Source organism: Pseudomonas sp. LPB0260, assembly GCF_013388395.1.
Map to the genome: position 1 here is coordinate 625,001 of NZ_CP058247.1, position 113,229 is coordinate 738,229.

Annotated in this window: 99 protein-coding genes, 1 tRNA gene, 1 rRNA gene and 5 pseudogenes (1 of these 106 running past the window's edge); 71 read left to right on the forward strand and 35 right to left on the reverse strand. The window is 63.5% G+C overall.

Annotation, left to right across the window (positions count from 1 at the left end):
* Both LPB260_RS02660 and tyrS read right to left on the reverse strand, forming a co-directional pair.
* Window positions 1-693 (reverse strand): 16S ribosomal RNA (locus LPB260_RS02660); it reaches 844 nt to the left of the window's first position.
* A gap of 561 nt (window positions 694-1,254) precedes the next feature.
* Window positions 1,255-2,454: a tyrosine--tRNA ligase gene (gene tyrS, locus LPB260_RS02665; protein WP_208707097.1), complete on the reverse strand. Its 1,200-nt coding sequence runs from the start codon at window positions 2,452-2,454 to the stop codon at window positions 1,255-1,257.
* A 213-nt stretch (window positions 2,455-2,667) separates the two neighbouring features.
* On the opposite strand from tyrS, the gene LPB260_RS02670 reads away from it, so the two are divergent.
* Both LPB260_RS02670 and LPB260_RS02675 read left to right on the forward strand, forming a co-directional pair.
* Window positions 2,668-4,089: a peptidoglycan DD-metalloendopeptidase family protein gene (locus LPB260_RS02670; RefSeq protein ID WP_208707098.1), complete on the forward strand. Its 1,422-nt coding sequence runs from the start codon at window positions 2,668-2,670 to the stop codon at window positions 4,087-4,089.
* A gap of 5 nt (window positions 4,090-4,094) precedes the next feature.
* Window positions 4,095-5,186, forward strand: coding sequence for an anhydro-N-acetylmuramic acid kinase (locus LPB260_RS02675; protein WP_208707099.1), 1,092 nt, complete (start codon window positions 4,095-4,097; stop codon window positions 5,184-5,186).
* 75 nt (window positions 5,187-5,261) lie between these two features.
* Here LPB260_RS02675 and erpA read toward each other — a convergent pair whose 3' ends face one another.
* The 4 genes from erpA to argC form a co-directional block, all read right to left on the reverse strand.
* Window positions 5,262-5,612 carry an iron-sulfur cluster insertion protein ErpA gene (gene erpA, locus LPB260_RS02680; RefSeq protein ID WP_208707100.1) on the reverse strand — a complete coding sequence of 117 codons (351 nt, stop codon included), beginning with the start codon at window positions 5,610-5,612 and terminating at the stop codon, window positions 5,262-5,264.
* Window positions 5,613-5,690: 78 nt separating this feature from the next.
* A complete protein-coding gene (locus LPB260_RS02685) occupies window positions 5,691-6,101 on the reverse strand; it encodes a polymer-forming cytoskeletal protein (protein WP_208707101.1) in 411 nt (136 codons plus the stop codon).
* Between the two features lie 9 nt (window positions 6,102-6,110).
* Window positions 6,111-6,842: a DUF6776 family protein gene (locus tag LPB260_RS02690; RefSeq protein ID WP_208707102.1), complete on the reverse strand. Its 732-nt coding sequence runs from the start codon at window positions 6,840-6,842 to the stop codon at window positions 6,111-6,113.
* Entirely contained in the window at window positions 6,842-7,876 is a 1,035-nt protein-coding gene (argC, locus tag LPB260_RS02695) for an N-acetyl-gamma-glutamyl-phosphate reductase (protein WP_208707103.1), read from the reverse strand. The genes LPB260_RS02690 and argC overlap by 1 nt, the downstream gene beginning before the upstream one ends.
* Window positions 7,877-8,011: 135 nt before the next feature.
* Between argC and hemJ the strand changes: the two genes are divergently transcribed.
* From hemJ to LPB260_RS02715, 4 genes are all read left to right on the forward strand, one after another.
* Window positions 8,012-8,440 carry a protoporphyrinogen oxidase HemJ gene (hemJ, locus tag LPB260_RS02700; protein WP_208707104.1) on the forward strand — a complete coding sequence of 143 codons (429 nt, stop codon included), beginning with the start codon at window positions 8,012-8,014 and terminating at the stop codon, window positions 8,438-8,440.
* A 27-nt stretch (window positions 8,441-8,467) separates the two neighbouring features.
* On the forward strand, window positions 8,468-9,430 hold the full coding sequence (locus LPB260_RS02705) for a nitronate monooxygenase family protein (protein ID WP_208707105.1): 963 nt from the start codon (window positions 8,468-8,470) through the stop codon (window positions 9,428-9,430).
* Between the two features lie 122 nt (window positions 9,431-9,552).
* Complete coding sequence (locus LPB260_RS02710) at window positions 9,553-10,533, forward strand: DUF805 domain-containing protein (protein WP_208707106.1); 981 nt, start codon at window positions 9,553-9,555, stop codon at window positions 10,531-10,533.
* Between the two features lie 119 nt (window positions 10,534-10,652).
* Complete coding sequence (locus tag LPB260_RS02715; protein WP_208707107.1) at window positions 10,653-11,444, forward strand: SDR family oxidoreductase; 792 nt, start codon at window positions 10,653-10,655, stop codon at window positions 11,442-11,444.
* A 12-nt stretch (window positions 11,445-11,456) separates the two neighbouring features.
* On the opposite strand, the gene LPB260_RS02720 is transcribed toward LPB260_RS02715, so the two are convergent.
* Window positions 11,457-12,941, reverse strand: a complete 1,485-nt coding sequence (locus LPB260_RS02720) for an AAA family ATPase (RefSeq protein ID WP_208707108.1) — start codon at window positions 12,939-12,941, stop codon at window positions 11,457-11,459.
* 78 nt (window positions 12,942-13,019) lie between these two features.
* Here LPB260_RS02720 and LPB260_RS02725 point away from each other — a divergent pair, with 78 nt between their 5' ends.
* Both LPB260_RS02725 and coq7 read left to right on the forward strand, forming a co-directional pair.
* On the forward strand, window positions 13,020-13,358 hold the full coding sequence (locus LPB260_RS02725) for a histidine triad nucleotide-binding protein (RefSeq protein ID WP_208707109.1): 339 nt from the start codon (window positions 13,020-13,022) through the stop codon (window positions 13,356-13,358).
* A gap of 114 nt (window positions 13,359-13,472) precedes the next feature.
* Window positions 13,473-14,120 (forward strand): 2-polyprenyl-3-methyl-6-methoxy-1,4-benzoquinone monooxygenase, encoded by a 648-nt coding sequence (gene coq7 / locus LPB260_RS02730; protein ID WP_208707110.1) that lies wholly within the window; start codon window positions 13,473-13,475, stop codon window positions 14,118-14,120.
* Window positions 14,121-14,176: 56 nt separating this feature from the next.
* On the opposite strand, the gene speD is transcribed toward coq7, so the two are convergent.
* Both speD and LPB260_RS02740 read right to left on the reverse strand, forming a co-directional pair.
* On the reverse strand, window positions 14,177-14,971 hold the full coding sequence (speD, locus tag LPB260_RS02735) for an adenosylmethionine decarboxylase (protein WP_208707111.1): 795 nt from the start codon (window positions 14,969-14,971) through the stop codon (window positions 14,177-14,179).
* Window positions 14,972-15,190: 219 nt separating this feature from the next.
* On the reverse strand, window positions 15,191-15,613 hold the full coding sequence (locus LPB260_RS02740; RefSeq protein WP_208707112.1) for an OsmC family protein: 423 nt from the start codon (window positions 15,611-15,613) through the stop codon (window positions 15,191-15,193).
* A 239-nt stretch (window positions 15,614-15,852) separates the two neighbouring features.
* Here LPB260_RS02740 and crp point away from each other — a divergent pair, with 239 nt between their 5' ends.
* The gene (crp, locus tag LPB260_RS02745) at window positions 15,853-16,497 is read left to right on the forward strand and encodes a cAMP-activated global transcriptional regulator CRP (RefSeq protein WP_208707113.1); all 645 of its coding nucleotides are present in this window, start codon (window positions 15,853-15,855) and stop codon (window positions 16,495-16,497) included.
* 54 nt (window positions 16,498-16,551) lie between these two features.
* Here the strand turns inward: crp and trpC are convergent, their stop codons facing one another.
* From trpC to rpe, 6 genes are all read right to left on the reverse strand, one after another.
* Window positions 16,552-17,388, reverse strand: a complete 837-nt coding sequence (gene trpC, locus LPB260_RS02750; protein ID WP_208707114.1) for an indole-3-glycerol phosphate synthase TrpC — start codon at window positions 17,386-17,388, stop codon at window positions 16,552-16,554.
* Window positions 17,385-18,434: an anthranilate phosphoribosyltransferase gene (trpD, locus tag LPB260_RS02755; RefSeq protein WP_208707115.1), complete on the reverse strand. Its 1,050-nt coding sequence runs from the start codon at window positions 18,432-18,434 to the stop codon at window positions 17,385-17,387. Before trpD ends, trpC begins: the two co-directional genes overlap by 4 nt.
* Window positions 18,431-19,027, reverse strand: a complete 597-nt coding sequence (locus tag LPB260_RS02760) for an aminodeoxychorismate/anthranilate synthase component II (protein WP_208707116.1) — start codon at window positions 19,025-19,027, stop codon at window positions 18,431-18,433. The genes trpD and LPB260_RS02760 overlap by 4 nt, the downstream gene beginning before the upstream one ends.
* A gap of 11 nt (window positions 19,028-19,038) precedes the next feature.
* Entirely contained in the window at window positions 19,039-20,517 is a 1,479-nt protein-coding gene (gene trpE, locus LPB260_RS02765) for an anthranilate synthase component I (protein WP_208707117.1), read from the reverse strand.
* A 261-nt stretch (window positions 20,518-20,778) separates the two neighbouring features.
* Window positions 20,779-21,420, reverse strand: coding sequence for a phosphoglycolate phosphatase (locus LPB260_RS02770; RefSeq protein WP_371926158.1), 642 nt, complete (start codon window positions 21,418-21,420; stop codon window positions 20,779-20,781).
* A gap of 44 nt (window positions 21,421-21,464) precedes the next feature.
* Window positions 21,465-22,139, reverse strand: coding sequence for a ribulose-phosphate 3-epimerase (gene rpe, locus LPB260_RS02775; protein ID WP_208707119.1), 675 nt, complete (start codon window positions 22,137-22,139; stop codon window positions 21,465-21,467).
* Between the two features lie 134 nt (window positions 22,140-22,273).
* Here rpe and LPB260_RS02780 point away from each other — a divergent pair, with 134 nt between their 5' ends.
* Window positions 22,274-23,272 carry an alpha/beta hydrolase family protein gene (locus LPB260_RS02780; RefSeq protein WP_208707120.1) on the forward strand — a complete coding sequence of 333 codons (999 nt, stop codon included), beginning with the start codon at window positions 22,274-22,276 and terminating at the stop codon, window positions 23,270-23,272.
* Between the two features lie 16 nt (window positions 23,273-23,288).
* Here LPB260_RS02780 and LPB260_RS02785 read toward each other — a convergent pair whose 3' ends face one another.
* The 3 genes from LPB260_RS02785 to LPB260_RS02795 are packed head-to-tail and all read right to left on the reverse strand — an operon-like array spanning window position 23,289 to window position 25,745.
* Complete coding sequence (locus LPB260_RS02785) at window positions 23,289-24,050, reverse strand: DnaJ domain-containing protein (protein ID WP_208707121.1); 762 nt, start codon at window positions 24,048-24,050, stop codon at window positions 23,289-23,291.
* A 1-nt stretch (window position 24,051) separates the two neighbouring features.
* Entirely contained in the window at window positions 24,052-24,723 is a 672-nt protein-coding gene (gene murU, locus LPB260_RS02790) for an N-acetylmuramate alpha-1-phosphate uridylyltransferase MurU (RefSeq protein WP_208707122.1), read from the reverse strand.
* Complete coding sequence (locus LPB260_RS02795) at window positions 24,720-25,745, reverse strand: aminoglycoside phosphotransferase family protein (protein WP_208707123.1); 1,026 nt, start codon at window positions 25,743-25,745, stop codon at window positions 24,720-24,722. The genes murU and LPB260_RS02795 overlap by 4 nt, the downstream gene beginning before the upstream one ends.
* Window positions 25,746-25,870: 125 nt before the next feature.
* Here LPB260_RS02795 and LPB260_RS02800 point away from each other — a divergent pair, with 125 nt between their 5' ends.
* The 11 genes from LPB260_RS02800 (at window position 25,871) to LPB260_RS02850 (ending at window position 40,031) form a co-directional block, all read left to right on the forward strand.
* Window positions 25,871-28,642, forward strand: a complete 2,772-nt coding sequence (locus LPB260_RS02800) for an LPS-assembly protein LptD (protein ID WP_208707124.1) — start codon at window positions 25,871-25,873, stop codon at window positions 28,640-28,642.
* A gap of 4 nt (window positions 28,643-28,646) precedes the next feature.
* Window positions 28,647-29,915 (forward strand): peptidylprolyl isomerase, encoded by a 1,269-nt coding sequence (locus tag LPB260_RS02805; RefSeq protein WP_371926159.1) that lies wholly within the window; start codon window positions 28,647-28,649, stop codon window positions 29,913-29,915.
* A gap of 119 nt (window positions 29,916-30,034) precedes the next feature.
* Complete coding sequence (gene pdxA / locus LPB260_RS02810) at window positions 30,035-31,027, forward strand: 4-hydroxythreonine-4-phosphate dehydrogenase PdxA (protein ID WP_208707126.1); 993 nt, start codon at window positions 30,035-30,037, stop codon at window positions 31,025-31,027.
* 119 nt (window positions 31,028-31,146) lie between these two features.
* Window positions 31,147-31,962: a 16S rRNA (adenine(1518)-N(6)/adenine(1519)-N(6))-dimethyltransferase RsmA gene (gene rsmA, locus LPB260_RS02815; protein ID WP_208707127.1), complete on the forward strand. Its 816-nt coding sequence runs from the start codon at window positions 31,147-31,149 to the stop codon at window positions 31,960-31,962.
* A gap of 31 nt (window positions 31,963-31,993) precedes the next feature.
* On the forward strand, window positions 31,994-32,374 hold the full coding sequence (gene apaG / locus LPB260_RS02820) for a Co2+/Mg2+ efflux protein ApaG (RefSeq protein WP_208707128.1): 381 nt from the start codon (window positions 31,994-31,996) through the stop codon (window positions 32,372-32,374).
* Window positions 32,374-33,198, forward strand: coding sequence for a symmetrical bis(5'-nucleosyl)-tetraphosphatase (locus LPB260_RS02825; RefSeq protein WP_208707129.1), 825 nt, complete (start codon window positions 32,374-32,376; stop codon window positions 33,196-33,198). The genes apaG and LPB260_RS02825 overlap by 1 nt, the downstream gene beginning before the upstream one ends.
* Window positions 33,195-33,524, forward strand: a complete 330-nt coding sequence (gene glpE / locus LPB260_RS02830) for a thiosulfate sulfurtransferase GlpE (RefSeq protein WP_208707130.1) — start codon at window positions 33,195-33,197, stop codon at window positions 33,522-33,524. The genes LPB260_RS02825 and glpE overlap by 4 nt, the downstream gene beginning before the upstream one ends.
* A 291-nt stretch (window positions 33,525-33,815) precedes the next feature.
* Complete coding sequence (locus LPB260_RS02835; protein WP_208707131.1) at window positions 33,816-35,738, forward strand: PrkA family serine protein kinase; 1,923 nt, start codon at window positions 33,816-33,818, stop codon at window positions 35,736-35,738.
* Window positions 35,739-35,821: 83 nt separating this feature from the next.
* Window positions 35,822-37,093: a YeaH/YhbH family protein gene (locus LPB260_RS02840; RefSeq protein ID WP_208707132.1), complete on the forward strand. Its 1,272-nt coding sequence runs from the start codon at window positions 35,822-35,824 to the stop codon at window positions 37,091-37,093.
* The gene (locus LPB260_RS02845) at window positions 37,090-38,676 is read left to right on the forward strand and encodes a SpoVR family protein (RefSeq protein WP_208707133.1); all 1,587 of its coding nucleotides are present in this window, start codon (window positions 37,090-37,092) and stop codon (window positions 38,674-38,676) included. Before LPB260_RS02840 ends, LPB260_RS02845 begins: the two co-directional genes overlap by 4 nt.
* A 125-nt stretch (window positions 38,677-38,801) precedes the next feature.
* Window positions 38,802-40,031 (forward strand): multifunctional CCA addition/repair protein, encoded by a 1,230-nt coding sequence (locus LPB260_RS02850; RefSeq protein ID WP_208707134.1) that lies wholly within the window; start codon window positions 38,802-38,804, stop codon window positions 40,029-40,031.
* Window positions 40,032-40,045: 14 nt separating this feature from the next.
* On the opposite strand, the gene folK is transcribed toward LPB260_RS02850, so the two are convergent.
* Together folK and folB are read right to left on the reverse strand one after the other, a co-directional pair.
* On the reverse strand, window positions 40,046-40,591 hold the full coding sequence (folK, locus tag LPB260_RS02855; protein ID WP_208707135.1) for a 2-amino-4-hydroxy-6-hydroxymethyldihydropteridine diphosphokinase: 546 nt from the start codon (window positions 40,589-40,591) through the stop codon (window positions 40,046-40,048).
* Window positions 40,582-40,938: a dihydroneopterin aldolase gene (gene folB, locus LPB260_RS02860; RefSeq protein ID WP_208707136.1), complete on the reverse strand. Its 357-nt coding sequence runs from the start codon at window positions 40,936-40,938 to the stop codon at window positions 40,582-40,584. The genes folK and folB overlap by 10 nt, the downstream gene beginning before the upstream one ends.
* 233 nt (window positions 40,939-41,171) lie before the next feature.
* Here folB and plsY point away from each other — a divergent pair, with 233 nt between their 5' ends.
* Window positions 41,172-41,741 carry a glycerol-3-phosphate 1-O-acyltransferase PlsY gene (gene plsY, locus LPB260_RS02865; RefSeq protein ID WP_208707137.1) on the forward strand — a complete coding sequence of 190 codons (570 nt, stop codon included), beginning with the start codon at window positions 41,172-41,174 and terminating at the stop codon, window positions 41,739-41,741.
* Between the two features lie 40 nt (window positions 41,742-41,781).
* Here plsY and tsaD read toward each other — a convergent pair whose 3' ends face one another.
* Window positions 41,782-42,807: a tRNA (adenosine(37)-N6)-threonylcarbamoyltransferase complex transferase subunit TsaD gene (gene tsaD, locus LPB260_RS02870; protein WP_208707138.1), complete on the reverse strand. Its 1,026-nt coding sequence runs from the start codon at window positions 42,805-42,807 to the stop codon at window positions 41,782-41,784.
* 207 nt (window positions 42,808-43,014) lie between these two features.
* On the opposite strand from tsaD, the gene rpsU reads away from it, so the two are divergent.
* From rpsU to LPB260_RS02895, 5 genes are all read left to right on the forward strand, one after another.
* Entirely contained in the window at window positions 43,015-43,230 is a 216-nt protein-coding gene (rpsU, locus tag LPB260_RS02875) for a 30S ribosomal protein S21 (protein ID WP_058068915.1), read from the forward strand.
* Window positions 43,231-43,391: 161 nt separating this feature from the next.
* Entirely contained in the window at window positions 43,392-45,353 is a 1,962-nt protein-coding gene (gene dnaG / locus LPB260_RS02880) for a DNA primase (protein WP_208707139.1), read from the forward strand.
* Window positions 45,354-45,420: 67 nt separating this feature from the next.
* The gene (gene rpoD, locus LPB260_RS02885) at window positions 45,421-47,271 is read left to right on the forward strand and encodes an RNA polymerase sigma factor RpoD (RefSeq protein ID WP_208707140.1); all 1,851 of its coding nucleotides are present in this window, start codon (window positions 45,421-45,423) and stop codon (window positions 47,269-47,271) included.
* A 185-nt stretch (window positions 47,272-47,456) separates the two neighbouring features.
* Window positions 47,457-47,533: transfer RNA gene (locus LPB260_RS02890), tRNA-Ile, on the forward strand.
* A 127-nt stretch (window positions 47,534-47,660) separates the two neighbouring features.
* On the forward strand, window positions 47,661-48,755 hold the full coding sequence (locus LPB260_RS02895; RefSeq protein WP_208707141.1) for a site-specific integrase: 1,095 nt from the start codon (window positions 47,661-47,663) through the stop codon (window positions 48,753-48,755).
* A gap of 77 nt (window positions 48,756-48,832) precedes the next feature.
* Here LPB260_RS02895 and LPB260_RS02900 read toward each other — a convergent pair whose 3' ends face one another.
* Window positions 48,833-49,591, reverse strand: coding sequence for a hypothetical protein (locus LPB260_RS02900; RefSeq protein ID WP_208707142.1), 759 nt, complete (start codon window positions 49,589-49,591; stop codon window positions 48,833-48,835).
* A gap of 126 nt (window positions 49,592-49,717) precedes the next feature.
* Between LPB260_RS02900 and LPB260_RS02905 the strand changes: the two genes are divergently transcribed.
* From LPB260_RS02905 to LPB260_RS02925, 6 genes are all read left to right on the forward strand, one after another.
* Window positions 49,718-49,936 carry a DNA-binding protein gene (locus tag LPB260_RS02905; RefSeq protein ID WP_208707143.1) on the forward strand — a complete coding sequence of 73 codons (219 nt, stop codon included), beginning with the start codon at window positions 49,718-49,720 and terminating at the stop codon, window positions 49,934-49,936.
* A gap of 5 nt (window positions 49,937-49,941) precedes the next feature.
* Complete coding sequence (locus LPB260_RS02910; RefSeq protein WP_208707144.1) at window positions 49,942-50,709, forward strand: helix-turn-helix domain-containing protein; 768 nt, start codon at window positions 49,942-49,944, stop codon at window positions 50,707-50,709.
* Window positions 50,710-50,960: 251 nt separating this feature from the next.
* Window positions 50,961-52,301 (forward strand): hypothetical protein, encoded by a 1,341-nt coding sequence (locus tag LPB260_RS02915; RefSeq protein ID WP_208707145.1) that lies wholly within the window; start codon window positions 50,961-50,963, stop codon window positions 52,299-52,301.
* Between the two features lie 78 nt (window positions 52,302-52,379).
* Complete coding sequence (locus tag LPB260_RS29270; RefSeq protein WP_371926160.1) at window positions 52,380-52,898, forward strand: hypothetical protein; 519 nt, start codon at window positions 52,380-52,382, stop codon at window positions 52,896-52,898.
* A gap of 574 nt (window positions 52,899-53,472) precedes the next feature.
* The gene (locus LPB260_RS02920) at window positions 53,473-53,742 is read left to right on the forward strand and encodes a hypothetical protein (protein ID WP_055985363.1); all 270 of its coding nucleotides are present in this window, start codon (window positions 53,473-53,475) and stop codon (window positions 53,740-53,742) included.
* The gene (locus LPB260_RS02925; protein ID WP_208707146.1) at window positions 53,739-54,035 is read left to right on the forward strand and encodes a LasR-specific antiactivator QslA; all 297 of its coding nucleotides are present in this window, start codon (window positions 53,739-53,741) and stop codon (window positions 54,033-54,035) included. The genes LPB260_RS02920 and LPB260_RS02925 overlap by 4 nt, the downstream gene beginning before the upstream one ends.
* A 363-nt stretch (window positions 54,036-54,398) precedes the next feature.
* On the opposite strand, the gene LPB260_RS02930 is transcribed toward LPB260_RS02925, so the two are convergent.
* A complete protein-coding gene (locus LPB260_RS02930; RefSeq protein ID WP_208707147.1) occupies window positions 54,399-58,391 on the reverse strand; it encodes an NACHT domain-containing NTPase in 3,993 nt (1,330 codons plus the stop codon).
* 916 nt (window positions 58,392-59,307) lie between these two features.
* On the opposite strand from LPB260_RS02930, the gene LPB260_RS02935 reads away from it, so the two are divergent.
* The 7 genes and pseudogenes from LPB260_RS02935 (at window position 59,308) to LPB260_RS02965 (ending at window position 65,517) form a co-directional block, all read left to right on the forward strand.
* Entirely contained in the window at window positions 59,308-60,429 is a 1,122-nt protein-coding gene (locus LPB260_RS02935; protein ID WP_208707148.1) for a Fic family protein, read from the forward strand.
* A 183-nt stretch (window positions 60,430-60,612) separates the two neighbouring features.
* Window positions 60,613-60,804: pseudogene (locus LPB260_RS02940) on the forward strand (nuclease); the annotation flags it as partial.
* Window positions 60,805-60,951: 147 nt separating this feature from the next.
* The gene (locus LPB260_RS02945) at window positions 60,952-62,463 is read left to right on the forward strand and encodes an autotransporter outer membrane beta-barrel domain-containing protein (RefSeq protein WP_208707149.1); all 1,512 of its coding nucleotides are present in this window, start codon (window positions 60,952-60,954) and stop codon (window positions 62,461-62,463) included.
* A 185-nt stretch (window positions 62,464-62,648) separates the two neighbouring features.
* Window positions 62,649-63,176, forward strand: coding sequence for a PAAR domain-containing protein (locus LPB260_RS02950; protein ID WP_208707150.1), 528 nt, complete (start codon window positions 62,649-62,651; stop codon window positions 63,174-63,176).
* A gap of 11 nt (window positions 63,177-63,187) precedes the next feature.
* Entirely contained in the window at window positions 63,188-64,219 is a 1,032-nt protein-coding gene (locus LPB260_RS02955) for a hypothetical protein (RefSeq protein WP_208707151.1), read from the forward strand.
* Between the two features lie 5 nt (window positions 64,220-64,224).
* Complete coding sequence (locus LPB260_RS02960) at window positions 64,225-64,809, forward strand: hypothetical protein (protein WP_208707152.1); 585 nt, start codon at window positions 64,225-64,227, stop codon at window positions 64,807-64,809.
* 60 nt (window positions 64,810-64,869) lie between these two features.
* A complete protein-coding gene (locus LPB260_RS02965) occupies window positions 64,870-65,517 on the forward strand; it encodes a CHAP domain-containing protein (protein WP_208707153.1) in 648 nt (215 codons plus the stop codon).
* Between the two features lie 325 nt (window positions 65,518-65,842).
* Here LPB260_RS02965 and LPB260_RS02970 read toward each other — a convergent pair whose 3' ends face one another.
* Both LPB260_RS02970 and LPB260_RS02975 read right to left on the reverse strand, forming a co-directional pair.
* Window positions 65,843-67,039, reverse strand: a complete 1,197-nt coding sequence (locus LPB260_RS02970) for a type II toxin-antitoxin system HipA family toxin (RefSeq protein ID WP_208707154.1) — start codon at window positions 67,037-67,039, stop codon at window positions 65,843-65,845.
* Window positions 67,039-67,290, reverse strand: coding sequence for a helix-turn-helix transcriptional regulator (locus LPB260_RS02975; protein WP_208707155.1), 252 nt, complete (start codon window positions 67,288-67,290; stop codon window positions 67,039-67,041). The genes LPB260_RS02970 and LPB260_RS02975 overlap by 1 nt, the downstream gene beginning before the upstream one ends.
* Before the next feature lie 584 nt (window positions 67,291-67,874).
* Here LPB260_RS02975 and LPB260_RS02980 point away from each other — a divergent pair.
* A complete protein-coding gene (locus tag LPB260_RS02980; protein WP_208707156.1) occupies window positions 67,875-68,051 on the forward strand; it encodes a hypothetical protein in 177 nt (58 codons plus the stop codon).
* Between the two features lie 174 nt (window positions 68,052-68,225).
* On the opposite strand, the gene LPB260_RS02985 is transcribed toward LPB260_RS02980, so the two are convergent.
* Together LPB260_RS02985 and LPB260_RS02990 are read right to left on the reverse strand one after the other, a co-directional pair.
* The gene (locus LPB260_RS02985; protein ID WP_371926161.1) at window positions 68,226-69,158 is read right to left on the reverse strand and encodes a putative bifunctional diguanylate cyclase/phosphodiesterase; all 933 of its coding nucleotides are present in this window, start codon (window positions 69,156-69,158) and stop codon (window positions 68,226-68,228) included.
* Window positions 69,141-70,216 (reverse strand): annotated as a pseudogene (locus LPB260_RS02990) (diguanylate cyclase domain-containing protein); the annotation flags it as partial. The pseudogene LPB260_RS02990 and the gene LPB260_RS02985, both read right to left, overlap by 18 nt.
* Window positions 70,217-70,933: 717 nt before the next feature.
* Between LPB260_RS02990 and LPB260_RS02995 the strand changes: the two are divergent.
* From LPB260_RS02995 to LPB260_RS03025, 7 genes are all read left to right on the forward strand, one after another.
* Window positions 70,934-72,265 (forward strand): aspartate aminotransferase family protein, encoded by a 1,332-nt coding sequence (locus LPB260_RS02995; RefSeq protein WP_208707159.1) that lies wholly within the window; start codon window positions 70,934-70,936, stop codon window positions 72,263-72,265.
* A gap of 40 nt (window positions 72,266-72,305) precedes the next feature.
* Complete coding sequence (locus LPB260_RS03000; RefSeq protein ID WP_208707160.1) at window positions 72,306-73,268, forward strand: diiron oxygenase; 963 nt, start codon at window positions 72,306-72,308, stop codon at window positions 73,266-73,268.
* Window positions 73,269-73,313: 45 nt separating this feature from the next.
* A complete protein-coding gene (locus tag LPB260_RS03005; RefSeq protein ID WP_208707161.1) occupies window positions 73,314-77,636 on the forward strand; it encodes a non-ribosomal peptide synthetase in 4,323 nt (1,440 codons plus the stop codon).
* Window positions 77,637-77,740: 104 nt separating this feature from the next.
* Window positions 77,741-78,658, forward strand: a complete 918-nt coding sequence (locus tag LPB260_RS03010) for a hypothetical protein (RefSeq protein ID WP_208707162.1) — start codon at window positions 77,741-77,743, stop codon at window positions 78,656-78,658.
* Between the two features lie 66 nt (window positions 78,659-78,724).
* The gene (locus LPB260_RS03015) at window positions 78,725-79,123 is read left to right on the forward strand and encodes a rhodanese-like domain-containing protein (protein WP_208707163.1); all 399 of its coding nucleotides are present in this window, start codon (window positions 78,725-78,727) and stop codon (window positions 79,121-79,123) included.
* Window positions 79,124-79,173: 50 nt separating this feature from the next.
* A complete protein-coding gene (locus LPB260_RS29275) occupies window positions 79,174-79,380 on the forward strand; it encodes a 4-oxalocrotonate tautomerase family protein (RefSeq protein ID WP_371926106.1) in 207 nt (68 codons plus the stop codon).
* 34 nt (window positions 79,381-79,414) lie between these two features.
* Complete coding sequence (locus LPB260_RS03025; RefSeq protein WP_208707165.1) at window positions 79,415-80,191, forward strand: TSUP family transporter; 777 nt, start codon at window positions 79,415-79,417, stop codon at window positions 80,189-80,191.
* 25 nt (window positions 80,192-80,216) lie between these two features.
* Here LPB260_RS03025 and LPB260_RS03030 read toward each other — a convergent pair whose 3' ends face one another.
* Window positions 80,217-80,543: a helix-turn-helix domain-containing protein gene (locus tag LPB260_RS03030; RefSeq protein ID WP_208710021.1), complete on the reverse strand. Its 327-nt coding sequence runs from the start codon at window positions 80,541-80,543 to the stop codon at window positions 80,217-80,219.
* A 256-nt stretch (window positions 80,544-80,799) separates the two neighbouring features.
* On the opposite strand from LPB260_RS03030, the gene LPB260_RS03035 reads away from it, so the two are divergent.
* From LPB260_RS03035 to murI, 3 genes are all read left to right on the forward strand, one after another.
* The gene (locus tag LPB260_RS03035; RefSeq protein WP_208707166.1) at window positions 80,800-81,405 is read left to right on the forward strand and encodes a glutathione S-transferase family protein; all 606 of its coding nucleotides are present in this window, start codon (window positions 80,800-80,802) and stop codon (window positions 81,403-81,405) included.
* A gap of 86 nt (window positions 81,406-81,491) precedes the next feature.
* The gene (locus tag LPB260_RS03040) at window positions 81,492-82,721 is read left to right on the forward strand and encodes a benzoate/H(+) symporter BenE family transporter (protein WP_208707167.1); all 1,230 of its coding nucleotides are present in this window, start codon (window positions 81,492-81,494) and stop codon (window positions 82,719-82,721) included.
* A gap of 6 nt (window positions 82,722-82,727) precedes the next feature.
* A complete protein-coding gene (gene murI / locus LPB260_RS03045; RefSeq protein ID WP_208707168.1) occupies window positions 82,728-83,534 on the forward strand; it encodes a glutamate racemase in 807 nt (268 codons plus the stop codon).
* Between the two features lie 40 nt (window positions 83,535-83,574).
* Here the strand turns inward: murI and LPB260_RS03050 are convergent, their stop codons facing one another.
* Window positions 83,575-84,036 (reverse strand): Rrf2 family transcriptional regulator, encoded by a 462-nt coding sequence (locus tag LPB260_RS03050; RefSeq protein WP_208707169.1) that lies wholly within the window; start codon window positions 84,034-84,036, stop codon window positions 83,575-83,577.
* A 563-nt stretch (window positions 84,037-84,599) separates the two neighbouring features.
* Here LPB260_RS03050 and LPB260_RS03055 point away from each other — a divergent pair.
* The 5 genes and pseudogenes from LPB260_RS03055 to LPB260_RS03075 all read left to right on the forward strand — a co-directional run bounded on the left by LPB260_RS03055 (window position 84,600) and on the right by LPB260_RS03075 (window position 91,241).
* Window positions 84,600-85,685: a TRAP transporter substrate-binding protein gene (locus LPB260_RS03055; protein WP_208707170.1), complete on the forward strand. Its 1,086-nt coding sequence runs from the start codon at window positions 84,600-84,602 to the stop codon at window positions 85,683-85,685.
* Between the two features lie 78 nt (window positions 85,686-85,763).
* Window positions 85,764-86,378 carry a TRAP transporter small permease subunit gene (locus LPB260_RS03060; RefSeq protein WP_256625451.1) on the forward strand — a complete coding sequence of 205 codons (615 nt, stop codon included), beginning with the start codon at window positions 85,764-85,766 and terminating at the stop codon, window positions 86,376-86,378.
* Between the two features lie 16 nt (window positions 86,379-86,394).
* Window positions 86,395-87,764, forward strand: a pseudogene (locus tag LPB260_RS03065) (TRAP transporter large permease subunit).
* Between the two features lie 91 nt (window positions 87,765-87,855).
* Window positions 87,856-89,358: a sigma-54-dependent Fis family transcriptional regulator gene (locus tag LPB260_RS03070; RefSeq protein ID WP_208707171.1), complete on the forward strand. Its 1,503-nt coding sequence runs from the start codon at window positions 87,856-87,858 to the stop codon at window positions 89,356-89,358.
* A 326-nt stretch (window positions 89,359-89,684) separates the two neighbouring features.
* Window positions 89,685-91,241, forward strand: coding sequence for an acyl CoA:acetate/3-ketoacid CoA transferase (locus tag LPB260_RS03075; protein WP_208707172.1), 1,557 nt, complete (start codon window positions 89,685-89,687; stop codon window positions 91,239-91,241).
* Window positions 91,242-91,319: 78 nt separating this feature from the next.
* Here LPB260_RS03075 and LPB260_RS03080 read toward each other — a convergent pair.
* A pseudogene (locus tag LPB260_RS03080) lies at window positions 91,320-91,598 on the reverse strand (arginase family protein); the annotation flags it as partial.
* Here LPB260_RS03080 and LPB260_RS29280 point away from each other — a divergent pair.
* The 6 genes from LPB260_RS29280 (at window position 91,558) to LPB260_RS03110 (ending at window position 95,374) form a co-directional block, all read left to right on the forward strand.
* Window positions 91,558-91,716, forward strand: a complete 159-nt coding sequence (locus LPB260_RS29280) for a hypothetical protein (RefSeq protein WP_208707173.1) — start codon at window positions 91,558-91,560, stop codon at window positions 91,714-91,716. The pseudogene LPB260_RS03080 and the gene LPB260_RS29280 sit on opposite strands and share 41 nt — an antisense overlap.
* A 110-nt stretch (window positions 91,717-91,826) precedes the next feature.
* Entirely contained in the window at window positions 91,827-92,426 is a 600-nt protein-coding gene (locus LPB260_RS03090; RefSeq protein ID WP_218281499.1) for a TetR/AcrR family transcriptional regulator, read from the forward strand.
* Window positions 92,416-93,303 carry an alpha/beta fold hydrolase gene (locus tag LPB260_RS03095; RefSeq protein ID WP_208707174.1) on the forward strand — a complete coding sequence of 296 codons (888 nt, stop codon included), beginning with the start codon at window positions 92,416-92,418 and terminating at the stop codon, window positions 93,301-93,303. The genes LPB260_RS03090 and LPB260_RS03095 overlap by 11 nt, the downstream gene beginning before the upstream one ends.
* A 19-nt stretch (window positions 93,304-93,322) precedes the next feature.
* Window positions 93,323-93,754, forward strand: a complete 432-nt coding sequence (locus LPB260_RS03100) for a PaaI family thioesterase (protein WP_208707175.1) — start codon at window positions 93,323-93,325, stop codon at window positions 93,752-93,754.
* Window positions 93,755-93,857: 103 nt separating this feature from the next.
* Window positions 93,858-94,418, forward strand: a complete 561-nt coding sequence (locus LPB260_RS03105) for an NADPH-dependent FMN reductase (protein ID WP_208707176.1) — start codon at window positions 93,858-93,860, stop codon at window positions 94,416-94,418.
* Between the two features lie 26 nt (window positions 94,419-94,444).
* Window positions 94,445-95,374 (forward strand): ion channel, encoded by a 930-nt coding sequence (locus LPB260_RS03110; protein ID WP_208707177.1) that lies wholly within the window; start codon window positions 94,445-94,447, stop codon window positions 95,372-95,374.
* Window positions 95,375-95,714: 340 nt separating this feature from the next.
* Here the strand turns inward: LPB260_RS03110 and LPB260_RS03115 are convergent, their stop codons facing one another.
* On the reverse strand, window positions 95,715-96,632 hold the full coding sequence (locus tag LPB260_RS03115) for a LysR family transcriptional regulator (RefSeq protein WP_208707178.1): 918 nt from the start codon (window positions 96,630-96,632) through the stop codon (window positions 95,715-95,717).
* A gap of 222 nt (window positions 96,633-96,854) precedes the next feature.
* Here LPB260_RS03115 and LPB260_RS03120 point away from each other — a divergent pair, with 222 nt between their 5' ends.
* The 8 genes and pseudogenes from LPB260_RS03120 to LPB260_RS29290 all read left to right on the forward strand — a co-directional run bounded on the left by LPB260_RS03120 (window position 96,855) and on the right by LPB260_RS29290 (window position 105,302).
* On the forward strand, window positions 96,855-97,922 hold the full coding sequence (locus tag LPB260_RS03120; RefSeq protein ID WP_208707179.1) for a 4-oxalomesaconate tautomerase: 1,068 nt from the start codon (window positions 96,855-96,857) through the stop codon (window positions 97,920-97,922).
* Window positions 97,923-98,018: 96 nt separating this feature from the next.
* Window positions 98,019-99,344 (forward strand): OprD family outer membrane porin, encoded by a 1,326-nt coding sequence (locus LPB260_RS03125; RefSeq protein WP_208707180.1) that lies wholly within the window; start codon window positions 98,019-98,021, stop codon window positions 99,342-99,344.
* 122 nt (window positions 99,345-99,466) lie between these two features.
* Entirely contained in the window at window positions 99,467-100,450 is a 984-nt protein-coding gene (locus LPB260_RS03130) for a tripartite tricarboxylate transporter substrate binding protein (RefSeq protein ID WP_208707181.1), read from the forward strand.
* 51 nt (window positions 100,451-100,501) lie between these two features.
* Entirely contained in the window at window positions 100,502-100,957 is a 456-nt protein-coding gene (locus LPB260_RS03135) for a tripartite tricarboxylate transporter TctB family protein (RefSeq protein ID WP_208707182.1), read from the forward strand.
* Between the two features lie 3 nt (window positions 100,958-100,960).
* Window positions 100,961-102,472, forward strand: a complete 1,512-nt coding sequence (locus LPB260_RS03140; RefSeq protein WP_208707183.1) for a tripartite tricarboxylate transporter permease — start codon at window positions 100,961-100,963, stop codon at window positions 102,470-102,472.
* 58 nt (window positions 102,473-102,530) lie between these two features.
* Window positions 102,531-103,553 (forward strand): D-2-hydroxyacid dehydrogenase family protein, encoded by a 1,023-nt coding sequence (locus LPB260_RS03145; protein WP_208707184.1) that lies wholly within the window; start codon window positions 102,531-102,533, stop codon window positions 103,551-103,553.
* Between the two features lie 186 nt (window positions 103,554-103,739).
* A pseudogene (locus tag LPB260_RS29285) lies at window positions 103,740-104,444 on the forward strand (cache domain-containing protein); the annotation flags it as partial.
* 102 nt (window positions 104,445-104,546) lie between these two features.
* Window positions 104,547-105,302: a methyl-accepting chemotaxis protein gene (locus LPB260_RS29290; protein WP_371926162.1), complete on the forward strand. Its 756-nt coding sequence runs from the start codon at window positions 104,547-104,549 to the stop codon at window positions 105,300-105,302.
* Between the two features lie 102 nt (window positions 105,303-105,404).
* On the opposite strand, the gene LPB260_RS03155 is transcribed toward LPB260_RS29290, so the two are convergent.
* Complete coding sequence (locus tag LPB260_RS03155) at window positions 105,405-107,183, reverse strand: acyl-CoA dehydrogenase C-terminal domain-containing protein (protein WP_208707186.1); 1,779 nt, start codon at window positions 107,181-107,183, stop codon at window positions 105,405-105,407.
* A gap of 185 nt (window positions 107,184-107,368) precedes the next feature.
* Window positions 107,369-108,334, reverse strand: a complete 966-nt coding sequence (locus tag LPB260_RS03160; protein ID WP_208707187.1) for a LysR substrate-binding domain-containing protein — start codon at window positions 108,332-108,334, stop codon at window positions 107,369-107,371.
* A gap of 213 nt (window positions 108,335-108,547) precedes the next feature.
* Here LPB260_RS03160 and LPB260_RS03165 point away from each other — a divergent pair, with 213 nt between their 5' ends.
* On the forward strand, window positions 108,548-109,783 hold the full coding sequence (locus LPB260_RS03165; protein WP_218281500.1) for a TauD/TfdA family dioxygenase: 1,236 nt from the start codon (window positions 108,548-108,550) through the stop codon (window positions 109,781-109,783).
* A 141-nt stretch (window positions 109,784-109,924) separates the two neighbouring features.
* Here LPB260_RS03165 and LPB260_RS03170 read toward each other — a convergent pair whose 3' ends face one another.
* The gene (locus LPB260_RS03170) at window positions 109,925-111,214 is read right to left on the reverse strand and encodes a diguanylate cyclase (RefSeq protein ID WP_208707188.1); all 1,290 of its coding nucleotides are present in this window, start codon (window positions 111,212-111,214) and stop codon (window positions 109,925-109,927) included.
* Between the two features lie 195 nt (window positions 111,215-111,409).
* Complete coding sequence (locus tag LPB260_RS03175) at window positions 111,410-113,215, reverse strand: acyl-CoA dehydrogenase C-terminal domain-containing protein (RefSeq protein ID WP_208707189.1); 1,806 nt, start codon at window positions 113,213-113,215, stop codon at window positions 111,410-111,412.
* Window positions 113,216-113,229 lie beyond the last annotated feature (14 nt).

The window sequence follows — 113,229 nt, forward strand, 5'->3', positions numbered from 1 at the left end:
GCATTTCACCGCTACACAGGAAATTCCACCACCCTCTACCGTACTCTAGCTTGCCAGTTTTGGATGCAGTTCCCAGGTTGAGCCCGGGGCTTTCACATCCAACTTAACAAACCACCTACGCGCGCTTTACGCCCAGTAATTCCGATTAACGCTTGCACCCTCTGTATTACCGCGGCTGCTGGCACAGAGTTAGCCGGTGCTTATTCTGTCGGTAACGTCAAAATTGCAACGTATTAGGTTACAACCCTTCCTCCCAACTTAAAGTGCTTTACAATCCGAAGACCTTCTTCACACACGCGGCATGGCTGGATCAGGCTTTCGCCCATTGTCCAATATTCCCCACTGCTGCCTCCCGTAGGAGTCTGGACCGTGTCTCAGTTCCAGTGTGACTGATCATCCTCTCAGACCAGTTACGGATCGTCGCCTTGGTGAGCCATTACCTCACCAACTAGCTAATCCGACCTAGGCTCATCTGATAGCGTGAGGTCCGAAGATCCCCCACTTTCTCCCGTAGGACGTATGCGGTATTAGCGTTCCTTTCGAAACGTTGTCCCCCACTACCAGGCAGATTCCTAGGCATTACTCACCCGTCCGCCGCTGAATCAGGTAGCAAGCTACCTTCATCCGCTCGACTTGCATGTGTTAGGCCTGCCGCCAGCGTTCAATCTGAGCCATGATCAAACTCTTCAGTTCAATACTGCTTGGGTTTTGAGAAAACCCTAAACTTGGCTCAGCAATCGCAAATCTCTTACTTAAAAGAGTTAACTCTCGAATTAACGAGTGTTGCTTTGTGATGCTGATAATCAGTTGACTATCAGTCTTACCTCACAAGCACCCACACGAATTGCTTGATTCAGTTGTTAAAGAACAGTTGGCCAAGTCTTTCGTCTCAACCGAGGCGCGCATTCTACAGCAGCCTCATCTTCCGTCAAGCAGTTTCGAAAATTTCTTTTCTACTTCAACCACTTGCGCCTCCGATCAACCTCAAGCTTCTCGTCAGCGGGAGGCGAATTCTACAGCGTTTCAAACCGCTGTCAACCGCCTCTTTTACCGCTTTCGATCACCTCGACCGAAGCGCCGACAGGATCAACTTGCCACCCTGTCAGCCCGGCGCATTCTACGCAGCCTGCGCTGCTTTGCAACCCCTTATCTAAACTTAACCCTTTGTTTTGCAGAGCGTTTTATAAGGGGCTTACGCCGAAGAAGGCGCGCATTATAGACAGCGGACGCAGCAGGTCGACGCTTTATTTTCGCCTATTCAGCCTTGAGGGCGACGCGTGCGAAGGCCTTCTTGCCCGCCTGGCACACATACACCCCACCAAGCTTGCAGATAAAGGTGCGATCCACCACCTCGCCGTCGACTCGTACACCACCGGAGCCGAGCAGATCCCGCGCCATCGCGGCGTTCTTAACCAACCCTGCCTTATTAAGCAGCGCGGCGATCGGCATATCCTCAGCGGCGACCAGCTCAACCCCTGGGAGATCCTCGGGCAATTCACCATCCTTCATGCGGTTGCCCGCCGATCGATGCGCGCTGGCAGCCGCTTCCTCACCATGGAAACGCGCCACGATCTCTTCGGCCAGTTTGATCTTGATGTCGCGCGGATTGGCTCCCTGCTCGACATCCTGCCTGAACTGAGCGATCTCTTCCATCGAGCGGAAGCTGAGCAACTCGAAGTAACGCCACATGAGCACATCGGGGATGGACACCAGCTTGCTGTACATCACGCCCGGCGCCTCCTGAATACCCACGTAATTACCCAGGGACTTGGACATCTTCTTCACGCCATCCAGGCCTTCGAGCAACGGCATCGTGACGATGCACTGCGAGGCCTGACCGTAGGAGCGCTGAAGCTCACGCCCCATCAGCAGGTTGAACTTCTGATCGGTCCCCCCCAGCTCGACATCGGCACGCAACGCTACAGAGTCATAGCCCTGCACCAGCGGGTAGAGAAATTCATGAATGGCGATAGGCTGATTGCTCGAGTAGCGTTTATTGAAGTCATCACGCTCGAGCATCCGCGCCACGGTGTACTGCGAGGCCAGCCGGATGAAGTCAGCCGGCGTCAACTGATCCATCCAGGTGGAGTTGAAGGCCACCTCGGTTTTCGCCGGATCGAGAATCTTGAACACCTGCGACTTGTAGGTCTCGGCGTTGTCCAGCACCTGCTCGCGCGTGAGCGGCGGCCGGGTCGCGCTCTTGCCGCTCGGGTCGCCGATCATCCCGGTGAAGTCGCCAATCAGGAACACCACCTGATGCCCCAGCTCCTGAAACTGGCGCAGCTTGTTGATAAGCACCGTATGACCGAGATGCAGGTCCGGGGCAGTTGGATCGAAACCAGCCTTGATACGCAACGGCTGACCGCGCTTGAGCTTTTCCACCAGCTCGGACTCAACCAAAACCTCTTCTGCGCCACGCTTGATCAGCGCCAGCTGCTCTTCGACCGACTTCATGACAGGACTCACGACCACTCAAAAACCAAAGGGAACCAACCATACAAGATCGCGGACAAATAACAAGTTTTGCCCCGCGACAGCCGCCCCCGCCTCGCCCAAGCGCCTTCAGGGTTGCCTCACAGACGATTTGGTTATATTTTATACAGTTAGTGCATATTCAGCTCTTTCTTCATCTTTTTTCTTTTCATCTCTTCAAAGTCAAAGCCGCCCATGACCTCTACAAGAAAAGCGCCCCCCCTGTACCCGAAAAGCCACATCCTGGCCGCCAGCGGCGTAGCCGCGATGCTCAGCCTGGCACTCCTGGTGTTCCCATCCCGGGAAGTCGAAGCCAAGCGAACCTACCTTAATCTCGACCTCGACAGCGGCTCGGAACTGGTGGTGCAGGAGAAGGACGACCTGCGACCGGCTGGCCGCCTTGCAGCCGACAACGCCTCGCCGTTCGCCGAAATCGAGGGCGCCGCAGAACAAGTTGTCACCACAGAAGAACAGAGCCCTGAGCTCGCCGAACAAACCACCCCAGCAACAGACCCCCTTCAGAAAACCATCAGCGTTGCCAATGGCGATACGCTTTCCACCCTCTTTGCCAAGGTCGGTCTGTCGGCAACCACCCTGCACGCGGTGCTCAACAGCAGCAAAGAGGCCAAGCAGTTCAGCCGCCTCAAGGTTGGCCAGAAGCTCGAGTTCCAGCTGACGCCGGACGGGGAGCTGGAAAGCCTGCACAGCAAGTTGAGCGACCTGGAAAGCATCAGCCTGGCCAAGACCGACAAGGGCTTTGCCTTCAAGCGCGACCTGATCAAACCGGAAGTTCGCTCGGCCTACGCCCGCGGCGTGATCAAGAGCTCGCTGTTTCTGTCGGCCAAGCGCGCAGGCCTGTCCCATGGCCTGACCATGGACCTGGCCAATATCTTCGGCTACGACATCGACTTCGCCATGGACATTCGCGAAGGGGACGCATTCGAACTGATCTACGAAGAGAAGGTAGCCAACGGCAAACCGGTAGGCAGCGGCGAGATCCTCTCGGCACGCTTCACCAACCGCGGCAAGACCTTCACCGCGGTGCGCTACACCGACAAGCAGGGCAACACCAGCTACTACAGTGCCGACGGCACCAGCATGCGCAAGGCCTTCATCCGCACCCCGGTGGACTTCGCGCGCATCAGCTCGCGCTTCTCCAATGGCCGTCGCCACCCGATCCTCAACAAGATCCGCGCCCACAAGGGCGTCGACTACGCAGCCCCTCGCGGCACGCCGATCAAGGCCGCCGGCGACGGCAAGATCGCCTTGGCCGGGCGCAAGGGTGGTTACGGCAACACCGTGGTGATCCAGCACGGCAGCCGCTATCGCACCCTCTATGCACACATGCAGGGTTTCGCCAAAGGCATCCGCACCGGCGGCAGCGTCAAGCAGGGGCAGATCATCGGTTACATTGGCACCACCGGCCTGTCCACCGGACCGCACCTGCACTACGAGTTCCAGGTCAACGGCACCCATGTCGATCCGCTGAGCCAGAAGCTGCCGATGGCCGACCCCATCGCGCGCAATGAAAAACAGCGCTTCCTGCAACTGAGCAAGCCGTTGATGGCCCGGATGGACAAGGAACGCTCCACCCTCCTCGCCCTCAACAAGCGCTAACGCCAATGCCGCTCTACCTCGGCGTGATGTCCGGCACCAGCCTGGACGGCATGGACATCGCCCTGATCGAACAGAGCGACACTACGCGCCTGCTGGCCACGCACTTCCTGCCCATGCCCGACGCCCTGCGCGCCGAGCTGCTCGAGCTGTGTGCGCCAGGTCCCGACGAGCTGGCGCGCGCGGCAGTGGCCGAACAGCGCTGGGTCGCGCTTGCCGCCCAGGGCATCGGCGCCTTACTGGACCAGCAGAAACTGACAGCGGAGGCGATCCGCGCGATCGGCAGTCACGGTCAGACGGTGCGCCACGAACCGGCGCGCGGCTTCAGCATCCAGATCGGTAACCCCGCGCTGTTGGCGGAGCTGACCGGTATCTGCGTGGTTGGCGACTTCCGCCGTCGCGACGTCGCGGCGGGCGGCCAGGGCGCACCGCTGGTACCGGCCTTCCATGAGGCGCTGTTCGGCGCGCCCGACAGCCATCGCGCCGTCCTGAACATCGGCGGATTCAGCAACCTCAGCCTGCTGCAGCCCGGACAAGCGGTGCGAGGCTTCGATTGCGGCCCCGGCAATGTGCTGATGGATGCCTGGATTCAGCGCCACCGGGGCGTCAGCTACGACCACGACGGCAGTTGGGCTGCCAGCGGGCATGTGCAACCCGTGCTACTGCAGGCACTATTGAGCGACCCATTCTTTGCCACCCAAGGCCCGAAGAGCACGGGCCGCGAGCTGTTCAACCTGGCCTGGCTCGATGACCGGCTGAGCCAACTGCCGCGCTTCGCCGCCCAGGACGTGCAGGCCACGCTACTGGAGTTGACCGCAACCAGCACCGTGTCCGCCTTGACGGGCGCCATGGGCCAGCCCGAACAGCTGCTGGTCTGCGGCGGCGGCGCGCACAACCACCGCCTGATGACCCGCCTGGCCGAACTGCTGCCCGACAGCGTAGTGAGCAGCACCGAGGCCCACGGCGTGCCCGCCGACTGGGTCGAGGCCATGGCTTTCGCCTGGCTGGCGCACTGCTGCCTGCAAGGCGTTCCCGCCAACCGGCCAAGCGTCACCGGCGCCCGCGGGCTGCGGGTGCTCGGCGCCATTTACCCCGCCTGAGCAGCTTTCTCCGCCCGCAGAAACGACAACGCCGTGCACAAGGCACGGCGTTTCGATCAAAGCGGCAGACGTCGATCAGATCGAGAAGGACGAACCGCAGCCGCAGGTGGTGGTCGCGTTGGGATTCTTGATCACGAAACGCGAGCCTTCCAGGCCTTCCTGATAATCCACTTCGGCACCGGCGAGATACTGGAAGCTCATCGGGTCGACGACCAGGCTCACCCCTTCGCGCTCGACGATGGTGTCGTCCTCGGCCACCTCTTCATCGAAGGTAAAGCCGTACTGGAAGCCGGAACAACCGCCTCCGGTGACAAACACGCGCAGTTTGAGGCGCGGGTTGCCCTCTTCATCGACCAGGCTCTTCACCTTGCTCGCTGCGCCTTCGGTGAACAGCAAGGCTGTGGGGGTGAAGGTTTCGACGCTCATGCTGACTTTTCTCCCGGCGCCAAGCGCCATACTGCGTTGAGGCCCTGCATTATCCGCTTACCCTAGAAAAGCGGTCAACTATTGTGCGAGATCCAGGCTCTCCGGCAGCTCCAACGGTCGCTGGCCGTCCTTGAGGTGGCACAGGCGCCCCTCGATCTGCGCGCCCATGGCCATCTCCATCAGGCCGTAATAGAGATTGCCGCGAACCCGCGCCCGGGCACCGAGTTCCAGGTGTTCACTGGCGTGCACGTCGCCGATTACCTCGCCGTCGATGACGATATGGGGGGCGCGAATCTCGCCTTCAACCTGGCCCTCGACACTGACCCGCACCATGCCGTCGCTGGTCAGAATATTGCCGTTCATGCGTCCATCGACTTGTACCGCCCCCTGAAAGCGCAGGTCGCCGTTCAGTTCGGCGCCCGTGGCAATCAGGCTGGTCTTGCCGCTGAAGCGCTGCAGGTCGTTCTTGCTCTTGTCTTTATTCCACATCGGGGACTGTTACTCTTCGTCGATCCATTTGAATGTGCGCTCCAAGGGCTTTTCGCCTTTGACTTCGGCGCGCACCCTGACCTGACGCGGCTCGAAGCCCTCAGGTAACTTCAACTCCGCGAAACGTCCCGCCTCGGGAATCGCCTGGAAGTGCTTGAAGGTGAAGACAATCGCCTTCTCGCTGAACTGCTCGGGCAATCCCTGGGTCAGGTCCGCCAGCGCCAGACTGACGTCCTTGCCGCCCTGCCGCCCCTCCACGGTCACCCGCAACTGGCCCTGCAACGGCTTGTCGTCCTTGCCCACCCGGCTGAGCAGCAGTTTGTAGCGAAATTGCCGGGGCGTGTCCGTGGCCTGCAACTCAAAGGCACGAATACGCAGGCCTTCGCGACGACTGGCGGGCGCCAGCACGCCCTTGTAGAAGGCCAGGTCCTGCTGCTGCTTGAAGATCTGCTCCTCGAGCAGCTTGATGGTCAGGCGATTCTGCTCGTTGGCCTGCTGGGCGACCTTTTCGCCGCTGCTAAGCACCGCCAGGCTCTGGCGCAGCTGATCCAGTTCCCGCGCCTGCTCGCTCAACTGTGCCTGCAGCGCGTCGTATTCGGCCATGAAGGCCTGGGTGCTGCGGGCCTGCCACCAGGCACCCGCGGCGAAGGCCAGGGGCACCGCGACGATCAGCAGCAGCAGCGCCAGGCGCACCCGACCGGCGCGCCGCGGATCACTAGGGCGGACTTCCCAGCCAGCCATCAGGGCAACAGGGCCGCGTGCGCCAGGCCGAGCTGCTCATCCAGTCCGAAAAGGATGTTCATGTTCTGCAGGGCCTGCCCCGACGCGCCCTTGACCAGGTTGTCGATCACCGACAGCACCACCACCAGGTCGCCGTCCTGGGGCCGGTGCACGGCGATGCGGCAGACGTTGGCGCCGCGCACGCTGCGGGTTTCCGGGTGACTGCCGGCGGGCATCACGTCGACAAAGGGCTCGTTGGCGTAGCGCTGTTCGTACAGCGCCTGCAGGTCCACGCTGCGATCCGCCACGGTGGCGTAGAGGGTGGCGTGGATGCCACGAATCATCGGCGTCAGGTGCGGCACGAAGGTCAGCCCCACCTCGCTGCCGGCCGCGCGACGCAGGCCCTGGCGAATCTCCGGCAGGTGGCGATGGCCCTTGACCCCGTAGGCCTTCATGCTCTCGCCGGCCTCGCTGAACAGCGAACCGACACTGGCCCCACGGCCGGCACCGCTGACCCCTGACTTGCAGTCGGCGATCAGCCGGCCGGAGTCGGCCAGGCCGGCCTCCAGCAGCGGAATCAGGCCGAGCTGGGCGGCGGTGGGGTAGCAACCGGGCACGGCGATCAGGCGCGCCTGCTTGATCGCCTCGCGGTTGACCTCCGGCAGGCCGTAGACCGCCTCCGGCAGCAGGTCCGGCGCGCCATGGGGCTGGCCGTACCATTTGGCCCACTCCTCGGCGTCCTGCAGGCGGAAGTCGGCGGACAGGTCGATGACCTTGGTGCCGGCGGCCAGCAACTCGCCGGCCAGGGCGTGGGCAACGCCGTGGGGGGTGGCGAAGAACACCACGTCGCAGGCGCCCAAGGTTTTCACATCCGGCACACTGAAGGCCAGGTTCGGGTAGTGCCCACGCAGATTCGGGTACATCTCGTCGACGCGCATGCCCGCTTCGGAGCGCGACGTAATGACCTCGACTCGCGCCTGCGGGTGCTGCGCCAGCAGACGTAACAGCTCGACACCGGTGTACCCAGTGCCGCCGACGATACCGACCTTGACCATTAGTTGCCCCTTGCGAAAAAGCCATTGGAAAGTAGCCGATGATAAAGCCGCATCGGCCAGGGGCCAACCGCTGCTGATGACGCGGGTGACAGTGGCCACTACTATCGGGGCTGTTTATATCTCGAGGCTCTAAGCATGCTCTATCTGTGGCTCAAGGCCCTGCACATCATCGCCCTGGTCTGCTGGTTCGCCGGGTTGTTCTACCTGCCGCGGCTGTTCGTCTACCACGCCATGAGCGAGGACGACGCCAGCCGCGAACGCTTCTGCGTCATGGAACGCAAGCTGTACCGCGGCATCATGCTGCCCTCGATGATCGCCACCCTGGTATTCGGCATCGGTCTGCTGAGCCTCAACGCCGGCGCCTATTTCAGCCAGGGCTGGATGCACGCCAAGCTCGCCCTGGTGCTACTGCTGATCGGCTACCACCATATCTGCGGCGCCCAGCTCAAAGCCTTCGCCCGCGGCGAGAACCGGCGCAGCCACGTGTTCTATCGCTGGTTCAACGAGGCGCCGGTGCTGCTGCTGATCGCCATCGTCGTGCTGGTGGTAGTCCGTCCGTTCTGATTCGCCCCACTGATCGAAGGAGTCGCCATGCCCCTGCCCGCCCTGCTCGAACAACGCCTGCGCCTGCCGGTGGTCGCCGCGCCGATGTTTCTGGTGTCGAATCCGCAACTGGTGCTGGCCTGCTGCCGCAGCGGCATAGTCGGCAGCTTCCCGGCGCTGAACCAACGCGAAAGCAGCGGCTTTCGCGCCTGGCTGGAGGAGATCGGCGCGGGGCTGGTTGAGTCGGCGGCGCCCTACGCGGTCAACCTGATCGTGCATGCCAGTAATCCGCGACTGCAGGCCGACCTGGCAATCTGCGTCGAGCAACGGGTGCCGATCGTGATCACCAGCCTCGGGGCGGTAAAGGAGCTGGTCGACGCGGTGCACAGCTACGGTGGTCTGGTATTCCACGACGTGACCACCCGGCGCCATGCCGAGAAGGCCGCCGCGGCCGGGGTCGACGGACTGATCGCGGTGGCGGCCGGGGCCGGCGGGCACGCCGGCACCTGGAGCCCGTTTGCCCTGATCGCGGAGATCCGCCAGTTCTTCGACAAGACCCTGCTGCTCGCCGGCTGCCTCAATCACGGCCACGAGCTGCTCGCCGCACAACTGCTCGGCGCCGACCTGGCCTACCTCGGCACCCGCTTCATAGCCACCCAGGACAACCAGGCCCCCAGCCGCTACAAGCAGATGATCGTCGACGCCCAGGCCGCCGACATCATTCACACGCCAGCGGTGTCCGGGGTGCCGGCCAGCTTCATGCGCCAGAGCCTCGAACAGGCGGGCTACGACCTGCAGCGGCTGCAGCGCCCGGCCGAGATCGACTACGGCGAGAAGCTCAAGCCGCTCGACGATGAGGCGAAGGCCTGGAAGACCGTGTGGTCGGCGGGCCAAGGCGTGGGCACCATCGCCGACCTGCCGACGGTCGAGCAGCTGGTGGCGCGCCTGGACCGCGAGTACCGCGGCGCCCAGCGCCAGGCGCAGAACCTGCAGCAACGCTGGCCAGGCTGAACGGGGCGCCCCACCGGGCGACTGGGCAGACAGCGAACTTCTGCTCTAGGCTGCTGTGTCAGGGGCCAGCACCCTGCTATTCGGCGCGGCTCCTTCCCCCCTGGGACGACAAGGAAGGCTGTATGACACAGACCCGTTTCAAGATTGTCTTCGATGGCGAGCTGATGCCCGAGGTGGCGCTGGAGACGGCCAAGGACAACCTAGCCCGCCTGTTCAAGAGCGATCGCACGCGGATCAACAGCCTGTTCTGCGGCAGCACCGTGGCGATCAAGCGCGATCTGCCGGAAAGCGATGCCGATCAGTATCTTGCCGCCCTGCATCGCGCCGGCGCCAAGGCGCGCAAGGAGCCCGACCCGGGCGCCAGCCTGAGCCTGCTGGCCGGCAAGGAAGCGGAGGAACTCGGTGAAACGCCTCAGTTCGCCGCCACCATGGTCTGTCCGAAATGCGGCCAGCAGCAGCGCAAGTCGGCATCCTGTGCCGGCTGCGGCATCATCATCACCAAGTTCGTCGCCCACCAGGCAGTGTTCTCCCAGGCCGACACCGGCAGCTCCGGCCACGCCGCAGCCCCGGCCAACAGCCCCTACGCCACGCCGAAGGCTGCGGTGGCCGCGACCTTGCCGCGCTACGGCGAGCTGAATGTGTTCAGCCTCGAAGGGCGCATCGGTCGCCTGCGTTACCTGGCCTGGTCCCTGGTACTCAGCCTCTGCGTGGCCGGGATCATGGGCGTGGTGGCCATCGCCGCCAACATCTCGGAGACACTCGGCCTGGTGCTGGCCGTCAGTGTTGTGCTCGGCACGCTGGTGGTCAGCGTGCAGATCGGCGCACAACGCCTGCACGACATCGGCTGGAGCGCCTGGCTGCTGCTGTTGAACCTTCTTCCCCTGGTCAACAGCCTGTTCTGGCTGGTGCTGTTGATAGTCCCGGGTAGCGCCGGCGCCAACCGCTACGGGCCGCCACCGCCGGCCAACAGCCTGGCGGTCAAACTGCTCGCCGGACTGTTCCTGGCACTGCTGCTCGGCGGCCTGCTGATCCTGTTCCTCGGCGGTTTCGCGATGCTCGGCCTGGCCCTGAGCGGTCTCGAGTTGAATCCGGCGCAGCCCTGACCGCCGAAGCGCGGTTTCTTTTGCTGACCGGGCCGCGGGCGGCGGTAATATATGCGCCGCCCAGCCACTCCTGCGGCGCCGCCATGGTCCAACTCGCCCCCACTCCCGGAGACACCCCGATGCCCCGTTACGCCCTGATCACTGGTGCCTCCAGCGGCATCGGCCTGGCCCTGGCCGAGGCCCTGGCACGCCGCGGGCGCAACCTGATCCTGGTGGCCCGGCAACGCCAGGCGCTGGAGAGCATCGCTCTGGAGCTGAGCCAGCGCTTTGCCGTGGAGGTGCTGTTTCGCATCTGCGACCTGAGCCAGCCGCTGCAGGTGTCCGGCCTGCTGCACGAACTGGAACAGAGCGAACTGAACATCGACCTGCTGGTGAACAACGCTGGCCTGGGCAGCTCCGGCGCCTTCATCGCCCAGGACTGGAGTCGCGAGCAGAAGCTGATCGAGGTGAACGTGCTCGCCCTCGCCCGCCTGTGCCACGCCATCGGCGCCAGCATGGCCCGGCAGGGCGGCGGGCAGATCCTCAATGTCGCCTCCCTCGCCGCCTTCCAGCCGGGCGCCTGGATGAGCAACTACTACGCCAGCAAGGCCTACGTGCTGCACTTCTCCGAGGCCCTGCGCGAGGAGCTCAAGCAGCAAGGGGTCAGCGTGTCGGTGCTGTGCCCGGGCCCCACGCACAGCGCCTTCTTCCGCAACGCCGGGATCGACGAGCGCCCGCTGCAAGGCCGCAAGCTGCTGATGGGTGCCGAAGAGCTGGCACTGCTGACCGTCCGTGCCCTGGAGAAGAAGCGCGCGGTGATCATCCCCGGCTGGCGCAACCGCCTGCTGGCCGCGGCCCCGCGCCTGGCGCCACGCTGGCTGGTGCGCCGCCTCGCCGCCCTCATCAACCGGCGCTTTGCCCGTCCGCTTTGAACCGCCCGGCCATCAGCCGTTGGCATTGACCGTGCGACCGCTGGCCCAGGCTCGCAAGGCGGCGAGATCCTCGGCCATCACCACCGACAGCGGCGCGGTGCTCTGGATGCCACGCAGCAGCAAGCCCTGATCGACCCCCTGCTGCTGCGCCTGGGCGGCGTACAGCCCGCTGACCACCACCTGCTCGATCTCTGCGCCGGAAAATCCGGCACTGGCCGCAGCCAGCACGTCGAGGTCGAAGCTGGCGGCGTCCAGCTCACGACGCCCCAGGTGGATGCGGAAGATCTCCGCGCGCACCGCCGCGTCCGGCAGGTCGACGAAGAACAGCTCATCGAAACGCCCCTTGCGCACCAGTTCCGGCGGCAGCCGGTCGATGGCATTGGCGGTGGCCACCATGAACACCGGCACCTTGCGCTCGGCCATCCAGGTCAGCAGGGTGCCGAGTACCCGCTGGCTCACGCCGCCGTCGTGGTCACCGCTGGCCAGACCTTTCTCGATCTCGTCCATCCACAGCACGCAGGGCGCCATCTGCTCCGCGAGCCTGAGCGCCTCGCGCAGGTTGCGCTCGGTTTCGCCGAAGAACTTGTTGTACAGGCAGCCAAAATCCAGACGCAGCAACGGCAGGCCCCACATGCCCGCCACCGCCTTGGCCGCCAGGCTCTTGCCGCCGCCCTGCACGCCGACCAGCAGCACGCCCTTGGGCAGGTCGATGCCCTTGCCCTCGAGGAAAATGCCCTGGCGCTCGCCCAACCAGCGCTTGAGATTGCCCAGGCCGCCGACTTCGGCGAAGCGCGCGGTGTCGTACTCGAAGCTCAACACCCCCTCCAGATCGAGCAACTGGAACTTGGCCTTGTTCAACTCCGGCAGGTCTTCCTGGGTGATCGCGCCGTCGTCGCAGATCAGGTTTCGCGCCAGGCTGCGGGCCTCGCCGTGGCTCAGGCCGCGCAGGTTCTTCACCACCTGCTGCAGGGTGCGGTTGTCGGTGCGCACCCGGGCGTTGCGGTTCTGCTCGCTCCAGCGCGCCGCCTCCTCGCGCACGATGCTCAGCAGCTCATCCTCGGATGGCAGCGCCAGGCGGAAGCGCGCGGCGTGGCGCTGCACCTCCGGCGGCAACTTGCAGGCATGGGACACCAGCACCAGGGTCGGCTTGCCCGGACTGCCGCTCAGGGCGACCTCCTTGAGCAGGCGCACCAGCCTGGGGTTGTCGTCGAGAAAGGGGTGCAGGTCGCACATCACATAGAGGTTCGGCTGCGGGTCGGCCTTGATCAGCCGCAGGGCGGCCTCCGGCTCCTGGGTAGCGCCCTCGCCCAACGGGTCGGCACCGAAACCCAGGCGCCGCAGCCCGTCGGTCACCGTCCAGGTGTGCAGGCCGAGGCCGCGCTTGACGGCCAGGCCGGTGAGGGTCTCCAACACGCGCGGCTCGTCCCAGGATTCGATGAGGATCAGCTTGACCTTGGAGTCGAGCACCAGCCCCAGGTCATGGATGTCGTTCTTCACACAGGCTCCTTGTGCACTGGTCGCGGAAAATCTGTCTGGTTACACTCAGGCCTCTTCCAACAGGCCGGGAGACCGTCCATGGACTGTCTGTTCTGCAAGATCGTCGCCGGGGAGATCCCCGCGCGCAAGCTCTATGAAGACGACCAGGTGTTTGCCTTCCACGATATCGGCCCACAGGCGCCGGTGCATTTCCTGGTGATCCCGAAGCAGCACATCCGCACCCTCAAGGACCTCGAGGAAGGCGACAAGGCGCTGCTCGGGCACATGGTCTTCATCGCGCAACGCCTGGCCCGCGAGCAGGGTTGCGAGGAAGGCTTCCGCCTGGTGATGAACTGCGAGGCCCTAGCCGGCCAGAGCGTCTTCCACATCCACCTGCACGTGCTCGGCCAGCGCCCGCTGCACTGGCCACCGGGCTGAGTCGCCGAAACGTCCGTCAAGGCAACGGCCACGGCGCAACTGGCAAGTTCGCGCTGCGGCCCACAGCCGGCAATTGCGATAAACTGCGCGGCGTTGCCCACGCCGGAGGCCCCCATGACCAACGATCGCCACTACTCGCCCGTCGACCGCCTGCTGCTGCAGGCCGACATGGCCCTGCGCACCCTGCTGCCCTTCAGTGGCCAGCCCAGCCGCCCGTCGCCGGCGATCGTGCAGAATGAAGTCGAGCTGGATGCCGAGCAGGCCCGGCATGTTGCCGGCCTCATGCGCATCAACCACACCGGCGAAGTCTGTGCCCAGGCGCTGTATCAGGGCCAGGCGCTGACCGCCAAACTGCCGGAAGTACGCGCCGCCATGGAGCATGCCGCCGACGAGGAGACCGACCACCTGGCCTGGTGCGAGCAGCGCATCCGTCAGCTCGGCAGCCAGCCCAGCGTGCTCAACCCGCTGTTCTACGGCCTGTCGCTCGGCGTCGGCGCGGTCGCCGGACTGATCAGCGACCGGGTCAGCCTGGGCTTCGTCGCCGCCACCGAGGACCAGGTGGTCAAGCACCTCGACGAACACCTGCAGCAGCTGCCGCCCGAGGATGGAAAGTCCCGGGCGATCCTCGAGCAGATGCGCGAGGACGAAGCCCAGCATGCCACCAGCGCCGTGGAAGCCGGCGGCCTGCGCTTCCCCGCGCCGGTCAAGCTGGGCATGACCCTGCTGTCCAAGGTGATGACCAAGAGCACCTACCGCCTCTAGATTGCAGACGCAAAAAGGGCGCCGAGGGCGCCCTTTTTGCGTCTGCTGCCGCGCGATCAGTGCGGCATGTTGCGCGCGTAGAAGATCTCCAGCATCTCGTGACGCAGACGCTCTTCGACCTGCTGGCGCTGCTCAGGCGTCAGGTTGCTGGTCGCGTCGCCGAACAGGTAGTTGTCCAGTTCGAAGTCCTTGAGCAGCATCTTGGTGTGGAACAGGTTCTCCTGGTACACGTTGACGTCGGTCATCTGGTACGCCGCCTGGGTGTCGTCGGAGAGGTAGTTCTGGATCGAGTTGATCTCGTGGTCGATGAAGTGCTTCTTGCCGTCCACGTCACGGGTGAAACCACGCACCCGGTAGTCGACCGTGACGATGTCCGAATCGAACTGGTGGATCAGGTAGTTCAGCGCCTTGAGCGGCGAGATCAGGCCACAGGTGGACACATCGATATCCACACGGAAGGTGGCGATACCCTCCACCGGATGGATCTCCGGGTAGGTGTGCACGGTGATGTGACTCTTGTCCAGGTGCGCGAGAATGGTCTCGGGCAGCGGGCCGGGCGACTCCTCGATCTGGCTCTCCGTCGGCTCCACCGGTTGCTCGGAGATCAGGATGGTCACGCTGGCGCCCTGGGGCTCGTAGTCCTGGCGAGCGATATTGAGGATATTGGCGCCGATAATGTCGACAACATCGGTGAGAATCTGGGTCAGGCGCTCGGCGTCGTACTCTTCGTCGATGTACTGGACATAGGCCTGCTGATCTTCCGCGGTTTCCGCGTAGCAGATGTCATAGATGTTGAAGCTCAAGGTCTTCGTCAGGTTGTTGAACCCGTGGAGCCTGAGTTTGCTTTTCATCACCGTTGGAACTCTCTATGGTGGATGCGGCCAGGCCGCGTGATCGAGCATGCCCGTCAGCTGCTAACGACGCAGCTGCGTAGGACGATTAACACCTCTTCGCACTGGCGAGTTTGGTTGTCCGTTCAAAGCGTATGACGCCCCGAAAAATGGGGCGACATTATGCAGATGACGCAGGCCGTCCGCCAGCGTCCGCACCAAGCAAATGATGAAAGGTGATCAGCCCAGCTCGACGATTTCGTAGGCATGGCTGATTTCGACCCCGGCGCGCCCCAGCATGATCGAGGCCGAGCAGTATTTCTCCGCCGACAATTCGACGGCACGCTTGACCTGGGCTTCCTTCAAACCGCGCCCCTTGACCACGAAACGCAGGTGGATCTTGGTGAACACCTTGGGCTCCTCGCCGGCGCGCTCGGCTTCGACGAAGGCTTCGCAGCTCTCTACCGCCTGTCGGGACTTCTTCAGAATGCTCACCACATCGAAGTTGCTGCAGCCGCCCAAACCGATCAGCAGCATCTCCATCGGGCGTATGCCGAGGTTGCGGCCACCGCTCTCCGGCGGGCCATCCATCACCACCGCATGGCCGCTACCCGACTCACCGAGAAACAGGGCGTCTCCGGCCCACTGAATGCGCGCTTTCATTACCGAGTCTCCGCTGCTAAAAAGGGACGCAGCTTACCACAGCGCCAAATAACGACCTGCCTTGTCAGCAATGCGTCAACGACCCAGGGCACACGGCCAACCACAAGGCAAAATGCCCACCGACGCAAAAGTGTCTGGTAAGCTGGCGCCGGATTACTGGCGCACTGCGCCGGGCAACTGAATAAGAAATCGCCTGCTGGAACTAGGCTTACCCTTTTGGCTTCACTCGGGACTCGCGAATGGTCGCTATTACCCTCACACCTAAAATAAAGAATCTCGACAAACTCCTCGCACACTGCCATCGCCGTCGCTACACGGCGAAGAGCACCATCATCTATGCGGGGGATCGTTGCGAGACCCTGTTCTTCATCGTCAAGGGCTCAGTCACCATCCTGATCGAGGACGATGATGGCCGCGAAATGATCATCGCCTACCTCAACGCCGGCGACTTCTTCGGCGAGATGGGCCTATTCGAAAAGGACGGCACCGAGAAGGAGCGCAGCGCCTGGGTTCGGGCCAAGACCGAATGCGAGGTGGCCGAGCTCAGCTACGCCAAGTTCCGCGAACTGACCCAACAGGACCCGGACATCCTCTACGCCCTCGGCAGCCAGATGGCCGAACGCCTGCGCAACACCACGCGCAAGGTCGGCGACCTGGCCTTCCTCGATGTCACCGGTCGCGTCGCGCGCACCCTGCTCGACCTGTGCAAGCAGCCGGACGCGATGACCCATCCGGACGGCATGCAGATCAAGATCACCCGCCAGGAGATCGGCCGCATCGTCGGCTGCTCGCGGGAGATGGTCGGCCGGGTGCTCAAGTCCCTGGAAGAACAGGGCCTGGTGCACGTCAAGGGCAAGACCATGGTGGTGTTCGGCACCCGCTGAATATCGCCTGCATAAAAAAGCCGGCGCATGCGCCGGCTTTTTTATGCACCAGGGTCAGTCGACATCGGGACGACTGATGACCCGCTTGCGCTCGGGAAAGAACAGGCGCTCCAGCTCCGCCCCAGGATTCTCCGCGCGCATGAAGGCCTCGCCGACCAGGAAGGCGTAGACCTGGCTGATCTCCATCAGCTCGACGTCGGCGCGGTTGAGAATGCCGCTCTCGGTCACCACCAGGCGATCACGGGGAATCCGTGGCAGCAGGTCGAGGGTGGTCTCCAGGCTGACCTCGAAGCTGTGCAGGTTGCGGTTGTTTATGCCCAGCAGCGGCGTGTCGAGGGTCTTCAGCGCGCGGTCCAGCTCGGCGCCGTCATGCACCTCGACCAGCACATCGAGGTCGAACTCCTTGGCCACCGCGGCCAGTTCGGCCATCTGCCCATCGGCCAGGGCCGAAACGATCAGCAGCACACAATCGGCCCCCAGGGCGCGAGCCTCGACGATCTGGTACGGGTCGATCATGAAGTCCTTGCGGATCACCGGCAGTGCGCAGGCGTTGCGCGCCTCCTGCAGATAGCGGTCGGCGCCCTGGAAGAAGTCGACATCGGTCAGCACCGACAGGCAGGTGGCACCGCCACGCTCGTAGCTCTGGGCGATGTCGGCCGGCACGAAGTCCTCGCGCAGCACGCCCTTGCTCGGCGAAGCCTTCTTGATCTCGGCGATCACCGCCGGCTGCTTGCGCTTGGCCTGCTCCAGCAGGGCCCGGGCGAAGCCACGGGTGGCATCGGCGCCGCGGGCCTCACGCTCGAGCTCGGCGAGACCGACCAGGGCCTGGCGCGCGGCGACTTCCTCGACCTTGCGCGCCAGAATCTTTTCCAGAACGGTGGGGATGCTCACCCTTGATTCTCCTGTTTGAACACCGCGGTAAAGGACACCAGCTCCTGCAGCTTTTCCCAGGCCAGCCCGGTGTGCAGGGCATCGTGAGCCAGGCGCACGCCTTCTTTCAGGCTGCCGGCCAGGTCCGCGGCGTACAAGGCCGCACCCGCGTTAAGCGCGATCATGTCGGCGGCCTTCTGCCCCGCTTCCGTGCTGCGCTTGCTCAGGGCGTCGCGGATCAGCGCCAGCGAGGCCTCCGGCCCCTCCACCGCCAGGCCGATCAGGCTCTGGCTCTTGAGCCCGAAGTCTTCCGGCTGCACCTCGTATTCGCTGATCACGCCATCCTTCAGCTCGGCGACGTGGGTGGCGGCGGCCAGGCTGAACTCGTCCAGGCCGTCGCGCGAATGCACCACCAGGATGTGCTGGCTGCCCAGGCGCTTGAGCACCTCGGCCAGGGGACGGCAGAGGGCCTGGGTGAACACCCCGACCACCTGATGCCTGACCCCTGCCGGGTTGGTCAGCGGGCCGAGCATGTTGAAGATGGTGCGCAGGCCCAGCTCGCGGCGCGGCGCGGCGGCATGCTTCATCGCCGCGTGATGCACCTGGGCGAACATGAAGCCGACGCCGACGCTGTCGATGCAGCGGGCCACCTGCTCGGGCGTCAGGTTGAGGTAGATGCCGGCGGTCTCCAGCAGATCGGCGCTGCCGCTCTTGCCGGACACCGCGCGATTGCCGTGCTTGGCCACCTTGCCGCCGGCGGCGGCGACGACGAAGCTGGCGGCCGTCGACACGTTGAAGATATTCGCGCCGTCGCCGCCGGTGCCGACCACGTCGACCACATGCTCCAGGCTGGCCAGGTGCACATGGCTGGCCAGCTCACGCATCACCGCGACCGCGCCGACTATCTCGTCGATGGTCTCGCTCTTCATGCGCAGGCCCATGAGGAAGGCGCCGATCTGCGCGTCGCTGCACTGGCCGGTCATGATCTCGCGCATCACGTCCTGCATTTCCTCGGTGCTCAGGTCGAGCTGGGCCACGACCCGGTTGAGGGCTTCCTTGATGTTCATCGGCGCACGCCTCCGTGTTGCTTGAGGAAATTGGCCAGCAGCTCGTGGCCTTGTTCGGTGAGGATGGACTCGGGGTGGAACTGCACGCCCTCGATGTTCAGGGTCTTGTGCCGCAGGCCCATGATCTCGTCGACCGAGCCGTCCTCCAGCTGGGTCCAGGCGGTGACTTCCAGGCAATCGGGCAGGGTCTCGCGCTTGACCACAAGGGAATGGTAGCGGGTCACCGTCAGCGGCAGGTTGAGGCCGGCGAACACCCCAAGGTCCTGGTGGAACACCGGGCTGGTCTTGCCGTGCATCACCTGGCGCGCGCGCACCACGTCGCCGCCGAAGGCCTGGCCGATGCTCTGGTGGCCGAGGCAGACGCCGAGAATCGGCAGCTTGCCGGCGAAATGCTCGATCACCGCCAGCGACACGCCGGCTTCGGTGGGCGTGCAAGGGCCGGGCGACACCACGATGCGCTCGGGTTGCAGCGCCTCGATCTCGGCGACGCTCAGCTCGTCGTTACGAATGACGTGGACGTCGGCCCCCAGTTCACCGAGGTACTGCACCACGTTGTAGGTAAAGGAGTCGTAGTTGTCGATCATCAGCAGCATGGCGGGACTCCTTATTCGGTTGTCTGTTCGGCGAGGGCAACGGCACGGAACATGGCGCGACGCTTGTTCAGCGTTTCCTCCCACTCCAGCGCCGGCACCGAGTCGGCGACGATGCCGGCGCCAGCCTGCACGTGCAGCTCGCCGTCCTTGATCACCGCGGTGCGGATGGCGATCGCCGTGTCCATGTTGCCATTCCACGCCAGGTAGCCGACCGCGCCGCCGTAGACGCCACGCTTGACCGGCTCCAGCTCGTCGATGATCTCCATGGCGCGGATCTTCGGCGCGCCGGACAGGGTGCCGGCCGGCAGGATGGCGCGCAGGGCGTCCATGGCGCTCATGCCGTCCTTGAGCTGGCCGGTGACGTTGGAGACGATGTGCATGACGTTGGAATAGCGCTCGATCACCATCTTCTCGGTGAGCTTGACGCTGCCAGTGCTGGAGACCCGGCCGACGTCGTTGCGCCCCAGGTCGATCAGCATCAGATGCTCGGCCAGCTCCTTGGCGTCCGACAGCAGGTCCTGCTCGAGCGCCAGGTCCGCCTCTTCACTGGCGCCGCGCGGACGGGTGCCGGCGATCGGGCGCACCGTCACCAGGTTGTCCTCGACCCGCACCAGCACCTCGGGCGAGGAGCCGACCACATGGAAGTCGCCGAAGTTGAAGAAGTACATGTAGGGCGTCGGATTGATACAGCGCAGGGCGCGATACAGGTCGATCGGCGCGGCCTTGAAGGGAATCGACATGCGCTGGGAGATCACCACCTGCATGCAGTCGCCGGCGAGGATGTAGTCCTTGATCGCACCGACCGCGCGCTCGTAGTCCTCGCGACTGTAACTGGAGCGGAACGCCGGCTCGGCAGCGGCAGGGGCATTGAGGTCGACGCCCAGACGCGGGGTGATCGGCTGGCGCAGCTTGTGCAGGATTTCCTGCAGCTGCGCCTGGGCCTGCTCGTAGGCGCCGTCCTGCTGGGGATCGGCGAGGACGATGGCGTGCATCTTGCCCGCCAGGTTATCGAACACCACCACGGCGTCGGACACCATCAGCAGGATATCCGGCGTGCCCAGGGGATCGGGGTTGCCGCCAGCGGCCAGCTTGGCCTCGACATAGCGCACGCTGTCATAGCCGAAATAGCCCACCAGGCCGCCGTTGAAGCGCGGCAGGCCCGCCAGGGTCGGCACCCGATAGCGTCCCTGGAACGCCTCGACGAAGGCCAGCGGATCGGCGCACTCGTGGCGCTCGGTTTCCACCCCGTCGACGCTGATCCGCACGCTGTGATCGTAGGCGCGCAGCACGGTGCGCGCCGGCAGGCCGATGATCGAGTAGCGCCCCCATTTCTCGCCGCCCTGGACGGACTCGAGCAGGTAGGTGTTGGCCTGGTCGGCCAGCTTCAGGTAGATCGACAGCGGCGTGTCGAAATCCACCAGGGTTTCGCAGGCCAGGGGAATGCGGTTATAGCCGGCAGCGGCCAAACGCAGGAATTCTTCGCGGGTCATGATCAGCCTCGTGGCTTGAGGTAAAACGGTCGTGTGCAAACGTGCCGACTGGGCGGCCAGAATCGAGTCAGAGGCGCCAGCGCCAACGGGCCAGGGCCTTGATGATTTTCATCCCGGCTCGTGCGAGCCAGAGTCTGCAGGTAACCACCACGGGGGATCTCTTGGGCGGGGTTTGAAGTCCGGCCACACTAGCGCAGGCGCCAGACCGAATCAACCCGAGGCCCCGTGGTTCGCCCAACCCCCAGGCAGTTGCCGGGCGCCTCAGGCGCCCGCCAGCAGCTGGCGCAGATCGTCGAGCACCAGCGCCGGCCCTTCCTCGGCGATCGGCCGGCCATGGTTGTAGCCATAACTCAGGGCCACGCAGGGCACTCCGGCGGCCTTGGCGGCCTGCACGTCGTTGCGCGAGTCGCCGATGAACAGCGCCTGCCCGGCCTCGACCCGGGCCATGCGCAGCACATGCAGCAGCGCCGCCGGATCGGGCTTCTGCTGGACCAGGGTGTCGCCGCCGACAATCCAGCGGAAATAGCGCCCCAGGCCCTTCTCGTCCAACAGCGGCGCGACGAAGCGCTCCGGTTTGTTGGTGACGATGGCCATGGGCACGTCCTGCTTGCGCAGCCAGTCGAGGGTGGCCGCCACGCCGGGATATACCTGAGTCAGCGCATGACTCTCGGCATAGGCCTCCATGAACACCCGCAGCGCCTGGTCGGCCTCGGCGTCCTCGACGTGGGCGTGCTCCAGGCCACCGGCCAGGGCGCGGCGCACCAGCACCCGGGCGCCATTGCCGACCCAGTCGCGCACCCGCTCGATGCCGGCAGGCGCCCGCCCCAGGGCGAGCAGCACCTTGTCCACCGCCGCGGCCAGGTCCGGCACCGAGTCCACCAGGGTGCCGTCCAGGTCGAACATCACCAGGCCCGGCAGGCGCCCACCGAACAGCTCATGCAGTGGCGTCACGCGCGCACCTGGGCCAGCTCGGCGCGCATGGCGTCGATCACCTCGCGGTAGTTCGGCTGATTGAAGATCGCCGAGCCGGCGACGAAGGTGTCGGCGCCGGCCGCGGCGATCTCGCGGATATTCTTGACGTTGACCCCGCCGTCGATCTCCAGGCGGATGTCGCGACCGCTGGCATCGATCAGCGCGCGCGCCTCGCGCAGCTTGTCGAGCGTGCCGGGGATGAACTTCTGCCCGCCGAAGCCGGGGTTGACGCTCATCAGCAGGATCATGTCGACCTTGTCCATCACGTGCTTGAGCACCGCCAGCGGGGTGGCCGGATTGAACACCAGGCCCGCCTTGCAACCGCCGTCGCGGATCAGTTGCAGCGAGCGGTCGATATGCTCGGACGCCTCCGGATGGAAGGTGATGTAAGTGGCGCCGGCCTCGATGAAGTCGCCGATGATGCGATCCACCGGCTTGACCATCAGGTGGGCGTCGATCGGCGCGGTGATGCCGTACTTGCGCAGCGCCGCGCAGACCATCGGGCCGATGGTCAGGTTGGGCACGTAGTGGTTGTCCATCACATCGAAGTGGACGATGTCGGCACCGGCGGCGAGCACGTTATCCACTTCCTCGCCCAGGCGGGCGAAGTCGGCGGAGAGGATCGACGGGGCGATGGCGAAGGGTTGCATGGCGCACCTCAGGCAGGACACGAAAGGCGCGCATTGTAACAGCCCGGACTGGCGCCGGGAGCGGCGCCTGGCGCCTGACAAGCCACCCAACAAACCGCTAGGCTGGGCGTCGCACCTTCCGCCGGAGAAGCTCCATGACCTCACGCCCCGCCTGCCTCGCGCTCTGCCTGCTGTTGCTCGGCGTTCATGCGCACACCGAAGAGCAGGTCGAGAGCGGGGCGCCCGACGCCAAACCGGCCGCCGAGCGCAGCCCCCTGCCGGAGCGCAGCGAACTGGCCGCCCGTGCCCTCGAGCGCCAGCTGGGCGACGCTGAACAACAGCGCCTGCAGGCGGACAGCGAGACATTCCTCGCCCTCTGGCTGCCCGCCAATTCAGGCAAGCCGCACGGCGCGGTCATCCTCCTGCCGGGCGACAACCAGAGCGCCGACTGGCCGCGCAGCGTCGGCCCGCTGCGGCGCAAGCTGCCGGACAGCGGCTGGCACAGCCTGAGCCTGACCCTGCCCGACCCGGCCGGCGAGCTGGGGGGCGAGTTGGCCGGCGAACCGCCAGCCGCTTCGGTCGACGGCACCGAACCCGCACCGGAGGCTCCGGTGGTTGCCATCTCGACGGAGGCGCTCGGCAGCGCCGAAACCGCCACTGAAGCGATAGCCCCCGGCAGCGAGTCCGACGCTACCCTGGCGGCGCTGCACCAGGCGCACAGCGCCCGGGTGCTGGAGCGAATCGCCGCGGGCGTGGCCTTCGCCCAGCAGCAGCAAGCCAAGACCATCGTCCTGCTCGGCCACGGCAGCGGCGCCTATTGGGCCGCTCGCTATCTGACCGAGCGCAAGCCCGATGCCGTGCACAACTTGCTACTGGTCAGCGCCCGCCCCGCCACCGGCTTCGGCGCCGAACTGGAGCAACTGATCCCGGAGCTGGGACTGGCAACCGGGGACTTCTACTATCAGGATCAGCCGGCCGAGCGCGACGCCGCCTTGAAACGCTTGCTGGCCAGCGAACGCCTGGATCACCCCGGCTATACCCAGATCGCCCTCACAGCCCTGCCGGGCAACCCACAGACCGAGCAGGAACAGCTGTTCCGGCGCATCCGCGGCTGGCTCGGCAAACACCTGAATCGCGCCGCGTCGGCGCGCTAAGGGGGCCGCTTGGGGCTCAGCGAAAACCGTGTCGCTGGCGGATCAGCCCGTAGGCCTGACGCAACTCCCGGGTCCGCTCCGTCGCCTCGCGCACCTGCTCGGCAGTGGCGCCACTGCCGGCCAGCTTGTCGGGATGATGCCGGCTCAGCAGGCGGCGATAGGCCTGCTTGATCTGCGCCGGCTCGCTGTCAGCCGCGACCCCGAGCAGCCGCAGGGCCGCCTGGTAACTACCGCCGGCCGTCGCGGCGACCGGCCCCTGCCGGGGCGCATAGGCGGCGCTCAGCGCCTCTTGGGTGGCAGCCGGGACATCCAGCCACTTGCCCCACAGCAGAATCAGCTCGCGCTCGCTGCGACTGACCCGGCCGTCCACCCAGGCCATCCGCCAACAGGCCCGCAGCAGCGCCTCGCCGCGCCCACGGTGACGGCGCAGCGGTGCCCGCAGGCTGTCGCGCCCGGTCTTGCCGCGGGCGAAAGCCTCGATCGCCCGGCGCTGGGCATCCTGATCCAGCGCCAGGCGCTGCATTTCCGCACGTGCCTGACGGATATGCGCCTGCAGCACTTGACCGTCGCACTTGGCCAGACGCCCGAGCAGGATGAACAGCAGCACGTCGTCCCCCGGGGGCGGCGCGGCGCCCAGCCGCTCGCGCAACTCGGCCCAGCCGCGCACACGCAGGCGCCTGTCCGCCACCTGGCCGAGCAGGCCGCCCAACAGGGCGCCGGGAATGCTGGCCACGCTCCAGCCGGCAACGGCCCCCAGCAGGGTCAAGGGCCAGAGCATTTCAGCGACCCGGCTCGAGCAGCTGTTCGGCTTCGGCCAGCCGCTCATGGCTGCCGACATCGACCCAGCGACCGGCGAAGCGCTCGCCCGTCACCTGCGCCTCGGCCATAGCGGCGCGCAGCAGCGGCGCCAGCTTGAAGGCGCCGGGCTGGCAGCCGGCGAACAGTGACGGCGACAGCACGGCGATGCCGCTGTAGGTCAGGCTCGGCTGCCCGGCCTGCGCATCGGCGACCTGGCCGCGGTCCAGGCGAAAATCGCCCACCGGGTGGTGCGCCGGGTTGTCCACCAGCACCAGATGGGCCAGCCCGGCCAGCGGGCGACTGAGTTCGGCGAAGGAATAGTCGGTGAAGATATCGCCATTGACCACCAGGAAGGGCTCCTCGCCGAGCAAGGGCAAGGCACGAAAGATGCCGCCGCCGGTCTCCAGCGGTTCGCCTTCGGCGGAGTAGCGCAGGCTCAGGCCGAAGCGCGCGCCCTCGCCGAGGTGCTCTTCGATCTGCTGGCCCAGCCAGGCATGGTTGATCACCACCTCGCTGAAGCCGGCTGCCGCCAGGGCCCGAAGGTGATACTCGATCAAGGGCACGCCCGCCACCCGCACCAGCGGCTTGGGCGTGTGCAGGGTCAAGGGACGCAGGCGCTCGCCCTTGCCGGCGGCGAGGATCATCGCCTTCATGCCGACACCACTGCCGGCTGCGGCAGGCTGGCGAGCAGCTCAGCCAACTCGGCCAGCTCGGGGCGACGCGCCAACACCGCCTGGATATAAGTGAAGAAGCGCGGCACATCCTCCAGGTAGCGGGGTTTGCCGTCCCGGTGACAGATCCGCGCGAAGATACCGATCACCTTGAGATGACGCTGCACGCCCATCAGGTCGCTGGCGCGCAGGAAGTCCTCGAAGTCTTCCTGCACCGGCACGCCCGCGGCGCGGGCCTGGTGCCAGTAGTCCTGCAGCCACTCGCGCACCCGTGCCTCGGGCCAGCTGAGGAAGGCATCCTTGAACAGGCAGGTGACGTCGTAGGTCACCGGACCATAGACCGCATCCTGGAAATCCAGCACGCCGGGGTTCGGCTCGCTGAGCATCAGATTGCGCGGCATGTAGTCGCGGTGTACCAGCACCCTGGGCTGAGCCAGCGCGCTGTCGATCAGTAGGGTGCAGACGCGCTGCCAGGCAGCCTGCTGCGTCGCGCTCAGCTCGACGCCGAGGTGACGGCGCAGGTACCAGTCCGGAAACAGCTGCAGCTCGCGCAGCAACAGGGCCTCGTCGTAGCAAGGCAAGTCGGCATCCATCGGCAAGCGCTGAAACGCCAGCAAGGCCTGCACAGCATCGCCCATCAGGCCATCGGCGCTCTGCTCATCGATCACCTCCAGGTAGGTCTGCCGGCCCAGATCGCTGAGCAGCAGGAAGCCGCGCTCGAGATCCGCCGCCAGGATCTGCGGCACATTGACCCCGGCCCCGGCGAGCAGCCCGGCGACCTTGACGAAGGGCCGGCAGTCTTCCTGGGGCGGCGGCGCATCCATGACGATCAGGCTGCGCGCACCGGCCTGCCAGCGGAAATAGCGGCGAAAGCTGGCGTCGCTGCTGGCGGCCGTCAGCGCGGCGTCCGGCACCGCGCCCCAGCCCCGTTCGGCGAATAGCGCAGGCAACTGCTGATCGAGCCACTGTTTGAGGAGTTGCAGGCGTACATCTTGTTCAGGCATTACAAGGGTCTCCGACGGCGCTAGCCGTTGCGCGGGTCATGCTTTATTATCCAGCATCTTTTTAAGCCCATCGAGAGGCGTGCGGCCCCTGGGCCGATGGCGCGCAGGAAGCCCGGAAAAATAAGATGGCAGTAAAAATCCCCGCGGTTCGTAAAAAATTCCCACTTCTGGTCACTGGCGGTCTTCTAGCCCTTCAACCCGTCGCTGGTCAATTCGCAATTGCAGCCGAACAGTTCGACTGTCGGGCATCCGCCACCGGCGGCTGGGCCTGTGCGCCGAAAACCAGCGAGGCCGCTTTGCCGGCCCGCCCGATGCACAGCGGCTCGGCCATCAGCGCCGGCACGGCCGCCACAACAGGCGACGACAAGGCGGCGCGCACCACCCTGGTGACGGAAAGCCGCGGCAAGGCCCTGGCCTCGCGCAGCGCCGATTACAGCCACCTGGACTGGGTGCCGCGCGAGCAGCTCAACCCGGCACAACTGGCCGAGGTGGCGCCCTACTGCGCTGGCGCCTATGTCGAGCCGCGCCGGCCGGGCATGAACGACCAGACGCCGATGGACGAGGCGCCGCTGTTCGTCTCCGCCAAGGCCTCGCGCTACGAGCAGCAGGAGCAGGTCGCCACCCTCGCCGGCGACGTGGTGATCCGCCAGGCCGGCATGCAGATCGAGGCCGACGAAGCCAACCTGCGCCAGGCCGAGAGCCGCGGCGAACTGATCGGCAACGTGCGCCTGCGCGACCAGGGCATGCTGGTGGTCGGCGACCGCGCCGAGTTGCAACTGGATAACGGCGAAGCCAAGGTCGACAACGCCGAGTACGTGCTGCACAAGAGCCACGTGCGCGGCAGCGCCCTCTACGCCAAGCGCGAAGAGTCGGCGATCATCCGCCTGAAGGACGGTACCTACACCAGCTGCGAACCGGGCAGCAACGCCTGGCACCTGAGGGGCAACAACATCACCCTCAACCCGGCCACCGGTTTCGGCACCGCGACCAACGTGACCCTGCGGGTGAAGGACATTCCGGTGTTCTACACGCCCTACATCTATTTCCCGATCGACGACCGCCGCCAGTCGGGCTTCCTGCCGCCGAGCATCGGCAGCTCCAGCGACAGCGGCGTCACGCTGCAGACGCCTTACTACTTCAACCTGGCGCCGAACTACGACGCCACCCTGTACCCGACCTATATGAGCGATCGCGGCCTGCTCATGGAAGGCGAGTTCCGCTACCTGACCAAGAGCAGCGAAGGCCAGCTGGGCGCCGCCTACCTCGACGACAGCAACGACGATCGCAAGCTGCAGTCCGAGTACGAGGACCAGCGCTGGCTGTACAGCTGGCAGCACCGTGGCGGCCTCGACTCGCGCCTGCTGGCGGAAGTCGACTACACCGACATCAGCGACCCGTACTACTTCCAGGACCTGGACACCGACCTGGGTATCGAGACCACCGCCTATGTCAACCAGCGCGGCACCCTGACCTATCGCGGCGACAGTTATACCGCGCGGCTGAACGCCCACGCCTACGAACTGGCCAACATCACCGACATCACCCCCTATAACCGTCTGCCGCAGATCACCCTGGACGGCACCCTGCCCTTCCACCCGGGCGGCCTGGACTTCAGCTACGGCAGCGAACTGGTGCGTTTCGACCGCAACCTGCGCTCGGGCTTCTTCACCGACGAGAACGGCAATACCGGCACCGATGAATTCCGCTGGTACGACGACCGCCTGCGCGGCCTCGCCCGCGCCAACGGCGAGCGCCTGCACCTCGAGCCGGGCATAAGCCTGCCGCTGAACTGGAACTGGGGCTTCATCAAGCCCCAGGTCAAGTACCTGCAGACCCACTACAACCTCAGCCTCGACCAGCAGGGCAAGAGCACGCTGCTCGCCGAGCAGGAGTTCAGCGGCAGCCAGGACCGCGGCCTCGGTCTGTTCAGCGTGGACAGCGGCCTGTATTTCGACCGCGACACCCAGTGGTTCGGCAAGGCCTTCCGCCAGACCCTGGAACCGCGCGCGTTCTACCTCTACGTGCCGGAAGAGGACCAGACCGATATCCCGGTGTTCGACACTGGCGAAAACACCTTCAGCTACTCCTCGCTGTGGCGCGAGAACCGCTTCTCCGGCAAGGACCGCATCGGCGACGAGAACAAGCTGTCGCTGGGCGTCACCAGCCGCTGGATCGAACCCAACGGCTTCGAGCGCCAGCGCTTCAGCATCGGCCAGTCCTTCTACCTGGCCGACCGCAAGGTGCAGTTGCCGGGCATCGACTACCGCACCCGCGCCGACGCCCAGGCCTCGCAGTCGCCCTACGCACTGGAATACCTGTACCGCTTCAACCGCGACTGGCGCCTCTCCTCGGACTTCAACTGGGACCCGGATACCCACCGCACCCGCTCGGGCAGCGCGATGTTCCACTACCAGCCTGAAGACAACCCGAACAAGGTGGTCAATGCCGGTTATCGCTACCGCAACGACGCCGTGCGTTACGACCAGGCGAGCGGCAACTGGGTAGTCGGCAACGGCGACTATGGCACCCCAGGCAGCGCCAACTACATCAAGGACTACTACAAGATCAGCCAGCACGACTTCTCGGTGATCTGGCCGATCGTCCCGCAGTGGAGCGTGATCTCCCGCTGGCAGTACGACTACAGCCGCAACCGTACCCTAGAGGCCTTCGGCGGTTTCGAGTACGACAGTTGCTGCTGGAAGCTGCGCCTGATCAACCGTTACTGGATCGACTACGACGAAGTCAGCCTCAACCCCTCGCTTAACGACGAAGCCGATACCGGGATCTTCCTGCAGATCGTGCTCAAGGGCCTGGGCGGTGTGACTGGCAACAAGGTGGAGACTTTCCTCGACCAAGGCATTCAAGGTTATCGTGAACGTGAAGACCAAGCTTTCTGATTGCATGCGCCCGCTGCTGCTGGGCGCGCTGTTCCTCGGCGCTGCGGCGCAGGCCGAAGTGAAATCCCTCGACCGCGTGGTGGCGATCGTCGACAACGACGTGATCATGCAGAGCCAGCTCGACGCCCGGGTGCGCGAAGTCCAGCAGACCATCGCCAAGCGCGGCGCCGAAGTGCCGCCGCAGAGCGTGCTGGATGGTCAGGTGCTGGAGCGCCTGATCATCGAGAACATCCAGCTGCAGATCGGCGACCGCTCCGGCATCCGCATCACCGACGAGGAACTCAACCAGGCCCTCGGCACCATTGCCCAGCGCAATGGCATGAGCCTGGAGCAGTTCCGCGCCGCCCTGGCGAAGGACGGCCTGTCCTACGCCGATGCCCGCGACCAGGTGCGCCGCGAGATGATCATCAGCCGCGTGCGCCAGCGCAGGGTGGCCGAGCGCATCCAGGTGACCGACCAGGAAGTGCAGAACTTCCTCGCCTCCGACCTCGGCAAGCTGCAGCTATCGGAAGAGTTCCGCCTGGCCAACATCCTCATCCCGGTCCCCGAGGCCGCCTCGCCGGAAACCATCCAGGCAGCCGAACGCCAGGCCCGCGAGCTGTATCAGCAGCTGCAGCGCGGCGCCGACTTCGCCCAGCTGGCCATCGCCCGCTCGGCCAGTGAAACCGCCCTGGAAGGCGGCGAAATGGGCTGGCGCAAGGCGGCCCAGCTGCCGCCACCGTTCGACGCCATGATCGGCGCCCTGTCGGTCGGCGAGGTCACCGAACCGATGCGCACCCCGGGTGGCTTCATCCTGCTCAAGCTGCTGGAAAAGCGCGGCGGCGCCAGTCAGGTGCGCGACGAAGTCAACGTCCGGCATATCCTGATCAAGCCCAGCGAAATTCGCAGCGACGCGGAAACCAAGCGCCTGGTCGAGCGCCTGCACCAGCGCATCCAGTCCGGCGAGGACTTCGCCGAGCTGGCCAAGAGCTTCTCCGAAGATCCGGGCTCGGCGCTCAACGGCGGCAGCCTGAGCTGGATCGATCCGAGCGCGCTGGTGCCGGAGTTCCGCGAGGTGATGGCCAACACCGCCAGCGGCGAGCTGTCCAAGCCGTTCAAGACCGGCTATGGCTGGCACATCCTGCAGGTAATGGGCCGGCGCGCCACCGACAGCAGCGCTGAGTTCCGCGAGCAGCAGGCGCTGAACCTGCTGCGCAACCGCAAGTACGACGAAGAACTGCAAGCCTGGCTGCGGCAGATCCGCGACGAGGCCTACGTCGAGACCAAGCTGTAACACCACCGCACCAAGAAGAGCCCGGCCCTTAGCGCCGGGCTTTTTGCTTTCAGGGTGGCGCGGCTTAAGATAGGCGCCTGCCCAATGTCCGCCCAGGCGGCGCAATCGAGACCCTGCCCATGACCGCTCCGCAGCTTTTCGCATTGACCCCCGGCGAGCCGGCAGGCATCGGCCCCGACCTGTGCCTGCTACTGGCTCGCCAGGCACAACCCAGGCCCCTGGTCGCCATCGCCAGCCTGCCGATGCTCGCCGAGCGCGCCCGCCTGCTGGGCATTGCCATCGAACTGATCGCCGTGACCCCGGGCGCCTGGCCCGAGCAGCCAAGCCCCGCTGGCAGCCTGTACGTCTGGGACACACCAATGGCCGCAACAGTACAGCCCGGCCAGCTGGAACCGGCCAACGCCGGCTACGTCCTGGAGACCCTGACCCGCGCCGGCCGGGGCTGCCTCGACGGACACTTCGCCGCCATGATCACCGCCCCGGTGCACAAGGGTGTGATCAACCAGGCCGGCATCCCTTTCTCCGGCCACACCGAGTTTCTCGCCGAGCTCACGCGTACCGAGCAGGTGGTGATGATGCTCGCCACCCGTGGCCTGCGCGTGGCCCTGGTGACCACCCACCTGCCGCTCAAGGACGTGGCCGCCGCCATCACCGCCGAGCGTGTGACGCGCGTGACGCGCATCCTCGACCGCGACCTGCGCACGAAATTCGGCATCGCCCAGCCGCGCATCCTGGTCTGTGGCCTCAACCCCCATGCCGGCGAGGGCGGCCACCTCGGCCGCGAAGAAATCGAGATCATCGAGCCGACGCTCGAACGCCTGCGCAGTGAAGGCCTGGACCTGGTCGGCCCGCTGCCGGCCGACACCCTGTTCACTCCCAAGCACCTCGACCACTGCGACGCGGTGCTGGCGATGTACCACGACCAGGGCTTGCCCGTACTCAAGTACAAGGGCTTCGGCGCCGCGGTCAACGTCACCCTCGGCCTGCCGATCATCCGCACCTCGGTCGACCATGGCACCGCCCTGGACCTGGCCGGAAGCGGCCGGATCGACAGCGGCAGCCTGCAGGTCGCCCTGGAAACCGCCTACCAGATGGCCGCGAGCCGCGCCTAGGCGGAGCTACTCCCTGCCGGGGCGCACGTCACGGCCTACGGCTTGCGCGCCCTTTGCTGTTAAACTGCCGCCCTTTGCATTCGCTTTAAGCTTGCGGCTTGAAGCCTGGAGCCGCTGCCATGTCCGACACCTACCAACACCGCGCACGCAAGCGCTTCGGCCAGAACTTCCTGCACGACGCCGGGGTCATCCACCGCATCCTGCGCGCCATCCATCCGCGCGAGGGCGAGCGCCTGCTGGAGATCGGCCCGGGACAGGGCGCGCTGACCGAAGGCCTGCTCGGCAGTGGCGCGCAGCTCGACGTAATCGAGCTCGATCGCGACCTGGTGCCGATCCTCAACGGCAAGTTCGCCGCGGAGCCGCGCTTCCAGCTGCACCAGGGCGACGCCCTGAAGTTCGACTTCCAGCGCCTCGAACCGGCCCCACGCAGCCTGCGGGTGGTCGGCAACCTGCCGTACAACATCTCCACCCCGCTGATCTTCCACCTGCTGGACAACGCCGCGGTGATCCGCGACATGCACTTCATGTTGCAGAAGGAAGTGGTCCAGCGCCTCGCCGCCGGCCCCGGCGGTGGCGACTGGGGGCGGCTGTCGATCATGGTGCAGTACCACTGCCGGGTCGAACACCTGTTCGATGTCGGCCCCGGGGCGTTCAGCCCTCCGCCCAAGGTCGACTCGGCCATCGTCCGCCTGGTGCCCCATGAGGTGCTGCCGCACCCCGCCAAGGATCACCAGCTGCTCGAGCGCGTCGTGCGCGAGGCCTTCAACCAGCGCCGCAAGACCCTGCGCAACACGCTGAAGGCGCTGTTGCCGGCCAGCGCGATCGAGGCCGCCGGCGTCGACGGCAGCCTGCGCCCGGAACAGCTCGACCTGGCCGCCTTCGTACGCCTGGCCGACCAGCTGGCACAGCAACCCGCAGCGGCCACCAGCAACTAGACTGGTCTTCCAGTTCAGCGAGTCTCAACGCATGCCCGATTCCCGTTACCAGGTCGACGTCACGGTCGCCACCCGCTACCTGCCGGAGCAATCCCAGCCGGAGCAGAACCGCTACGCCTTCGCCTACACCGTGACCATCGCCAATAATGGCCAGCAGCCGGCCAAGCTGCTGTCGCGCCACTGGCTGATCACCGATGGCGATGGACGCGTGCAGGAGGTGCGCGGCGCCGGCGTCGTCGGCCAGCAGCCGCTGATTGCCCCCGGCGAGAGCCACACCTATAGCAGCGGCACGGTGCTGGCGACCCGGGTGGGCGCGATGCAGGGCAGCTATCAGATGATCGCCGAGGACGGCAAGCGCTTCGACGCGATCATCGCCCCTTTCCGCCTCTTCGTACCGGGCTCGCTGCACTGATGGCAACCTACGCCGTTGGCGACCTGCAAGGCTGCCTGCAACCGCTGCGCTGCCTGTTGCAGCGCGTCGCCTTCGACCCGGCCAAGGACCGCCTGTGGCTGGTCGGCGACCTGGTCAACCGCGGCCCGGAGTCCCTCGCCACCCTGCGTTTCGTCTACTCCCTGCGTGAGGCGGTGACCTGCGTGCTGGGCAATCACGACCTGCACCTGCTGGCCGCCGCCCACAATATCGAGCGCCTGAAGAAAGCCGACACCCTGCGCGAGATCCTCGACGCACCGGATCGCGAGGAACTGCTCGACTGGCTGCGCCGGCAGAAGTTGCTGCACTACGACGCCGACCGCGACATCGCCCTGGTGCATGCCGGCATTCCGCCACAATGGTCATTGGACAAGGCCTTGAGCAGAGCGGCCGAGGTCGAGGAGGCGCTGCGCGACGACGGCCGCTTGCCCCTGTTCCTCGACGGCATGTACGGTAATGAACCGGCCAGGTGGAGCGGCGAACTGCAGGGCATCACCCGCCTGCGGGTGATCACCAACTACTTCACCCGCATGCGCTTCTGCACGGCCGACGGCACCCTGGACCTGAAGAGCAAGGAAGGCCTCGACAGCGCGCCGCCCGGCTACGCCCCCTGGTTCAGTCACGCGAACCGCAAGACCCGTGGCCAGAAGATCGTCTTCGGCCACTGGGCCGCGCTGGAAGGCCGCTGCAGCGAACCCGGCCTGTTCGCCCTGGACACCGGCTGCGTCTGGGGCGGGGCCATGACCCTATTGAATATCGACAGCGGCGAACGCCACCGCTGCGACTGCAACGAGGAAACACCGTGAGCGAGTTCAAGCGCATCTCCCCGCAACAGGCGCAAGCCCTGCGCCAGCAGGGCGCCGCCGTGGTCGACATCCGCGACCCACAGAGCTTCGCCGCCGGCCACATCAGTGGCTCGCAGCACCTGGACAACTATTCGCTGGCGGACTTCATCGCCCGGGCCGATCTCGACGCCCCGCTGATCGTCACCTGCTACCACGGCAACTCCAGCCAGAGCGCCGCCGCCTACCTGGTCGGCCAGGGCTTTTCCGAGGTCTACAGCCTGGACGGCGGCTTCGAGCTGTGGCGCGCCAGCTATCCGGCCGATGTCGCGCAGAACTCGGGCGAGTAAAAAAAATACTGTCCGCTGCCTAGCGGCAACCCCGCGCCACTTCTGCGTCCGCGCCCGGCACCGGGCGCGGCAATATCTTGTTATCGTTGCGCCGCGCTTGCTCTTCCAGATTCCGAACTATCCTTACCTCAGGCCATCCAAAAATCAGGGAAAGCCGGCTGACCGGCTTCGGGCCAACGGTAACGACCTTTTGTATTCTGGGGGATCTTCGTCGGCACTCTCATCGGCTGCGCCTTAGCACCCGAACGACCGATCCCTCGCCCGGCTCCGAGCATCGACCGAGGTGACGTCATGAGTATTTTCAGCCACTTCCAACAACGCTTCGAAGCAACTCGCCAGGAGGAATACAGCCTCCAAGAGTACCTCGAGCTCTGCAAGCAAGACCCCAGTGCCTACGCGACCGCCGCCGAGCGCCTGCTGATGGCGATCGGCGAGCCTGAGCTGCTCGACACCTCGAGCAACGCCCGGCTGTCGCGGATCTTCTCCAACAAGATGATTCGCCGCTACCCGGCCTTTGCCGACTTCCACGGCATGGAAGAGTGCATCGACCAGATCGTCGCCTTCTTCCGCCACTCCGCCCAGGGCCTGGAAGAGAAGAAGCAGATTCTCTACCTGCTGGGTCCGGTCGGCGGCGGCAAGTCGTCCCTGGCGGAGAAGCTCAAGGAGCTGATGGAGAAGGTGCCCTTCTATGCGATCAAGGGTTCGCCGGTATTCGAGTCGCCGCTGGGCCTGTTCAATGCCGCGGAGGACGCCACGATCCTCGAAGAGGATTTCGGCATCCCGCGGCGCTACCTGACCACCGTCATGTCGCCCTGGGCGACCAAGCGCCTGTCAGAGTTCGGTGGGGACATCAGCCAGTTCCGCGTGGTCAAGCTCTACCCTTCGGTCCTCAACCAGATCGCCATCGCCAAGACCGAGCCGGGCGACGAGAACAACCAGGACATCTCCGCCCTGGTCGGCAAGGTGGATATCCGCAAGCTCGAGGAGTTCCCGCAGAACGACGCCGACGCCTACAGCTACTCAGGCGCCCTGTGCCGCGCCAACCAGGGTCTGATGGAATTCGTCGAGATGTTCAAGGCACCGATCAAGGTGCTGCACCCGCTGCTGACGGCCACCCAGGAAGGCAACTACAACAGCACCGAGGGCCTCGGCGGCCTGCCGTTCAACGGCATCCTGCTGGCCCACTCCAACGAGTCCGAGTGGCACAGCTTCCGCAATAACAAGAACAACGAAGCGTTCATCGACCGCATCTACATCGTCAAGGTGCCCTACTGCCTGCGCGTCACCGACGAGATCAAGATCTACGACAAGCTCCTGACCAACAGCTCCCTGGCCCATGCCCATTGCGCACCCGACACCCTGAAGATGCTCGCGCAGTTCTCCGTACTGTCGCGCCTGAAGGAGCCGGAGAACTCCAACATCTACTCGAAGATGCGCGTCTACGACGGCGAGAACCTCAAGGATACCGACCCCAAGGCCAAGTCGATCCAGGAATACCGCGACAACGCCGGCGTCGACGAGGGCATGAACGGCCTGTCGACTCGCTTCGCCTTCAAGATCCTCTCCAAGGTGTTCAACTTCGACGCCCACGAGGTGGCGGCCAACCCCGTACACCTGCTGTATGTGCTCGAGCAGCAGATCGATCAGGAGCAGTTCCCCGCCGAGGTGCGTGAGCGTTACCTGCGCTTCATCAAGGAATACCTGGCACCGCGCTACATCGAGTTCATCGGCAAGGAAATCCAGACCGCCTACCTCGAGTCCTACAGCGAATACGGGCAGAACATCTTCGACCGCTACGTGCTGTACGCCGACTTCTGGATTCAGGACCAGGAATACCGCGACCCGGAAACCGGCGAGATCCTCAACCGCGTAGCCCTGAACGAGGAACTGGAGAAAATCGAGAAGCCGGCCGGCATCAGCAACCCGAAGGATTTCCGCAACGAGATCGTCAACTTCGTGCTGCGCGCCCGCGCCAACAACAATGGCAAGAACCCGACCTGGCTGAGCTACGAGAAACTGCGTGTCGTGATCGAGAAGAAGATGTTCTCCAACACCGAAGACCTCTTGCCGGTCATCAGCTTCAACGCCAAGGCAAGCAAGGAGGACCAGCAGAAACACAACGACTTCGTCAAGCGCATGGTCGAGCGCGGTTACACCGACAAGCAGGTACGCCTGCTCTCCGAGTGGTACCTGCGGGTTCGCAAATCGCAGTAAAGCAGCCTCAAGCCATCAGCCTTAAGCTGCAACTGGATCGTCTGCAGCTTTTGGCTTGAAGCGAAAGCTCCCCGGAGGGGCCTATGAGCTATGTGATAGACCGGCGCCTTAGCGGCAAGAACAAGAGCACGGTAAATCGCCAGCGATTCCTGCGGCGCTACCGTGACCACATCAAGAAGGCGGTGGAGGAGGCGGTCAGCCGCCGCTCCATCACCGACATGGAGCACGGCGAGCAGATCAGCATTCCCGGTCGCGACATCGACGAGCCGGTGTTGCACCACGGCCGCGGCGGCCGGCAGACCATCGTCCACCCTGGCAACAAGGAGTTCACTGCCGGCGAGCATATCCCGCGCCCACCAGGCGGCGGGGGCGGCAAGGGCGGCGGCAAGGCCAGCAATAGCGGCGAAGGGATGGACGAATTCGTCTTCCAGATCACCCAGGAAGAGTTTCTCGACTTCATGTTCGAGGATCTGGAGCTGCCCAACCTGGTCAAGCGGCACCTGACCGGCGCCGACACCTTCAAGTCGGTTCGAGCCGGCATCAGCAGCGTCGGCAACCCGTCGCGGATCAACATCGTTCGCACCCTCCGCTCGGCCCATGCGCGGCGCATCGCCCTGTCCGGCAGCAGCCGCAACAAGCTGCGCGCGGCACTGGCCGAGCTGGAGCGGCTCAAGCGCGAAGAACCGGACAACCTGAGCGACATCCAGGAGATGGAGGCCGAGATCGCTCGGCTGCGCGCGCACATTGGCCGCCTGCCCTTCCTCGACACCTTCGACCTCAAGTACAACCTGCTGGTCAAGCAGCCCAACCCCAGCTCCAAGGCGGTGATGTTCTGCCTGATGGACGTGTCTGGCTCCATGACCCAGGCCACCAAGGATATCGCCAAGCGTTTCTTCATCCTGCTCTACCTGTTCCTCAAGCGCAGCTACGACAAGATCGACGTGGTGTTTATCCGCCACCACACCAGTGCGAAAGAGGTCGACGAGGAGGAGTTCTTCTATTCCCGCGAAACCGGCGGCACCATCGTCTCCAGCGCCCTCAAGCTGATGCAGGAGATCATGGCCGAGCGCTACCCGATCAACGAATGGAACATCTACGGTGCCCAGGCGTCGGACGGCGACAACTGGAATGACGACTCGCCCATTTGTCGCGATATCCTGATAAAGCAGATCATGCCGTTCGTGCAGTATTTCACCTACGTCGAGATCACCCCCCGCGAACACCAGGCGTTGTGGTTCGAGTACGAGCAGGTCTGCGAACGCTTCGAGGATACCTTCGCCCAGCAACAGCTGGTCTCGGCGTCGGATATCTACCCGGTGTTCCGCGAACTGTTCCAGCGGAGGCTCGTAACATGACCAGTTATGACAGCTCAGCCCGCACCAGCGCGAAACGGCGCAAACCTATCGCCACCGGTTCGGAATGGACCTTCGAACTGATCCGCGCCTTCGACCGCGAGATCAGCCGCCTGGCCGAACGCTACGCGCTGGACACCTATCCCAACCAGATCGAAGTGATCACCGCCGAGCAGATGATGGACGCCTACGCCTCGGTGGGCATGCCGCTGGGCTATCACCACTGGTCCTACGGCAAACACTTCCTCAGCACCGAGAAGAACTACAAGCGCGGCCAGATGGGCCTGGCGTACGAGATCGTGATCAACTCCGACCCGTGCATCGCCTACCTGATGGAGGAGAACACCCTGTGCATGCAGGCGCTGGTGATCGCCCACGCCTGTTACGGACACAACAGCTTCTTCAAGGGCAACTACCTGTTCCGCAGCTGGACCGACGCCAGTTCGATCATCGACTACCTGGTGTTCGCCAAGCAGTACATCACCCAGTGCGAGGAGCGCCATGGCATCGATGCGGTGGAGGACCTGCTCGACTCCTGCCATGCCCTGATGAACTACGGCGTAGACCGCTACAAGCGGCCCTACCCGATTTCCGCCGAAGAGGAGCGGCGGCGTCAGAAGGAGCGCGAGGAGCACCTGCAGAAGCAGATCAACGACCTGTGGCGCACCATCCCCAAGGGCGCCAGCAAGGATGGCGAGAAGGACAGCAAGCGCTTCCCCGCCGAGCCCCAGGAGAACATCCTCTACTTCCTGGAAAAACATGCGCCACTGCTCGAGCCCTGGCAGCGCGAGGTGATCCGCATCGTGCGCAAGATCGCCCAGTACTTCTACCCGCAGCGCCAGACCCAGGTGATGAACGAAGGCTGGGCCACGTTCTGGCACTACACCCTGATGAACGACCTGTACGACGAGGGCCTGATCACCGAGGGCTTTATCCTGGAGTTCCTCCAGTCGCATACCGCCGTGATCTACCAGCCGCCATTCGACAGCCCCTACTACAGTGGCATCAACCCCTATACCCTGGGCTTCGCCATGTACCGCGACATCCGCCGAATCTGCGAGGAGCCTACCGAGGAAGACCGCCGCTGGTTCCCCGACATCGCCGGCAGCGACTGGCTGAGCACCCTGAAGTTCGCCATGAAGAGCTTCAAGGACGAAAGCTTTATCCTGCAGTATCTGTCGCCCAAGGTGATTCGCGACCTCAAGCTGTTCAGCGTTCTGGACGACGACCAGAAGGACGAGCTGGTGGTGCCGGCCATCCACGATGAAGCGGGCTATCGCACCATCCGCGAAACCTTGGCGGCGCAATACAACCTCGGCAATCGCGAGCCCAACGTGCAGATCTGGAGCATCGACCGCCGCGGTGACCGCTCGCTGACCCTGCGCCACCAGCAGCACGACCGCAAACCCCTGGGCACCTCGACCGAGGAAGTGATGAAGCACCTGCACCGCCTGTGGGGCTTCGACATCCACCTGGAGACCTTCCAGGGCGACCAGCTGATCGAGACTCATCATGTGCCGCCGCGGGGCGATCCCGATCAGGAAGGCGACTACCCGCGCCTGGACCTGGTCATCCCGCCAGTCTGAGCCCGCGCACGGCCGGCTGCTTGCCCATGAGCAGCCGGCCCACAACCCTGCAGACGCCGATCCGCCAATAAGCCTTTCCCCTGCTGCCAGCGCAACCGCTATCCTCTGCGACATCGGAGGTAGTCATGCAGATATACAAAGTGGGCGGTGCGGTACGTGATCGCCTGTTGGGGCGCAAGGTCGAAGAAACAGACTGGGTGGTGGTCGGCACCACCGCCGAACACATGCTGGAGCAAGGGTTTCGCCCGGTAGGCGCGGACTTCCCGGTGTTTCTCCACCCCAAGAGCGGCGAGGAATACGCCCTGGCCCGCACCGAGCGCAAGAGCGGCCGGGGCTACGGCGGCTTCACCTTCTACGCCAGCCCCGACGTCACCCTGGAACAAGACCTGATCCGCCGCGACCTGACGGTCAACGCCATGGCCGAGGACGCGCACGGCCAGCTGATCGATCCCTATGGCGGCCAGCGTGATCTCGCGGCGCGCCTGTTGCGCCACGTCTCCCCGGCTTTTGCCGAAGACCCGTTGCGTGTGCTCCGGGTCGCCCGTTTCGCCGCCCGCTACGCACCCGACGGGTTCTGCGTGGCGACGGAAACCCTCGAGCTGATGCGCCAGCTCAGCGAGTCCGGCGAACTGTCGGCGCTCACCCCCGAGCGCAGCTGGAAGGAAATCTCCCGCGCCCTGCTCGAACCGCGGCCCGACGTGTTCATCCAGGTGCTACGCGACTGCGGCGCGCTCAAGGCGCTGCTGCCGGAGGTCGACGCCCTGTTCGGCGTACCGCAGCCTGCGGCCCACCACCCGGAAATCGATACCGGCGTGCACGTGCTCAGCGTGCTGCGCCAATGCGCGGAGCATCAGCAACCGTTGACGGTGCGCTGGGCCTGCCTGCTGCATGACGTTGGCAAGGGCCTGACCCCGCAGGCGCAGTGGCCGCGGCATGTTGCCCACGAACAACGCGGCCTGCCGTTGATCCGTTCGATCAACCAGCGCTGCAAGGCCCCAAGAGACTGCCAGGAACTGGCCCTGCTGGTGGGCGAGTACCACACCCACGGCCATCGGGCCCTGGAGCTGAAGGCTTCGACCCTGCTGGAGCTGCTACAACACTTCGACGTGTTCCGGCGACCGCAGCGCTTCGAGGAGTTTATCGCCGCCTGCGAGATGGATGCGCGCGGCCGCGAAGGCCTGGAGCAGCGTGCCTACCCGCAGGCGGACTACCTGCGCCGGGCCATGCAGGTGGCCCGCGAGGTAGCCGTGCAGCCCCTGCTGGAGCAGGGGTTCAAAGGCGCCGAGCTGGGCGAAGCGCTGAAGCGACAACGCCTGCAGGCACTCAAGGACTACAAGGCGAGCCCGCCAGCCTAGCCAGCCGGGCTGTGCTAGCGCCGAGCCGTCGGCGGGCAGGCAAGCAGCAGGGACGCCGGGGTCAGCTCATGGCCGCGCCACTGGAATGCCACCGGCCACAGCTGTTGATCGATGCTGGCTGCCTGCCACAATTCGGCGAAACGGCGCTGCACCTCAGGGTGCAGCGCCTCGGGCGCGAGCAAAGCCAGCGGCCAGAGCACGAAGGCGTTTTTGAGAATCTCCGCCCGCGGCAGAATCAGGCCGTCGAAATTGCCGACCTGGTCGCCATACAGCAGCACATCGATATCCAGCGGCAGGCCCTTGCGCTCTGGCGCATAGCGACCGTTGTCCGCCTCGATGAACTTCAGGCGTCGATCCAGCTCGCCCAGCGGCAAGTTGCTGTAACCGGTGACCACCAGGTTGAAGAAGGGACCGCTCTTGATCCCCACCGCATGGCTCTCGAAAACCGGCGAACAGCGCATATCGTGAAGCAAGCCAGACAGCGCATCGAGGCCAGCGCACAGATGGGCTTCACGCTCGATATTGCTACCGAGACCGAGAAAAACCGGGATCAGCGACATCCGCGCTCGATCTCCACGCCAACCCCGCCCAGGGCCGCGGGCACCGCGCCCGGCTTGGTCAGCTTGAGGCGCAACCAGGGTATCTGGAACTCGGCCATCAGCAGCTCGGCCAGGCGCTCCGCCAGGGTCTCCACCAGAATGAACTGCGCCTCGCCGACATAGGCCTGAACCCGGGCCGACACCGCGGCATAGTCCAGCGCCTTGCTCAGGTCGTCACCCGCCGCCGCCGGGCGATTGTCCCACCCCAGGTACAGGTCCAGGCGCAGGCACTGGCGAATGGTGCGCTCCCAGTCGTACGCGCCGATCACCGTGTCGACTTCCAGACCCTCGATAAACACTATGTCCAAGCACTCTCTCCACAACGCGGCGTGGCCGCGGCACCGGGCCGACGCCCTGCGCACCATCATTGCGCAGGACTATACGGCATTGATAGCGGACTAAAATGTCCATTTACGACGCAGAATACAGTGACCGCCAGCCTGGGCCTGGCGAGCCTCGCCAGCGGGCTGTCGCCCCCTCGCTCGCTACCTGCTGCGACGGCCTGTAGAATCACCCCATCCCTCGCCGTGGAATGGATACCATGTTTTGGCTGCTGGCGGTCCTCGCCTACCTGCTGGGCTCGTTGTCCTTCGCCATTCTGCTCAGCCGCGTGGCGGGCGGACCGGATCCGCGCGCCAGCGGCTCGGGAAACCCCGGCGCCACCAACATGCTGCGCGTGGCCGGCAAACGCCTGGCGGTGCTGACCCTGCTGGGCGACCTGCTCAAAGGCCTCGTGCCCGTGCTGGTCGCCAAACTGCTGGGTCTGGACTTGCAACAGCAGGCCTGGATCGGCCTCGCCGCCGTAGTCGGCCACCTCTATCCGCTGTATTTCCGCTTCCATGGCGGCAAGGGCGTCGCCACCTCCGCCGGCATGCTCCTGGGCCTCTATCCTCCCGCCGCACTCCTGGCGATCGCCGCCTGGCTGCTGACCTTCGCCCTGACCCGCACCAGCTCCCTGGCGGCGCTCATCGCCACCCCGCTGACCTTGCCGCTGCTCGCCTGGCAACAGCCGGCGGCGCTGCTGCCGGTGAGTGTATTGACCGCACTGGTGGTCTGGCGCCATCGCGGCAATCTGCGCGACCTGTTCGCGGGGCGCGAACGGCACTTCTGATCGCCGCCAACTGCGCCTGCCCCGCCCGCTTCCTGCCCGGCTAGAGTGCGGGCAAGCGCTCCATCGGCCAGCGCGCCTGCACCGAGATGCTCAAGCCTTCGCGCTGACCGGCCTTGAGCCGCTGGCAGCCAGCGTAGGCGATCATCGCACCGTTGTCGGTGCAGAAGGCCGGGCGCGCATAGAACACCTGCCCCTTGAGCGCCCCGAGCATGCCCTCCAAGGATTCGCGCAGGGCCTTGTTGGCACTGACGCCCCCGGCGATCACCAGGCTGTTCAGGCCGGTCTGCTTGAGGGCGCGACGGCACTTGATCGTGAGGGTATCGACCACCGCCTCCTGGAAAGCCAGGGCGATGTCGCAACGGGTCTGCTCGCAGTCATCGCCCGAATCGCGGCACTGCTGCCAGGTGTTCAGGGTGAAGGTCTTCAGCCCGCTGAAACTGAAATCCAGACCGGGGCGATCGGTCATGGGCCGGGGAAAGGTAAAGCGTCCCACCGTACCATGCTCGGCCAGACGGGCGATCTCCGGTCCCCCCGGGTAGCGCAAGCCCATCAGCTTGGCCGTCTTGTCGAAGGCTTCGCCCGCCGCGTCGTCGAGCGACTCGCCCAGCAACTGGTATTGACCGATGCCGTCGACCCGCACCAGCTGGGTGTGACCGCCGGACACCAGCAAGGCGACGAACGGAAAACTGGGTGGCTGCGCCTCCAGCATCGGCGCCAGCAGGTGCCCCTCCATGTGGTGCACGCCGAGGGCCGGGATATCCCAGGCATAGGCCAGGGCCTGGGCGCAGGAGCCGCCGACCAGCAGCGCACCGACCAGGCCGGGGCCGGCGGTGTAGGCGATCGCGTCGATCTCGCCGGGGGTACAGTTGGCCTCGGCCATGACCTCGCGAATCAACGGCAGCATGCGTTTGACGTGGTCGCGCGAGGCCAGCTCCGGCACCACGCCGCCATAGACGCGATGCAGGTCGATCTGGCTGAACAGCGCATCGGCCAGCAGGCCGCGCTCGCTGTCATAGAGCGCGACGCCGGTCTCGTCGCATGAGGTTTCCAATCCCAGTACCAGCATGGGCAGCGCCTTGACTTGAGGTGTCATGATTTCGAAGGCGCGCATAATAATAGGCAGGCAAGGAGACCGACCAGCGCTTTTCGATCAGAGGCTTTGCATTCAGGGCGACGAGACGGTAACATCCGCAACCCTTAAAAACCTACGTCCTCCCGCGCCATCTGCCAGGAGTACGTTACCCAAACCGGTAATAAAGAAGGTACGCCCTGGATGCCAGCCGTCAAAGTTAAAGAGAACGAACCCTTCGACGTAGCTCTGCGTCGTTTCAAGCGCTCCTGCGAAAAAGCCGGCATTCTGGCTGAAGTTCGCAGCCGCGAATTCTACGAGAAGCCGACCGCCGAGCGTAAGCGCAAGGCTGCTGCCGCCGTTAAGCGTCACGCCAAGAAAGTGCAGCGCGAGCAGCGCCGCAGCGTGCGCCTGTACTAATCAGTACGGACCGCCTCGCAGCACCCAGCAGCGCCCGGCCTTCGCCGGGCTTTGCGTTTTATGGCCCCGCACTCCGCTTCGCCGACAGGCGAATGGTCGGAGCTTTTTGCGTGGCCCGCGACCCTGTCCAGCCGCCCCGCACGGCAGTATTCTGAGCGCCTATGGCCGGCCTGATCCCACAGTCCTTTATCGATGACCTGCTCAACCGCACCGACATCGTCGAAGTGGTCAGCGCGCGCATCCAGCTGAAAAAGGCCGGCAAGAACTACACCGCCTGCTGCCCCTTCCATAAAGAGAAGACCCCGTCCTTCAGCGTCAGCCCGGACAAACAGTTCTACTACTGCTTCGGCTGCGGCGCCGGCGGCAATGCCCTGGGCTTTGTCATGGACCACGACCAACTGGAGTTTCCCCAGGCGGTCGAGGACCTGGCCAAACGCGCCGGAATGGAAGTGCCGCGCGAGGACGGCGGACGCAGCAACAAGCCCCGCCAACCCACCGACTCACCGCTCTACCCGTTACTGGCCGCCGCCGCCGACTTCTATCGGCAGGCACTGAAGAGCCATCCACAACGCCGGGCCGCAGTGGACTACCTTAAGGGCCGCGGCCTGTCCGGCGAGATCGCCCGCGACTTCGGCCTCGGTTTTGCGCCGCCGGGCTGGGACAACCTGCTCAAGCACCTGGCCAGCGACAGCCTGCAGCAGAAGGCAATGATCGATGCCGGCCTGCTGGTGGAGAACGCCGAGAGCGGCAAGCGCTACGACCGCTTCCGCGACCGGGTCATCTTCCCGATCCGCGACAGCCGCGGCCGGGTCATCGCCTTCGGCGGTCGGGTACTCGGCGACGACAAACCCAAGTACCTGAACTCGCCGGAAACCCCGGTGTTCCACAAGGGCCAGGAACTCTACGGCCTGTTCGAGGCACGCAAGAGCAACCGCGACCTCGACGAGATCATGGTGGTCGAGGGCTACATGGATGTCATCGCCCTGGCCCAGCAGGGCCTGCGCAACGCCGTCGCCACCCTCGGCACCGCCACCAGCGAAGAGCACCTCAAGCGCCTGTTCCGCCTGGTGCCCAGCGTGCTGTTCTGCTTCGACGGCGACCAGGCCGGACGCAACGCCGCCTGGCGCGCCCTGGAAGCCACCCTGCCCAACCTGCAGGACGGCCGTCGCGCGCGCTTCCTGTTCCTGCCCGACGGCGAGGACCCGGACACCTTGGTTCGCAGCGAAGGCACCGACGCCTTCCGCGCGCGCATCATCCAGCAGGCCCAACCGCTGGCCGACTACTTCTTCCAGCAACTCAGCGAAGAAGCCGACCCCCGCTCACTGGAAGGCAAGGCGCACCTGGTGACCCTGGCCGCGCCGCTGATCGACAAGATCCCCGGCAACAACCTGCGCACCCTGATGCGCCAGCGCCTCACCGAGATCACCGGCCTCAGCGGCGAAGCCCTGAGCCAGATGGCGCCAACCGCCAGCCCTGGCGCGGCGCCAAGCGAATACCCGGACTACCCGGACATTCCGGATAGCGCCTACCACGACGCCCCTCACAGCTACGAGGACTACGCCCACCCCAGCCCGGCGCCCAGCTTCGAGCGCAGCAACAAAGGCAAGGGAGAGTGGAAGAAGGACGGCCAGAAGTGGAGCAAGCAGGGCCGCGGCGACGAGCGGCCGCGCGCACCACGCACCGCCGTCAGCGTCGAATCGCCGCACCTGAGCGCCCTGCGCACCCTGCTGCACCACCCCGAACTGGCGCAGAAAGTCGAGGACGTCAGCCACTTCGCTGCCGAGGACGACACCTACGCCCAACTGCTGGTGGCCCTGCTCGGCGCCCTGCAGAAGAACCCGAAACTGCGCTCGCTGCAACTGATCGCACGCTGGCACGGCACCGAACAGGGCCGTCTACTGCGGGCCCTGGCGGAAAAGGAGTGGCTGATTTCGGCGGACAACCTTGAACAACAGTTTTTCGACACTATAACTACTCTAGTCGCCCGCCAACGCGAGCGCAGCCTGGAACATTTGCTGCGCAAAGCCCGTCAAAGTGAGTTGAGTGCAGAGGAAAAAGACCTGCTGCGCAACCTGCTGAGCCGTAATACATCACCAGTAGTCCCGAGCCCAACTGGCGCCTAAGGGTCTTATTCGGGTATAATCCGCGGCTTGTTTTTAGCCCGCCAAGACCTTCAGTGGATAGGGTGTTATGTCCGTAAAAGCGCAACAGCAATCTCGTTTGAAAGAATTGATCAGCCGCGGTCGTGAGCAGGGTTACCTGACTTACGCGGAGGTCAACGACCACCTGCCGGAGGATATTTCCGATCCGGAACAGGTGGAAGACATCATCCGCATGATCAACGACATGGGGATCAACGTATTCGAGAGTGCTCCGGATGCGGACGCCCTGTTGTTGGCCGAAGCCGACACCGACGAAGCCGCGGCCGAAGAAGCCGCTGCCGCACTCGCCGCCGTTGAGACCGATATCGGCCGCACCACCGACCCTGTGCGCATGTACATGCGCGAAATGGGCACGGTCGAACTGCTGACCCGCGAAGGCGAGATCGAAATCGCCAAGCGTATCGAGGAAGGCATCCGCGAGGTGATGAGCGCCATCGCCCACTTCCCCGGCACCGTCGACAGCATTCTCGCCGAGTACAACCGCGTGACCACCGAAGGTGGCCGCCTGGTTGAAGTACTCAATGGCTACATCGATCCCGACGACGGCACGCTGCCCGCAGAAGCCGCGGCCCCTGTGCCGGCCAAGGACGGCGCAGCCGCTGACGACAGCGACGATGACGACGATGACGACGACAGCGACGACAGCGACGATGACGAAGGCGATGGCGGCCCGGACCCGGAAGAGGCCCTGCGCCGCTTCACTGCCGTAGCCGAACAGCTGGACAAGGCCAACAAGGCCCTGAAGAAGCATGGTCGCAGCAGCAAGCAGGCCATCGCCGAACTGAAGGAACTGGCCGATCTGTTCATGCCGATCAAGCTGGTACCCAAGCAGTACGACGCGCTGGTCGTGCGCGTGCGCAGTGCCCTGGAGCGCCTGCGCGCCCAGGAACGCGCCATCATGCAGCTGTGCGTGCGTGATGCACGCATGCCGCGCGCCGATTTCCTGCGCCTGTTCCCGGGCAACGAAGTCGACCCGACCTGGGCCGAGCAGCTGGCCAAGGGCAAGGGTAAGTACGCCGAAGCCATTGGCAACCTGCAGGGTGACATCCAGCGCTGCCAGCAGAAACTGGTCGCCCTGGAAGCCGAGTGCGACCTGACCCTGGCCGAGATCAAGGACATCAACCGTCGTATGTCGATCGGCGAGGCCAAGGCCCGTCGCGCGAAGAAGGAGATGGTCGAGGCCAACCTGCGCCTGGTGATCTCCATCGCCAAGAAGTACACCAACCGCGGCCTGCAGTTCCTCGACCTGATCCAGGAAGGCAACATCGGCCTGATGAAAGCGGTGGATAAGTTCGAATACCGTCGCGGCTACAAGTTCTCGACCTACGCCACCTGGTGGATCCGTCAGGCGATCACCCGCTCGATCGCCGACCAGGCTCGCACCATCCGTATTCCGGTGCACATGATCGAGACGATCAACAAGCTCAACCGTATCTCCCGGCAGATGCTGCAGGAGATGGGTCGCGAACCGACTCCGGAAGAGCTCGGCGAGCGCATGGAGATGCCCGAGGACAAGATCCGCAAGGTGTTGAAGATCGCCAAGGAACCGATCTCCATGGAGACGCCGATCGGCGACGACGAAGACTCGCATCTGGGCGACTTCATCGAGGACTCCACCATGCAGTCGCCGATCGACGTGGCGACGGTGGAAAGCCTCAAGGAAGCCACCCGCGAAGTCCTGGCCGGCCTCACCGCCCGCGAAGCCAAGGTACTGCGCATGCGCTTCGGCATCGACATGAACACCGACCACACCCTCGAGGAAGTCGGCAAGCAGTTCGATGTCACCCGCGAGCGAATCCGTCAGATCGAAGCCAAGGCGTTGCGCAAACTGCGCCACCCGACGCGAAGCGAGCACCTGCGCTCGTTCCTCGACGAGTAACAACAAGACCCCCGGCCCAAACCGGGGGTTTTTGCTTTCAACGGCGCGCACACGCCAACAGCCCACTCCCTCCGCTCGCAATAGCCTCGAAACACCTGCTGCGATGCGCTCGAACATGTATCTAGCGCCGAGTCATTCGATTGGCGCTGGCGCCAAGCCCCCGGTATAATCCGCCGGCCTTCTGGGGGCCTATAGCTCAGTTGGTTAGAGCAGAGGACTCATAATCCTTTGGTCCACGGTTCGAGTCCGTGTGGGCCCACCACCTTTAAAGCCGCGCACTGCGCGGCTTTAAGCTTTTTAGGGTTGTGGCATCTGGATCAGCCTATGGTCCAAAGGTACAAAATCGGTACAGTACTGGTTAGCCAGTCTGCCTTTGGAGTCCTTATCTGATGGCAACAATCGTCAAAACCCCTGCCGGCACATGGAAAGCCGTAGTCCGAAAAACGGGCTGGCCGACCAACGCCAAAACCTTCCGCACCAAGCGCGACGCCGAAGACTGGGCACGCCGCACCGAAGACGAAATGGTGCGCGGTGTGTACATCCAGCGCAGCGGCTCCGAGCGCATGACGCTGGAGAAAGCTCTAGAGCGCTACCTGTCCGAGGTGACGCCCAGCAAGAAGCCCACTACGCGCAAAGCCGAAGCCACCAAGGCCAAGCAGCTGATCCAGCACCTGGGCAAATACTCCATGGCCGCCCTCACCGCTGAAGTCATCGCCAAGTACCGCGACACAAGGCTCGGCACCCTGAGCAAGCGCGGCCTTCCCACCAGCAACAATACCGTGCGGCTTGAACTGGCCCTGCTCAGCCACCTTTTCACGGTTGCTATTCAGGAATGGGGCCTGGGCCTTACCTTCAACCCGGTGCTGAATATCCGCAAGCCCAGCCCTGGAGACGGCCGCGACCGCCGACTGTCCGCCGACGAAGAAAAGCGCCTGCTCACTGCGGTGAACAGCCACAGCAACCCCATGCTGGGCTGGATCGTCCGAATCGCCTTGGAAACGGGCATGAGATCGTCGGAGATAACCGGCCTACGTTGCCATCAGGTAGACCTGAAAAAGCGCGTGGTACGGCTCGCAGACACCAAGAACGATAGTGCTCGCACCGTTCCCCTTACCAAGCTGGCAACCGAAACATTCAGGGCCGCCCTGGAGAACCCCGTTCGCCCCAAAGACTGCAATCTGGTGTTCTTCGGTGAGCCGGGAAAGGACGAGAAACGTCGCGCCTATGCCTTCACCAAGACCTGGGGGCTGCTGAAGAAGAAGCTCGGTATGCCCGACCTGCGCTTCCACGATCTACGTCATGAAGCGGTCAGCCGCTTGGTCGAGGGTGGCCTATCTGATCAGGAGGTCTCGGCCATCAGCGGTCACAAGTCGATGCAGATGCTTAAGCGCTACACGCACCTGCGTGCTGAAGACCTTGTTGGCAAGCTGGATAAGCTCGAGAGGAAAACGACCAGGCGCAACAGGCAACAGGCTGACAACTGATCTGCAGCCATGCAGCCTGGCATTTTTTCACCGCGCTTACTGAGGGCTTTAACTGACCCAGCTTCGGTCACCAGCCCTCAGGCATCTTCGCTGTCTGGCTTGTAGAAAAGATCCCAGCTGCTCTGGTGCGTGACGCGAGGGTCTTGCCCTGGGATCGGGGTCAGCTTGAGGCCGAGGGACTTACCCTCCTCCAACCGGCGCTCCCAGGGCCGGTCAGTGCCTAGCAGTCGACCAAGATGCTCAGCACGAGACTCTTCTCGGCCCTCCCAAGCCCTGACAAGCTCCTGGTACTCATCGCTTGCCGCCAGTCGATAAGCCACGTCAACCAGATCACTCCCAACCCAATGCGCAAAGGGAAGCGTCCTCTCAACTGCCGCAAGACGCGCTTCATCGCTCTCCAGATCGACCTCACCCTCTTCATACAGTCGCTTAGCCAGGGCAATGGCCTTGCTGAAATACGCATCCGCACCAGGCTGCTCCGCATGAAGAAACTCAGGGAAGGTCAGCGCCGTTAATGGCGCCACATGACCATTGGCCGCATCGGTCACACCAGTTACCAGCCAGAACGCGTATTTCGGCCACAGGTGGGCAATCGACTCGATCATGGCTGAGGTCGGTTTCTGCTTGCGCGAGAACGCACTACGCCACCGGGCGGACGGAATGCCTGTGAGCTGGGAGAGCTTTTCCCAGAAGCCGCGACCAGCGTACGGCGGCTGGCTCCATAGGCTGAGCAGCGCTGAGAACGGCCCTTCGTGCCCCTTTAGGCTCTCAAGGTCAGCCGGAGACATCTGCTCCTTCAGAATCAGAATGACGCGGTCTTCAATCGTGCTTGACATCGTAAGCCTTCGATCATAAAAAGAACCAAATGTCTAAAATATAGACATTTGGTATTTTTTAAGGACTCTTACGCCTTTTTCGCGTAATGAGCGCAGTGTATCGCAAGCCATACAAGGAGTCGCAAGATGACAGTCGAAGAAACCCTGCTGAACCGCTACGGAGGCTCACCACTGCTTTCCCTCGAGCAGCTCGCAGAGGTGCTACATCGCAGCAAAAATGGCCTGAGGATCTCCCTGAGCGGCGAAAACGAACTGTCCGCGAAGCTACACCCGTGCAAGGTTAAAATCGGCCGGCGCATCTATTTCAAAACCTCTGCAGTCGCTCGCGTCATCGAAGAAGCCTGATCGCTATGAGCATCAAAGCCATGAACTGGGCATGGGAGCAGCCGCTCCCGCCTGTGCCGAAGCTAGTTCTCATGGCGCTCGCTGATAACGCAGATGATCACGGCTACTGCTGGCCGAAGATGAAGACGATTGCAGCGAAGTGCAGCACTTCGGAGCGCACCGTCCAACGCACTATCAAAACCCTGCTGGCTGCCGATCTGCTGAAGAAAGACGCTCGATTCGATGCCAGCGGCCGGCAGGTTTCTAACGGCTACACACTCGCTTTGACCTACCCCGACAAATTGTCACCCCCGGCTGACGACATCGCCAGGGAGGGTGACACCACTGTCACCCCCGGGGTGACACAGCTATGTCAGGGGGAGGGTGACATAGCTATGTCACCCCTAGAACCACCATATGAACCATCAAATGAATCATCAGTAAGCCGCACGGCAAAACTGACGCGGCTGAGTGCCCTGGAGAGTAAACAGATCGCCCTGCTGATCAGCTCCGCTCCTGCTAGTCAACAGGAAGCGATCACCTCCCAACTGTTGAACGCCCTGGCCAAGGGAACCATCCGTACTTCCCCATCACGCTGGTTGAACGCTGTCATTCGCCGGACAGCGAGCCACAAACATCCACATAGCCCGCCAGCGCTGTCGGAAGCGGACTATGTGAAACGTTTGGTTCAAGGCGGAATATCGACAGAAGATGCACAGCGCATTGCCCAAAAGACCTTTAGTCGCCATGTAATGGCAGTACCACGAGTCGCAAACGCTCCACTCGATCATTAAGCAGATGCCCAAGACCTCCTCCGATGCTAGCCATAGCTAACTGGTGATGGGCGCCCAGTTCTTATCTTGCTTTTACTGATATTGAACGGGAGAATGGCCAACCAGCGAGAAATATTACACTCAAAAAACTATCCATAAGAGCAATAGCATCAGGCGCAAGCCAACGTCCAATCTTGACTTTATTATGAACTTAAAACTTTCAACTTCGGCACACCACAACACCCATATAAACACATAAGGAAATACCCAGCATGCCACGCAGGATTCCCGATAAAATAATCGCGCTACTTGTTCTCCTAGCAGGAATTACCATTGCTGCCTATGCTTTTTTTAGCATTTCAGACCCAGTATCCTACTTCATTTCGGCATCATTCTTCTTCATTGGAATTGTAGTATCATATAGCATTGCATCAACAGCAGGATTTGATGCGGCACTTATGCACTTCAAAGAGGTCATAATTGGATCAACCAATATCGGGCTAACCTCAATTAAAAAACTATCCGAAACCCCACCCGAAGAACTTTCAAAAAGAACAAAGAGCAGCTTTAAATTTCTTGGCATAGCTGGCGAGAAATTTCTTAGAGAGACCCTAGAGAAAGTAGACTTCTTTAGAAGAAACAAGAATCCGGATCTCGTTAAGATAATGCTAATGGATCCATTTAGCGATGATCTTGAGCGCCTAAGCAGCAACAAAAAACTTCAAACTGAATACAGAAATAAAATTATCGCCACGATAGCGACGCTAGCCAAACTAAGAGAGGACGGATACCACTTCGAGGTCAGGCTGTATCCTAAAAAACCACCACTAAGACTGCTTATAATAGATGACTGCGTTACGGCACTATCAGTATATGAAGCAGACTCATCCGGCTGGAAGAATGCGCAGCTAATTTTTGATGGAAAAAACAACGATGATTCCCTCGCCCCTTATTTTGTTGAAACATTCGACGATCTCTGGGAGCGTGGAATAAATATAAACCTAGACCAAAGAAGCAAAGCTTTGTCTCCTTACTTGAACGGCGCAAAGTCAAACAATAGAGACAAGATTGGAATGGTTCACGGAAGGTTTCAGCCATTCCACCATGAGCATTTCGAGTATGTTCTGCATGGAGTTGCGAATTCTGAGCTATGCCTTATCGGCATTACTCAACCAAACATAAATTGTGTTAGCGAATGCGAGATACTTCCTCATCGCGGTACCCCCGAAGGCAACCCGTTCACCTTTGAAGACAGAAAGAGGATGATAACGCTGTCACTAGAGCGATGGGGAGTTCCGCCTGAGAGGTATCAGATTATTCCTTTTGAGATTGACAATCCAGAAGTAGCGATCCCCTACCTTAAGCAAGATTACACTGGAGATATAGTTCACTATATACGCTTGTTTAGCAAATGGGAGCTGTACAAAAAAGAACTTCTTGAGCAGGCCGGCATGAAGGTCATAGCCTTTCAACCTCTTCACAGTGACTTCATGATAAAAAACGCCACAGGGACTCTTGTTAGAGAACTAGTATCATCTAAAAGAAATTGGAAAGATTTTGTACCATTCGGGACCAAGCAAGTCATCAACGCGGCGATGAAGCGAGGGGCATGACATGTTTCTTTCGGATATTGAAATTAGAAAAGCCATTCAGAATGGGGATTTTTCTATTTTGCACAATACCCCCCTGATATAAGATCCGCCTCCATTTGCCTGCACCTGTCAGAAAACATAATAATACCATCTTACACATCTCACGAGGTAGATGTTCGCAGGCCGGAGACATACCCGGCTTGTATTGCCGAGCGCATCGCCCCATCTAATGGACACCTCCTTTTACCCGGCGACTTCATACTCGGCTCTACCCTTGAAGGAATTGCTTTTTCTAATTCTTTAGCAGGCCATATTTCCAACATATCAGGCCTGGCCAGACTAGGTCTAAATACAATCTTATCAAACTATGTATCACCCGGCTTTGGAGCGGGGCTTGCCAGACCCATTACCCTTGAGATTCATAATTCATCAATTGCGCCAATTAGAATATTCCCAGGAATGCGCATTTGCCATTTACTATTAGTTAAACTTAGCAGCACAGCACATAGTGGTTACGACCATAGCAACCCTGGAAAGTATCTGACCAACGCTCCCCAGGGCTCTGAATTCTATAAGGACACGGGCTTATTCAGCGCTGAAGCACTGTGCAAAAAATAATGCAAACACTAAAACTTCCATCATAAAACATAACGATCTGTTGAAGGCTGGAGTCAGTCTATGGCGGCCGACTGCTTCTGGTAGATATCTTCAGGCCGCCTCCCTAAGCATTTCTCGAAGCGGAATACGCTGAAGAGCTTGGAAAATCTTTCTTGCTGGCTTCAGCTCCGACCAAGCCTCCTCCTACGCGATTATTCCCCTCCTACGCCCCAGTATGTTGCCATTCTCAAACCCTCGGGCTAGAGTGCGCCCGTCGTGGTAAGTCCCACGACCGGGTGTGACAACCCGATTCGTTCGAGGCGCGGTAGCGCCATAGTTTAAGCACCAGCATACGATTGCTTGGTTGCTTAACTTCTATGGTGGGCCGTGTGGGGCAGGCTTTTGCCTGGCCGGTTCCCTCGGACGCCGGTTTGTCACCCCCGCACGGTCCGCCACCCATATCCGAGTGACAACGGCGGGTGACGGCTCCTTAATCGTCTGAGGAGCACAAGGAAAATGCGCTACCCCTTTTTTACCCGAGAGCTCCGCCTTGGGCTTCAGGTCTTGCTGTTCACCTCTGACCAGGAGGTGCGCCATGGCTGAGTTCGAATCCTGCGTTGTACCTTTTCCGCTGCAGCGAAGCCCGCTACATGAATCCGAACGCTCTCCCCTACCCTCTGAAGCAGCAGCTGAACTACGCGGTGTCATGCTCGGCAATCTGCTGGATCAACTAGCTGAACCAGATGGACTGCAACCCGAAGATCTGCGCGTGCGGATCGCTGCTTACTCAGCCCTGGATCTGCTCGATGAAATGGTCGTGCTTTATCGCCGAGCTCTATCCGAGGCGCGAGGAGGTGCAAGATGAGCAAAGGGGTAATGACCTGCCTCCCACCTCGCGATGGCCACCCAGGTGTGGAGATCACGTGGGCAGCCGACTGCCGGGAAGCATTCGACCAAGGTGCCAAGCTGGCCCAGAGCTGGCTTGATAATGCTCGCGACGGCTGGCTCTGGGCAGTCATGATCGCCGAGCGCGATTTACTGCCATGCGCAATAGAACGGAGAGCCTTCGAAGTGGGCTTCCTAAGCCGCCTCCACCAGCGCATAGGCGCTCACCGGCGCCGCAGCAAATCGGATACCCCCCTTTCACTGGGGTTATAGAGCAGATGGCCGTGAGCCGGCCTCGCCGGCTCTCGCGAACCATCATATACCGGCGAACCACAGGGGCGCTCTCACTCTGGCGCTCAGAGAACGGCTAAAAGCAGTGTGTTCAGAAATACCAAGGTGCTCGTGGACCACGTCCAGCTACCATTAGGCTAATTCACGGGCGTGAGAGATAAGAGGCGAGGACACGCTATCATGCTGATGTATCCGGCTTCGGAAGGTCTGGCCGAAGCCGATAATGTCCACCGCCACCGATGGTGCACCGGACTACCACGCCAGTGCTTCATCCGAAGGGAATGCTCCGTCGAGCAAAGGATAGCCAACTACTATCATCGCCAATTTCACGCAGCTCGGGTGACCTCAATCGACGACACCATCGGTGTCCAAGGTATCCCACAGTGTTCGCGCCATGCGGCCGACCTCCGCATATGTATCGGTTATAAGCGCTTTAAGTTTCGCCTTCAGCAACTCGTTAGGCATTCGATGGGCTTTAATCAGTCGCAACGCCGCCAGCCGATAAGCCGGATCGGCATCGGAAAATAGATCGCACAGCTGCAATATCTCTGCCTCTGTGAAGACAATCTCCGAATCAAACAATCTTGCAACCGACTCTGCGCGGGGAAGTTTTGCCCTTATGTATTCCACCAGCTTCGATCTTGATATTGGTGACTGAGTGGCACGCTGGATCAGCCAAGACAGAGCTAAATCCCTCACATCGCGGCGCGTATCATTCAGCAAATCAAACGCTCGATCATCTGGAAACGGCCGAAGGTAGTTCATCGCCTCCAACAGCGCCTCTCTCGGGCTATCGGGAACGGTGCCACCGTACACGGGATAGGGCTCCTCATGCGCCAACCAATGCTGATACGCCTCTTCCAACATCGATTCAGACACGACGCCCCCACTTTTGACGTGCTTGAGCGCCAAGTTCGCCGCTGCCACCGCGACGCGCGCACTGGATGCATGCATCGCCTTGCCCACTCCGTTAGACACCTGCGGCCAGGTTGTGCTGGTTTTCGCGAGAGTTCCTAGGAGATGTTCGAATCCCGAGGTGATCGGACCGTCCAGACGATTGAGCAGGAGCTTTATGCCGGTCTCGCCTTGCTGGCGCGCGAGGTAGCAGGCAGTAAATACTCCAAGGCCGGTTGCCTTGGCGAGCAGAACGGCAAGCCGATCAGGGTCCGGAGGCTCAAGACTTTCCAGTAGTCTGGTTGCCGATATTGCCAGCCATTGGGGCTTTTGCAGGGCTGCATGTTCAAGCTTGGCGCGGTCGAGCCCCAAGGAAGCTGCCCGCTCCCAGTCCAACTCCGGGACGTCGACTTCGATGGTTTCTGGGAGAAACCAGGCTAGTGGATCTGCGCGTTCTTCTTTCATTCGCGCACAAACAGCCGCGGCCTCGAGCTGGAGCTGCCCAGGGTGAATTACCGAAAGTCCGATTAAGCCACGTAGAACTTCACGCATCGGCTCACGGTCGACGTGTTCCATCGCCCACCAGATATCCGACGCGGGCGACTCGTTCCATCCAGTGATCTCGAAGAGCGCGCTCAATTGCAGCGGTGGGTCCAGTGCGGTCCCGTTGCCGACGGACTCATTCTGAGTGGCCAGTGTGCTGAGCAAAACGTCCATGGCGGTGGTATGCGCTTGCCTGTATTCAACGGGTGGGAACATCGCTGCGAGAGCGTCATCGCTCAGGTCATGCCGGACACGGGGCAGCTCCATTCCCGCCTTTTTGGCAAGCTTATGCAGCTTAATGTCGAAGCCGACGGTATTGAAGGCTTGGTTGGTAAACAGCTCACGCAAGGCAGCAAGTTGATCGACCGACCGTTCTGCGAGCCTCCGTCGCACTAGGGCTAGCGCCATGCTTTCGTGGAGCTCGTTTTCCGGATTCCGCTCGAACAAAAAGCTACTGATCGACCTCATTGATTTTATCGACGTCGGCGGAGAGCTGCTTTCCAAAAACTCGTGGAACTTGTTCTGGGCTGTATCAATATCGAGTTCGGCCATCTCGACTTCACATGCCCACGCAACCCTTTGCGTCCAGGCTTGGCTCGAATGCAAACGTACCCTGGATAGTGCGCTAATCACTGACTCATATCGCGTGACAAGTCGTGCTAAAAGCAAGCCAAAACGATAAGCCATCACCGTGTTGTCGGAGTCAACTTTCGCAAATGACAACTGTACAAGACGCTGGGCGGTATCATCCGACACGTCGGCAGGGGTTGCTACCAACAATCCCAAGGCACGCTCGAGTGCATAGCGATCCCCTTGCTCCACCCGCGCCAGAAAAGCCTGCAGGACTTCCTCACACATCTCGGCGCTGGCAAAAACCACCACCTCGCTCCAACGCTCGTAGTCATCCAGACACAAAAATAACCTGCGCGCACGTTCGGTCGCTTCGTGGTTTGTCCATATAAACCTTGCAGCAGCAAACTCGGCAAAAGTTTTGTGGACGAACGTAATCAGGGTCGTCGTTCCGTGGCGCACTTGCTCGATCAGGCCTACCTGCTGCCAGTACTTCAAAGCGGCGTTAACGATGGACTGAGCTTTGAGCAGCGTCACACCCAGATCCGCGCGAAGATGAATGGCAGTTCGAGTAAGTAGATCAGAAGTCTTGGCAAGTGGGTCGGAGATCAGTTCCCAACCAACGATGTCAAAGACCCGGGCCAGCACAGCTGAATCTGGTTGATCCTCCAGAGCTTTGCGGGTGTTTGGCTCAGCATCGATGACCTCGAAGAGGTTTTGATATAGCTCAGTCTTGGACGTGCCCAAGGTCCCCCCGCGTGCAAGCAAGGATGCGGCCATGCCTAACAGTTGAGGGCTTTGCGAAATCACGGCCTTCGCCGCGTTACCTTCTAATTGCTCGGTCGCCAAAGCAAGCGCCCAATTCGAGTCCTCCGCCGCTCGCTTGGGGGCTGCGGCCTGTAACAACTTGGCCAGGTTATCCGCTCCTCGCTCGGACTCTGGAGCGATCAGTTCGTAGTGCCTCCACTCCGCCAGCTCGCCAGTCTGGTACCCAATGGGGCGTGTCGTTACGATGATTCGGACACGCGGATTGCCTGTGCTGAACTGCCGAATGCGTGTTGCTACCAGTTCTTGATGTACATCGCATTCGTCCAGCCCATCGCATAGCAATACCCAGTCGGCAATCGAACTGTCGCGAACCTGTTGGAATGGTACTCCTGAGCCATCCAAACCCAACTGAAAAACGCTGTCATCGAAGCTGTTGCCTGCTGCGAGTCGAGCAGCGATATCCCGCAAGCGAACCTTCAGGACCGGCAGTCCATCGCGCGCATAACGACAAGCGAGCCGTGTCATGAGCGTGCTCTTGCCCATACCCGGCCCCCCTATCACGACAGCGCGTGTGTAGAACCGACCGATCCATTCGGCTTCTAGGGTCTTCTGTTTGTTCCAGCCGGAACGCGGGGCGCTGGAACCTGAATGATAGCGAGCCAAGGCCGCGGCCGGATCAGTAGGTTCTGGCTCGCCCGGCTCCGCCACACCCGCTTTGAGAGGCAGCCAAGCCCTGTCAATCGAAAGCGAGTTTTTAACACCGAGCAAAGAAAAGTGCTGGTTAGAATTGGCGACCCAGCAACTGACCCGGGAGGCGACACTGGCTGGTGTTGCGGCTGCACTCGCTTGGACCCCCATACCCATCAGCATTTGAGCCAAACCAGCTTGTTCCCAACGGCCGCGTCGTTCTGTGATTGCATGCGCGTCTTGTAACAGCCGGAACCAAACGCTATCCGCATCGGAGGCTCTAGCAAAGATATTTGTCAGGCGGGCCCGGGTCATCATCACCGAGATCGGATCTACATCCGATGCATGCACGACTTGAATACGGAGGCGGGCACACACCTCCTCCACAGGCAGCGCGTCGTCGCTGAGTCGCTTGAGCCACTCCTGGCCGATATCGCTTAGGTTGTCGGTGCGCCCTTCGCCTAGACGCCGGCTATCTGTGGCCAAGTCCGTCCAGATAGTCTTACTCGTGTCCGGAGAAACAATGAGGACGCCATACTGGATAGTGCCTGCGTCGAGACCAACTGCCAGAGTTTGCATGGCCTCCCACAGATTCTGGCCACGACTTAAGCCGCGCTTGACCTGCGTTTCGAGAACTTCCCCGTTTCTCAACTCAATCCGGATATCGTCACCCGGGCCGCCAGTCTCAGCCCAGATAGCCGTTGGGATATCTTCAATCAAGCCATCCAGCCACCCCAACGATGCGCCAAGCAACATGTGACTCCCGGCAATCGCCGTAACGGCAGCTTGAAAGTTCATCCCGGACGCCGTCGCGGCGCCACCGGCATTGCGACGTGTACGACCCTTGGTGTCTTGTTTCTTTGGCTTGGTCGCCATCTATTTTCCTGTCGAGGATCTTGGGCTGCACACAATGCAGTCGAGCCATGTCGCTACGTGAGAGAGCACTCTGGCACACGCCGTTCGGCGCCTTTTCGCTCTCAGCCCATTCAGCCTAACCGGATTGGAGGGCATTTCGCCATCTGACAAAATCGTAGCGTGTCACTGCCACGCGAACGTGTCCCGGACAGTACGCCGCATGCGAAGTCTGCAGACTGTTTCACCGATATGTGGCGCCATCGCCATGTCACCACCGAAGTAGATATGCAATGCAACACAGTCCACCTGCAAACTCACAGAATTCGGCGTTCTGGTGTTCACGACGATGTATACGGTCGATTACTGCCGTACGGCGCCCGACTACTATCGCAGCGCCTATGGAGCCGTATCTCCCGCTCCCAACTATTCAACCCAGCGGTTCAGAATGCACGGAGAAAGTGGAGGGCAAGATAAAAGGGGGCGGCACTTCGTTAGCCTGAAAAGCAGTCTGCACGGGGGTTGGAGACGGCACTCAATGCAAGCATAGGCGTGCCGTGCACAAGGCAAATGCCCGCCAATTCTGGCTTTGGAGCGTGCCTAGCACTCCTCATTACGATCAGCTTGGAACAGACATCGGTAACCGAACCTACAGCTGGAAACCGATGCCGATGCATAGTCATACCTGGCAGCTTGTAGCCCTTGGGCCACAAGACAGCTCGAGCTGAGCCATTTTGTAGCCCAAGGGCTACAAATTGCCTCTTTCGACGATGTTTCTGAAACGCTGAAGAAAGCTTGCAAGCAACAACCCTGATCAGTCTCGCTCATCAATCTAACCAACCCGACATCAAAATTAGACTGTGAGCCGAATAGACGGCATTATCGGCTCACTGGATGAGCCGAATAGGCTCGCTAATCGGCTCACAGATGAACGCATCTTATGAATGAACCACTCTGGATCTGGCAGCAGCCCGACTGGCCGCACTTCACCTGGCAAGCCGATGCGCTTGCACCGCTGCTGCGCGCATGCGGCCAGGCCCAGGGCCGCTTACTCGGGATGCTCGGTGTAGTGGGCAGTGACACCGAAGCACAGAGCAGTCTGGATGCCCTGCTGCAGAACATTGTCACCTCATCAGCCATCGAGGGTGAGCAGCTGAATGTCGGCTCCGTACGTTCTTCACTGGCGCGGCGCCTAGGGTTGAACGAAGAAGGCCATACCACCTCCCGCTCCGAAGGTCTGGCGGAACTGCTGCTCGATACCACCCGTGCGCATCAACAGCCGCTAGACGAACAGCGACTCTTCACCTGGCACCGCTGGCTGTTCGCCAGTGATGACCAACTGCTGGCTCGACCACTGCACATCGGCGCATTGCGCGGCGAAGAGCCCATGCAGGTAGTTTCAGGTCGGATAGACCGCCCTACCGTACATTTCGAAGCCCCTCCCCGCGCAGGGCTTGAAGTGCAACTGTCGGACTTTCTTGCCTGGTTTGAGAACAGCCGCAGCGATGTCGGCCTCGATCCCTTTCTCCGCGCCGGTATTGCCCATTTCTGGTTCGTTACCCTGCACCCCTTCGAAGACGGCAATGGCCGCATCACCCGCGCCATTACCGACCTGGCATTGGCCCAGGGCGAACAACAGGCCATCCGCTTTTACGCCATGTCCGCGAGCATCCTTGATGACCGCGCCGGTTACTACCGCATCCTCGAAGCCAGCCAGAAAGGCACCTTGGACATCACTGCCTGGCTGCAATGGTTTCTCGAGACACTGGTCAAGAGCCTGGAGCAGGCCCTTGCTCGCATCGATCGCGTGCTGGTGAAGGCGCGCTTCTGGCAGGTACACCGCAGCCAGCCCCTATCGGCGGAGCAGATCAAAGTGCTTAACCGCCTGCTCGATGGCGGCGAAAGGGGTTTCGAGGACGGTATCAGCGCGGCGCAATACCAAGCGGTGGCCAAGGTTTCAAAAGCCACCGCGACCCGTCACCTGAGCGACCTGCTGGAAAAAGGCTGCATCGAGCGACTGCCCGGTGGCGGGCGCAGCACGCGTTACCAGATAGCACGCTGAGCACCTTAGCCGACCGAATCAGCCTTTGGTGCGCCATCGCGCCATAGGACAATGGTCGCGATCCCCTTGAGCCATTGAAAGCAATTAGCCATTATCCAGATCAGTGCTAGGCATCAGGGTTTCGGCACATCTGCTCGCCCCTGACACGGGCGCCCATCAAGCAGCTCGGCTTAAGGAAGAAAAATGGATTACAGCCCGATAGTCGCCCAGGTCTGGGGCATGCTGACCTGGTTCATCCCAGCGGCCCTGCTGATCGGCATGCTCAAATCGCCCTGGGCCAAGGGGCAGATCGGTGAACTACTGGTGCGCCTATTCGCCCATTGGCAGTTGGACAAGCAAACCTACCGCCGCCTGCACAACGTCACCCTGAACACTACAGGGTAATGCCGACCTAGGCGGCCGCTGCTCGCGCGTGGGCGCGGGTGTTCCACCAATGGAACAGAATAAATCGTGGTCTGGCCCCTATTATTCGTGGCCTGCCCCTATCATCATATTCGCGACATCTTAATGAGAGGTATTACTATGCCAGAAGGCAAGAAACCAAACTGCCGCCGTGCTCCTGTGCTGGTCGGCACTTTGCTCGTCGCACTCAGCTCGTCAGTGTTTGCGGCAGAATTAACGACCACATTCGCTGGTGGAAACGGACAAAATGGAAATATGTTCGATATTTCGGCCACTGGCAGTAGCGGTTTCACTATTACTGGCATTGCTCAAAACTTTGATAGCGCACAACCGATTTCGGGCTACCAAATATGGGTCGCTACAGGAGGGGTTACAGGTAATACGCAGAATGCCTCTGCTTGGACTTTGCTCGCCAGCACAGGAAGTTTTGTTAGTAACGCGATCGGGACCCCCACCTTATTGCCTTTTACGACTCCGCTTTCGATTGCCTTGACCCCGGGGCAAACAATCGGTCTTTACTTGACAAACACGGATGGCTCGAGCGTTGCGTATACGAACGGGTCAGGGGTTGGGAGCGTCGCAGCAAGCGATGAGCTGCTCACCATCTATGAAGGCTACGGGAAAGCGTATTCTGTTGATTTCCTCGGAAGTACCTTTTCTCCAAGAATTTGGAACGGGACGCTTTACTACTTCTCGGGTCCAGATGCTGCCAGTACTCTAGCTTCAATGCAGCAAAACGTTTCGGGCTTACGTAATATTTTCTCGTTACAAGGCTCTTACGTAAACCCTGGGTTGAGTTACGACTGCTCGATTTTTGATACGAAAGGTATCTGTGTTGCCGTCTCAGGTCGGAACACTGGCACCAGCGGCGGTGGCCCCGAGGCTACCTCGGGAGTTCTGACGGTTGCCTATGAACTCAATCCGAATATCAGGATTGGTGGCTTCCTTGAGCAATATGTTTCCGACTATTCAAGCGGTGGAGTCAACGTTAAAAACAACAACCCCGACTTCGGTATCTTTGGGGTCTGGTCTCAAACGGGTACTGACGAAGGGATCAAGGTTCGTGCCGCGTATCGTTATGGCAAGCGAGACCTTAGCATCACGCGCGATGCGATAGATACCGCCGAGGCCGGTAGCGGGAGCTCCAAACTTGTTACTGAAGGTACGCAACTTACTACCAGTTATGGATACGCCCTCAGCAGCACCGTGCTGGCCAGCCCGTACCTAGGTGTTCGTTACACGAACATTGCCCGTAACGGCTACACGGAATCCGCTTCCGACACCGTCTCTGCACCGCTGCACTTCGATACCTTGCGTCAAGAATCGACGTCGTTGCTGGCTGGTGTGGATCTGTCGGCATTGGTTGCCCCTTCCGTGACGATCAATGGTTCTGTCGGCGTTGAAACTGATACGCAGCGTAGGGTTGGCGAATACTCTGCGACTGGCGTGGCCGATCTTGCCGCGATTGAATTCAACGGTGATACCCGCAAAACTCGCATGGTTGGCTCGGCAGGTGTGGCTTACAAGATCGACAGCGCTCAGCAAATTAGTGCCCAGACCTGGTACCGCGAAGAGGCTTACGGCTCGACGGCAACGACAACCGGAATGGTCACTTATACTGTTGGCTTCTGAAACCCTGAACCACCACGAAGAACCCGCCGGTAAATCTGCGGGTTTTTTATTTCTTCAACTGGCACATGGTGGAGTCAATAATCAAGTGCAGCACGGTGTTACCGCCTCGAAAAGTGAACTTAGCCACATCGGAAAAATCCCATGGAGTTCAAAATGCTTGATGAATTGGCACAAGGACGACAGCCATGGCAAAACCCGCCTCCCGCCTTAGCGATTTAAATGCGTGCCCCATCCCCGGGCATGGCACCAACTCCACCCCTAGCGGCTCGCCTGATGTACTGATCAACAACCTGCCAACCCTGCGCGTAGGTGACAGTACGGCCTGTGGCGATGCAGTCACCGAGGGTATCGGCAGTATCCTGATCAATGGCCGGCCCATCGCCTTTATGGGCAGCGCCACCGCCCACGGCGGGGTCATCGTCACCGGTTCGGGCGACGTACTGGTCGGCACCCAATCGGGCAGCGCGCCGTTCTCAGCACCAGAGATCCTGCCCAGGCACAGCGAGCAGTACCAGCTGATAGACAGCAGTAGCGGCCAGCCTGTGGAGGACGCGCTGTATTGCGTGGAGTGCGGCGATGGCCAGCGCTTTGTGGGTTACACCAATGCCTACGGCAATACCGAGCGGGTATTCACCAAGGACCCGCAAGCGGTGGTCGTGCGCTGGGGGCGGGATGCCGCCAATTACCTCAGGCAAAAGGGCATTAGCTTCTAAGGACGGATGCAATGACAGCACCTCATCAGGGAGCGACCAGCTCCCAGCACGCCATTCAACAGATCCCTGTTTCGCTGCAGCGTGACTTCATTACCGTTGTCGGTGCCTCGCATATGACCCTGATGGAAAGGCTGCGGGGGCAGAAAGGCAACAAGATGCGCTTTATCAACCAAGGCATCCGACAGGTTCGCCTCTACCCGCCGGCAAGCGCCAACGATGCCACCCAGCGCATTTTTCTGATCTTCACCGAAGACTATGAGCGCCCCCTGCTCGATGCGGTGAAGGAAGTGGTCGAAACCCGCTATGGCGCCAAATACCGCGAGCTGGACTCCATCGCCCATCTGCTCGACTTCATCAACCTGCGCATCAGCAAGAAGCGCGAGATAAAGCAGCTCGACCTGTTCGCCCATGGCTTGGTTGGCACCATCGAGTTCGGTTATGAACTGGGCAAGGCTGACAGCTACCGCATGCGCGATGCCCAAGCCCAGATGCTCAAGCCTGAAGCGTTCGACCTGAGCGGCAAGATTTACTCCTATGCCTGCCGTACCGGCCTGGGCATTCATGCCGACGTACACGTCAGCGAGGGTGAAGACCCGCAGTACGCGAAGAGCCTGGCGCAACTGATCGCCAACACCGCTCAGACCCCTGTGTGGGCGTTCCCACGGCGCAGCAATTATGACCAGACCTATGGCAATACCAGTGATCGTGCTGGCCTGCAAAGCGCTCAGCAACGCGTTCAGGCAGACAAACGCGCTATGGATCGCTATGAACTACAACTAAGCCAGTATCGAAAACGCCTAGCCGCCCATCGAAAGGCAAGCAATGACCCAAACGCTCAACTGCCTGATGAGAGAATGCCAAACCCACCGATCAAAACCGCCAGCACTGAAGATGAAACGCTCGCGCGCCACGCGAAAAGCCGTGACACGAATGATCAAACGATTGGCTATCCACTCGACGCTGAAGGTGCCGTTCGCCCTGTACGCGCTGGCGACTCGCCCACCGGGGTGCCGGCCACCCTGCGGGAATACAAGCCACTATGAGGCGCTTGAACAAGCTGCTGCTAGGCAGCACTGTCCTGCTCGCCAGCTTGGTGGTCGGGCTTTATCTGAATGCAAAGGAAGGCGAGATGCCGAAGAAAGTCATGATGTATTACGGCGGTTTCGAGGTTGAAGATATGTTTGATGCCAGCCAGTGGTTTGCCAATGGCATGTACAAATCGCGCAACATTGAAGCCGATGGCGGGGCCAGCAATGTCACCATGCTACGCAGCAAGCCGTTACCTTTTACAGCGTCTCAATATGCTGAGCTGCCTCTGATAGCCAGTAGTGAGCTGCGGGATGAATTCCCAGAACTGGATAGAGCATCGTTAATCGACAACCCTCCAGACCTTCGCCAACGCGCTCGTTACGCCTACAGCGCGTTCGCCGAGCCCAACAAGCCCGAGGATTACTACTACCTCTATCTGGAACTAGACGGCAGACGTTTCGTGATCACCTTTTCGCGCGATGCCAAGAGCGGCGAGAACCTCACCGGCAAGTACGCCAAAGAAATAAGCGGCGACTACGCCTCGCAAGCCGAGCATCGTAAAGCCTTTGCCGAAATAGAAGAGATCGAGCGCAAGGCGCGCTGACAGCCAGACATACCGCTTGCGCCAGCACGCTGTCACCTGCACCACGGCAAAGGACCTGCTATGAACAAACGCCGACTCACCCTGCTTGGTAGCTGTGTACTGCTGCCTTTGATCGCTCTGGTAACTTATGCAGCCATCACCCGCATCAACCCCAACAGCCAGCATTCCGTTGGCGATCAGCTCGATGAGCTCAATGGTGTGGTGATCTACTTCAACGGCGGGGTCAATACCGTGCAAGGCCGCAACCTGAGCAAGGACGGTTACAACCTGGGCCTACGCTATCAGTGCGTGGAGTTCGTCAAACGCTACTACTTCGAGCGCCATGGTCACCGCATGCCCGACACCTATGGGCACGCCAAAGACTTCTTCGACCCAACCCTCAACGACGGCAGCTTGAACGCCAAGCGGGCGATGCTGCAGTTCCGCAACGGCAGCGCGGCACAACCGCAAGCAGAAGACTTGCTGGTGTTCGCGCCCACACTGTTTAACCGCTACGGGCATGTCGCGATTATCGCCAGCGTTGGCAGCGGTACCCTGCAGATCGCCCAGCAAAACCCCGGCCCCTTTGGCAGCTCCAGAGAAAATCTGGAGCTCACCCAGCGCGAAGGCCGTTGGCATATCGAATCGGCACGGGTGTTAGGCTGGCTTCGTCTGCCGCCCACAGACGAACCGCCTGCAGCTGAGCGGAGTTACAGCCAAAATCAATAGACTTAGCGTTCTTTGCAGGCATCTAATTCATCCTGCAACTTAAGTTCAGTCTTAATACCTAACCGGTATCTACAGTAATCGATCACCAGCTGCCGCTCCTCGCCATTTAACTCTTACAGCTCTTTATCGTCTGCATCGTTAGCAAAGAGGTTTTCGAACTCAATCTGAAAGGTGGGGCTCTTTTTGATAAAGAACACCGTATTTAGCTCCGCATCGTCAATTGCTTTGTAGTACCCAACGAACAGAGCGCCGGTCAGTAATAGGGCAATCAGGATGATTAATTTTTCATACTGTTGAGACCTGCATAGAGAAAGCCCTGCGCACGCTAGCCGAAAGTTCTTATAAACGGGCTCGCACTGTGCTTGATTGCTGCGACCACATGCGGTGCCTGCTCGCACAACTCAGTTGAGCGCATCAATACCTGTTCCAGGGCTTGCAACTGCTCGCGAATAACCTCTTCAGGCCGGGCCACATCACAGACCCGAGCGAAGTCCAGCAGCCCTTGCCGCGAGGCAAATAGCGACTTGTTGCCAACCAGATCCAGCGCCAGTACGTCCTCGGGGATATAGGCAGTGGTGTTGACGATATCGTAGGCCGGTGCCAGCCGTGCATCGCGCCGGGTAGGGTCGGAATACAACAGACCGAAGTTCTTCAAATGGGCATCGCCGTTACCGACAATGCAACTCAGGCTCACCATCGCGAATAGCTGCGCCAATGAACCCTGCACCTGCTCGGGCGAGCAAAACAGGCGAATGGCCTTGGCGATGGCCGAATAGCTCTTGTTGTATTTTTGCTCCGCAGCCAACCCCATCAATGCCGCCATGTCCTCGAAACCAATTGGATTGAGCTGCTCATCCCTGTCGAAGCGACGCATGACGAACAGTTTGGCGTTGGCGGACAGGTAGAACTCAGGCACCGCAATACCCGCCGCCCTGGCCACGGACATGCAGAGGAACTCGTTGATCGCCAGCCCCGGAAACTCGTCCCGACCGCTCTTGATAATCAGGTCAGAGGTTTTCGAGGTGAAACGCTGCGGTGCGGAATCCTGACGCTCTGGCACCAGTACCTTGGGCTGCACACCCGATATCCCGGCGCGTAAAATGTAGCGATCCACCAGCCCCGCAAAAATGTCTTCAGCGCCATCCCAGGCGAGGATTTCTTCCAGCTTTTCTCCAGGGAACTGCTCACGCCGCAACAGCGCATCAACCTCCGGCGAGCTCACCGCCACCCGCCCAATCGGAGAACTGCTGCCAGACAGTGCCAGCAACAACATTGGATCGACGCTCGCCACCTTGGCCAAGCGGTTGCGCAACTGCTCGAGGACATAGCCTTCCGGCAGGTTCATCTGGAAGATCGGATGCAGCTCTCGATGTCGGTACTCATCCAGGCGCACCGGCATCAGCAAACTGATCGCTGCCTGCGCATTGGCGTCTTCGTGGTAGCGAAACAGATAGTCCCCGGCACTGGTAAGGATCTTCCCGCTATCGCCCTCTGGCGTTGCAACCTGCAGCACAGCAGTCATCAGTCGAACACTCCCTGTATTTCATCCAGCGTGGGCATGGCAGCAGGCACAACCGCAAGCTCGCAGTCCAGGGCTCCTAGCACTCGCGCATAAGCGGCCATGCCCACCGAAAGGTCACCCTTTTCAATAGCGATGACTTTCTGCCGGGTTAGACCAGCCAAGGAGGCGAGCGCAGCCTGGGTCAGCCCGCGATTGAGGCGGCGCTGCCGAAGCTGCTCGCCGAGGCGTAGCGTGATTAGGGAATAGTCCATGTTCTAAATACGTTACAAATCTGATTAAATGTAACGTATACCGAACCTCATGAAAAATCAAAGCGGATACTGGCACTCAAGCCTGAAAACGGGCTGCGCGGTTAGAGTCTGAGCTTCGCGCGGTACAAAAAACGGTACACTGGCGGTACAGTGCCTAGCTTCTGCCACTTTCGCAGAATTACGCTAAAGCCCAGTAACGACGCTGCTTTCAGCTTATTTTACCTGCGCTAAGCTACATACGGTTTTACTGGGCTTGAGGCATTCGTGGCAACTCATAATCCTTTGGTCCACGGTTCGAGTCCGTGTGGGCCCACCATACAAATCAAGGGGTTAGGTCAGATCGACCTAACCCCTTTTTGTTTACCCCCATATTCTCCCCGTTCGCTCCCCGTTTCGCTTATGCCCCCCCAACTCCGACAGCGACTGTGTTGAGGGCTTACCGCCCTTCCCGCACGCGCGCGCAACGATTTCCGAGTTAGAAATGGACAATGACTCCCTACCGTTCGGGCATCGAGCGGAATGGTCTTTTGAGAGATGTGCCGGTATCGGCTTCGGCCTCTCGAGTCCGCTGGTGAACCACATGATTGGAGCGCACACCAGCCGCATGGCATGGCCGCAATTTAGCTTACCTGTCGATGGCCATCTTCTCGGGCCAGTTTCTGACCTCACTGCTGGAATTCATCCCAAGGCAAGGCGCTCTGGTCTTCACTGCAATGGCGGTTGCAGCTAGCGCCTTCACGCTGATCTACCTGCTGATTTGATGGTGTGAGCGTCGCATACAGAGTGCCCAGCATGCTTGAATGTGCTCATACGGACGCGGCCACCATGAGTCGCCCCGAATTTTGCGTTCTACCCCATTTCCAAACCGCCCGTAAAAATGGGGCAGAACCCAATCGCCCCAGCTAACAGCCATGCAAAAGCTCTTCAGTGGCTTGTTACATCGAATCTGGCTCGACTCCCGCAGTGCTCTGAGCCTGAACGATCCCATCAGGCGCCTCTGCTGCGCCTAGATGGACCAACTGATCGTCAGGAACTGGACGCCCTAACAAATAACCCTGAACCTCATCGCAACGATGCTTGCGCAAGACCTTGAGTTGCTCAGCTTTTTCCACCCCCTCGGCACTGACCCGTATATCCAGCGAATGCGACAACGCAATGATCGACCTGACGATCAGGCCGACCTTGGGATCGGTATCCAGATTCTCGGTGAACGCGCGGTCGATCTTCAGCTTGTCGAAAGGAAAGCGCCACAGGTAGGCCATGCTCGAATAGCCGGTGCCGAAATCGTCCATGGCGATGCGCACCCCCATGGCTACGAGCCGGCTGAGCGCCTGCGTCACCTGCTCGGTATTGCTCATCAGCAATGACTCGGTAATTTCCAACTCCAGGCGGTGGGCGGGCAGGCCAGTGGCATCCAGGGTGCGAGCGACTATCTCGACTAGATCACCGTGGCGAAACTGGGCAGCAGAAAGATTGACCGCCACGCTCAGATCACTAGGCCACAGCGCGGCCTGCGTGCACGCGGCGCGCAAGACCCAGCGGCCAAGCGGGTCGATCAGCCCGGTATCTTCGGCCAGTGGGATGAACTTATCTGGCGTCAGTGGGCCAAGTGTGGGGTGCGTCCAGCGCAGCAAAGCCTCGTAACCGTTGAGGGTCTTGCCGTCCGATGAATACTGGGGCTGATAGTGCAACCGAAACTGCTCGCCGCCGATTGCCACTCGCATTTCGCTGATCAGGTCGCGGCGCTCCTCAAGCTGCTTGTCGAGCGTCTCGTCATAGAAGCTGAAAGTACCACGGCCGGCGGCTTTGGCGCGGTATAGCGCCAAGTCCGCCTTGTGCATCAACGCCTCAACAGTCCTGGCGTCCATCCCATAGATGGCGGCGCCGACCGACCCGTTGGATTGAACTGTCTGCCCGAAAACTCCATAAGGCCGAGCCAGCACTTCCACCACCTTTTCCGCCAAGGTGATCACGTCGTCGGCTGAGGCCACACCACTCTGCAGGATGGCGAACTCATCCCCCCCAGGCGCGCGACCCGGTCGCCGTGCCGAACCAGAGAACGCAGGCGCTCGCCAACCTGCCGCAGCAGCTCGTCACCGGCTGCGTGGCCGAGACTGTCATTCACGTCCTTGAAGTGATCCAGATCGATGCAGAGCACCGAGAACTCTGCCCCTCCGGCGTCGTGGCGCCAGCTGGCCTCTTGCAGGGCCTCGCCGAAGCTCGTCCGGTTGAGCAGTCCAGACAGCGCATCGTGATGTGCTAAGTAACGCATGCGTTCTTCGGCTTCTCTCTCGGCCTCGAGGCGCCGGTGAAATACCACGCTGCCGACGACACCGATGGCGCTCAGTAACGCGAACATCGCTCCCGCGACCACGGTGAAGGCCTGCTCGATACGGGCAGCACGTTCGGACTGATCGACATAGACTTCGACCACCCCAATCATGCGCTGCCCCCGCGAAATAGGCACATAGGCCTCGCTGAAGATGGCGGGACGCCCAGGACCTGCGGCACCTCGCTTCAAAAGGACTACGTTTTCGCCGCTAAGCACCAGCTCGCGGACGACGGTATTGCCATGGCCAATATTGCTCTGAGTCTTCACGGCGCCTGCGGGCAGATCCAGGTCGTCCGAGACCAGCATGGTCTTGCCCTCAGGACTAAACATTTTGAAGCGGAACACTTCCTGCACGCGTCGAAAATAGGTGAGATTCTGGCGCGCCCGGTCAGTGAGCTCACCGTCGCTGAACAACTCCTCAAGATCTGGAACTGTCGCACCGACGAACTCGGCCCAGGATAGGGCTGTATGCTCTGCATCGCGCTCGAGCAGGTGCGTTGAGGAATAGCGCATTACCGCTGCCATGGCTGCCGCGACCAAGATCAAGCACCCGAAGGTCGCGCCCGCAGCAATCCACACGTTTCTTATTTTCATTCTGACCCCAGATTAGAGCCGACTACCGCAGGAAAAGTGACTCGAGGGCACCCGCCGCCTCGACATTGGGGTCCACAGAAACAACAGCCTTGTCTATGTCCGGCCCGACACAACGCCTGCTCCGGGAAATGAGCCGGGCAACGGGACAGTCTCGCCGCCTCAATAGCTAGTCGATTTGCTTACCGTAAATCGGGGTAACGATAGTTTTAGCCGGCATTTATCAGGCGTCAAAAACAATTATCTACCTGAGCCTCATCTGCATGGTTTGACCCACGGCTCGAGCTCATGTGCCCCCGAATCCCACCTTCGCGCTCGCCACCGGGCGCTGGCCGGCAGCCAGACGCACACCTGCCCCCCCTGACCAAGCGCTCGTGCCAGCGTACCGCGCGATTACCACGAGCCATCCCAGCCCCTCCCCACGCCTATGTGGCCCATCCGCTAGCAGGCCAACGCCGATTCGCGCGGAATATTCTCCAGCCGCTCTGGCGCGGGACCTGGCGCCTGACGCGCGAAAGCCCTCGAAAAACTCGACGGTGACCCTTGTCACGTTTCTGCAATTTTCGAATGGCGCGGGCGTTTTTTTCCGGTCTCTAATCGTTCATGTGTTTGCAACACAGATACATTTAAATCGGCGCTGCAAACGCATCACCCCCTTGGAGGAGCGAAGTACCGAGGGAGCAACCGAACCGCTAGGAACCAATAGGGAAGTTAACCAGCATGCGCTCCACAAAGACCTCCGCTCAGCTCTTCGAACTTGCTCGCACGGTAGTCCCCGACGGCGTCAGCTCCCCCATGCGCGCCTTCCGCCAGGTCGGCGGCGAGCCGATCTGCGCCGCCTCGGCCAAGGGCGCGCAGATCACCGACGTCGACGGCAACGTCTACACGGATTTCCTCAACGCCTTCGGCGCCCTGCTGCTGGGCCATGCCCGTGACGAGGTGGTCGAGGCGATCGCCAGCCAGGCCGCCCAGGGCACGGTAGTGGGTCTGACCTCACCGCTGGAGCATCGCCTGGCCAAGCGCATCGTCGAAAGCACGCCGGCGATCGAGCAGATCCGTTTCGTCTGCAGCGGTACCGAGGCGGTGATGACCGCCACCCGCATCGCTCGCGCCCATACCGGACGTAACCTGCTGGTCAAGTTCGTCGGTTCCTATCACGGCCACTCGGATGTGCTGCTGGCCAGCCCGAGCGATTCGGGGGTCAAGGTCAAGGGGGTGACCCAGGGCATTCCGGAGAACCTCAACCGCGAAGTGCTGCTGTGTCAGTACAACGACGAGGCGCAGCTCAAGAGCCTGTTCAAGGCCCATGGCAACGCCATCGCCGCGGTGGTCGTCGAGCCCTACGCCACCAACATGGGCTTCGTCCGCCCCCAGCAAGGCTTCATGGGCCTGATCCGCCAGCTGTGCGACCAGTACGGTTCGCTGTTCATCTTCGACGAAGTGGTCACCGGCTTCCGCTTCACCTTCGGCGGCATCTGCAACCTTATGGACATCGACCCGGACCTGATCACCTTCGGCAAGATCATCGGCGGCGGCACGCCGATCGGCGCCTACGCCGGCAAGGCGCGCTTCATGCAGCACGTGGCCATTGGCAACAGCGTGTTCCAGTCCGGCACCTTCGCCGCCAACCCGCTGACCATGGCGGCCGCCAACGCGGCGCTGGACGTACTGGCGCAGCCGGGGTTCTACGAGGAGCTGGAGCGCAAGGGGCAGATCCTCGACGCCGCCATCCACGCGCAGTTCAACGCGCAGAACATCCCGTTCCTGTTCACCCGCTTCGGTGCCCTCGGCGGCGTCGCCTTCCGCGACAGCCACAGGCCGATGCGCTCGTACCAGGACGTGAAGACCCAGCATTACGAGATCTACACCGCCGTGCACCGGCAGATGCTCGACCGGGGCTTCCTCATGGCGCCGTCGCTGGAAGAGCCGATCTTCCTTTCCGCCGCCCACAGCAGCCGCGATCTCGAGGACTTCGCCGTCGCCCTCGGTGAGTCCGTCAGCCAGGCGCTGGGCGCCCACCGCAAGGCCTTTCCGGTACTGATGCCGTTCTGAACCCGCACCGCCACCCACCCCATAGTCAAGGAGGATACCCATGAACGCAGCCGTCCAACTCAACGCCAGTCAATTCTTCGAATCGGTTAACAAGTGGTACGCCACGGCCACGGTGAAGAACAGCCCGCGCATCGTCATCGCCGAGGCCGCCAAGGACGACTTCACCTACCCGAAGTCCCGGCAGATCCTCAGCGAGCATCCCAAGGTGCAGGCCCTCGGCAACGCGGGCGTGGCCTACGTGCTCGCGCAGTCCGCCTACCAGTACATGTACGAGATCGGCCTGCTGGAGACCCGTTTCGTCATCGACTGCAGCCTGAACATCGTCAACAACGTGATCGCCGGGGCCAGCGAGCAGGAGAAGCTCAACGCCCTGACCGTGGTCATTGACGAGGGCTACCACGCCCACGTCGCCCTGGACTACATCATCCAGATGAAGAACCTGACTGGCATCGAGCCGCTCGAGGTACCACAGACCAACGGCAACCTGAGCGCCGTGCACCGCGCCTTCGCGCAGCTGCCCGAAGCAGTCCACAGCGACTTTCAGCTGATCTCGGTGACCCTGGCCGAGCATACCCTGACCAAGGACCTGATCAGCATCGGCCGCGAGAAGGAAGCCTCGCAGGCCTTCACCAAGGTGATGACCGACCACGTCTCCGACGAGGGGCGCCACGCCAGCTACTTCGCCAACCTGATGACAGCCCACTGGGCGCGCCTGCCCGAAGACACCAAGCGGGTCATCGGCGGCATGCTGCCGGCCTACCTGGACGACTACCTGGCTGGCGACGAAGCGCGCGACTTCGACCGCAAGGTCCTGCTTGGCTGCGGTTTCAGCGCGAGCGAAGCAGACAGCATCATCGCCGATACCCAGGCGCAGTTTCTCGAGAGGCTCAATGACTACGTCGGCACCACCAAGGCCAACCTGGTCAAGCTGCTGCGGCGCTGTGGCGTGCTCGACCATCCGCCGACCCGCGAAGCCTTTGTCCAGCATGGCGTCGCCCTCTAGGCGGAGCTCCATCCGACAGCCAGATTTCGACAGGAAGCTGATGAAATGCTGCTAGAAAAATTGCGTGAGCTAAGCAAGTCCTCACCCCTCCAGCCGGCGGTGGTGGCGGCCGGCAAGTCACTGTCCTATTTCGAGCTGGAGCGCCTGTCCTCTCGAATGGCCGGCCACCTTATGCACGCGGGACTGCCCGACGCGGCGCTGGTGGCCATCTACACCAGCCGCGACGTCCATGCCATTGTCGCGCTGTTCGGCGCGCTCAAGGCAGGCGCCGCCTACAGCTTCGTCGAGGACGACGGGGTACGCGAGGAGAACTACCAACGCCTCGTGGCCATCGAGGCGGATCTGGTCCTGTGCGACAGCGAGCACCTGCTGGCCTTGCGCGAAATGGGTGTGGCCGCCCTGGACATTCACGCCGCCGAGCGGGCGCTGGAGCCCGGCAGGAGCACCAGCCCGACGGCCGACACGAGCGCCTACGTGCTGTTCACCTCCGGCTCCACCGGCAAACCCAAGGGCGTGAGCGTCAGCCATGGCAACGTTGCGCACTACAGCCAGGCGATCCGCCAGTGCCTGGCGATCGGAGGCGGCCTGCACTATGCCCATGTCAGCACCCTGGCCGCCGACCTGGGCAATACCTCGCTGTTTCTCTCGCTGACCACCGGCGGTTGCCTGCACCTGTTGAGCATCGCCCAGCGCAAGGACCCCAGCGCCTTTCGCGACTACCTGACGCAGCACAGCATCGACTTTCTGAAGATCACCCCCTCGCACTGGAACGCCATGTTTCCGGCGGGCGTCGAGCTGCCCAACCTGCAGTACCTGGTGTTCGGCGGTGAAGCCCTGCCCAAGACGCTGGCCCGTCGCGTACTGGCGTCCGGGCGGATCGCTCGACTGTTCAACCACTACGGCCCCACCGAAACCACGGTCGGGGTGACGGCCTACCCGGTCATCGACCTCGCCCAGCTCGATGCCCTGGCGGCCGACAGCGTTCCAGTCGGTCGGCCGTTCGGCCAGTCCCTGCTCTATGTGCGCGATGAGCAAGGAGCCTTTCGCCGCAGCGCGGCGCGCGGCGAGCTGTATATCGGTGGTCCCTCGGTGGCCCAGGGCTACCGTGGCAATCCGCAGGCCACGGCCAACGCCTTCGTTGACCTGGAGCGGCCGGAGGGCAGGTTGCGCCTGTACAAGACCGGGGATCTGGTCAGCCTGGACGACAGCGGCCTGGTGCAGTTCCTCGGGCGCATCGACCGGCAGGTCAAGATCAACGGCTACCGAGTCGAACTCGAGCATGTCGAGAACGTCCTGCGCAAGGTGGCCGGCGTCGAGGATGCCGCGGTCTTCCTGCTCCCACTGCGCGGCCGCGAGCGCCTGGTCGCGGCGCTGTTGAGCGAGCGCCGCGAGCCGCCGGAGGTCTGGCTGAAGCAACGCCTGCAGGCGTTGCTTCCGGCCCACATGATTCCGGGCACGCTGCTGCGCCTGGACGCATTTCCGCGCAACGCCAACGGCAAGACCCACCTGGCCCTGCTGCGCGAGCAGCTAATGGCCCGGCTGCAGCACCCGCAGCAGGACCTGGAGCCGCAGCCACACCTGGGTGAACAGGGTGATGAACGCCTGCACGTCATCCGTACGGTGTTCTGCAAGCACCTGCGCAGCACGAGCGCGGGCCTGGAAGAGAGTTTCTTCGAGCTGGGCGGCGACTCCCTGGATGCCATCCAGCTGATCGCCGAACTGCAGGAGAAGGGCTTCCCGGTCAGCGCCCATGCTTTTCTCAAGGCCCCCAGCATACAGGGCCTGCTGCGCACCCTGGAACAGCGCGAGCAACAGGGGGCGCAAGACACGCCGGCCCGCGACCTCAAACGCCTGGACCTGTTCTCGCCGGCACAGCGCGAACTGATGGAGCAGCGCCTGCAGCATCCGGATCACTACAACCAGGCGCTGTTGCTCAGGAGCGTCGACAAGGTCGACATGGCCGTGCTCAACGGCGCCCTGGGCCAGCTGCTCGAACAGCACCCGGCGCTGGCCGTGGCCTACCGGGACGATCCCCAGGGCCCCTACGCCAGCCACGTCGAGCAGGACGGCAACGACGTGCTCAGCGTTTCCTTCATCGCCGGCGGCAACGAGGCGGAAACCCAGAACCATGTGGAGCGGGTCGCGGACCGCGTGCATCAGTCCCTGTCCCTGGCCGAAGGCCGGCTGCTGCGCGTGCACCTGTTCAAGGTCAAGTCCGGCGACGACCTGCTGCTGCTGGTGGCCCATCACCAGGCGGTGGATGTGATTTCCTGGCGCATCATCATTGCCGAACTGACACGCCACTACAGCGACCGTTACTTCGGCTCACCGGCCCCACGTTCGCCCAACCCGACCACCTTCTGGGATTGGGTGGCGCACCTCGAGGGCCACAAGCAGCAGTTGCAGAGCGCCTGGCTGCGCCGCACCCAGGCGCGGGTGGCCGCACTGCCGCGCTATTTCGCCGAGGACAACGTCGAGGGTGCCGCCTCCACGCTGTGGCTCGGCTTCTGCGCCGAAGACAGCCAGCGCCTGCTCCGCGACCTGGTGAGCAGCTCCGGCACGCCGCTGCACCTGCTCCTGCTGGCGGCCTTCACCCTGGGCCTGGCCCGCTTGCGCGGCAGCCGCGACCTGGCGATCGACGTCGAAAGCCATGGCCGGGTGACCTTCGACGACAGCACCGACGTCAGTCGCGTGGTCGGCTGGCACACCTCGACCTTCCCGTTGCTGCTCGACCTGCCGCACCTCGATCTGTCCGCCGCCATAGCGGCGGTTTCCCGGGCCTTCGCCGAGGTGCACGACCTCGGGGTCGGCTACGGCCTCAATCAGCCCGCGGTGCAGGGCCGCTACACGCCCTCGGCGCCGGTATGCTTCAACTACCTGGGCGACGTCGATTTCGCCCATGACGAACGCTTCGCCCTGGTGCCGGCGCCCTTCTCCTTCGGCCGCGCGCGGCATGCCCAGAACAACCGTTGTCATGAGCTGAAGCTGACCGCGCGGGTGATTGCCGGGCAGTTGGTGCTGGACCTGTCCTTCCCGCGCTCGGTCGAGGCCGCCGCCATGCACGAGCTGGTGCGCGGCATCGGCAGCGAGCTGTGCAACCTCGCCGGGTTCTCGGCGCGCACGCCGCAACTGCTGCTGGAGCCAGGCACCCGTACCGGGATGATCAACTACGCGCCGAAGCAGCTGATCGCCCAGCCGCACCGGCAGAAGCACCGCGAGTACCGCCAGATCCTGCTGACCGGGGCCACCGGCTACATCGGCGTCTATGCGCTGAAGGAGTTGCTGGTGCACACCGACGCGCATATCCACTGCCTGGTGCGCAACAAGGATGGCAGCAGCGCCCGGGCGCGCCTGCAGCGCCTGTTCGCCTGGTATTTCCCGGGCATCCAGCTGGAGGGTTTCGACCAGCGCCTGAGCATCCACGAGGGCGATGTCTGCGCGCCGCAGCTGGGCCTGGACGACGCGACCTACCAGGCGCTGGCCCGACAGGTCGAAGCCATCTACCACTTCGCCGCCGACACCCGCCTGTTCGGGACCGAGGAGGAGTTCGCCAGAAGCAACGTGCAGTCGGTGGAGTCGTGCATCGCCTTCGCCCTGCTGCAGCGCCACAAGGACCTGCACTACATGTCGACCCTGGCGGTCAGCGGGGTCAACGGCAAGCCGGAGCTGGCGTTCTTCTCCGAGGACTCGCTGGATATCGCCCAGGAATTCCAGAACAACTACGAGCAGAGCAAATACAGCGCCGAGCGCCTGCTCAACACCTTCCGCCTGCAGGGCAACAACGGCTTCATCTATCGCGCCGGCAACGTCTCCGGTGACTCGCGCAGCGCGCGCTTCCAGATCAATGCCAAGGACAACCGCCTGGTGCAGTTCCTCGCCGCCTGCGTCAAGGTCGGCCAACTGCCGGCCAGCCTCGGCGAGCCGGTGATTCTCTCGCCAGTCGACGAGGTCGCCGCGGGCATCGTGGCGCTTTCCCTGGATGCCCTGTCGCCGCCCGGTACCTACCACGTCGACAGCGTTCACGAGGTCAGCATGGAGCGCCTGTTTGCCGCCCTGGAGCGCGCGGGCTGCTCATTCCAGCGCAGCGCCCACCGCGACTTCGCCGAGCTGTTCCGTGCCATCAGCGGCAGCCAGGACCCGGATGTACTGCTCGGGAAGTTCTGGGCCAGCCGCAAGCGCCGCAACATCAAGTACTGCAACGACCGCACGCTGCGCGCCCTGGCGCGCCTGGGCCGGGGCTTCACCTCGCCCAGCGATGAATGGCTCGACGCGTTCATCGAGGAGCTGAAGAAAGAGCATGTATTCGCGCTTCGTCCCGGCAGTTATGAAGCAGTCGATACGTCGCGGATTCTGCAGCGGCAGGTATGACGCCTGCCGGCGGGGCAACCGCTAGCGCGCCGTTGCGTCGTGTTGGCGGTCGCTGCGCCGCAGATTTCAACTGGTCCATCAAATAGACAATGGAGATGTGTTTTGTGGAAACGCTCAACCAGAAATTTCGCCTGACCGAAGCCCATATCGCCGACTACCAGAGAACCGGCTTCGTCCTGCTCAAGCAGCTGTTCTCTGCCGAGATGATCGACTACTTGCGCAAGCGGGTGAACGAGGAACTGGAAACCCCGACCGATCACTATCAGAAGGGCTTCGACAAGCTGCGTTATGACCTGTGCAACGACGACGAGGTGATCTTCGAACTGCTCGGCAATCCGCAGTTCCAGCAGATCATGCGCGATCTCAACCAACGCACCCTGTTCTTCACCCAGGGCGTCGGTTTCGGTCTGAAGCAGGGCGTGAGCAAGGGTTTCAGCTGGCACATCGAGTCGCAGAGCTTCGGCTTCAACCGCTCGGAGGACTACGCCACCACCCTCTGGGCACCGTTGCACCGGATCGACACCAAGGGGCAGGCCGGCGGCATGCGCTACGTGCCGCGCGACGTGATCTCCGGCGAGTTCATGTACGACTTCATCGACCCGGCGGTCTTCCGCTGCCTGGATGAGCGCATCAAGTCCGGCGGCATCGCCTTCGAGGACTATGTCGCGCTTCGCGACGAACCGCTCAACTCCTCCGGTATCGGCCGCCTGCTCGAGTACTTCGCGGTCGAGGACGACTACGAGCTGGGCGACGCGCTGCTCTTCGACAAGTACGTGATCCACCGCAGCGTGCCGCTCGGCGAGGGCGAGCTGCAGACCCGTGACGCATTCTCCCTGCGCTTCATCGCCGACGACTCGCGCTACGACCTGGCGCGCGCCAAGAGCATCGAGATCCCGCGCGATCACTACGGCTACGCCGGGCCGACCAAGTTCCATCTGGAGATCTGCAAGGAGGATGGCAGCCTGATCGTCGACAGCCCCTACTTCGACGCCGATCGCGAGCGGCGCTACATCTTCGCCTGAGTGCCACCCGACCCGGCGGCGCCCACGGCCTGCCGGGTCCACCGACCGCAACCAAGGATGACACCTATGCAGCCGCAGATTGACCACTACGCCAGCAAGCTAGCCTACGAAATCGATGCCTGGGACCTGGCCCAGGCGCAGAAGAACGACGATGACGTCGTCGTGCTCGACGCCCGCACGGCGCCGGCCTATTGCCGTGAACACATCGCCGCGGCGATCAGTTTCCCGCACCAGCAGATGACCGCCGAGCATACCGCCGGCCTGCGCCGCGACGTGCTCTACGTCGTCTACTGCGACGGCATCGGCTGCAACGCATCGACCGCTGGGGCGCTGAAGATGGCCCAGCTCGGTTTCCGGGTGAAGGAACTGATCGGCGGCCTGGAATGGTGGAAGCGCAGCGGCTTCCCCACCCAGGGCGCCCTCGACAGCGCCGCACTGGAAGCCGAGAGCTGCGGCTGCAACTGACCCCGGCGCCCGACAAACGCCCCGCGGAATTCCGCAATCAGGAGAAGACCATGCCTTACGTGAATATCAAAGTGACCGACCTCGGTGTCACCCGGCAACAGAAGGCCGAGTTGATCGCCCGCGTGACCCAGGCCCTGCAGGATGTGCTCGACAAGGACCCGGCCTCCACCTTCGTGGTGATCGACGAGGTCAACACCGACAACTGGGGCAGCGGCGGCGAACAGGTCAGCGAACGGCGCAGGCGACTGGGTCTGTGAGCCCCTTGTGCCGGTCCGTTGAAGGCGGCCCCGAATGGAGCTGATGCTGCCGGATATGGCCCTCGGATGGCTGGCCGTCCTGGTGCTCGGTGCTTTGCTGGCCGGCTACCTGGACGCCATCGCCGGCGGCGGCGGCATCATCCAGGTGCCCATCCTGCTGCTTTCCGGCATGCCGCCGGTGAACGTTCTGGCAACCAACAAGGCGGTAGCCCTGATGGGCACCGCCAGCGCCGCCGTGCGCTATATGCTCGGCGGCCAGGTGGTCTGGCGGATCGTCCGGGTGGCGGCCCTGCCTTGCCTGCTGGCCGCCTGTCTGGGCAGCCACCTGGCCATGCTCACCCCCGACTGGCTGCTGGAGTTGTGCATTCTCGGCTGCCTGATCGTCGCCCTGCTGGCGGCCCTGCTGGTCAGGACCGACACACGCGGCGGCGGGCCGCCACCGTCATCCGCGCGCATCATCTGCAACCTGATGCCCGTCGGGCTCTACGACGGTTTTTCCGGGCCCGGGACCGGGGTCTTTCTGGTGCTGGTCAAGCATGCACGGCTGAAGCTGGAGATGCTCGCCGCCACCGCGACCACCAAGCCGATCAACCTGCTGACCAATGTCGGTGGCGTGGCCGCATTCATCTGGGCTGGCAAGGTTGTCTGGGCAGTGGCCGTGCCAATGATCCTGGCCAATGCGCTCGGCGGCTGGCTGGGCAGTCGGGCGGCGATCCGCCGGGGAGCGGCCTACATCCGCCGCATGCTGCTGGTCATGCTGGTCATGCTGTGCGGCGCGACACTGTGGAAACTGGCCAATGCCTGGTTCTGAGCGGCGGGACTCGATGCCGGCGGACTCACCCGGCCTGCTGCTCCAGATCCTTGAGGCGGTGACCGACCGCGACTATGGCCTCGATCGCCGGCTTCAGCTCCTGCCCGAGCGAAGACAGGCTGTACTCGACGCTGGGCGGAGAGGTTGGAAGGACCCGGCGCAGCACGACTCCCTCGCTCTCGAGCTTCTTCAGGCGAGCGGTGAGCACCTTGGCGGATATCCCCGGGATATCCGCCTTCAGCTCGCTGAAGCGACGCGGCTGCTGGCTCAGGTACCAGATGATATTGGGCGTCCAGGCGCCGCCGATGATGCTCAGGCATTCGCTCAGCGGGCAGTTTCCCGGGGGCTGGATACGCGGTTGCGGCGTCTGGGCAGCATGGTCGACTCCTTGGAAAGCTGGTTACCGGATGGTTACCAGTAAATGTAGCAACTAAAGGAATGCAGGTATACGAAAGTAACCCAGGTTGCCTAGACTCGCTCCATCGCCATCCCCGCGCGCCGGGCCCGTCCGGCACATGGGGCATCAGCAATAGAGGTAGACCGCGGGGCCCAGCCCGGCCCCGCTCTTTCGACGAGCGTCAGCTCGAAACCATGTAAAGGAGAAGCACATGTACAAGCTGTACTATCTGCCGGGTGCCTGTTCGCTGGCCATTCACGCGCTGCTCAACGAGCTCAACCAGCCGGTCGAGGCGATCGACCGCAACAAGGCAACGGACTTCGACAAGCTCGAATCGCGCGGCATGGTCCCGGTGCTGGTCGATAACGGCCAGGTGATCCGCGAAGGCGCGGCGATCATTCTTTACCTGCTGGACAAGCACAAGAACCAGATGCTGCCGGAAAGCGGCCTGGAAAAGGCCCGCTTCATCGAGTGGGTGATGTTCGCCAACGCCACCATGCACCCGGCCTACGGCCGTCTGTTCTTCATCGGCAAGACCCTCGACGACGGCCCGGCCAAGGAGCAGGCGCTGAGCGCAGCGAGCGACGCCATCAATGCCCTGTGGGGTGCGGTGGACAAGCAGCTGCAACAGTCGACCTTCGTCTGCGGCGATCGGATCACAGTGGTCGACATGATGCTGGCGGTCTACGCCAGCTGGGGTCAGTACTTCCCCGTCGACATCCTCATGAGCGACAAGGTGCGGCGCATGATCGAGGCGGTGAAAGCCCATCCGGCCTTCATCAAGGCGATCGAAGACCAGCAGAGCGCCTCGCAGTAAGCGGCTGCGTACACGCCGCGCAGATTGCTCCAGCAGGACCTCTGCGCGGCCCATGACGAAGCAAACTGGCTACAGGATGTAGTGCCATGACCTTGTTCAAAGACCTTTCCCTTTCCGCCATCAACGCCGGCTTCGTGACGGTACTGGTCGGTTTTACCAGCTCCGCCGTGCTGGTGTTTCAGGCGGCGCAGGCATTGGGGGCAAGCCCGGCGCAGATCGGCTCCTGGATGCTCGCCCTGTGCATCGGCATGGGCGTTACCGGCATCGCCCTGTCCCTGCATTATCGCGCGCCCATCGCCATCGCCTGGTCCACGTCCGGGGCCGCCATGCTGATCACCAGCGCCTCCGGGGTCGACCTGGCCGAGGCGACCGGAGCCTTCATTGCCTGCGGCCTGCTGATCACCCTCTGTGGGTTCAGCGGCTGGTTCGAGCGCATCGTCAAGCACATCCCCATGGCGATCGCCGCCGGCATGCTCGCCGGCATTCTGCTGCGCTTCGGCCTGGATGCATTTGCCGCGATGAATAGCCAGTTCGGCCTGGTATTCCCGATGTTCGCCTGCTACCTGCTGGCGCGCCGCCTGCTGCCACGCTACGCGGTGGTCGCCCCGCTGGCGGTCGGCGTAGCCATCGCCGCCAGTCGCGGAATGCTGAATTTCGACGGCGTCGAGCTGGCCCTGGCCACCCCGCAGTTCGTCGCCCCGAGCTTTTCCCTGCAAGCGATGATCGGCGTAGCCCTGCCGCTGTTTGCGGTGACCATGGCCTCGCAGAACCTGCCGGGGCTCACCGTGCTGCGCGCCTCGGGCTACCAGACACCCAGCTCGCCGTTGATCGGCTGGACCGGAGTGGCCACCCTGCTGCTGGCCCCGTTTGGCGGCTATGCCTTGAACCTGGCGACCATCACCGCCGCCATCTGCACCGGCAAGGAAGCCCACGAAGACCCGACCAAGCGCTACAGCGCCGCCGTGGCCGCGGGCTTCTTCTACCTGCTGGTGGGCATCTTCGGCGCCACGGTCGGCGCGCTGTTCCTGGCCTTTCCCAATGAGCTGATCCTGGCAATCGCCGGCCTGGCCCTGCTCGGCACTATCGGCAATGGCCTGGCCAGCGCCCTGCTGGAGGAGCAGCACCGCGAGGCGGCGTTAATCACCTTTCTCGTCACCGCCTCCGGGGTCTCGCTGCTGGGCATCGGTTCGGCGTTCTGGGGCATGCTGGCGGGCGCGCTGGCGATGCTGGTGCTGCAGGCCTCGCCCGATCTGCAGGGCCTGCTGGCGCGCCTACGCAGTCCACGCGGCAACAAGCTCGACAAGAATCTGGAGTAGCGCACGGTGTCTGCATTCAGGCCGGTTGGCGTACTCGACTCGGGAGTCGGCGGCTTGTCGCTGCTACGCGACATCCGCCGCGAGCTACCCCATGAAGACCTGCTCTATGTCGCGGATTCCGCCTATGCCCCCTACGGCGACCGCAGCACCGCCTGGATCGCTAGACGCTCGGCACGAATCATCGAGTTTCTCGTCGAGCAGGGTTGCAAAGCCGTGGTCATCGCCTGCAACACCATTACCGCGGTGGCCGTCGGCGCGCTGCGCGAGGCCTTCGATGTTCCGATCATCGCCATCGAGCCGGCCATCAAGCCAGCGGTCGCCCTGACCCGCAGCGGGGTGATCGCCGTCATGGCCACCAGCCGCACCCTGCAGAGCGATAGCCTGCACCGGCTGCGCCGCCGCCACGAGGCTGGCGTGGAGGTACTCTTCGTCCCCTGCCCGGGCCTTGCCGACCGGGTCGAGGCCATCGACCTGGACTCGGCGGAGCTGCATACGCAGCTGCACGCCCTGCTCTCTCCGGCACTGCGCAAGGGCGCCGACACCCTGGTGCTGGGCTGCACCCACTACCCCTTCTTGATCGACAGCATCGCCCGGGTGGCCGGTGCCGGCGTGCGGATCGTCGACCCCTCGCCAGCAGTCGCCGCCGAAGTCAGGAGACGGTTGCACGAGCAGGGACTGCTCAGGAGTCGAGTCGAACTGGGCATCGATTCGGTCTGGACAAGCGCTGCCACGGACCAGGCCCGCGACACCATAGGCGCGCTATTGGATCAGCGCCTGGAGGTGCGCCAATTGCCGCCACTTGGCCGCGATTAAATGCGGACACATTAAACCGGCCAAATAGCGTGAGCAGCTCTTAGACTCGCCCGTGATACTTATCGAGTTCGGGACATCCCCGCTCGCATTCGGAAATACGGCAGGCAATATCGGCGATAGTTACGCCATTGAGTTCCGCTTCCAGTGCGGCCACGGCGCTATTAATCTTTTCCTGCAGCACCGGCGCTATATATTCTCCCACTGCGCAGCCTGAATCAGGCACCGCGTGATGCAGGGTAAACAGCGGCGTCGTCTCCACGGCCCTGAACACGTCGAGCAGGGTGATGCTGCTGGCCGGCCTGGCCAGCAGCGCTCCTCCGCCCTGCCCCAGCTGCGACCTGGAAAAGCCTGCAGTATTGAGCATCGACATGATCCGGCGGATCACCGAGGCATTGGTATTGGCGCTCTTCGCAATGATCTCCGAAGGCAGCGGTTCGTTTTCATGGATGGCTAGGCCAGTGAGTATATGTACCGCTACTGCGAACCGCGTACTGGCAGGCATGTTCTAGTCCCGAAATACAGTTATATAGAAGAATCATTTATGTGGCAGCCCAACTGATTTTTTATATTTGTTCCCGGCCAATCCGCCGAACAATGGAGCATCCAATCCCACTATATACGTTAGCCATATAGCGGCGACAGGGCGATGTTCAACCCCGACAACGGCCCATCGTTTTGCGCCAGGACTCGCCCCCCCTCTCGCAACGATGCAGGCCGGCATCACCCCGGACGATTTCCGGTCTATTTTCCTGGATGACCGTCCAATACCCTGGACCGAGCCGTCATTCCCCTGCCAAAGATGTCTGGTCATCTGGACAATCCCTGCGAGGGTGTTCGTCCACAGGCCTAGACAGGCGCGGATTAACCTGACGCCAGGGGCTCAGGCACAGAATCTGCTTGGATGGATGCGCTAGACGCCAGAACAACCTCAAACACAATACTGGCGCTGCCCCTTCGCACTCGGCTGAGCTATGTTCGTTATCTGGCCAGTTTCGCCGACTGTCCGACAGGACGGCGCCAGGGCACCTGCTCACCGGCAGGCACAACAACAAGAAGGAAATCCGTATGTCGATCAAGCAACAGCTCTCTCGCCTCACCTGTGGCATCGGCGCCGCCGCGCTGCTGTCGGCCAGCCTGCTCGCCACGCCGGCGGCGGCCACGGAGAAGGTCCGCTGGCAGGTGCCACTGGCATTCCCCTCGCACCTGGTCGGCCTCGTCTCGCCGGTCAAGCACCTGACCGAATCGCTGAAGACGATCTCCGGCGGCGACATGCAACTGCGCTACTACGAGCCCGGCGAGCTGGTCCCGCCGTTCGAGATCATGAATGCCGTGAGCAGCGGCAAGTACCCGGCGGGCTTCACCTGGGTCGGCTATGACCAGGGCACCATTCCCGCCCTGCCGCTCTACTCCGGTGCCCCCTTCAACCTGGAGCCGCCGGCCTACCTGGCCTGGTACTACCAGGGCGATGGCAAGAAGCTGCTCGAGGAGATCTACGCCGAGCACAACATCCACCCCATGCTGTGCAGCATCATCGGTCCCGAGGGCGCCGGCTGGTTCGCCAAGCCGATCACCGACCTGAAGGACTTCGACGGCCTGCGCATCCGCTTCGCCGGCATCGGCGGCAAGGTGCTGGAGAAGCTCGGCGCCTCGGTCACCATGATCCCCGGCGGCGAGATCTACCAGGCGCTGGAACGCAAGACCATCGACGCCACCGAGTTCTCCCAGCCGGCGATCGACAAGATGCTGGGCCTCGACCAGATCATCAAGAACTACATCATGCCGGGCTGGCACCAGACCCTGACCACCTCGCACCTGCTGGTCAACCGGGATGTCTGGAACAAGCTCAAGCCGCAAAGCCGCGCGCTGATCGAGATGGGCTGCGAGTCGGCCACCCTCAAGGGCTTCGCCGAGAGCGAGTGGGCACAGCCTACCGCCCTGGCCGAATACGAGCAGGAAGGGGTGAAGGCCCAGGTGCTGCCCGAGCCGGTGCTGCGTGAGCTGCAACGGGTGACCAATGAGGTGCTGGACGAGATCGCCGGCCAGGACGCCATGTTCAAGCGTGTGCTGACCAGCCAGCGTGAGTTCATGAAGCACCACGCCACCTGGCACCGCATGGGCTACCTGCCGCGGGACTACTACAAGCAGGACTGATCACTCAGCCCGAACCTCGACGGGCCCGGCCATGCCGGCGCCCGTCGATTTCCTTTGCTTGCCGAGCCCGAGGTTTCCGTGACTCAGTCCTCCGCTTCTCCCAACCTGCCTGGCGCCCCCGCCAAGCAGGACGCCCTGCCGAACAACCGCCTGTCCTGGCGCCTGGATCGCCTGGTCGCCGCCATCGGCCGCGCCACCGCCTGGTTGTGGCTACTGGTGCTGCTGGTGGTGCTCAGCAACGTCTTCAGCCGCTTCGTCATGGCGCGCGGCTCGATCGGCCTGGAAGAACTGTCCTGGCACCTGTTCGGCGCTGCGATGATGCTCTCGCTGGGCTACGCCGTGGTGCGCGACGATCACGTGCGCGTCGATGTGCTGCGGGAGAAGCTCTCCCTGCGCACCCAGGCCCGCATCGAGCTGCTGGGCATCGCCCTGCTGGCGCTACCGGTGGTCTACCTGATGATCCACACCCTGGTGCCCTACGCCTACACCGCGTTCATCTACCAGGAGCACTCCCAGGCGCCCAGCGGCCTGCCCTATCGCTTCATCTTCAAAAGCGTGCTGCCCCTGGGCCTGATCCTCGTGGCCATCGCCCTGGTCTCGCGCGCCTCGCGCTGCAGCACCCTGCTGTTCCAATTCCCCCGGGCCATTCAAACGCCTGCCGATGACCGCAACGGCGGCCATCCGAACCCCTGATCACGAGGCTGAAGTAATGGGTCTGGAAGAAATTCTTGTTATCGCCATGTTCGCCAGCTTCATGGGCCTGCTGCTGCTCGGCTTCCCGGTGGCCTGGTCCCTGGCCGGCATCGGCCTGCTGTTCGCCGTCACCGGCCATGTGCTGGTCGAATATTTCGATGCCGATCTCTGGTTCACCTGGAGCGGCACCATCGGCGTGCTGGATGCGCGCATCTACGGCATCGTCGCCAACGAGCTGATGGTGGCGCTGCCGCTGTTCATCTTCATGGGCATCATGCTCGACCGCTCCGGCATCGCCGAGCGCCTGATGCACAGCCTGGTGCGGGTGCTGGGGCCGCTGCGCGGCGGCTACGCCATCACCGTGGTGATCGTCGGCGTGCTGCTGGCCGCCTCGACCGGTATCGTCGGCGCCTCGGTGGTGCTGCTCGGCATGCTGTCGCTGGGGCCGATGCTGCAGGCCAACTACAACAAGTCGCTGGCCGTCGGCACCGCCTGCTCCGTGGGCACCCTGGGCATCCTCGTACCGCCGAGCATCATGCTGGTGCTGATGGCCGACCGCCTCGGCACCCCGGAGGCCTCGGTCGGCAAGCTGTTCATGGGCGCACTGATTCCCGGGATGATGCTCGGCGCGCTGTACATCCTGTATATCGTCGTCGCCGCCTGGCTGAAGAAGGACTTCGCCCCGGCACCGAAGGACCGCCAGCCGCTGGACATGCGCGCCCTGCTCGACGTGTTCTGGGCCGTGGTGCCGCCGCTGGCCCTGATCCTCGCGGTGCTCGGCTCGATCTTCTTCGGCATCGCCACCACCACCGAGGCCTCGGCCGTGGGCGCCGCCGGCGCGCTGCTGATGGCCCTGGTCAGCCGCCGCCTGGATTTGGAAGTACTCAAGGAAGCGCTGTACCAGACCAGCCGCACCACCGCCTTCATCTTCGGCATCTTCATCGGCGCCACGGTGTTCGCCGCGGTGCTGCGCGGCCTGGGCGGCGACGACGTGGTGCGCGCGGCACTGACCGGCCTGCCCTTCGGCCAGACCGGGGTGCTGCTGACGGTGCTGTTCATCACCTTCCTGCTGGGCTTCTTCCTCGACTGGGTGGAGATAACCCTGATCATCCTGCCGCTGGTGGCGCCGGTGCTGTTCGCTATGGGCGTGGACCCGCTGTGGTTCGCCATCATGTTCGCCCTGTGCCTGCAGACCTCGTTCCTCACCCCCCGGTGGGCTTCGCCCTGTTCTACATCAAGGGCGTGTGCCCGCCGGGCATCACCACCCGCGATATCTACCTGGGCGTCATGCCCTACATCGCCCTGCAGCTGCTCGCCCTGGCGCTGGTGTTCTGGTTCCAGCCGCTGGCCACCTGGCTGCCCAACGAGGTGTACGGCGGGCCTTGAGGCCCAGGCCGCTGCGCCTACGGCGCGCCTTGCCTCGGCGGCGCGCCGGCTTCCATAATCGGCCCCACCCTTTTGCGGACACCCTGCTGCCATGGCCATATCCCACGGCGATCTCGATGAACACGGGCTGATTGTCGGCGTCTCCCCGGAGCGCTTTCGCGCGGTGGCCATGCCGCTGCTGTTCGATCACCTCAACGCCCAGTGCGAAGGCACCATCGCGGTCAATCGCCAGGCACGCATCGTCTGGATCAACGACAAGTACGCCGAGAAACTCGGCGTCGGCGACCCGCGCAGCGTACTCGGCAAGGACATCGAGCAGGTGCTGCCAGCCAGCCGGCTGCGCGAGGTGGTGGAGAGCGGCCAGCCGAGCGTGCTCGACCTGATGGCCTTCGGCAGCGAGCACTTCGTGGTCACCCGCATCCCGCTGCGCGACGAGGATGGCACCCTGGTCGGCGCCCTCGGCTTCGTGCTGTTCGACCGCGCCCGCCACCTCAAGCCCTTGATGGCCAAGTACAACAGCCTGCAGAACCAGCTACTCGCCACCCAAAACGAGTTGGCCAAGGCGCGCCGCGCCCGCTACACCATCGCCGGCTTCATCGGCAGCAGCGCCGCCGCCAGCGAGGTCAAGCGCCAGGCCCGCCGCGCCGCGCAGCTGGACGCCACGGTGCTGCTGCGCGGCGAGACCGGCACCGGCAAGGAGCTGCTGGCCCAGGGCATCCACAACCTCTCGCCACGGGCCAACGGCCCCTTCGTCGCGGTCAACGTCGCGGCGATTCCCGAGTCCCTGGTCGAGGCCGAGCTGTTCGGCACTGCCCCCGGCGCCTTCACCGGCGCCGACCGCAAGGCGCGCATCGGCAAGTTCGAGGCGGCCAACGGCGGCACCCTGTTCCTCGACGAGATCGGCGACCTGCCCCTGCCCCTGCAGGCCAAGCTGCTGCGCGTGCTGCAGGAGCAGGAGGTCGAACCGCTCGGCTCCAACCAGGTCAAGCCGCTCAACGTGCGGGTGGTCGCCGCCACCCATATCGACCTGGAAGCCAAGGTCGCCGCCGGCCAGTTTCGCGATGACCTCTACTACCGCCTCAACGTGCTGGCCCTGCATGTGCCGCCGCTGCGCGAGCGCCGCGAGGACATCCCGGCGCTGGTCGAATACCTGCTCGACGACATCGCCAACCGCTCCGGCCAACCGCCCATGGAGCTGAGCCCGCAGGCCCTGGCCCTGCTCAGAGCGCAACCCTGGCGCGGCAACGTGCGGGAATTGCGCAACCTGCTGGAGCGGGCGCAACTGGCAGCCGATACCTCGTTGCTGGAGGCCGCGCAGATTGTCCCGCTGCTGGGTACGCCGACTGCCCCGCCCGCGGCACCGATAGCGGCGCCGGCAACACCCGCCGCCACCAGCCCGGCGGACACTGCCGCCGCCCCGGCAGACTTGCGCGTACCGCCGCTGGCACAGAGCATCGCCAACGCCGAGCGCGAGGCGCTGCTGCGGGCCCTGGAGGCCTGCGCCGGCAATCGCCGGCGCGCCGCCGTCGAACTCGGCATCTCCCGCGCCAGCCTCTACAGCAAACTGCAACAGCACGGCCTGTCCCAGCGCTGAGCCAGCGCGCAACGTCCAGCACCCTGGACAACCTGGCGCCACGCGGGCCACACGCCTGCACATGTCCAACATTTCAGACAGCCTGCACCGCCCGCTGCTACGCGGCCGGCGAGTGCCGCGCCCGGCCCAGCCGCCTGCGACGACACGTGCACGCCTCTGCGCCGTTCTGGCACGGCTTTCGCTCTGCAACCCGCAGGCCTGTTTCGCCGCGTCCCGTGCGCCGCGCAGGGACCAGAACAAAAACAAGAGGAAGGCTGGCCGCCGCCGCTATCGCTGGCGGTCACCGGGCGCTTTAAGCCGCCCCACCTCGCAGACGAGTACCTGCCATGAGCAAGATCATGACTGCCGCCGCCGCCGTGGCGCGTATCCCGGACAACGCCAACCTGGCCACCGGCGGCTTCGTCGGCATCGGCTTCGCCGAGGCCATCGCCATCGCCCTGGAGCAACGTTTCCTCGCCGAGCAGGCGCCCCGCGACCTGACCCTGGTGTATGCCGCTGGGCAAGGCGACGGCAAGGGCCGCGGCCTCAACCACCTGGCCCACGAGGGGCTGGTGCGGCGGGTGATCGGCGGCCACTGGGGCCTGGTGCCGGGCCTGCAGAAGCTGGCGGTGGACAACCGCATCGAGGCCTACAACCTGCCCCAGGGGGTGATCTCCCAGCTGTTCCGCGACATCGCCGCGGGCAAGCCGGGCCAGCTGTCCCGGGTCGGCCTGGGTACCTTCGTCGACCCCGAGTTCGGCGGCGGCAAGCTCAACGCCCGCACCACCACCGAACTGGTGCGGCGCATGCCGATCGACGGCCAGGACTACCTGTTCTACCCGACCTTCCCGATCCAGGTCGGGGTGATCCGCGCCACCAGCGCAGACGCCGACGGTAATCTCAGCTTCGAGCGCGAGGCGCTGACCATCGAGAGCCTGGCCATCGCCATGGCCGCGCACAACTCCGGCGGCCTGGTGATCGCCCAGGTCGAGCGCATCGTCGAGCGCGGCTCCCTGAAGGCACGCGAGGTGAAGGTCCCCGGCATCCTGGTCGACTGCGTGGTGGTCGCCGCCCCCGAGCACCACCAGCAGACCTTCGCCACCGCCTACAATCCGGCCTTCGCCGCCGAGACCCGGGTGCCGGTGGACAGCCTGGCCCCCATGCCACTGGAGGTGCGCAAGCTGATCGCCCGCCGCGCCGCCCTGGAATTGCGCGCCGGCGCCGTGGTCAACCTCGGCATCGGCATGCCCGAGGGGGTCGCCGCGGTGGCCGCCGAGGAAGGGGTGATCGACCTGCTGACCCTCACCGCCGAACCCGGGGTGATCGGCGGGGTGCCGGCCTCGGGCCTGGACTTCGGCGCGGCGAGCAACCACAGCGCGCTGATCGACCAGCCCTACCAGTTCGACTTCTACGACGGCGGCGGCCTCGACCTGGCCTTCCTCGGCCTGGCCCAGGCGGACGCCGCCGGCAACCTCAACGTCTCGCGCTTCGGCTCACGCCTGTCCGGGGCCGGCGGCTTCATCAACATCAGCCAGAACGCCAAGCAGGTGGTGTTCGTCGGCACCTTCAGCGCCGGCCAGCAGGACATCCGCATCGAGGACGGCCTGCTGCGCATCGTCCAGGACGGCGAGCTGCGCAAGTTCGTCGCCGAGGTGGAACACCGCACCTTCGCCGGCCGCCTGGCTGCCGAACGTGGCCAGCCGGTGCTGTACGTCACCGAGCGCTGCGTGTTCGCCCTGACGGTGGAGGGGCTGGAACTGATCGAGATCGCCCCCGGCGTGGACCTGCAGCGCGACATCCTCGCGCGCATGGATTTTCGCCCCATCGTCCGCGAGCCCAGGCTGATGGACGCGCGCCTGTTCCAGCCGACGCCCATTGGCCTGCGGCAGAGCTTGACCCCGTAGACGACAGGCATCGGTTGGCGTGAATGGCGGGCCTGCGGGCCCGCCTTTTTTACCGCCCCGGACAGGCCCTGGCGGCGTTCAGCGCCCGGCCAGCTTGTGCCGCGCCGCATACAGGCAAATCATCTCCATCGCCAGGGTGGCACCCGCCAGGGCGGTCACCTCGGCGTTGTCGTAGGGCGGCGCCACCTCCACCACATCCATGCCGACCAGGTTGATCCCGCGCAGCCCCCGCAGGATTTCCAGGGCCTGGTGGCTGGACAGGCCGCCGCACACCGGGGTGCCGGTGCCCGGGGCGAAGGCCGGGTCCAGACAGTCGATGTCGAAGGTCAGGTACACCGGGTGGTCGCCGACCCTGGCGCAGCTGCCGGAGCGCTACGGCTTTACCGTGCAGTTCCACCTGGCCAGCCACCGCGGCCGCCAACCGAGCGAAGCGCAACAGGCGTTCGAGACCGACCTGCTGGCCGCCTTCGCCTGAGACACAGCGGCACGCCGCGCCCGCCATCCACCACCCGCGACCGATTCAGCCGCCCATTCGGCACATCCATCGCTTTCGCAAATTAAACCGACCGGTCTAAATATACCCCCATGAATACGACAACCCGCTCCACTCGCGACCGACTGATCGTGGCCATGGCCGACACCCTGCAACGCAAGGGGCTGCATGGCGCCGGCCTGAATGAACTCCTGACCCAGGCGCAGGCCCCCAAGGGCAGCCTCTACCACCACTTCCCCGGCGGCAAGACCGAGCTGGCGGTGGCGGCCATCGAGCACATCGGCCGGCGTATCGACGGTTTCTTCGTCCAGCTGTTCCGCGAGCACCCGGACCCCCTGCAGGCCATGCAGCGCTGGCTGGACAACACCTTGCAGCTGCTGGAAGGCAGCCGTTTCGAGCGCGGCTGCCCGCTGGCCACCGTGGCCCTGGAAAGCGGCCCGGAAGACGTCGAGATCCGCGCCGCCCTGGCCGACTGCTTTGCCCGCCTGCGCCAGGCCCTCAGCGCGCAGCTGCAGGGCGTCGGTTACGCCGGCGACAGCGCCGAGGGTTTCGCCGACCTGTTTGTCTCGCTCTACGAAGGCGGTCTGCTGCAGGCCCGGGTGGCCGGCAGCTGCGAGCCGCTACAACGCGCCAGTCAGGCGCTTTTCCAGCTGATCCGGCACTACCCACGGGAGGCCCAGAATGACCAGTGACGCCCCGACCATCGACCGTGAAGAGTTGGCCCTCAAGGCTCGCGACGGCTACCCATTACGCGCGGTGCTGTACCACGCCCCGACACCCCGCGCCCGCCTGCTGATCGGCGGCGCCACCGGCGTACCCCAGGGTTTCTATCGGCGCTTCGCCGAGCACGCCGCACGGCGCGGCTACACCACCCTCAGCGTCGACTACCGCGGCATCGGCCAGTCCAAGCCGACGCAGCTGCGCGGCTTCACCATGGACTACCTCGACTGGGCCAACCACGACCTGGCCGCCGCCCTCGACCAGCTGCACGGCGACGACCTGCCCACCTTCATGGTCGGCCATTCCTACGGCGGCCACGCCTTCGGCCTGCTGCCCGGGCACGAGCGGGTCAGCGGCTTCTACACCTTCGGCACCGGCGCCGGCTGGCACGGCTGGATGCCGCCACTGGAACGGCTGCGGGTGCAGCTGATGTGGAACCTGATCGGCCCGCTGATCGTGCGCAGCAAGGGCTACCTGGCCTGGAGCAAGCTGGGCATGGGAGAAGACCTGCCGCTCGGTGTGTACCGGCAGTGGAAGCGCTGGTGCCACTACCCGCGCTATTTCTTCGACGACCCGGAACAACGCCACCTGGCCGCACGCTTTGCCAGCGTGCGCACGCCGATCGTCGCCGCCAATACCCTCGACGACCTGTGGGCTCCACCCGCGTCACGCGATGCCTTCATGGCCGCCTACAGCGCCGCCCCCTATCAGGCCCGCACCATCGACTCGCACGCCGAGGGCCTCGGTGCCATCGGCCACATGGGCTACTTCCGCAGCCACGCCAGCGCGCTGTGGGACGAAGCCCTCGACTGGTTCGCGCAACTTCAATCCACCCGCCGCGCCGCCTGAACGGCCCAGGAGACCCTCGATGAACCCACAACAGATGACCGGGCTGGAACTCATGCAAGCCCTCGCCGCCGGCGACCTTCCCATGCCCAACATGGCCAAGACCATGCCCATGACCATGGAATCAGCCGAGGCCAACCGTGTGGTCTTCGCAGTCACCGCCGACGAGCGCCACGCCAATCCCATGGGCGGCGTGCACGGCGGTTTCGCCGCCACCGTGCTCGATTCGGTAACCGCCTGCGCCACCCATACCGTTCTGCCGGCCGGCGTGAGCTATGGCACCATCGAGCTGAACGTGAAGATGTGCAAGGCCATCCCCTTCAACCGCACGCTGCGTGCCGAAGGCAAGGTGGTCAACGCCAGCTCGCGCCTGGTGATCTCCGAAGGCAACATCCGCGACGAAGCTGGCACGCTCTACGCCTATGGCACCGCCACCTGCATGATCCTGCGCTAAGCGCCCGGGAGGACTCAGCCCGGGACCGGTCCGGAGCAGCCGGGCGGTCACTGCACTATAGTTTCCAGCTCAGCCCTTTCTGGACACAGGTCCGGGAGTTCGCATGAGCAAGGTTCATCGCGTCGCCGTGCTGGTCGGCAGCCTGCGCAAGGCCTCGATCAATCGCAGGCTGGCCCTGGCGCTGGCCGAACTGGCCCCGGCTACGCTGCAGCTGGAGCTGGTCGAAATCGGCGACCTGCCGCTGTACAACGAAGATATCGACGGCGACCAGCCGCCCCAGACCTATAGCGCCTTCCGCAGCAAACTCAAGGCGGCCGATGCCGTGCTGTTCGTCACCCCGGAATACAACCGTTCGATACCGGCGCCGATGAAGAATGCCATCGACGTCGCCTCGCGCCCGCGCGGTCAGTGCGGCTTCAGCGGCAAACCGGGGGCGGTGCTCAGTGCCTCGCCGGGCAAGGTGGGCGGCTTCGGCGCCAACCAGCATCTGCGTCAGGCCATGGTGTCGCTCGACGTGCGCCTGATGCTGGTGCCGGAAGCCTACCTCGGCGGCGCCGGCAGCTTCTTCGGCGAGGACCACCGGCTCGACGCGGACATCCAGGCGCTCCTGCAGAAGTTCATCGACGCCTTTGCACAGTGGGTGCAGCGGCACAGCGCGACCTGAGCCCGGGCTCCCTGGAACGCCGGCACATGGCCGCGACGCAGTTCGAGGAAAGCTTCTGGCTGGACGCCAACCAGGACAAGCGCCAGCTCGACGAGCTCTGCGCCGCCCTGGAGCTGCGCGCCCGCAGCGGCCGGCCGATGTCGGGCTTCCAGCTCAAGGGCGCGAGCCTCAGCGGCGTCAACTTGGTCAACCACGGCGGCCACCACGGCTACATCCTCAGCAACGCCGACCTGTACCGCGCCGATTTGCAGAACGCCCACCTGTTCGCCCTCGACCTGCGCGGCAGCTCCCTGATGAAGGCCGACCTGCGCCACGCCAACCTGCACTGCGCCGACCTGCGCGACTGCAACCTGCTTGGCGTGCGCCTGGACGGCGCCCGCCTGGACAACGTCATCTGGGACCGGCAACTGCTGCAGGAACGCAAGGGCCGCGAGCTGTACCACCGGGGCAACACCGCGGCCGCCCTGGAGCTCTTCCAGGAAGCCGAGGAGACCTACCGCAACCTGCGCCTGCACCTGGAGCGCGCCGGGCTGTTCGAGCAGGCGGGGCTGTTCTTTCACCGCGAGATGGTCGTTCGCCGCCTGCAACTGCCGCGCTACTCCGGGCAGCGCCTGCTGTCCTGGCTGGTCGACCTGTTCAGCGGCTACGGCGAGAAGCCGCTCAACGTGGTGCTGTTTTCCCTCGGGCTGATCGGCCTCTGCGGCCTGCTGTACTTCCTGGTCGGGGTCGAGCAGGGCGGCCAGCGTCTCGGCCTGGATCTCGACCATGGCCTGCTGGCCAACCTCATGGACCTGCTCGGCTGCCTGTACTTCAGCGTGGTCACCTTCACCACCCTGGGCTACGGCGACATCAGCCCCCACGGCCTGGCGCGCCCGCTCGCCGCCTTCGAGGCCTTCGTCGGCAGCTTCACCATGGCGCTGTTCGTGGTGGTGTTCGTGAAGAAGATGACCCGCTAGCACGTGAAGCGCCGAGGTCTGCCGCGGATCGGCCACTTGAGACTGGCTTTTGCGAACGCAGAAAAAAGAAAACCCCGCTTGAGCGGGGCCTTTGCAGACTGAGTCCTGACATCCGTGATCTGCACACCGTCCTGGTGGCAATCCTGCGTGTCCCTGTAGGTAGGTTTGCGCTTCCTGCGCGACGTCCATGGCTTGCAGATTACTCCCGCTCAGAAAGGGGCAGTAGTGGCAATCTGCAGCACGCGCTGTAAGCCAAAACCTACATTCGCCGCCGGGTCACCGCGTTCCTGGGTACACACCCTGCACGAGCGAAAACAGCGGAGTACCCCGGCGTACCTGCTCACTTCGGACGATCACCCAATGAGGTGTAGCCGGGCCATTGGCGTAGCAGGGTGTCGACGAACTTCTCCGCTGCAGGCGAGAGCGACGAACCGTGCCGCCGAACCAGGCCCAGCGTGCGGCTGATGACCGGATCCACCAGCGGCAGCTGGACGAGGATCGGGTGGTCCTCGGCGGGCATGGCCAGGCTGGGCAGGGCCGCAACGCCCAGGCCGGCCTCGACCATGCCCAGCGAGGTCGACAGGTGCTGCACCTCGTAGAACCAGCTGGGGCGCCAGTCCAGGTTGGCCAGACCGTGGTCCAGCAACACCCGGTTGCCGCTCAGGCGGCCGACGCCGATCAGCCGGTAGTCACTGAGCTCGCGCCAGGCCACCTGGGGCTGGTTGGCCAGCGGGTGGTCGCGGCGGCAGGCCAGCACGAAGGGTTCGTTCACCAGCGGGGTGAAGTCGATCTCGGCGCTCTGGCCACTGAGCATGTTGATGCCGAAATCCGCCTCGCCGCGCAGCACCGCCTCCAGCCCCTCGTGGGCACTGAGGTCGAGGATGCGGATGCGGATCTTCGGATACTGGCGGTTGAACTCGCGGATCACCGTCGGCAGGAAGTAGAAGGCCGCGGTGGGAATGCAGGCGAGCGTCACCTGCCCAGACTGCCGCTCCGCCAGCTCCTGAATACCCAGGATAGAACGCTCGAAGTCATCCAGCAGGCGCTGCGCCTTGGGCAGAAAGTCGCGCCCCACGGCGGTCAGGCTGACGCGCCGCGTGGTCCGGTCGAGCAACTGGGTGCCCAGCCCCTCTTCCAGCTTCTGCATGCGCCGGGTCAGCGCCGGCTGCGACAGGTGAATGGCATTGGCCGCTTCGTGAAAGCTGCCCAGCTCGGCGATTTTCACGAAGGCGCGCAGGTCCTGCAGCTCGTAATTCATGCACCACCTTTATTAATTAGTGCCTTTTATTGCCAAAGAATCATCAAGCGACCGGAGCCAAACCTTGAGTTTGCTGGGGTCACAGCGATTCGCGAGAAACCCATTCAACATTAATGTTCAAAACGCAATAAACGCAACGATATATGCAATATACAAATCAAAATCCGCCGATCAATATTCGCTTCACGCAACAAACGATAGCTTTATTGCAGCGGAGACATCATGCAAGCCATTCCTTGCGTTCTTATGCGCGGCGGCACCTCCCGGGGCCCCGTATTCCTCGCCAACCACCTGCCGAGCGATACCGCGCAACGCGATGAGCTGTTGCTGAAGATCATGGGCTCGGGGCATGAGCTGGAGATCGACGGCATCGGCGGCGGTAGCGCACAGACCAGCAAGGTCGCGATCGTCAGCACCTCCAGCCACCCTGGCGCGGATGTCGACTACCTGTTCGTGCAGGTGATGGTCAACGAGCGGCGCGTCGATACGGCGCCGAACTGCGGCAACATGCTCTGCGCCATCGGCCCGTTCGCCATCGAGCACGGCCTGGTCAATGCCGCGGCGCCGGTCACCCGGGTGCGCATCCGCAACGTCAACACCAACACCCTGATCGACTCGGAGGTCATGACCCCCAATGGCCGGGTGCGCTATGAGGGCGACACCTGCATCGATGGCGTGCCCGGCAGCGCGGCGCCGATCAAGCTGACCTTTCTCGATGCCGCCGGGGCCAAGACCGGCCGCCTACTGCCCACCGGACAGGTGCGCGACTGCTTCGACGGGGTCGAGGTGACCTGCATCGACATGGCCATGCCGATGGTGATGATGCACGCCGATGCGCTGGGCAAGAGCGGTTACGAAAGCCCTGCCGAACTGGATGCCGACCGCGAGCTGCTGGCGCGCCTGGAGAGCATCCGCCTGCAGGCCGGCCGCGCCATGGGCCTGGGCGACGTGTCGCAGATGGTCATCCCCAAGCCGGTGCTGCTGTCCCCGGCGCGCAGGGGTGGGGCGCTCAATACCCGCTACTTCATGCCGCACAACTGCCACCGCGCCTTGGCCGCCACCGGCGCCATCGGCCTGGCCAGCGCCTGCGCGCTGCCGGGCAGCATCGCCCATGACCTGGCAGCGGTCAGCGGCGCCGGCCTGGTCAGGCTGGAGCACGCCGGCGGGCAGATCGAGGTCTCCCTGGAGCCGGCCGCTGGCGACTCGCCCGAGGCCATGCGCGCCTCGCTGATCCGCACCGCCCGCCGCCTGTTCACCGGCGACGTCTACGTACCCAACGCGCGCCGCTAGCGCGAGCCAAGGGCGAGCGCTGCCTGACGCCCGTCCAGCTACTACCGAACCGACCCTCGCTGCGGCGAGCGTCACTACCCGCAACGGAGAGAAACGATGCGTTTCAATAAGAATAAGATCACCCTGGGACTGACCCTGACGCTTACCGCCAGCCTGACCCTGCCGCTCAGCGCCATGGCCCTGGACACCACCGGCCACTCCCTGGAACTGAAGGCGCGCGGCGTGCACTTCGACCGCGACTTCGAGACCGACAGCAACGACCGCACCCAATCGGCCCTGGGCCTGCAGCTCAATTACGAATCGCCCTACTTCGCCGACATGATCGGCGTCGGTGTCTCCGGTTACAGCGTCAACAAGCTGAATAACAGCGGCAGGAACACCTCCGACGTGCTTTCGGTCGACAACAACGGCGAGCTGCATGACTCCTTCGGCCAGATCGCCCAGGCCTTCGTCAAGCTCAAGTACCAGGACCTGGCCAGCGCCAAGCTCGGCCGCCAGCTGCACAAGACCCTGCTGCTTTCCAGTTCGGGTAGCCGCGCCGTGCCGAACACCTTCTCCGGCGGCAGTTTCCAGCTCATGCCGCTCAAGGGCCTGAACCTGTACGGGGCGCGCTACAACGAGTGGTCGTCGCGCTCGGACAGCTCCTTCGCGGCGTTCAAGACCGACAACTCCGCCGATGGCGCCATCGACTACATCGACAACCTGGGCGTCAGCTACGTCGCCGGGCCCTTCAGCCTCAACCTGGAACACCTGCGGGCGCAGGACTTCCTGAAGAAGACCGGCCTGGTCGCCGCGTACGACTTCAAGCTGGCCGAGCAGTCCAGCCTCAAGCTCACCGGCGGCATCCACACCTCCAGCGATGACGGCAAGCTCTTCGTCACCGGCGCCGAAAGCGCCGAACTGGACGACGAGGACGTGCTGGGCGCGAAGAACGGCGTGACCGCCAGCGACAACGACGGCCAGGGCATCTACCTGGCCGCCAACTGGAAAATCGGCAACCTCGAACTCGGCGCGGCGGCCGCCAAGTTCGACGGAGCCTGGATCGAAGACAACTTCGCCGGCGACCACGGCACCAATCCCTTCCCGACCGGCGGGGTACTGGCCGACTTCACCAACAACGACGAGAAGGTCTGGATGCTCTCGGCCGGCTACGACTGGAAAGACCATGTCAGTGGTCTGAAGACGGTCGTCAGCTACAAGAACGGTAGCGACGCCAAGAGCAGCGCCAACGCCGCCCTCGGCGAAGCGGACGAGAACGAATGGGCGTTCGACCTGACCTACCAGGTTCCGGCCATCAAGGGCCTGGCCGTTCGCTACACCTATCTCGACTACCACTCGGACAAGACCGGTCGCCTGGATGGCGTGAAGGAAGACGATACCGACCACCGCTTCTACGTCGACTACAGCTATCGCTTCTTCTGATCGAGATCACCCGGCTCCCGGCTGGGAGCTGACGAAAGACCCTTGACTCCCAGCCAAATCGTGTCGTGCTGATAGCACGGCGTTCAACTCCTGCAAACAAATCCAAGAACAGGAACACCAAGATGAAAACTGCAAGCCTCAGCAAACTACTGCCCCTCGCCTGCGCCATGCTGCTGGGCAGCTTCCAGGCCCAGGCCAACGAGCCTTCGCGTCCCGAGTGCATTGCCCCGAGCAAGCCCGGCGGCGGCTTCGACATGACCTGTAAGCTGGCCCAGGCCGGCCTCAAGGACCACAAGCTGCTCGACTCCCCCATGCGCGTCACCTACATGCCCGGCGGTATCGGCGCGGTGGCCTACAACTCCATCGCCGCCAACCGCCGCGACGAGGCCGGCACCCTGATCGCCTTCTCCGGCGCCTCGCTGCTCAACCTGGCCCTGGGCAAATACGGCCGCTACGACGAGAACGCGGTGCAGTGGCTGACCACCATCGGCACCGACTACGGCACCCTGGCGGTGCGCGAGGACTCGCCGTTCAAGACCCTCGACGATGTGGTCCAGGCGCTGAAGAAGGATCCCAAGAGCATCACCGTCGGTGGTGGCGGCAGCATCGGCGGCCAGGGCTGGGCGAAGATCGCCCTGCTGGCCAAGGCCGCCGGCGTCGATCCCCGCGAGCTGCGCTACGCCGCCTTCGAAGGCGGTGCCGAGCACTACATGGCGCTGATGGGCAAGCACGTCGACCTGGTGACCGGCAGCGCCAGCGAGATCCGCGCGCAGAAGGCCAACAAGATTCGCCCACTGGTGGTCTACAGCGAAGAGCGCCTGCCGGGCGAACTGAACAACGTGCCCACCGCCAAGGAACAGGGCTACGACATCCAGTGGCCGCTGATCCGCGGCTACTACATGGGCCCGGACGTGAAGCAGGAACACATCGACTGGTGGAAGGCGGCCTTCGCCAAACTGCAGGACTCCCCGGAGTTCCAGCAGTACCTGCAGGATCGCGATGTGATTCCGCTGGCCGTCACCGGCCCGGCCCTGAACGAACTGGTCAAGCTGCAGGTGGAGAACTACCGCAAGCTGGGCGAAGAGTTCGGCCTGGTCGGCGAGTAACGCCCTGGAGGCCGAGCCACCCCGGCGGGTGGCTCGGCCAGGAGAATTGATATGCACGATCGAATCTTTGCAGGCTGCAACCTGCTGATCTGCGCCGCCCTGGCAGCTCTGGCCTGGGGCTACCAGGCCCCCTTCGCCTACGAGCCGGTGGGGCCCAGAGCCTACCCCCTGCTGCTGCTGGCGCTGCTGATGCTTGGCGCGCTGTGCCAGCTGCTCAAGCCCGCCCGGCAGAACCGGGAAAACGCGGAACCGCCACTGGATCGGCATGTCATCGGCAAGATCGCCCTGTGCATCGGCGTGATGCTGGTCTACGCGGGGCTGTTCGAGCTGTTCGGTTTCATCCTCAGCAGCGCGCTGTTCGCCGCCGTCATGGCCTACCTGTACGGCGCCACCCGGCTGCAGAGCGGACTCGGTGGCGTGCTGATCGCCGTCGGCCTCTACCTGCTGTTCGACTATGGCCTCGATGTGCCTCTGCCCCTCGGCATGCTCACGAAACTTGGGAGCTGACCCATGGACACTCTTCACTACCTGGGCCTCGGCTTCGGCGTAGCCCTGACCCCCTATAACCTGCTGACCGCGCTGTGCGGCACCCTGATCGGCACCGTGGTCGGCCTGCTGCCGGGCCTGGGGCCGGTCAACGGCGTGGCCCTGCTGATCCCGATCGCCTTCGCCCTCGGCCTGCCGCCGGAAACCGCGCTGATCCTGCTGGCGGCGGTGTACCTGGGCTGCGAATACGGCGGGCGAATTTCCTCGATCCTGCTGAACATCCCCGGTGAAGCCTCGGCGGTGATGACCACCCTCGACGGCTACCCCCTGGCCCAGCAGGGCAAGGCCGGTATCGCCCTGTCGCTGTCGGCCTGGAGCTCCTTTATCGGCGGCACCATCGCCACCATCGGCGTGGTCCTGTTCGCCCCACTGCTGGCCAAGTGGGCGGTGGCTTTCGGGCCGGCCGAGTACTTCGTGCTGATGGTCTTCGCCGTGGCCTGCCTGGCCGGCATGGCCGATAACAAGCCGCTGAAGACGGCCATCGCCGCGCTCATCGGCCTGGTCCTGTCCTGTGTCGGCATCGACGCCAACAGCGGTGTATATCGTTTCACCTTCGGCAGCCTCGGCCTGGCCGATGGCATCCAGTTCATCGTCCTGGTGCTTGGCCTGTTCAGCATCAGCGAGATCCTGGTGCTGCTGGAGCGCACCCATCATGGCCACAAGGCGGTCTCGGCCACCGGGCGCATGCTGTTCAACCTCAAGGAAGGCGCCTCGGTGCTGGCCACCAACCTGCGCAGCGGCGTGGTCGGCTTCGTCCTCGGCGTGCTGCCCGGTGCCGGCGCGACCCTGGCCAGTGCCGTGGCCTACATGTCCGAGAAACGCATGGCGACCCGCGACAACCGGTTCGGCAAGGGCGACCTGCGCGGCCTGGCGGCGCCGGAAACCGCCAACAGCGGCGCGGCCTGTGGCTCCATGGTGCCGATGCTGACCCTCGGCGTGCCCGGCTCTGGCACCACCGCGGTGATGCTCGGCGCGCTGACGCTGTACAACATCACTCCGGGGCCGATGCTGTTCCAGAACCAGCCAGACGTCGTGTGGGGGCTGATCGCCTCGTTGTTCGTCGCCAACGTCATGCTGCTGGTGATGAACGTGCCGATGGTGCGCGTCTTTACCCGCATCCTCGCGGTGCCGACCTGGGCGCTGGTGCCGGCCATCGCCATCATCACCTCGATCGGCGTGTACGCGGTGCATTCCACCACCTTCGACCTGTTCCTGATGATCGGCATCGGCGTATGCGGCTACATCCTGCGCAAGCTCGATTACTCGCTGTCGGCGGTACTGCTCGGTTTCATCCTGGGCGGGATGATGGAGGACAACCTGCGCCGTGCGCTGTCACTGTCCAACGGCGAGCTGAGCATCCTCTGGGGCAGCCCGATCACCCTGGCGGTGTGGGCGCTGGTGGCACTGATGGTGGCCTTACCGATGCTGCGCGCCTGGCGTGGTCGCCAACGCGCCGCCCTGCAGGCCGCCAGCTGAGGCTCGTCGCATACCCGAGGAGGGCAAGGGCGAGTTACTCGCCCTTGCAGCACAGACCATGCATATCGCCATACCCGACGACTACCAGCACGTCATTCGCTCCCTCGACTGTTTCTCCCGGCTCGAGGGTCACCGGGTCAGCCTGTTTCATGACGCCCAGAGCGACCTGGAAGTGCTGGCGCAGCGCTTCGCCGACGCCGACGCCCTGGTGCTGACCCGCGAGCGTACGCGGATCGATGCCGATCTGCTGGCGCGCCTGCCCCGCCTCAAGCTGATCAGCCAGACCGGCAAGGTTGGCCCCCATGTCGACCTCGAGGCCTGCACCGCTCGGGGTGTCGCGGTGATGGAGGGCCGCGGTTCGCCCATCGCCCCGGCGGAACTGACCTGGGCACTGATACTCAACGCCCGGCGCCAGCTGCTGCCGGCCATCCAGGGCCTGTACGCGGGGCACTGGCAGACCAATCTCGGCGAACGCCTGTATGGCCAGACCCTGGGCATCTGGGGTTACGGGCGGATCGGCCAGCGCCTGGCGCGCTACGCCCAGGCCTTCGAGATGTCCGTGGTGGTATGGGGCAGCCAGGCCTCGCGGGACGCGGCGGTGCGCGATGGCCATCGTGCCGCCGACTCCAGGCAGGCGTTCTTTGCCGAGGTCGATGTCCTCAGCCTCCACCTGCGGCTGACGGAGAGCACCCGGCATTGCGTTGCCCGCGACGACCTGCTGCAGATGAAACCCGGCGCCCTGCTGGTCAACACCAGCCGTGCGCAACTGCTCGCCCCAGGCGCCTTGCTCGAGGCATTGAGCGCAGGCCGTCCCGGGTATGCGGCACTGGACGTACTGGAAGATGAGCCGGTGCTGGACGAAGCCCATCCACTGCTCAACCACCCACGGGTCCTCTGCACACCGCACCTGGGCTACGTCGAAAAGCACAGCTACGAGCTGTATTTCGGCGATGCCTTCGCCAACGTGCAGGCGTTCTTCAGTGGCGAGCCTTGCGAGCTGGTCAACCCCAGGGCGCGGCCACGTTGCCCGCCAGAACAGCCGAGCACAGCCGGCCTATTTGGCGGGCAAGGCGACAGCTGATCACTCATCGAAGACATCAATCAACTGCGGCCTGGGCCTGAAAGTCACCCCAGCCGGGAGAGCCTCAGCGTGCACCTTTCACTGAAGAAGAAGATCCTGCTGCTTACCTTGGTTCCGCTACTGCTATTCGCCGCCGTCTTGAGCGGCACTGCCAGCCAGGTGCTGATCGGCCTAGCGGAATCCGAAGTGACCGAGGCGCGGGAGCGTCTGCTAGAGGAAAGCCGCTCCCGCCTCATTGACTACGCCAGCATCGCCCAGAGCATGCTCGCGCCCCTCTACCAGGAGACCGCAGAGGGCGATATGCGGAGTCGGGCGCAGGCCGTGCGCCTGCTGTCCGCGATCAAGTACGGCAAGGACGGTTATTTCTTCGGCTACGACAGCGATGTGGTGCGCATCTTTCGCGGCGACAGCAGCGAAGGCGTAGGCACCAACATGCGCGACCGCAAGGACAAGAACGGGGTATACCTCAACCGCGACATGGTCGCTGCGGCCAAGGACGGCACGCATTTCATCCACTACACCGGCGCAGTGGTCGGCACTGATCAGGTCGTCCCCAAGCTAGCCTACGGCTTCTACCTGCCCAAGTGGGACCTCGTGGTGCTCACCGCGGTCAATCTCGATGGCATAGACGCCCAGGTGGCGCAGATACGCCAGCGAATTGAGGCACGCACCGAAGGCATCGTCAGCATCATCGTGGCGGTCGCGCTGGCTGCGATCCTGGTGCTGGGCGCCCTCGCTCCGTTCATGGTCAAAGCCAGCCTACGGCCACTGGGCAAAATCAGCGCCAGCCTCGACGAAATCGCCTCCGGCGAAGGGGACCTCACCCAGCGTCTGCCAGTCACCAGCCGGGATGAGATCGGCCAGTTGGCCGGCTCGTTCAATCGCTTCCTCGACAGCATTCATGGGCTGGTACGGCAGATCACCGATATCACGGCAGAGCTGACCACCCGGGGCGCCCAAGTAACGACCCAGGCTCGACGCGCCGAGCAGGCGATGCAACAACAGCGGCAGGAAACCGATCAGGTCGCCACTGCGATCAATGAGATGTCGGCGTCGGCACTGGAGGTTTCGGCCAGCGCCCAGCGCGCGGCCAATGCGGCCCAGGAGGCCGACAGGCAAGGTCGGGACGCCAGGCATGTGGTCGATGGCAGCATCGAGCACATTCACGGTCTGGTGACCGACATCCAGACCAGCAGCGGGTCGCTGGACAGCTTGCAGGAGGACGTATCGTCCATCTCCAATGTGCTGGATGTGATTCGCTCGATCGCCGAACAGACCAATCTTCTGGCGCTCAACGCCGCGATCGAGGCCGCCCGCGCCGGCGATGCCGGCCGCGGCTTTGCGGTCGTCGCCGATGAGGTCCGTGCGTTGGCGGGCAGGACCCAGCAGAGCACCCAGGAAATCCAAGCCATGATCGACCGACTGCAGGGCGGTACCCGAAACGCCGTCGCGGCGATGGGTCAGTCCAGCGAAGCCGGCAGACGTGCCAGCGAGCATGCCAACCAGGCCGAACGCGCCCTGGTCACCATCGCCGACCTGATTGCCACCATCAATGCAATGAACGCCCAGATAGCCTGCGCAGCCGAAGAGCAGACCTCGGTCGCCGAACAGATCAATCGCAGCGTTCAACAGATCGCCCAGTCCGTCGATCAAGTCGCCGACGAAACGCTGCGCAGCACCCAGACGATTGAAGCCTTGAACGCTCTGGGCGGGCGTCTCGGAACCTTGGTGCACAGGTTCAAGGTCTGAGCCTCACTGGCTGGTCAGACGCACGGTGCCCGCCCAGCACTGGCCAATGAAGAGCAAAAAGCCCCGGCACTGGGCCGGGGCTTTCTTGTTGCTGAAGGCCGCTTAGAACTGCGACGCGTCGAGCAGGTACAGGCTCTCGCTGCCGGCCTTGACCGAGGCGCTGAGCGAGTGGATGCGCGGCAGCAGGCGGGCGAAGTAGAAGCGCGCGGTGCCGAGCTTGCTGGCGTAGAAGTCGTCCTCGCCTTCCTTGCCCAGGGCGGCCTTGGCCATCAACGCCCACATGTAGGCGTAGGCGGTGTAGCCGAACACGTGCAGGTACTCGACCGAGGCGGCGCCGATCTCGTTCGGGTTGACCTTGGCCCGCTCCAGCAGGTCGGCGGTCATCTGCTCGAGGTTGGCGATGGCGCCCTTGAGCGGCTCGGTGAACTCGGCCAGGCTGCTGTCGGCCGAGTCGGTGAAGGCCTTGATCTCTTCGGCGAAGTGCTTGTAGAAGGCACCGCCGCTGCCGATCACCTTGCGCCCGACCAGGTCGAGCGCCTGGATGCCGTTGGTGCCTTCGTAGATCTGGGTGATGCGGCAGTCGCGCACCAGCTGCTCCTGGCCCCACTCACGGATGAAGCCGTGGCCGCCGAACACCTGCTGGCCGTGGATGGTGGTCTCCAGGCCCATGTCGGTGAGGAAGGCCTTGGCCACCGGAGTCAGCAGGGCCACCAGTTCCTCGGCGCGCTTGCGCGTGGCGGCGTCTTCGCTGAACTTGGCGGTGTCCAGTTGCATGGCCACGTAGCTGGAGAAGGCGCGACCACCCTCGTTCAGCGCCTTCATGGTCAGCAGCATGCGCCGTACATCGGGATGGACGATGATCGGGTCGGCGACCTTGTCCTTCTCCTGCGGGCCGGTCGGCGCGCGGCTCTGGATGCGCTCGCGGGCGTACTCGATGGCGCTCTGGTAGGAACGCTCGCCGGTGGCCAGGCCCTGGATGCCGACGCCCAGGCGCTCGTAGTTCATCATGGTGAACATGGCCGCCAGGCCCTTGTTCGGCGCATCGATGATCCAGCCGGTGGCGCCGTCGAAGTTCATCACGCAGGTGGCCGAGGCCTTGATGCCCATCTTGTGTTCGATGGAGCCGCAAGACAGGCTGTTCTTCTCACCCAGCGAGCCGTCGGCATTGACCAGGAACTTGGGCACCAGGAACAGCGAGATGCCCTTCGGCCCTGCCGGGGCGTCCGGCAGCTTGGCCAGCACCAGGTGAATGATGTTCTCGGTGAGGTCGTGCTCGCCGCCGGTGATGAAGATCTTGGTGCCGCTGATCTTGTAGCTGCCGTCGGCCTGGGGCTCGGCCTTGGTGCGAATGATGCCCAGGTCGGTGCCGGCGTGCGGCTCGGTCAGGCACATGGAGCCCGCCCAGGTGCCTTCGTACATCTTCGGCAGGTACTGCTGCTTGAGCTCTTCGCTGGCGTGGGCATGGATCGACAGGCAGGCGCCCGCCGTCAGCATGGGATAGAGGCCAAAGGACAGGTTGGCCGAGTTGACCATCTCCTCGACCTGGGCCGAGATCACCTTGGGCATGCCCATGCCACCGAATGCCGGATCGCCGCCGACACCGACCCAGCCGCCTTCGGCGTAGGCCCGGTAGGCTGCGGGGAAGCCGGCCGGGGTGCGCACGGCGCCGTTGTCCCAGGAGCAACCTTCCTCGTCGCCGCTGCGGTTCAGCGGGGCGATCAGCCCGGCGGTGACCTTGCCGGCCTCCTCGAGGATCGCACTGGCGGTGTCTTCATCCACCACCTCGGCCAGGGCCGGCAGTTCGGCCCACAGCTTGGATACTTCGAACACTTCGTTGAGCACGAAGCGCATGTCGCGCAGGGGAGCTTGGTAATCAGCCATGGGAAATCCTCGAACATACCAACGGACTTACAACAGGATTGAGAGCCTACCAAGGAAACATTCGATACGCATAAGGTCTTTTTGTGACCAATCGTAATTCCCGCGTCACGAAATCACTTCCACGCGCCAGAACCAGGTGCTCGGCTGTTCGCCCGAATCACAACTCGCCAACCCCTCCAGCCGGCTCAGTCGGCACTGTGGCTGGCCAGCCAGTCCCATAACTTCTGCGCCGGTTCGCGCAGCTGGCGCCTGCGCGGGCGCACCAGCCAGAAGCGCTCCGGGGTGGCCACGAACAGGTCGAAGACCGGCACCAGGCCGAGGCGAACCTCCCGCTGCCAGCGCATGAACAGGTTGCGGTGGGCCAGGGCAATGCCCATGCCCTGGCGCGCCAATTCCAGCGCCATCACCTGGGTGTCGCAACTGACCCGATGGGTGCGCCGCTCCAGCTCCGGGACCCCGGCCGCCGTCAGCCAGGCGCGCCAGCCGACGGCGAAACCCACCGAATGCAGCAGCGTCTCGCCGGCCAGATCCTGGGGACGCTGCAGGCGGGCCGCCAGCTCCGGCGCGGCCAGGGCCATCATCTGCTCTTCGCCCTGGCCCAACGCGATGCACTCGAACTCATCCCAGTCGCCGCGGCCGTAGCGGATCTCCATGTCGGCGCCCTCGCTGCCGAAGTCATTGATCCAGAAGCCGCTGGCCAGGTGCAGGGCCACCTCGGGATGGGCACGGTGAAAGCCGATCAGCCGCGGCGCCAGCCAGGCCTGCTGGGCCAGGGGCGTGGCGCGCAGCGTCACCGGGGCATCCCGCGACAGGCCGAACACCTCGGCCGTGCTGTCGCGCAGACGAGCGAAGGCCGCCTGGATCGACGGCAGCCAGGCCTGCCCGGCCAGGGTCAGGCTCAGGCTGCGCGGATGGCGCACGAACAGTTGCTGGCCAAGCCGGTCCTCCAGCAGGCGGATGCGCTGGCTGACGGCCGACTGGGTGATGTTCAGCTCGCGCCCCGCGGCGGTGAAGCTCAGGGTTCGGGCCGCCACCTCGAACGCCTCCAGCCACAACAGTGGCGGCAATTCCTGGCTCGAGCCCGGCAAGCCTGGCAGCAGGCCACTTGTGACCGAAGCGTAGAGAGGATCGGAACGATGGGCATCTGGCATGACGAAGGCTCCGGGGATACAGACAATGCCGCCAGCATAGCGGCATAAGGCAAAGATAGGTATTAGCTCAGCTTGGCCTTAGAGCACGAAATGATCGTTTGTCAGGCTACCCGGCAAGCCCCACTCTAGACCCGCACCTGGCCTTGGCCGCAGCGCAACTCCTCGGCTGGCCCAGTTCCCTTTACACGCGATGCGCTCTAGCGGAGACACCCGATGACTGCCAGCCTCACCCCCCCAGCCGCAGCCGCCGATTCACTGGGCAGCTCGGTCGACATGAAGGAGTATGGCCACTACGCCAACTCGTTGCCGATCATCGCGGCGCGCTACCAGGACTCAGCCGTACAGGTCGACTGGCAGGTGCTGGAGACCATCGAGAGTGCGGAATTCCCGCTGCTGTGGCTGCGCGATCACTGCGCCTGCGATGTCTGCCGCCATCCGCAGACCTACGAGCGCACCCAGTTCATCCTCGACCTCGATCCGGCAGTCCTGGAAGTCGCCCCGTCTATCTGCGTAGCGGGTGGTCACTTGGCGCTGACCTGGGGCGACGGCCACCTGAGCCGCTTCGATGCCGGCTGGCTGTACCAGCTGCGCCCGCACCAGCAGGCCTGGCAACCGAGCATCGTGCCGGCGAACGTCGCCTGGGCCGAGGACTTCGTCCCTCACCGCACCGACTTCGCCGACTACATGGCCGGCGGCAGCGCGCGCCTGGAATGGCTGCATGCGCTATGCCGCGATGGCTTTGCCATTTTGCAGAACGGCCCGAGCGAAGGCGGCGAGATCGACCAGGTGGCCGCTATCATCGGCCCGATTCACGCCACCAACTTCGGCGGCCGCTTCGAGGTGTTCAGCAAGCCCAAGCCGAACAATGCGGCCTACACCTCGATCGGCCTGGAACTGCACACCGACCTGACCAACTGGAAGAGCCCGCCGGATATCCAGATGCTCTACTGCCTGGCCAACGACGCCCAGGGCGGCGAGTCGATCTTCGCCGATGGCGTTGCGGTGGCCGAGGCGCTGCGCGCCCAGGACCCGGAGGCCTTCCGCCTGCTGGCCGACACCTCGATCGACTGCCGCTTCGCCGACGAGGAGAGCGACATCGTCACCCGTGCGACCGTCATCCGTCTCGACGAGAACGACCAGGTCATCGAGGTACGCTTCAACAACTGGCTACGCGACAGCCTGCGCCTGCCACCGGCGCAGATCATGCCGTGGTACCGCGCCTATATGGCCTTCTGGAAGATCCTGCGCTCGCCGCGTTACCGCCTCGACCTGCGCCTGGGCGCCGGCGAAATGGTCGCCTTCGACAACCGCCGGGTACTGCACGGGCGCAAGAGCTTCGACCCGCAGACCGGACGGCGTCACCTGCAAGGCTGCTATGTGCACTACGACATGGTCGAGTCGGCCCTGCGGGTCACCGCTCGCCAGTCCGCAGGGGTCGGCACCGAGTAGGCTGACAAGGCCTGAACGACACCCGCTCCAACAGACAAAGCCCGCCAAATGGCGGGCTTTGTCTTGGGTTGGCGCTGTTCAGTGCTCGCTTACCCAGTCGACACGCCACTGGCCGGAAACCGCCTCGGCGCTGCTGCCGGCTCAGGCACTCGCCCCGCGCAACCTGACCGCGCCGCGCCGTTGACCGTGGCTGCGGATGCAGTTGCGTCCGGCGCCCTTGGCGCTGTACAGGGCCTGGTCGGCCGCCTTGATCACTTCTTCCGGGTTGCCTTGCAGCGTGCCGCGCTCGGCCACCCCCATGCTCAGCGTCACCGACACTTCGCCGGCACCGGTCCGGCCGCGGCGCCGCCGGCCCTGCTGGTCATCCTCCGGGCGGCTCTGCTTGTCACGCAGCTGCAGGCGATAGCTTTCCACCGCCTGACGCACCGCCTCCAGATGGGGCAGGCACTCCTCGATAGTCCGGCCCGGGAACACCAGGGTGAACTCCTCACCGCCGTAGCGGTAAGCCTTGCCGCCACCACCGACCTTGCGCAGCTGGCTGGCGACGAGACGCAACACCTGGTCGCCGACATCATGACCATGGCTGTCGTTGAACTTCTTGAAGTGATCGACGTCCGCCATGGCGATCACATAGCTGCGGCCCAGGCGTTGCAGGCGCTCGTTCAGCGCGCGCCGGCCCGGCAAGCCGGTCAGCTCATCGCGAAAGGCCATCTGGTAGGCCTCATGGGCCACCGCCGCGACCAGCATCAGCATCACCTGACTGCTCATCACATTCAGCGCATGGGGCTGGGTGAAGATATTCGGCAGCATCCACAACAGGCCGACCAAGCCCAGCAGCTGCGCCGCATGCAGTGGGCGCGGAGCACGCAGGTACTGCACCAGCAGGAGGATGAAACCGAGCAGGAACAAGGGATAGGCCAACTGCACCAGGCTCATCCACTCGCCATGCAGGGCCGGCCAGCGGATCACCGCCAGCCACTGCAACAGCGCCTGCGGATAGCGCTGCGCCAGCGCCAGGGCGACGCTCCCCAGCGCCAGCAGCACCGCGGCACGGGCCACCAGGTCCTGCAGCAGATGGGTACGCTCGCGCCACGCCGCGTACATGCCGTAGAGCAGTGGCAGCAGCACGCTGCACAGGTGGAAGACCAACGCCGCATCGCCGCGCACCCGGCCCTCGGCGCGGTAGTAATCGAGCTGAATATCCAGGAGGAAGTAGCCCAGGTAAAGCACCAGCAGCAGGAACAGCTCACGCTGGCGGCCGTACACCAGGCAGAAGGTTCCGCCCAGCAGCAGCAGCAGGGTCGGCAGCACGTTGAACAGGGAGGTGAAGAATTCGCTCAGGCTCGGCAGTCCGCCCGCCAGCATGCCGCCACTGAGCAGCAGCAGCGAGGGCAGAAAATGGCTGAGGCGCACGGCAGCGAGGCGCGACAAGGCAAACTCCAGAGACAACACCGACAGCGCTGAGGAGCTGGCATTTTGCCAGACAGACCCCGAACCAATACTTGGCCCAGTGCACAAATTGCGCACGTGGCGTCGCAGGGCCTCGTTCGATCCGCGCCCGCAGAACGGGCATAAAAAAACCGCCGCCTTTCGGCAGCGGTTCTTCAGTGGAGCGCGCGACCGGACTCAGTAGCCCAGGGCGAAATCCTCTTCGCTCATGTCCATCAGGTTGTTGGCACCGGACAGCATGGTTTCGGCGTGGGCGCGGGTACGCGGCAGGATGCGCTGGAAGTAGAAGCGCGCGGTCTGCAGCTTGGCCTTGTAGAACGCCGCGTCTTCAGTGCCGGCAGCCAGCTTCTCGGCGGCCAGGCGCGCCATGTCGGCCCAGAAGTACGCCAGGCAGGCATAACCGGAGTACATCAGGTAGTCCACCGATGCGGCGCCGACTTCTTCGCGGTCCTTCATCGCGGCCATACCGACCTTCATGGTCAGCTCGCCCCACTCCTTGTTCAGCTTGGCCAGGGGCTCGACGAACTCCTTGACCGCGTCGTTGCCTTCGTTGCTCTGGCAGAACTTGTGGACGATCTTGGTGAAGCCCTTCAGCGCCTCGCCCTGGGTCATGAGGATCTTGCGACCCAGCAGGTCGAGGGCCTGAACGCCGGTGGTACCTTCGTACATCATGGAGATGCGGCAGTCACGCAGGTTCTGCTCCATGCCCCACTCGCTGATGAAGCCGTGGCCACCGTAGATCTGCATGCCGTGGGAGGCGGACTCGAAGCCCACTTCGGTCATGAAGGCCTTGGCGATCGGGGTGAGGAAGGCCAGCAGCGCGTCGGCCTGCTTCTTCTCGGCCTCGTCCTGGCTGTACTTGACGATGTCGACCTGCTTGGCGGTGAAGTAGACCATGGCGCGGTTGCCTTCGGCGAACGCCTTCATGGTCAACAGCATGCGGCGCACGTCCGGATGCACGATGATCGGGTCGGCGGCCTTGTCCGGCGCCTTCGGGCCGGTCAGGGAACGCATCTGCAGACGCTCGCGGGCATACTTCAGGCCACCCTGGAAGGCCAGCTCGGCATGGGCCACGCCCTGCAGCGCGGTACCCAGGCGGGCGGTGTTCATGAAGGTGAACATGCAGTTCAGGCCCTTGTTGGCCGGGCCGATCAGGTAGCCAGTAGCGCCGTCGAAGTTCATCACGCAGGTGGCGTTACCGTGGATGCCCATCTTGTGCTCGATCGAGCCACAGGTCACGGCATTGCGCTCGCCTACGCCGCCTTCGGCATTCGGCAGGAACTTCGGCACGATGAACAGGGAAATACCCTTGGTGCCGGCCGGAGCGTCGGGCAGGCGGGCCAGGACGATATGGACGATGTTATCGGCCATGTCGTGCTCACCGGCGGAGATGAAGATCTTGGTGCCGCTGACCTTGTAGCTGCCGTCGGCCTGAGGCTCGGCCTTGGTGCGCAGCATGCCCAGGTCGGTGCCGCAGTGCGGCTCGGTCAGGCACATGGTGCCGGTCCACTCGCCGGACACCAGCTTGGTCAGGTAGGTGTGCTTCTGCTCGTCGGTGCCGTGGGCGTCCAGGGTGTTCATCGCACCATGGGACAGGCCCGGGTACATGCCCCACGACCAGTTGGCGGTACCGACCATCTCGCTCAGCACCAGGCCGAGCGACTCCGGCAGGCCCTGGCCGCCGTGGTTGACGTCATGGGCCAGGCTCGGCCAGCCACCTTCGACATACTGTTTGTAGGCTTCCTTGAAACCGGTCGGGGTCTTCACGCCCGACTCGCTCCAGGTGCAGCCTTCGGTATCACCCACACGGTTCAGCGGCGACAGCACCTGCTCACAGAACTTGGCGCCCTCTTCGAGGATGGCGTCGACCATGTCCGGAGTAGCGTCTTGGCAGCCAGGCAGGCTCTGATAGTGCGCTTCGTAGCCGAGCAGTTCGTCGCGAACGAAACGAATATCACGCAAGGGGGCCTTGTAATCAGGCATAGCGGTTAACCTCT

Excerpts from the sequence above, each read along its gene's own strand:
- tyrS (WP_208707097.1), bottom strand. The coding sequence starts at position 2,454 with ATGAAGTCGGTCGAAGAGCAGCTGGCGCTGATCAAGCGTGGCGCAGAA.
- LPB260_RS03125 (WP_208707180.1), top strand. The coding sequence starts at position 98,019 with ATGCGTTTCAATAAGAATAAGATCACCCTGGGACTGACCCTGACGCTT.
- LPB260_RS03070 (WP_208707171.1), top strand. The coding sequence starts at position 87,856 with ATGGCCATATCCCACGGCGATCTCGATGAACACGGGCTGATTGTCGGC.
- LPB260_RS03055 (WP_208707170.1), top strand. The coding sequence starts at position 84,600 with ATGTCGATCAAGCAACAGCTCTCTCGCCTCACCTGTGGCATCGGCGCC.
- LPB260_RS03155 (WP_208707186.1), bottom strand. The coding sequence starts at position 107,183 with ATGGCTGATTACCAAGCTCCCCTGCGCGACATGCGCTTCGTGCTCAAC.
- LPB260_RS02675 (WP_208707099.1), top strand. The coding sequence starts at position 4,095 with ATGCCGCTCTACCTCGGCGTGATGTCCGGCACCAGCCTGGACGGCATG.
- LPB260_RS02795 (WP_208707123.1), bottom strand. The coding sequence starts at position 25,745 with ATGCCTGAACAAGATGTACGCCTGCAACTCCTCAAACAGTGGCTCGAT.
- pdxA (WP_208707126.1), top strand. The coding sequence starts at position 30,035 with ATGACCGCTCCGCAGCTTTTCGCATTGACCCCCGGCGAGCCGGCAGGC.
- LPB260_RS02970 (WP_208707154.1), bottom strand. The coding sequence starts at position 67,039 with ATGACTGCTGTGCTGCAGGTTGCAACGCCAGAGGGCGATAGCGGGAAG.
- LPB260_RS02725 (WP_208707109.1), top strand. The coding sequence starts at position 13,020 with ATGGACTGTCTGTTCTGCAAGATCGTCGCCGGGGAGATCCCCGCGCGC.
- rpsU (WP_058068915.1), top strand. The coding sequence starts at position 43,015 with ATGCCAGCCGTCAAAGTTAAAGAGAACGAACCCTTCGACGTAGCTCTG.
- LPB260_RS02835 (WP_208707131.1), top strand. The coding sequence starts at position 33,816 with ATGAGTATTTTCAGCCACTTCCAACAACGCTTCGAAGCAACTCGCCAG.
- LPB260_RS02935 (WP_208707148.1), top strand. The coding sequence starts at position 59,308 with ATGAATGAACCACTCTGGATCTGGCAGCAGCCCGACTGGCCGCACTTC.
- LPB260_RS29275 (WP_371926106.1), top strand. The coding sequence starts at position 79,174 with ATGCCTTACGTGAATATCAAAGTGACCGACCTCGGTGTCACCCGGCAA.
- LPB260_RS02965 (WP_208707153.1), top strand. The coding sequence starts at position 64,870 with ATGAACAAACGCCGACTCACCCTGCTTGGTAGCTGTGTACTGCTGCCT.
- LPB260_RS02800 (WP_208707124.1), top strand. The coding sequence starts at position 25,871 with ATGGCAGTAAAAATCCCCGCGGTTCGTAAAAAATTCCCACTTCTGGTC.
- LPB260_RS02740 (WP_208707112.1), bottom strand. The coding sequence starts at position 15,613 with ATGAAAGCGCGCATTCAGTGGGCCGGAGACGCCCTGTTTCTCGGTGAG.
- LPB260_RS02770 (WP_371926158.1), bottom strand. The coding sequence starts at position 21,420 with ATGTTCGACCTGGACGGCACCCTGGTGGACTCGGTGCCGGACCTGGCC.
- LPB260_RS02785 (WP_208707121.1), bottom strand. The coding sequence starts at position 24,050 with ATGCTCTGGCCCTTGACCCTGCTGGGGGCCGTTGCCGGCTGGAGCGTG.
- coq7 (WP_208707110.1), top strand. The coding sequence starts at position 13,473 with ATGACCAACGATCGCCACTACTCGCCCGTCGACCGCCTGCTGCTGCAG.
- LPB260_RS03000 (WP_208707160.1), top strand. The coding sequence starts at position 72,306 with ATGAACGCAGCCGTCCAACTCAACGCCAGTCAATTCTTCGAATCGGTT.
- LPB260_RS02955 (WP_208707151.1), top strand. The coding sequence starts at position 63,188 with ATGACAGCACCTCATCAGGGAGCGACCAGCTCCCAGCACGCCATTCAA.
- LPB260_RS03075 (WP_208707172.1), top strand. The coding sequence starts at position 89,685 with ATGAGCAAGATCATGACTGCCGCCGCCGCCGTGGCGCGTATCCCGGAC.
- LPB260_RS03040 (WP_208707167.1), top strand. The coding sequence starts at position 81,492 with ATGACCTTGTTCAAAGACCTTTCCCTTTCCGCCATCAACGCCGGCTTC.
- LPB260_RS03050 (WP_208707169.1), bottom strand. The coding sequence starts at position 84,036 with ATGCCTGCCAGTACGCGGTTCGCAGTAGCGGTACATATACTCACTGGC.
- LPB260_RS03160 (WP_208707187.1), bottom strand. The coding sequence starts at position 108,334 with ATGCCAGATGCCCATCGTTCCGATCCTCTCTACGCTTCGGTCACAAGT.
- LPB260_RS02945 (WP_208707149.1), top strand. The coding sequence starts at position 60,952 with ATGCCAGAAGGCAAGAAACCAAACTGCCGCCGTGCTCCTGTGCTGGTC.
- LPB260_RS02985 (WP_371926161.1), bottom strand. The coding sequence starts at position 69,158 with ATGGACGCCAGGACTGTTGAGGCGTTGATGCACAAGGCGGACTTGGCG.
- LPB260_RS02900 (WP_208707142.1), bottom strand. The coding sequence starts at position 49,591 with ATGTCAAGCACGATTGAAGACCGCGTCATTCTGATTCTGAAGGAGCAG.
- LPB260_RS03105 (WP_208707176.1), top strand. The coding sequence starts at position 93,858 with ATGAGCAAGGTTCATCGCGTCGCCGTGCTGGTCGGCAGCCTGCGCAAG.
- LPB260_RS03165 (WP_218281500.1), top strand. The coding sequence starts at position 108,548 with ATGACTGCCAGCCTCACCCCCCCAGCCGCAGCCGCCGATTCACTGGGC.
- LPB260_RS02760 (WP_208707116.1), bottom strand. The coding sequence starts at position 19,027 with ATGCTGCTGATGATCGACAACTACGACTCCTTTACCTACAACGTGGTG.
- LPB260_RS02710 (WP_208707106.1), top strand. The coding sequence starts at position 9,553 with ATGACACAGACCCGTTTCAAGATTGTCTTCGATGGCGAGCTGATGCCC.
- LPB260_RS03110 (WP_208707177.1), top strand. The coding sequence starts at position 94,445 with ATGGCCGCGACGCAGTTCGAGGAAAGCTTCTGGCTGGACGCCAACCAG.
- LPB260_RS29290 (WP_371926162.1), top strand. The coding sequence starts at position 104,547 with ATGCAACAACAGCGGCAGGAAACCGATCAGGTCGCCACTGCGATCAAT.
- LPB260_RS02685 (WP_208707101.1), bottom strand. The coding sequence starts at position 6,101 with ATGTGGAATAAAGACAAGAGCAAGAACGACCTGCAGCGCTTCAGCGGC.
- LPB260_RS02705 (WP_208707105.1), top strand. The coding sequence starts at position 8,468 with ATGCCCCTGCCCGCCCTGCTCGAACAACGCCTGCGCCTGCCGGTGGTC.
- LPB260_RS02910 (WP_208707144.1), top strand. The coding sequence starts at position 49,942 with ATGAGCATCAAAGCCATGAACTGGGCATGGGAGCAGCCGCTCCCGCCT.
- LPB260_RS02920 (WP_055985363.1), top strand. The coding sequence starts at position 53,473 with ATGGCTGAGTTCGAATCCTGCGTTGTACCTTTTCCGCTGCAGCGAAGC.
- murU (WP_208707122.1), bottom strand. The coding sequence starts at position 24,723 with ATGAAGGCGATGATCCTCGCCGCCGGCAAGGGCGAGCGCCTGCGTCCC.
- LPB260_RS03090 (WP_218281499.1), top strand. The coding sequence starts at position 91,827 with ATGAATACGACAACCCGCTCCACTCGCGACCGACTGATCGTGGCCATG.
- LPB260_RS29280 (WP_208707173.1), top strand. The coding sequence starts at position 91,558 with ATGTCGAAGGTCAGGTACACCGGGTGGTCGCCGACCCTGGCGCAGCTG.
- LPB260_RS03005 (WP_208707161.1), top strand. The coding sequence starts at position 73,314 with ATGCTGCTAGAAAAATTGCGTGAGCTAAGCAAGTCCTCACCCCTCCAG.
- LPB260_RS02670 (WP_208707098.1), top strand. The coding sequence starts at position 2,668 with ATGACCTCTACAAGAAAAGCGCCCCCCCTGTACCCGAAAAGCCACATC.
- rpe (WP_208707119.1), bottom strand. The coding sequence starts at position 22,139 with ATGCAACCCTTCGCCATCGCCCCGTCGATCCTCTCCGCCGACTTCGCC.
- LPB260_RS02925 (WP_208707146.1), top strand. The coding sequence starts at position 53,739 with ATGAGCAAAGGGGTAATGACCTGCCTCCCACCTCGCGATGGCCACCCA.
- tsaD (WP_208707138.1), bottom strand. The coding sequence starts at position 42,807 with ATGCTGGTACTGGGATTGGAAACCTCATGCGACGAGACCGGCGTCGCG.
- argC (WP_208707103.1), bottom strand. The coding sequence starts at position 7,876 with ATGGTCAAGGTCGGTATCGTCGGCGGCACTGGGTACACCGGTGTCGAG.
- LPB260_RS03095 (WP_208707174.1), top strand. The coding sequence starts at position 92,416 with ATGACCAGTGACGCCCCGACCATCGACCGTGAAGAGTTGGCCCTCAAG.
- LPB260_RS02840 (WP_208707132.1), top strand. The coding sequence starts at position 35,822 with ATGAGCTATGTGATAGACCGGCGCCTTAGCGGCAAGAACAAGAGCACG.
- folK (WP_208707135.1), bottom strand. The coding sequence starts at position 40,591 with ATGTCGCTGATCCCGGTTTTTCTCGGTCTCGGTAGCAATATCGAGCGT.
- rsmA (WP_208707127.1), top strand. The coding sequence starts at position 31,147 with ATGTCCGACACCTACCAACACCGCGCACGCAAGCGCTTCGGCCAGAAC.
- LPB260_RS03115 (WP_208707178.1), bottom strand. The coding sequence starts at position 96,632 with ATGAATTACGAGCTGCAGGACCTGCGCGCCTTCGTGAAAATCGCCGAG.
- LPB260_RS03120 (WP_208707179.1), top strand. The coding sequence starts at position 96,855 with ATGCAAGCCATTCCTTGCGTTCTTATGCGCGGCGGCACCTCCCGGGGC.
- trpD (WP_208707115.1), bottom strand. The coding sequence starts at position 18,434 with ATGAACATCAAGGAAGCCCTCAACCGGGTCGTGGCCCAGCTCGACCTG.
- trpE (WP_208707117.1), bottom strand. The coding sequence starts at position 20,517 with ATGACCCGCGAAGAATTCCTGCGTTTGGCCGCTGCCGGCTATAACCGC.
- LPB260_RS02950 (WP_208707150.1), top strand. The coding sequence starts at position 62,649 with ATGGCAAAACCCGCCTCCCGCCTTAGCGATTTAAATGCGTGCCCCATC.
- LPB260_RS02805 (WP_371926159.1), top strand. The coding sequence starts at position 28,647 with ATGCGCCCGCTGCTGCTGGGCGCGCTGTTCCTCGGCGCTGCGGCGCAG.
- LPB260_RS02905 (WP_208707143.1), top strand. The coding sequence starts at position 49,718 with ATGACAGTCGAAGAAACCCTGCTGAACCGCTACGGAGGCTCACCACTG.
- LPB260_RS03100 (WP_208707175.1), top strand. The coding sequence starts at position 93,323 with ATGAACCCACAACAGATGACCGGGCTGGAACTCATGCAAGCCCTCGCC.
- LPB260_RS03015 (WP_208707163.1), top strand. The coding sequence starts at position 78,725 with ATGCAGCCGCAGATTGACCACTACGCCAGCAAGCTAGCCTACGAAATC.
- LPB260_RS02995 (WP_208707159.1), top strand. The coding sequence starts at position 70,934 with ATGCGCTCCACAAAGACCTCCGCTCAGCTCTTCGAACTTGCTCGCACG.
- rpoD (WP_208707140.1), top strand. The coding sequence starts at position 45,421 with ATGTCCGTAAAAGCGCAACAGCAATCTCGTTTGAAAGAATTGATCAGC.
- LPB260_RS02930 (WP_208707147.1), bottom strand. The coding sequence starts at position 58,391 with ATGGCGACCAAGCCAAAGAAACAAGACACCAAGGGTCGTACACGTCGC.
- dnaG (WP_208707139.1), top strand. The coding sequence starts at position 43,392 with ATGGCCGGCCTGATCCCACAGTCCTTTATCGATGACCTGCTCAACCGC.
- LPB260_RS03025 (WP_208707165.1), top strand. The coding sequence starts at position 79,415 with ATGGAGCTGATGCTGCCGGATATGGCCCTCGGATGGCTGGCCGTCCTG.
- LPB260_RS03035 (WP_208707166.1), top strand. The coding sequence starts at position 80,800 with ATGTACAAGCTGTACTATCTGCCGGGTGCCTGTTCGCTGGCCATTCAC.
- erpA (WP_208707100.1), bottom strand. The coding sequence starts at position 5,612 with ATGAGCGTCGAAACCTTCACCCCCACAGCCTTGCTGTTCACCGAAGGC.
- LPB260_RS02895 (WP_208707141.1), top strand. The coding sequence starts at position 47,661 with ATGGCAACAATCGTCAAAACCCCTGCCGGCACATGGAAAGCCGTAGTC.
- LPB260_RS02850 (WP_208707134.1), top strand. The coding sequence starts at position 38,802 with ATGCAGATATACAAAGTGGGCGGTGCGGTACGTGATCGCCTGTTGGGG.
- hemJ (WP_208707104.1), top strand. The coding sequence starts at position 8,012 with ATGCTCTATCTGTGGCTCAAGGCCCTGCACATCATCGCCCTGGTCTGC.
- LPB260_RS02780 (WP_208707120.1), top strand. The coding sequence starts at position 22,274 with ATGACCTCACGCCCCGCCTGCCTCGCGCTCTGCCTGCTGTTGCTCGGC.
- LPB260_RS03130 (WP_208707181.1), top strand. The coding sequence starts at position 99,467 with ATGAAAACTGCAAGCCTCAGCAAACTACTGCCCCTCGCCTGCGCCATG.
- LPB260_RS03140 (WP_208707183.1), top strand. The coding sequence starts at position 100,961 with ATGGACACTCTTCACTACCTGGGCCTCGGCTTCGGCGTAGCCCTGACC.
- speD (WP_208707111.1), bottom strand. The coding sequence starts at position 14,971 with ATGAAAAGCAAACTCAGGCTCCACGGGTTCAACAACCTGACGAAGACC.
- LPB260_RS03135 (WP_208707182.1), top strand. The coding sequence starts at position 100,502 with ATGCACGATCGAATCTTTGCAGGCTGCAACCTGCTGATCTGCGCCGCC.
- LPB260_RS03145 (WP_208707184.1), top strand. The coding sequence starts at position 102,531 with ATGCATATCGCCATACCCGACGACTACCAGCACGTCATTCGCTCCCTC.
- LPB260_RS02715 (WP_208707107.1), top strand. The coding sequence starts at position 10,653 with ATGCCCCGTTACGCCCTGATCACTGGTGCCTCCAGCGGCATCGGCCTG.
- LPB260_RS02915 (WP_208707145.1), top strand. The coding sequence starts at position 50,961 with ATGCCACGCAGGATTCCCGATAAAATAATCGCGCTACTTGTTCTCCTA.
- LPB260_RS02975 (WP_208707155.1), bottom strand. The coding sequence starts at position 67,290 with ATGGACTATTCCCTAATCACGCTACGCCTCGGCGAGCAGCTTCGGCAG.
- apaG (WP_208707128.1), top strand. The coding sequence starts at position 31,994 with ATGCCCGATTCCCGTTACCAGGTCGACGTCACGGTCGCCACCCGCTAC.
- crp (WP_208707113.1), top strand. The coding sequence starts at position 15,853 with ATGGTCGCTATTACCCTCACACCTAAAATAAAGAATCTCGACAAACTC.
- LPB260_RS03175 (WP_208707189.1), bottom strand. The coding sequence starts at position 113,215 with ATGCCTGATTACAAGGCCCCCTTGCGTGATATTCGTTTCGTTCGCGAC.
- plsY (WP_208707137.1), top strand. The coding sequence starts at position 41,172 with ATGTTTTGGCTGCTGGCGGTCCTCGCCTACCTGCTGGGCTCGTTGTCC.
- LPB260_RS02690 (WP_208707102.1), bottom strand. The coding sequence starts at position 6,842 with ATGGCTGGCTGGGAAGTCCGCCCTAGTGATCCGCGGCGCGCCGGTCGG.
- LPB260_RS02845 (WP_208707133.1), top strand. The coding sequence starts at position 37,090 with ATGACCAGTTATGACAGCTCAGCCCGCACCAGCGCGAAACGGCGCAAA.
- LPB260_RS02825 (WP_208707129.1), top strand. The coding sequence starts at position 32,374 with ATGGCAACCTACGCCGTTGGCGACCTGCAAGGCTGCCTGCAACCGCTG.